Genomic DNA, 115343 nt, shown 5'->3' with positions numbered 1-115343 from the left:
GCTTCGATTATGGATACTACTCTTTCGACGCTAAACAAAGGGCCAAAGCGGGTGAGGAGTATCACGATGATCAAGTAGGTCTTGCAATTTGTGATGTTCTAAAAGCAAATGTTGCTCAATTTCGTCTAATACCACGTGATGAGATAGAACAACAATTCAATGACTCTTCTGTTAGCTTATCTCTAAACTAACAGATCTCAACCAGGAGGATGGTTTCAACACCATCCTCCTTTCTATTTAGTGCTAGACTATTTCTTATTGGCAAATGGATTTATCAAGGGTATGACGGACGAATTTAGAATGTGGAAGTAATTGTCCATTAAACAGTAGGCATGAACTTCTATTTTATAAATTTGTACTATTTCCGCCAATAAGTTAATAAACAATAGTCTCTGATGAACAGAGTTAAAAATCGGTTTTCTACAAGCGCCCCGATTCAACACGTGATACCACGCGCCTTCAAATTGAATTCTAAGAGGTCTAGTCATGAATGAACAATATCAAAGGCAAGAATTGAAATATATTTGTGTTTTGATTTCATTTCCTCGTATGCTCAATCAAATGGATAAATCTTAGATCTGACACCTTTCTTCTTTCTGTTTCTTTTTTTCACAACCCATTTGCATACTCGAGCCTTTACAAGGCACCTTTCTCAGGCGTTCCCGGTTAAATGGGAACCGCTGATCTTAGTTATACTTTTTTGACAAACTGAGATTTGAGCTTCATTGGACCAATCCCTTCAATTTTACAATCGATATCATGATCACCATCAACCAGCCGAATATTTTTAACTTTTGTTCCCACTTTCACGACAGATGATGAACCCTTCACCTTTAGATCTTTGATTACGGAAACGGTATCACCATCTTGCAGGATATTGCCATTCGCATCTTTAATAATGTGCGAATCATCCGCATGAATATTAGTTGACTCACTACTCCACTCATATGCGCATTCTGGACAGATCAATACCGCACCTTGCTGGTATGTATATTCGCAATGGCATGTTGGACAGGCTGGTAAATTGCTCATCACTTAATCCTTATCGTAAATAGGTTGATTATAACTCACAGACACGCATCTTTCTATTTTGTTTTATGCTAAACTATTCTTAGTAGTCTAATTATTCAAGCAAATGGATTTATCAAGAGTATGACGGACGAATTTCGAAAACAATTATTACCATGGCTGGTTGCAGTCGCCTTTTTCATGGAAACCCTTGATACCACGATTCTCAATACCGCTGTACCAACCATAGCAAATTCGCTCTCTGTTCCTCCATTGAGTATGAAAGCAGTTCTAACAAGCTACACCTTAAGTTTGGCTTTATTTATTCCCATTAGTGGCTGGGTTGCAGATCGCTTTGGAACACGACGAGTGTTTGCTTCTGCCATCGGACTCTTTATTCTTGGATCTTTTCTATGTGGCATATCCAATAACATCCATCTACTCGTTGCATGTCGGATTTTGCAAGGATGTGGAGGCGCCATGATGTTACCCGTTGGTCGCATCACCATTGCCAGAACTTTTGCACGATCTGAACTTGTCCGGGCGATGAGTTTTGTAGCCATTCCAGGTCTCATTGGCCCAATGATTGGCCCTCTGGCAGGAGGATTTATCGTCAATTATTTTCATTGGAGCATTATCTTTTTTATTAATATTCCTATTGGATTGCTGGGATTATATTTTGTGTATCGTTATCTACCTAACTATCGCACCAAAGATAATCCCCCCTTAGATCTCAGTGGATTATTACAATTTAGTTCAGGCATTGCGTTGCTCTCTTATATACTAGAAGTTTTTGGCGAAAACACATTAAATACTTCAGAAATAATCGGTTTGTTATTTATTACAATTATGTTGCTAATAGGCTATTTTTTACACGCAAATCGAATAAAATTTCCTCTACTGCGACTTAAATTATTTCGCATTCGCACATTTAGAATTGCTGTAGTAGGCAGTTATATTACTCGATTAGGAATTGGAGGAATTCCCTTTCTTTTTCCTCTCTTATATCAAGTTGGGCTAGGATTTTCACCGATCCAATCAGGGTTATTAATGATACCTCAAGCACTGGCAGCGATCAGTTTTAAATTTGTGATACCCTCAATGTTAGCTCGTTTCGGGTATCGAAATGTTTTAGTGATAAATACTGCCTTAATTGGTCTCATTACCCTGCTATTTACAACATTTGATTCCAGTACACCCGTGTGGGAAATAATATTGATTATGTTTTGTTTCGGTTTTTTAATTTCCACGCAATTCACCAGTATGAATACTCTCGTATTTGCAGATATCGTCAACACCGAAACCAGTAATGCAAGCACCATCGCTAGTACCATGCAACAAATGTCTATGAGCTTTGGTGTTGCACTCGCATCACTGCTAACAGCTTTATTTATTCCTGATCGCTTACACTCCTCAGCACCCCAAATGATTTATGGCATCCATGAAGCCTTTTTTATCGTTGGTCTCCTCACCATTATTTCAAGCTTAATTTTCTTACAATTGCGGGATAATGACGGAGAGTCTGTTAGCTTACATAAAACGATACTCCCTTAAGGCCAAAAAACAGGAAAACATACCGTGTGTATACTATAATCAATAGTATATCTTGGAAAAGGACCTAGACTTAAGGGATTGAGCTTATACATTATGAATCCGAACACTGACAAACCTACACTCACTATGGGTCATCGATTACAGAAAGATGTTGATAAAGACCAATTTTATCTTCTCTACCCAGAGGGCATGGTTGAACTAAATCAATCCGCTACACTTATTTTACAACTCTGTGATGGCCAGCACACAACAAATGATATTGTCAGTACTTTAGAAAAGAATTTTCCAAATGAGGAAATCAGGAATGATGTAATAGATTTTATAGGAGCTGCTTATGGAAACGGATGGATTGATTAAAAAAGATCTTAAACCGCATTGGTTATTAGCTGAACTAACGTATGCATGCCCCTTACAATGTCCTTATTGCTCAAATCCTGTCGATTACGCTCTGAAAAAAAATGAACTCACCACAGACGATTGGAAGCGCGTATTCACTGAAGCTCGAAAAATCGGTTCAGTGCAACTTGGTTTTTCTGGAGGGGAACCTTGCGTGAGACGAGATTTAGAAGAACTCATCTCTCACGCACATGAGCTGGGATATTATACTAATCTAATTACTTCTTCAGTCGGGATGGACGAAGAACGAATTAAAGCTTTTAAAAAAGCGGGTTTAGATACTATTCAAATCAGCATCCAAGCGCCATTTAAAGAATTAAGCGATGCTATTGCTGGAACCACTTCTTTCGATCATAAAATGGAAATGGCAAAAGCTACAAAACGAAATGGACTTCCACTCATTATGAATTTTGTGATAGACCGATTCAACATCGACTACATGAGGGAAATTTTAGAACTTTCAGTCGAGCTTGAAGCGAACTATGTGGAAATAGCAAACGCTCAATATTATGGTTTTGCATTACCTAATCGAAACCAATTACTTCCTACACAAGAACAAGTTAAAAATTCAGAACTCATTGCTCAAGAATATCAACGAAAATACTCTGATAAAATGAAAATTTATTACGTCATACCTGACTACTATGAAAACCGACCAAAGCCTTGCATGAATAGTTGGGGAAATATATTCCTTACCATTACACCCGATGGCATTGCACTACCCTGCCATGCTTCTCGTTCATTACCTAATGCTAATCCACCGAGTGTACAAGAACACTCTATAGAGTGGATTTGGAACGAATCGCCCTTATTTAATCGATATCGTGGCATGGATTGGATGAAAGAACCTTGCCGATCTTGTCCCGAGCGTTTCAAAGACTTTGGAGGATGCCGATGCCAATCCTTCTTATTAACAGGTGATGCGGAAATTGCCGATCCTGTCTGTGATTTATCGCCTTATCATCATATCGTCTTGGATGCAGTCAAAGATGCCAAAGCTCATGAAAAAGACGCTTCCGTAGACAAATTGATTTATCGGAATCCAAAAAATTCCAAAATATTTTGTGGAATTAAAATCGAACGTGAATAACTTATTTTAAAGTCGATAATTGGGATAAATATAGCTGATCAGACAATGACCAAAGAACCTGACATTTAAATAATACTATTTCTAAAGCCCTATCTTGCTGAGCACGTGTTATAAAATAGTCTAATGTATGATTTAAAGAAAATTCCACATCACGTGGAACTTCGGATAATCGATTACGAAAATATTTCAAACCCGCTTGATCTATCCAGGGATAATGTTCAGGCCAATTACTCAATCGTTCTTTGTGTATTTCAGGAGCAAATAATTCCGTTAATGAAGCACAAATAGCTTCTTGCCAAGGCGCGGACCTACAAAAACTAACATAAGCGTCAACAGCAAACTTTACACCTGGCAATACCCTATTTAATGAATTCATCATTTCACGAGTCAATCCGCACGCTAAGCCTAGTTGAAGCCATGCTTCAATTCCACCCTCATCTTGTTTTGTTCCATCATGATCGATAATTCGATGAATCCATTGTCGACGTACCTCACGATCAGGACAGTTAGACAGAATCGCAGCGTCTTTAATGGGAATCATTATTTGATAATAAAATCGATTGGCAACCCATTCTTGGATTTGTTCTTGATTAAGCTGACCTGAATTCAGCGCTTTATTATACGGATGATGAATATGATAATGTTTACCCAATGCTAATATTTTATTTTTGAACTCTTCTTTACCCCAAGGTAATGTTGGATCTTCAACACTCATAATTGAATTTCCATCCCATCAAAACCAATTTCTACACCGAGCTTCACAAGCTCAGCATGTTCCTGAGAATCTTCATCTAATATAGGATTTGTATTATTGATATGCACAAGAATTTTTCGAGGTTTACTCATTTGATTTAAATACGATAATAGCCCTTCATCTCCTGATAATGGCATGTGACCCATTTCTTTTGCTGTTTTTTTACCTACTCCTATTCGAATCAACTCGTTATTTTCCCAGACAGTCCCATCGACTAGAACACAATCTACGCTCTTCATCATTTCAATCAAATCATCTGTGATAACTTCTAATCCTGGCGCATAAAAAAGACTTTTCCCAGTCTTTAAATTTATAATTAGCAACCCTATATTATCTCCTGGCTCGGTCTTGTTGCGGCGCTTTGAATAAGGCGGAGCATTACTTTTTATTGAAAATGCTCTAAACTGAATTTCAGAATTATCGTTGATTTTGAATAATCCATCGTTTTCTAACGAAATAATATTTTGATCAAGATCACAGTAATGCGAAAGTACTTTTAAAATCGGAAAATCACTATTCAAATCATTAATTACATTTTCCGTTGCAAAAATATTCAAACTCTTATCTTCTCTCAACAACAAAAGTCCGGCTGTATGGTCTAATTGACTATCACATAAAATAATAGCTTCGAAGGGGTTTTCCCGAACTTTTCCAGAAAATGAATTTATTTTTCTTGCAATCATTTGATGATGGATATCGGGAGATGCGTTAATTAAAATCCACTTCTTATTCTCTAATTGTATCGCTAATGAAGATTGTGTCCTTGCTAATGCTTTTATTGTACCTAATCGAATACCTCTGCAATTATTACAATTGCAGTTCCACTGTGGAAAAGATCCACCCGCTGAAGATCCTAGTATGACAATTTTCATTTCAATCCATTGAATCGCATTTTTCACACTATATTATCGAATATAAATATACATCGTCACTTCAAAGCCAAAGCGTTTAACATTAAAGCTTGGTTTATTCCACGTCTTCATACCATACTCCTCTTTTAAATACATACACTGTAATTATAGCTTATAATACCAAGTAGCGTAACTTTATAATTAATTAAATATAATATATTTAATTCTATTTTTGATGTATTTTTTTATTTTATTAGCATTTCTTGACTTACGCAAATATCTCGTGCGACTATTTTGGTTCACGGTTGAATTCGGATTAATTAATACTGAACAAGGCGTGCGCTGTTATGGCAGTGGAATATTATCATCAAAGGATAAAACTATTTACGCTGTAGAAAGCAAAGTTCCGCTATGAAAGCCTTTCAATCTTCTTGAAGTGTTACGTACTCCCTATAGAGTAGACCAAATGCAGGGTGTATACTTTGTTTTAGATAGCTTTGATCAACTCTTTAATATTTTGAATCAAGACATTAATGGTGCCATAGATCAAGCAAAAACTTTAGGCGAATTAACTTTAATCGAGACTGACAAAGGAGCATCCAAAGATGAGTGGACTACTTGCTAAACGTTGCCTAGCTTGCGAAGGCGGCGTTAAACCATTAACACAGCCTGAAAAAAATGAGCTGTTAAAACAAATCGATCCGTCTTGGATTGTCAACGATGATTATACTGAAATTACAAAAGATTTTAAATTTAAAAACTACTATGAAACTATGGCATTCGTGAATGCTATCGCATGGATGGCACATCATGAAAATCACCATCCTGATTTAGTCGTAGGATATAATCATTGCCGTGTAAAATATTCTACGCATTCTATGAAAGATTTAACTGAAAATGATTTTATCTGTGCTGCAAAAGTTGATTCAATATTATTCATGGGCGCAGTGGTCTAAGTTAAGGAAGGGGTCAAATGTTAGCAGTAGGTATCACTTCGATTGCAATATTAGCAATTTTTTGAGCTGATTTTTCAGCCTCGATCCATTCGTACAATTCTGTGAGAAGAGGATCACATTGGGTGCAACGCACACCGCAAGCGGGTGTTTTCTGTAAGCATCGTACTTTGCCTTTCGCTATCCAGAGCTGAAGCATATCTCTTAATACATCAGAGTCAGATTTAAACTCTCGCTTCAAATCCATTAAACTAACGACGTGTCGTTGCATTAAATACTGTTTAACTTGCTGTAAAAGCATCATACTAATGCTCCTACCTTTACTTTATTGAGCTGTGTGCGATTTAAAGCTAATCGTTTCATTAGCAGCAGTACAAAAACAAAAATTAGAATTATGGAGCCTATCCATACTAATGATGAGGTAATATGTTGAGTGATGGTTGCAAATTGATAAAATATAACGGCTGCCCCATAGGCAACGCCGGTTGTCCAAAATGCTGAAAATATGGCCCAACGACGATTTAATTCACGTACCATCGCTGCGGTTGCAGAAATACACGGGACATAAAGTAAAACAAATAATAAATAACTAAATGCGGCTATTGGCCCACCAAAACGCGCATACATAACACCATATGCAGAGGACTGAGAATTTTCTATAGGAGCACTCGCAAGTATTGGGTTGGTAAAACTTTGTGTGATTTCACTAAGATTTTGGGGGACAGAAACTGCCGCAGCTCTCAACCCCTCAATAACCGATTTTTTTTCTGTAATGATTGATCCTTCTTGAGAATACAACGTGTTCAAAGTACCAACAACAACTTCTTTAGATAATACCCCAGTTAACAATCCGACAGTTGCTGGCCAGTTTTCATCGGTAATACCCATTGGGTGAAATATTGGCGTGATAGTTTGTCCAATTGAGGCTAGCACAGTTTGATGAGCTGCTGGTGTTTTTTGCGAACTTAGTGAATAGGAATTTAATGCACCTAAAATCATGCACACTGGTATGATGACCTTTCCTGCTCTAATTAAAAAATTCTTTAAATGATGCGTTGTTGGTCGCAGCAAAGATTTAAGAGAAGGCAAATGGTAAGAAGGCATTTCCATCACAAGCGTTTCAGACTGTCCTTTCAATAAAGTTTTACGTAATGCTAAGCCTGTTAATACTGCCATCAGAATGCCAATTAAATACAATGCAAATACAATATTTTGACCACCGACAGGAAAAAATGCCGCTGTAAATAACGCAAAAATGGCTAATCGTGCTCCACAGGACATAAATGGACTCATCATTATTGTGAGGATTCTATCTCTTTGATTATCGATTGTGCGTGATGCCATTATACCTGGCACATTACAACCAAATCCTACGATCATCGGGACAAAAGATTTTCCGGGAAGCCCCATAACCCGCATCAATCGGTCTACAACAAATGCAGCACGTGTCATATATCCAGTACCTTCTAACAATGCTAAGAAAAAAAACATAGCACCAATCACGGGAATAAATGTCAGGGTTGTATTAATACCTCGACCAGCACCGTTTGCAACGATTGCGATCACCCACTCCGGTGAATTAATTAGATTTAATAACTGCGTAACCCCTGTCACAAAAATGGCTTCTGATGATTTATCAAAAAAATCTTGGAAAGCACCACCCAAATTTATCGCAAATAAAAACATAAAATACATAGCAGCAAGAAATATGGGAATTCCGAGAAATCGATCTAAGACCCAACGGTCTAATCGACTATAAGGTGAAGTCTGTTCTTTATCCTTTTTGTTGATCACTTGCTTTTCAATATCAGCAGCCCAATTAAATCGTGTTGCCGCGATTAAAATATCGACCTCTTCTCCATTTTTTTGCTCTATTTTCTTTGCAATTTCAGCAATTTGTTCTTGATGATCTTTAAATATTAGTAACTCTTGAGCATCTCCGCTCAGGAGTTGTAATGCTTGCCATCGTTTTTCAAGTCCAGGTATTTTTTGGAGTGAAGCAACACCTTCTTCTATACCTTGAGGAAATGTGAAGTTCATTTGATTTTTTTCATTCAATGCTAAAACTTGAATAATCGCTTTCTTTAATTCAACAATCCCCTGTTCTTTTACAGCGCAAAGTGGAACTACAACACAACCTGTTAATTCAGCAAGTTTGAGAAAGTTGCAATGCTGCCGATTTTTTTTCAGAACATCAACTCTGTTCACAGCTAAGATAACAGGCACTTCCATCGCAATTAACTGTGATGTCAAATACAGATGTCGTTGTAAATTCATAATATCAATTACATTAATAACAACATCGACTCGTCCTCGTGCTATGACATCGCAAGCAATTTTTTCATCGATGGCACGCTCAGCAGAAACTGCGGTTAAATTATAGATTCCGGGTAAATCGAGAACTTCTACTGATGTTCCATTCTCACAAAATGCACCACTTTTTCGCTCTACTGTTACCCCTGGCCAATTGCCTACATGCGAACGGCCGCCAGTAAGGGCATTAAAAACAGTTGATTTTCCGCAATTAGGATTTCCGATTAAGGCGACTGTGATAGGCTTCATAATGCAATCTTCTCTAATTTCAGCACTGATGCCTCGGACTTACGTAAACTCAGAACAGAACCTCGTATGACTATCTGGACAGGATCCCCAAGAGGAGCGACGCAGGTGAGTTTGATGACAGAACCGGGCAGTAATCCCATGGCTAGCAATTTTTGACGATAATGAGGATCGCACTGACTAAAACCCTTAATTTTAGCCTCATCTCCAACATGTAAGTCTTTAATAGTTAGCATTGCGATTCCATATAACCCTAATACTTTAGATTATCACCTATTTGAGCGTATGCTGTCAATGTTGTTGAGAATGATTCCCAATAACGTCAAGGTCACATTCAGCGTGGCTTTGAGGCTAAAGATTGGCTCTAAAAGTCCACATGCTCTATACTTGCGGGTTGAACGTATATAAAGGATTATCAACCATGACTCACGTGAAGGACAACCCTATAGCCCGAGAAAAAGCTGCACTATCTCAAAAAATTGGATTTTGGTTTGATTCTCCATTTTCCGCTCTCACGATCAATGAAAATGATAAAAAAATATTGACGCAAGAATTATATAACGCGCTACGAGACCGTAGGCTCATCAATCAAAATAATTTATCTAATACGATTATTGCTGATACTTCCCCGAGAATACTTTTTATTTCACTATCTGACGGATTTACAATGGCTCAAGTTCAAATGGGGAACGGAGCAGGAATAGTACATGCACTCGAGCAAGCCATAAAAAAACTCATTAATCTCCCGGTAGAATATTACAAACCGATTTGGATCAAACTTGATATAGTCACTGAATCTAGCGTTCATCATCAATTAGATATCAAAAAACCCATTGATTTTGAACGTTCACTATGTGGGATCGCATTTACTCAAGATATCGACATGGCATTTTTACCTGAACAATTAACAACGTACACTTTGGTCACGAATAAGAGCCTTCTCCATAAACGCAATATTTTACGTTATATCTCTTCTAATTCTTATTTGACTGATCGTTTTGAAAAATTAAATGATCTTAATGACATCACGTTATATGAATTTAAATCTGAAAGTTTATTTTTTGATGGCAAGGCATTAACACCTTTGTATAGAGGACATCGTAAAACAAGCGTGCTATCCAAGGAAAATATTTTAAATTCCGTCTATCTAGCTGCCGATTATCTTATCCGATCTATTCATCTTAATGGACGATTTGTATACAGCTATCTCCCTAAAAAAGATAAGGAGGATAAAAAATATAATATTTTACGCCACGCGGGAACTCTTTATAGCATGCTTGAAGTGTACGAAATCAGGCGAGACGACGCACTATTGGCAGCCATTCAACGCGGACTGCGTTTTTTGATCAATCAAATGAAAGAAACCACTGTGAATGGTGAAAATACCTTAGTGGTTGTAGAAAATAATGATGTCAAATTAGGTGGAAATGGTCTAGCTGCTCTCGCATTAGCAAAATATATTCATATTACTCAAGAAAAACAATACTTACCGATTTTGCAGAAGCTTGGTGCATGGATTGTGAATACTCAAGATAATCATGGGAAGTTTACTATTCACAAACAAACCTATAATGGTGCCATTGACCCAGATTTTGCTTCAGACTATTATCCCGGTGAAGCTCTTTTTGGTTTATCACGCATATACCAGATCGATCCTAATCCACGTTGGCTGAAAGCTGCGGTTGATGGCGCATTATTTTTAATTAACGTCAGAGATAAAAATGTACCTGACGAACGATTAAATCATGATCATTGGTTACTTTATGCATTAAATGAAATTTACCGACTGGAAGCTCATCCTGAAATTCTTCATCACGCAAAAAAAATCACCACAATTATTATTAAACGTCAGTGCACCAAATCACCGTATCTTGACTGGATCGGTAGCTTTAATAATCCACCGCGATCAACACCTGGAGCCACGCGTATGGAAGGGCTCTGTGCAAGTTATCAACTGACTAAAGATTTTGGAATTGCAGAAGAAGCGCACACAATTTTCCAAGCCATTCAATCCGGCTTGCAATTCCAACTACAAACTCAGTTTTATCCTGAGTCTGTACTCTATTTACTCAACCCCCAAAGAGCCATGGGCGGATTTCATTGCAGCCTCACCGATTTTGAAATACGAATTGACTATGTACAGCACAATATTTCAGCCTTGCTTGGTTTTTACTCCATACTCTGCCTCGCGTCTTGAGCTCTAGTAAGGCACTCTACCTCTACTATAAATTAAATGTTTTTCCTGACCCTGTCGTCGGAGTGTCAACATCTTGTTTTGTAGCCCTTGTCTTTTGTAACACATTCTCAGGATAAATCTGATAAACTTGAATGCTATTACCATTACTTGCATACAAAACATTTCGTCTTTCATCAAAATGCAAATGTTTGATATTTCCTTGGAGAGGAATGTTATATTTAGTCTGACCTGTCGCCAACTCCCATATGATTAATCGAGATCCCTCGGAGTGAGTCTGCTCAGGATCATGATAAACAGCAATAAACAGTCCATCCGGTGTCAAGCAAGCATCACTAAATCCTTCGCTAACTGGCGTGTTAAATCCCTTCTGCTTAAAGGGAGGCGTATTATAGGTTTGGATATATTGTTTTTTTTCGATATCAAAGATTTTTATTGTTGGTGTATTTTGGCGACTATATTGTGATCGCGCAGAAACAACTATTAATTTAGGCGATATAAATTTAAAAATGACCTTCGAAGAAGAGCTTTGAAAAGTTTCAACTTCTTCATTGGTTAAGCATAAATTTGTATTACTAAGAGCATTATAGAGCCGAATTTCTTTAGGTGTGCCACCTCGATGATTTCGATCTTTTTCATAATGAACATACGCTAATTCAACACTAGATCTAAAGCAAGTTGGCCTAGGCATCTCACTATGCCATTCATTAAAATCGACCAACTCAAGATGCTTATGCTGTGTAATTTTTCCTGTTTTAATATCAAGCAAAGCACATTCATCTTTATACTCTCTTTTGCCTGAAATCAGTACCGAATTCGCGTTTATAACTTGTACAATATTCACATTCGTATAAGCCAAAGGATAATTCTTCTCTTCAGCTTTGTTTACAATATTCCACAACACTAATTTTACGGGTTCTTTATTGTTTCCTCGCTGCTCTGTCGATTCAAAACAGAAAATAAAGCGTTTTTCATCGACAGCGAGCATTGTAAACCTATTTGAATTGGTACGTTCGCTCAGTTTAATGGAAGATAGAATACTCTGATCACTCGATTTAGTTAAATCAATAACAAACAATCGTGAAACACTACCATGATCTTCTTCAGTTACACCACAAACAATAAAATCTGCTCCTACTGGCATCATCACTTTGATTTTCTTACCACAGGTTATTGATTTAATAACGCTGGGGACAAATGCCTTTAACTGTTTTTGTTGTTCTAATTGAAGCAACCCTTGTGAAATAGCTAGTTGCTCACTCTGCGTCCGCTGCGCTACAACAATAGCTTGTTCATGCTTTTGTAATGCAAGTAAAAGCTGAGCTTTGGCTAATTCTAGTTGTAAGCATTTTGATGTTAGATCCCTTATTTGATCTTGCAATGGCTCGATTAAAAAAGCGAATTTAACTCGTCTTCGTTCTTTTTCAATACGAGTTGATAATAAAGAATTGCATAATCTTTCTGCAAGCTTAGGAGGTGTCTCACCGTCATTACTTGGTATTTTACCATCAGCACCATTTTCAAATAGCGATATGATAATAGTTAATTCATCATCCGGTATCTTTTCGGCGGCTTTTCCCAATCTTTCAGCACACGCTTTTACTGCCGTATGCAGAAAGGTAAATCCCGTTTTTGTTTCTTGCAAATTAACTGTAATTCTCGGAAAGAGCGTATTTAATAATGTGGGAATATGTCTGACAATAGCTTGATGAGCAAGAGAATGATAGAAGAATTGAGCATCAAATTTTAAATACTGGCACCAAGCATCTAAACCCTCAACACCCATGGTTTGAGCTACTTTTTGTGTCAGTATTAAAGAACCTTCTTTTAATATTTCAGCCTTACGTTTTTCAGACTCGTCTGCAGGAAGTTTTCCTAACACAAGTCGAAACACTTCAACTGAAGCTTGTTCGCTAGCTGCGAGTAAAACCGTCAATCCTTCTTTATTTAAACTTGTGGTAGTTAATCGAGGATCTTTCTGTAGAGTATCTTTAATTTGCTGAGTATTTCCCTCTCTAATCGCTGTAGCCAACTCATTTTTAATAGCTTGAGGCAAGTAGACTTTATCTTCATCATAAACTTCTGGATGTTCTTCTACATAGGCTCGCGCCATACTTCTGACCAAGTCGTTAGAAATTAATTCATCCGAAATTTCTTCACTTGTGAGTGGGTCAGTTATAGGCAGATTTGATTCTTTTCTCCTGCGTATCCACTCCTCAATTTGTTCACGCTCGTACGTTTTACCTGTTTTGGTTTTTGTCCTAGTTGATACGGGATCATAAAAAATTAGACCTGAAATTGGATCTTTTAAATCCTGTAAAATCTTTTGCATGCTGTTCTCCTTAACATCAATTTTAGTTGACTTATGCTAACTCAAATTGGTTAACGAATCAAGATAAGTCTATAAGCCTAAACATCGCGCCCTTTGTTGTGATAGTTTTACAAAATCATTGTTAAATCAAGCCAAAAATATCTGCTTTATGGTGTTAAATTACACTTCACGCAATCTGCCATCTAACACTTGTAATCTGATTTTACTTGATTCATTTTTGCGCTTTAATAAATCAACTTTCCTTCAGAAGGTTCTTTAAAGGCATTGGATTTCTCGAGTTGAGCGAGAGCAAGATCATATTTCTGAAAATTAATATTTGAAGTAAATTCTTGAGCACGACAAAGCATTTTAATATAGGCTTCGGGGTCCTTACTTCGACTCAGTCTTCGTAGAGCTAAAAGATAGTCTTCGCGATAAACAGTAGGTATAATGATGCGGCATTCGTTGTTTTTAACAAGCTCTGAATTCATCATGATTCTAGAAATCCTGCCGTTACCATCGACAAAAGGGTGGATTTCGGAAACGACGAACATGATATAAATAGCTCTAGGTAAGCCTTTATCAAGTGAGTGATAAAATTCAAAAGCTTGTTCAAGAGTGCCTATTACCAACTCCGGATTCACGAACTGGGTACTTCCCGCCCTATTAGTTGTCTCTTTAAATTTTCCTGGCAATCGATCCTTACGCACTGACATGAGTGTATAGTGTCTAGACTGTAATAGCCTAATCAAGTCTTTAACTGTTTCTGGTGTTGTTTTCATTTCAGTAATGCTAGACACTAGTTGATATGTACCCAATATATCGTGCGAATCTTCTGGTCGTTCTTTGATAATTTTTTTTTCAAAAACTATTTCTTTAGCTTCATCTACTGGAAACTCCGTTCCCTCGATATAGTTTGAGAAATAAGCTTCAAAAAAAGCTAAGTTGTTATTCCATTGTTGCTCTTTATGATGAAAAATTTTTTTAGGCAAAATACTTCGAATCAATAATTCACAAAGAATCGAAAATAATTCAACTCTATCTGTATCATAGGCTTTACCAGCTGCTCGTGCTTTAGCATCAGGAGCACTAAGTTTTGCATTTTGAGTTCCCAATAAAGTGCCGATTATACTGTCAAGTAATGTAAACTCCTTAGTTAATCCTAGAGCGGGATAGAGTCGTCTTGCTTGATCACGTAACTGATTCAATTCATCATCACCGTGAATACGAGCTAACTTATCGAGATGAGATTCTATATATTTTTTACCTAATGACTTAGCCATTTTGCCACGACTAGGCTCTAAATTCTCGAGTAGCGCCCTTGGGCGAGAAGCCAAAAATAATCTTTCCATAAAAGGTGTATCTCCAGGTTGAGGCCCTGGACCTTCTATCAATCGAATGGTTAAGCCTGGTAAAGTTATTTTTTTCGTATATTTATAAGACAGTACGATAAAACCAGCAGGTGAAAGCCCCCCTTCCAACGCACTGCGATGACTGATCACTCCCTCAGGAAATAGATGACTTATAATGGGATAACGATTTCGTCTGATGATATCAACTGGCTCATCCTTCCAATTAGAGGTATAGACCCGGGGTGCAAGCTTTCGAAGCACTCCAGCTTTTATAGCCCTGTGTATTCTTGTCGCAGTCTTTGCGTCTGGGGAGCTAAAAACAACCTCAGGCCATCCACCACCGAATAAATCTTCCACTAACTCTCTCCAATCCTGGAATAATGTAATATATTTTCCACTAAAACTTGTTTTTTGTCAAATATTTTCCACTAAGCTCAGAACAAGTCAAATGGCTATTTTTTCTGAACAATAAGCTATAGGGGATAGTAAGAGGGGGGAAACGAATCTCTACCCCTAATGAATATATATCATCTTCAATAATAAGGGAGGACTTTCTCGTTTTAGCGTGAAATCCAGATCTCACTCACTAATTATTGTCCTAGATATTGATTATATAAATGAGCATATTATGAGTACTTTTTAAATGGTTTAACCTGCGAATTATAAAAATCCGGCTTGATTTTTATACTATAATTAAGTGGCTATATTCTTCAAATTACATGGAATAGTAAATGAATGTTATTGAAAAAGCTAATTATCTATTATTTGAACTGAATAGTATGTACCCTAAACTGGGTCAATCGTTTCGTTTGAGTGAGATTATTGACAAATTTAGTAGTAAAACTGATGAAGAAAAAAAAGAAGTAGTGTTTTTAATTAAAGATGTGTTAGCAAAAGAACTTAATTATCTCGTTGATGACAACCCTAAAAATAACAAAGAAAAATATAAAATCACGGCGAAGGGCCATGTATTTCTGAATGACGCTTTACATAAGCCCGTACCGACAAATACTGTTTTTTGTGCAATGTGGTTCGATAAAAGTACTGATACTCTATGGGAAAAAGCAATAAAACGATCAATAAAGAAGGCTAACTATGATCCTAGAAGAATTGATGAAGAACACTTTTCAGAAAATGTAATGGTTAAAATGTACCAACTAATAAATACTAGTCAGTTCGTAGTAGCTGACCTGACAGGTGAGAGACCTTGTGTATATTACGAAGCTGGATATGCTAAAGCTCAAGGGATAAAAGTAATATTTACAGCTAAGGACAAAGAAAAAATACATTTTGATGTAAGTCAATATCCAATTATTTTCTGGAAAGAAGAAGAAATGGATAAATTTTCTTCTAATCTATATGATAGGATCATTAATATAATGTCCTAATTATCGGAGCTTAATGAGGTCACATCTAATGTTGTCTCATGAATTCAAAATTAGTTCCATCAGATAAAAAAATAACCCCACTGATACTATGCATTTCAGCGATATCCTAAGTGGCACTTAGGACTTTATATGCAGCAGGGCTGCAGTGAAACAAACTTAATCCTAAGATCAATTTCAAGAGCTAATTAGCCTCTTCTATTCAATCCCGCGAAGTTCTTTAGGCAAAGCAAAGGTGATAGTTTCTTCACGCCCTGCTAGTTCATTCACTAAGTCAGCACCCCACTCTCTTAGTTTTGACACCACATCCTGTACTAGAACTTCTGGGGCCGAAGCTCCGGCGGTGATACCAATAATGTTTTTATCTTTGAACCATTCATCTTTCAAACAAGATGCATCGTCTATTAAGTAAGCAGGTGTTCCCAATCGTTCAGCGAGTTCACGTAAACGATTTGAATTCGAACTTGTCGCCGAACCTACTACTAAAACAATATCCACTTTTTCCGCGAGCTCTTTAACAGCATCTTGTCGATTTTGTGTCGCATAACAAATATCTTCGCGTTTTGGCGCTTGTAATTTTGGAAAACGTTTTTGCAACGCGGCAATTATTTTTTGAGTATCATCAACAGACAGTGTTGTTTGTGTGACGAAGGCTAAATTCTCTGGATCTTTTACTGTTAAATTTTCTACATCATGTTCGTTTTCTATAAGGTACATTCCACCTTCTGGATTATCATATTGCCCCATAGTGCCTTCGACTTCAGGATGTCCTGCATGTCCAATTAAAATACATTCTTGTCCTCGCTTACTAAAACGAGTAACTTCTATGTGAACTTTTGTTACCAGCGGACAAGTTGCATCAAAGACTTTAAATTGTCGAACTCTCGCTTCATCACGAACAGCTTGTGAAACTCCGTGCGCACTAAATATTACAGTTGAACCTTCCGGAATTTCTTTTAGATCATCAGTAAAAATAGCCCCACGAGATCGAAGATTTTCCACAACATGGAGATTGTGAACAACTTCATGACGAACATAAATAGGCGCACCTAATAAATCAAGAGCGCGCTCAACAATATCAATAGCTCTATCAACACCAGCACAAAATCCACGAGGGTTTGCTAAAATAATTTTTTTCATGATTATACTCTATTTCGACTTATCCATATAATATCAATAACAAGCATAACTGCTCCAACACAAACTGCACTATCAGCGATATTAAAAACTGGCCAATGCCATTGATTAACATACACATCAATAAAATCGATCACATACCCAAAGCGCACTCGATCGATTAAATTTCCGACAGCACCACCCAAAATAAGAGAGATACTGACCGCAACCCATCGACTGCTCGATTGTAAAGTAAATAACCAAAATAATAATCCCATTACGACTAACGCAGAAAAACTGCTAAATAAATACTTAGCCAATTCGGGATATTGCGCCAACATACTAAAAGCAGCCCCTGTATTATGATCTAAAAATAATCGTAAATAAGGCATCAAATCATAAGAAACATGTAGCTCATAATTATTACTGATCCAATATTTACTGTATTGGTCGAGAAAAATAACTAACAGGGAAATCCATATCCACACAAGTGCGGTTCTTGAAGAACTTTTACTACTTTTCATCAATCCAACTCCAATTTAATCCGTTCCAGACTTCGAAAATATTAATTCTAAACAAAACATCTAACAACTCAAGATACTACACCGTCGCTACTGTCGCTAGACGAACTCTCTAACTTCACCGTTACCGTCAACGTTCGTGACACAACGAGCACAAAGCTCAGGATGATCTTCGTGTGAGCCGACGTCAGATGTTCGGTGCCAACAACGATCACATTTTTTGGAAGAGGATGCTTGAACATCCAACCATAAATTCTCTACTTCGGTAGAAACAGCTTGGCCATCTTTATCTTTTAAATCTGCAACGCCAGCAGAAGATGTAATAGTCGCAAACCGTAATTCATTACCGAGGTGTTTTAATTTTTCGGCAAAATCACCTTCGCAATATAATGTGACTTCCGCTTCCAAACCAGAGCCAATTTTTCCTGCATTTCTGCAGTTTTCTAATTCTTTGTTAACGGCTTCACGCGCAATAACGATAGTTTCCCAAGCATTAAACTCTTCTTCGGGTATCCAAAATAATCCTTCATACCAAGTGGTTAAAAATATTGAATCACTTTGTTCGCGCGGGATATGTTGCCAAATTTCTTCTGCTGTGAAACTAGTAATTGGTGCTAACCAACACGCTAAAGCATGAACAATATGATACAGTGCTGTTTGAGCTGATCGTCTAGCAATACTATTTTCGCGCGAGGTATATAATCGATCTTTTAAAACATCAAGATAAAATCCACCCATTTCGATTGAACAAAAATGATGTATTTTCTTTACGACTGAATGAAATTGATATTCACGGTAATCATTAATAATTTCTACTTGAGTTCTTCTTGCACATTCAATCGCCCAACGATCTAATTTTAACATGGCTTCTGATGAAAGCATCATGTCAGGTTTAAAATCATACAAATTCGACAGTAAAAAACGGGCAGTATTTCGAATACGGCGATAGGCGTCACTTGTTCGGGTTAAAATTTCGTCAGAGACAGACATCTCTCCACGATAATCAGTTGTTGCAACCCAAAGACGTAAAACATCTGCGCCCAATTTTTTAATGACTTGTTCAGGCGCAATAACATTCCCGATCGATTTTGACATTTTTCGACCCTGAGCATCAACAGCGAATCCATGCGTTAATACTTCGCGATACGGTGCAATGCCATACATTGCAACAGAGGTCAGCAAGGATGTTTGAAACCAACCGCGATGCTGGTCAGATCCTTCAAGATAAATATTCGCGGGTCGCGCTAATTCAGGACGTGCTGCCAATACACTAGCATGCGTCACACCTGAATCGAACCATACATCAAGAGTGTCAGTCACTTTTTCATAATTCTCTGCATCCGCACCGAGTATTTCTTTAATATCTAAATCGGTCCACGCTCCAACGCCTATTTCTTCAACAGATTTTGCGATCTCTTCAATAAATAACAATGTATCAGGATGCAATTCATTGGTTGTTTTGTGCACAAAAAGCGGCATTGGTGTGCCCCATACTCGCTGTCGAGAAATACACCAATCAGGACGTTTCGCAATCATGTCGGTAATTCGTGCTTCACCCCAACCTGGAATCCAAGACACCTTCTTAATTTCTTCAAGAACCTGATCACGCAATCCTTTTTTATCCATACTCACAAACCATTGTGGCGTTGCACGATAAATCAACGGGGTTTTGTGACGCCAACAGTGCGGATAACTGTGTGTAATCGAAGCCTCATGAAAAAGCAAACCATTTCTACGCAATAAATCAATGATATGTTCATTCGCTTTAAAAACATGCATTCCAGCAAAATGCGGAATATTGTCGTGGAAACATCCACGATTATCGACAGGATTATGCATCGGTAAATGATAATGAGATCCTACGATATAATCTTCTTGACCATGTGCAGGTGCTGTATGCACTGCACCAGTTCCCGCATCTAAAGTAACATGATCACCTAAAATGATTGGCACTTCTCTAGGTAAGAATGGATGTTGCAATAATAAATGTTCAAATTTATCTCCGGATGCATTAGCCAACACTTGATAATGATCAGAACCATAACGTGACATAATAGACGATAATAATTCTTCAGCGACTACAAAATATTTTTTTGAATGATCTATCCTCGCTTCAACTAGCACATAAGAATGTTTTGGATTTAAAGCAACCGCTTCGTTTGCTGGTAACGTCCAAGGTGTTGTTGTCCAAATTGGAATAAAAATTTCGGATGCCGTATCAAGCGCAAGCCCTAGTCGAGATAAAAGTGAAGCGGTATCTAAAACAGAAAATCCTACATCGATCGCATGAGAAACTTTGTCTTGATATTCAACTTCGGCTTCTGCTAATGCAGATCCACAATCAACACACCAGTAGACCGGTTTACGACCATGCGTTAAATGTCCATTCTCAATAATTTTTCCCAACGCTCTAATCGTAGTCGCTTCCGCAGAATGATCCATTGTTGTATAAGGATGATCCCAATCCCCAAAAACACCTAATCGTTTAAATTCTTCACGCTGAATATCAATTTGAGAATTCGCATAGGCTCTACATTGCTCACGAAAATCATGAGGTTTGACATTAACCCCTACCTTCCCAATTTTTTTCTCAACATTCAATTCAATGGGTAAACCATGGCAATCCCATCCAGGTACATAAGGTGAGGCAAATCCGCTCAACAGTTTCGATTTCACCACGATATCTTTTAATGTCTTATTAACAGCATGACCAATATGAATATGCCCATTCGCATACGGCGGCCCATCATGCAAAATAAAGCGTTCACGCCCTTCCGTCTGTTTTTGAATTTGTTCATACAAATGCATCTCTTCCCAGCGTTGGAGCATAATAGGCTCACGCTCGGGCAAGCTTGCCTTCATCGGGAAATCAGTCGTGGGTAGATTCAGCGAATCTTTGTACTTACTCATAATGGGTCTCAAAATAGCCAAATATGCGAGTATACTCCAAGGGATAGGCCGAGGGTAGAGGGTTGGGGTCAAGTCAAGATTTGACCCCTTGACCTACCCCTTGGTATCATCAGCCACCAATATTGATCTCACTAGGATAAGGACTTGCCATGTTAAAAAAGCTTCTCTGTATTTTGACGATCTCATGCTGCTCACCATTGATGGCGTTGACATTATCCAGCGATTCTTGGCACGAATTTGGTTTTGTAGGATCAAATTATTTGTGCCCCAACCAAGGTGGTGACAATATTTCCCCAGAGTTAAGCTGGACAGATATTCCACCCAACACGAAATCATTTCTCCTATTTTTACACGATCCTGATGCACCCCACGCCGCAGGATTTGTGCACTGGGTTGTTTATATCAACGATCCCAAAATTAAATCCATCGAAACAGGATTTACACCCTCAACAAGTTCACAAGTAGTATTTGGTTTAAACGGTATGGAAAAAAATGCTTATTTTGGACCCTGCCCTCCTAGCGGAACAGGCACACACCGCTATATATTCACGTTGTACGCTTTAAATACTCAACTTAACATTAAAAAAATTGATCAGCTTCATCAATATGATTTAGTGAATTTGTTGTACGGAAAAGTCCTTTCTCAAGCATCGTTTACAGGACTATACAAAAATTCAAAATAAAAAACTTATCATACAATGAGTAACTAAATGACGACGGAAAAAAATACTATCCATTCACAATCACGCATCAAGGAATTACGTCCGCTCATTTCACCTATCATTTTATTAGAAGAATTGCCTTGCTCTTCATTGGCGGAAAATGCTGTTAAATCTGCTCGCCAAATCGCTCAAAAAATTATGCTCAATGAAGATCCCCGATTATTAGTTGTTGTCGGTCCTTGCTCCATTCATGATCCTGAAGCAGCGCTGGAATATGCACAAAAACTCGCGAAATTAGCGAAAGATCTCTCAAATGAATTATTCATTATTATGCGGGTTTATTTTGAAAAGCCTCGCACCTCCTTAGGCTGGAAGGGTTTAATCAATGATCCTAGATTAAACAATAGTTTTGATATTAACACTGGATTACGTCTAGCTAGAAAATTATTACTGGATATTAATTCGCTTGGATTACCAACCGCCACTGAATTTGTCGATACCATCACGCCGACTTACCTCATCGATCTCATTTCGTGGGGTGCGATCGGTGCTCGCACAACGGAAAGTCAAATGCATCGCGAACTTGCCTCAGGACTTCCTATGCCCATCGGATTTAAAAATGGCACTTCAGGTGATGTAAAAATTGCTATCGATGCCGTAATCGTTGCGCGACATCAACATCATTTTCTTGGTATCACACGTCACGGAAATCCTGCCATCATTGAAACCCAGGGCAACCCTTACGGTCATATTATTTTACGTGGCGGAAAAGACAAACCCAATTACGATGAAAAAAGTTTAAATGAAATTACTGCTGATCTTACACAGCACCAACTACCGCCGTATTTAATGGTGGATTGTAGTCACGACAACAGCCAAAAAAATCATCTCGCACAAGCCGATGTTTTAGAAAATCTTTGCGCGCAAATTAAACATGGAAATCAAAACATCAAAGGCATTATGTTGGAAAGCCATCTTCAAGCCGGTCGTCAATCACTATTTCCCGATCAACCATTAATCTACGGACAAAGCATCACCGATGCGTGCCTTTCATGGGATCAAACCGTGCCCTTACTCGAAAAATTAGCACAAATTAGAGTAAATGCTTAAGCCTGTTTTATAGCTATTTGATGCTGTAATTTAAACTGCAGCATTACTAGAAAGCATGCGTTAAGGATTTAGAAGACATCGGCTCAAGATCACATTGAATTAATAGATCATTCAATGCTTCCATTTTATCAATCATAGCCTGATCTTTTTTTACACCCCACTCATGATGTGGAGTCGTGCTATTGATTTGGCTAGCATCTACTCCAAAATAGGTATCCACACCCTTATCATCATACCAATAAGTAGCTGCGCAAACTTTTGTTTTAAATTCGTCGTAAAGCTTCGCCTCGATTGGCTTCAGATGCAGATTTTTGAATTGCTGAGTGAGCACATGAATTTCAGCAGGATCAACATGACCTACTTTATTATCAGCTTTTGGTCGTTCCTTCTGAACATAAAGAATGGTGATCTCGATGCCACGCTCGAGCATATTACGCACAGATAACACACGTCCTAAAACCGTTGATAATTGAGCCGGATCTTGCATTTTTGATTCAGGTATTAAGCCATCAGGAATTACTGACTTATCATTTGTATTCAGCTTATAGAGCGAATCTTTCTCATCATAAATAACATGCTTCGGACTTATAAACATAGGTGTTAACAAAGAAGGAACTGCAAAGATCGCTTTGCCCGCTGCTAATTTTTCTTCAAATTCTCGTTGTTCTGTAACAACTGACACTCTCGCCTCTTCAGATATTTTAGCTTTTTCAGGTAGTTTTTTCATTTTGACACCTCTTGTTTCAGTAAATTAGATGTATGCAATCATGACATTGTCTTGGAAATCTGTCAATTAATCTAAATAAGCGTTTTTATTTTATTAGCTTTATTCAGATCTCACATTTTTTGAAAGAGAATTGATTTAGCGCATAAGTGGTGTACAATAATTGTACTTTGTTTTCAAGGAGGAAGCTATGAACCTGCATCAAGAGTATAATCGATCAGTCAAATTTCTACTTGTCGGAGATGTATCTGCTAATAAATCAAGGATATTGTCATGTGTAGATGAGCAGAACCCTAATAGTAATCATGTTACGACAATTGGCGTAGATTCTAAAGACCATATAATCCAATTTAGACAAGATTGCAGAGTAAAACTGATATTGTGGGATACTGGCGGACGAGAACACCATCTTACTATTGATGATTATCTATGTCGCGGAGTTCATGTTTTCTGTTGCGTTTTTAGTTTTACGGATCAACAATCATTAGAACACTTAAAAGTATGGGTGAAAGACGCTAAAAAGAAAAAAGATGCCGGTTCTCAGGTAATTATACTTGGCAATCACTGTTTACAACCTAATTTAGAGGTAACAAACGAGGAAGCACAAGATTTTGCAATGCAAAACGATGTACTATTTGCAGCTGTAGATGATACTAACTATGATACAGTGCGTAATGCGTTAATTCTCGCCCTCAATCATTTACCTTATTTAGCGCCTGCAGTAGCGCCTCCAGCACCAGCAAATAATAGAGATCAGGGTGGTCTCTGTCGCATTATGTGATATGGATACAGATACAGACAAACTTTAGGTGATTTAAAATTTCACTAAGAGGTCAACTTTAGAAGCGTATTATTAACTATTGGTCCAGCTTATTTGGAAATACATCGGGGTTTCTAAATAAACTAGGATACTCACTTTGGGTGTCACTTCCAAAGTGTGATTTAAAAAAGGTATAAAAACCATAAGCTGCAAAACCGTAAGTAACAATTTTTGCTGTAACATTCACAGCATCTCTTACTGAAACATTTGACCAATAACTAGGTCTTGGGGCGCGGCGATTAAATTCTTGTTGTATCTCAATATATGCATGTGATTTATTATCCTCAATCTGCGACCGACGTTGAATAAAATCACGACAAGCGACTAACACTACATCCTGATAAAACACCAGCAATTCTGGCACTTGTTGTTGCAATAACTTCATCCCAGCATCTTGACCATCCCTTGCTAAAATATGAGGTACTCTAACAATTAACTCGGCTTTTTGATTCTCTTCATCATCATCCACTAAAAATACCCTCCTTATTACGATATCAAAATCTTCAGCATTATTGTAACGAGCTTTGATTTTTTCAAAAATACTATTATACGCTTTAGATTCAACAATTGATGTTTTCAGATAAGGTAAACAAACGTTACCCCAAATGATTTGGCACGCTAAGTGCGTAAACTCATGAATTGTTGTACCAAAAAACTCTCTTTGTTCTTTTTTGGCACCAACAATAATTCTAGAAACTTTAAAATCACAAGTTCCCATAGATGTATCACTCGATACTGGAGATAACAATTGTATGTTTTCAGATCCGAAATCTAAGTACACAAGTAGATTGGGAGTTGCATATTCTGCCACCTCTAAAATCGGTTTAATTAGTGGCTCCGAGATTAGCCTCCTATAAATCGCCTTGAGATCAACAGAATCACTTAGATTTCTAGGAATGGTTTTAGAACACAGATAAGAAACTAATACGTCATCTGAATTTAAGAACGTTTTCAATGCCGCTTCTTTAAAACTCTTCTGATCATCTCTACTACCATATGATATAGCCTCACTGGGGTCCGAGGAAAATCCATTAGAAAGCAAAAATCCATACATTTCAAATTGAAGCGAGGCACATGAAACATAGAGCGCTGAATGATTATCAAAGTCTCGCCAAAGAACTACACTTTTATTTTCCACAAGCAGTGCTCTTACGTAATCTAAATTACCAGACTGAACGGCATTAAAAAATTCCATTCTCGAATGTAAGACCCCTTTTAATGGATGATCAACCAGCAAAAGAATTTTTAAAAATTCACCCTTAATCCTCATTGGAATTTTAACGTTAAACTGCAAAAATAATTTAATAATATCGACCTGTTCACTTTTAAAAGCCAAGCTATAAAGATCGTCTTTCTTAAATATATTAGTATCTGCTCCGTGACATAGCAAAACTTCCACAGATTTTGGCTTTTTAACCAATATAGCAAGTTCTAAGGAAGTAATTCCTTCAGAATTTCTCTGATCAATTATTCTCCGGATGCTAGGGATCCTTAACAATAAATCAAGTATTTCTGCAGACGAATACTGGGCAGCAATGTGAAGAGTGGTATCTGATCCATCAATAATATTATAGGCCGCGTCTTTAAAAAGAAAATATGAAACACACCAATAGTTATTATATAAAAGCGCATAGTCAAGTGCATACCATGCATCGTAGATTTCATTAAGATGAAAAAAATCCCTATAGAGAAGTCTAGATGCACAAAGAAATACTGCCCCAAACTGGGTACCAATCCCTACCTCTGCTTGTGAATCAACCACATCAGATTGAGAAAGAATTGCATTTCCTGCCTCCTCACCATCAGAAGAAAATAGCAGGTCTGGATTTTCATCATCATATTGTTCTGTATCCTCTTTTTTTTGCTCCAGACTAAATTCGAACATGGGATTGAGCGCTTTAACTTCCGAATTCGATATTTTTTGACCAATTGACCGAATCGTATTATTATCAACATATGAACTAAAAATTTTACCTTCTTCTCTTAAGAATGCATAAAGACCGTCTTCCATATTAATCGATACGCAAAGTCTGTGTTTATTTTGAGAAGAGCAAAGAGGTAAACCGATTGATTCATATGCTATACCCCCAAGCAACAACACGTTATCGTCATTACCAAGCATCAAGTGCATTAAGCTTTCGCTCGTCATCGCAATACTAATAAAATTAGCGAAATATTGATCTGATAAATTCACCTTATTATTCTCTAAAATGACTTCAACGATCTGATCATTGTTTTCAATAAACTCACCCAAAACTAAATATTCAGCACTGTTCAAGTTTCCGTTGATTATTAGACTCGTTACATTATCACGACGACCTACTTTGATCAATTTCAACATCATTACTGTTAACTGACCTCGCATACTATTTAAAGCTCTTTCTATTTTGCGGCTCATAATGTCTGAATAATCCTGATAAATACCATCAGTACGCATCACACCAACATAACCATGCGGCCTATTAATATTTAAATCATGCGTAAAATCTTCAAGTATACTTTTAAAATTAATATTAAGCTTTTTTGTCTTTTCAGTGTCAGTTGAGATACTACGAAAAATTTGCACCAATTCAATTAATCGATCTGCAATTTGTTCTACGATAGACTCAACTAAATCTTTTGGAAGAGGTTCACGACTGTATTGACGACGATGACTCGAACATATTTCTTGATCATACTCTCGATAGAGACGACCCAATCGGCCCATAGTTTGATTGATAATTTTTTCAATCTCATCTACAACCTGTCTAACATGAGACTTATGTTCTACGATTTCTTCCATATGCCCTCCTTAAGAACAACAGACGAGTATTCTTCATTTACTGAAAGATACGAGTATCATAACAGTAAAAAATGGCCCTGAAATCTTATTCGCGTTTCTCATTCATTCCCTCAGGCACCACCTGAAGATAAGTATCCTCAAGCTTTGCTTCTCTACAACAGTTTGTTACAATGCCCCTACTGAGGTTCTCCTGTAATCAACAATGTGGGATCACTTATGAAAAGGAATTTACTGTCGACTGTCGCTCTTTCTGGAATTTGCATTTCTGCACAAGCTGCCATCCCAATTTCAAGCTACGAAACCTCTGTGGTTGAAATACCATCAGAATATGCCGTTCAAGGTGGGTATACCGGATTTTCTGTAGGCCTAAACTACATTGGCGACAACGATATGGGCGTCCAATACATTCCGGACACTACAACCCCAGAAAATGTTATTGATTTACCTGATATGACTATCACCTCCAAACAAGGTTATTTTTTGTCAGTTACTTCAGGTTATCGCATTTATAGATGGCGGTTTGAAGCAGAACTGGGTTATCGATTCAACAAGGCTGAAACCATCTCGAATTTTACATTTGGCCTTCCTTCTCCTCCAAATACTCTTGCTGATGACATCGCAGCAAGCGGAAACACTAAAGCACTCACTTTAATGGGCAATATTCTTTATGACCGCTACTACACCTCAGGATGGATGTGGACACTCGGGTTCGGAGTCGGTGGTGCTATGCTCGATTATGATCTTTCTATCGATGCCAACTCACTTCCACCACACGGCACTTCTACTTTACAATTTAACAAACGATCTTTCGTTCCCGCCGTCCAAGGTATTATCGGAATTGGCTATACCTGGTCGGATCATATTGAAACAGCGGTTACCTATCGATATTTATTCCCATTTACATCACGTTACTGGGTTGAAGATAAATTTATTGCGGGAAGGACTATACAATTTGATCCTCAATACCGCGTTAACATGCTCAACTTCGAAATTCGATTTACCTAATCTAGTCAAGGGGTCAGACCAAACATCTGATCCCTTATCTTCGATAGCATCATCCAAAAGAATCCATTGAAGATTTTGCCTAGGCAGAATCTGATCAATAAAGGTCTTCTAAAATTGCCTTAGCTTTCTCTACATCTTTTTCAATTTGCACTTGCATCGCTTCTATTGTTTCATACGTTTCTTCTTCTCGTATTTTTTGCACAAACTCAACTTCCACATGCCGCCCATAAATATCTTCATTAAAATCAAACAGATATACTTCCAATACAATCTTTTTTCCGCCTACAGTTGGTCGGCTCCCCACATTCGCGGCGCCTTTAATCGGGTGCGGTCCTAAACCAGTAACAAGCACAGCAAACACCCCTTCAACGGGAGTACATAATCGATGAAGATGAATATTCGCTGTAGGAAATCCAATAGTTCGACCAATCTTATCGCCATGCGCGACTCGACCCGAAAATGCATAACCGTGTCCTAACAATTTACGGGCTCGCCCCATATCACCCTCAATCAACGCCTGACGAATCAAGGTACTACTAGTGCGTTCATTCCCTATTTCAAACGTGGGCATCTTTTCAACGGTAAATCCGTATTGTTCACCCAAAGCAACCAATAAATTGAAATCACCTCGTCGTTCAAATCCAAAGCGTAAATCATCACCGACGATAATATGTTTAACGCCCAGTTTTCCTACTAAATACTCAGCAACAAAATTTTCTGCAGTGATATGGGCAAAGGCATTATTAAATTTTCCGACCAAAACCCGGTCTACACTAATTTCATGTAATGCTTTAACTTTTTCACGCAACCGCATTAATCTTCCTATTTTTTTATCGCGATAAAAAAATTCGTTGGGTTGGGGTTCAAAAATCATGACCAGTGAAGGAGAATTATTTTTTTGACTAACCTGTAATAGCCGTTGTAGCAAGGCTTGGTGACCTTTGTGCACCCCATCAAAATTTCCTAATGTGAGCACACAGCCTCGATGCTTCTCTCTGACATTGTGCCACCCACGAATCAATTCCATTATGTGCGCTCCACCGCAGGTGAAATGGAATCACTCACTCTAAAATTTCGCAGACGTAATCCCGACAAATATAAACACAGCAAATACACGACCACACTCAAACTTACCCAAGCCGTCAAATGAACAATTCGAACTAATTTATCCATCCGCAACCATTCAGAAATTTCTGGAACAAATATTAGTAACATAATGATTAATATCAAGTTTGCAAAAACCAATTGCAAGAGATACGATTTCCAGCCGGGTCTTAATGTGAAATGTCCCAACGTGCGCAATGCATAAAACAACATCCCCGCATTGAGCGTTGAGGATAAAGCTGTGGCTAAAGCAATCCCAGCATGTTTAAGTGGCCAAAACAGTAAGCAATTCAGAATAATGTTTGTTGTCAATGCAATCACACCAATACGCACTGGTGTTTTAATGTTTTGACGTGAATAAAACCCAGAAGCCAGTACTTTGACTAGCATAAAGCCCGGCACTCCAATAGAAAAAGCAATTAAGCTTAATCGTGCCATCATCACATCATGTGCTCCAAATACACCGCCTGAATCAAAGAGTGTCGCAATCAAAGGCCCAGATAATATAATCAAACCTACCGCAGACGGTAATGCAATCACTAATACACAACGTAAAGCCCAATCCAGTGCATTATCAAACTCTTCCTTTGATTTTTTTGCGTGCGATCGCGATAAATGAGGCAAAACGACCGTTGCCAGAGCCACCCCAAACACCCCTAGTGGAAAGAATGTCAGTTGCTGAGAGTAATATAACCAAGCGATGCTACCTTGAGGCAAAAAAGAGGCGAACAGCGTATCCATCAACAAACCAATTTGAGCCACAGAGACACCAAATAACGCGGGTACCATCTGCCTTAATACTCGTCGAACTCCATTATCTCGCCAGCCCCATCGAGGACGAGGTAGCAGCCCTTTTCGCCATAAAAATGGGATTAAAAATAGCAGCTGAATGACTCCGCCGAAAAATACGCCCCATGCCAAAGACTTGACGGGTACTTGGAACCACGCCGACGCTACCACCGCCGCTCCTATCAAAGCGACATTGAGCAACACAGGATTAAACGCGGGTGCTGCAAACCGACCCACACTGTTCAAAACTGAGCCACAAAAAGCCGTTAGGGATATCAAGAACAAATAAGGGAAAGTCACTCTCAACATATCACTGGCTAAAGCAAATCGTACGGGATCTTTCACAAACCCAGGAGCGAACAATGTCACCAAAACGGGTGTAGCCAGCTCTAATATAAGCGTCGTCACTAATAATAGAACTGCCAAGGTCCCAGCCATTCGATCAATAAATTCTTTGACCTCAGCCTCGCTACGCTGAGTATGGTATTCGGAAAGTATAGGCACAAAAGCCTGCGAAAAAGCCCCTTCAGCAAATAAACCCCGCATAAAATTAGGGATTTTAAAGGCCAAAACAAAGGCGTCAAAACCGCCCACAGCCCCAAAAAAATAGGCAAATACCATATCCCGCGCAAACCCCAAGACCCTTGAAATAAAGGTCATTGCAGAAAAAACGGTTGTGGATCTTAATAAACCTTTGGCCATGAGTGCTCTTTACCCGGAAAAGTGACGATTATAGGCAATCGTGAACTATTTTAATGAGTCGGTCAATGAGTATGCGAGCGGGTATTGACAAACACCGTCCAAACCGTCATATTTACGAGTCTTTTAACCAATTTGGAGATTGCAACTGTGGCTAATACAGCACAAGCAAAAAAACGAGCTATTCAGGGCGAATCACGACGTCAACGTAATGTTTCACATCGTTCACTCGTACGTACTGTCATCAAGAAAGTTATTCTTGCAATCAAATCTGGCAATCTTGAAAATGCTAAAACGGCCTTTAAAACCGCTGTTCCTGTCATTGACAAAATGGTTAACAAAAAACACTTTCACGAAAATAAAGCCGCCCGCCTGAAAAGCCGCTTAAATGCACGTATTAAGGCTTTAATAGCATAATATTATTATGCTCGTTAAAAGCCCTATTGCTCGCTAATTTAGACTGAAAGTTCATACCTTTTCTCTATCATAAAACCTCCTCGGGCATCTGTGTCCGGTAGGCAATTTATTCACACCCTCACAAATACCCTCCCATACCCAACCACTACCTTAGCTAGAATGGCTAAAGCGTGAGATTTGTAATCTTCAAAACCTCTTCTATACTGATATTGAGCTAAGTGAATTTTTCACGGATGAAAAGCGCCTAGCTGACTTTAAGAATGTTTCACAATGTGGACTAAGTAATTGATAGGGAGTCAATGCGATGTCAAGAACGGATTCGAGCACTCAGCATTCCAAAATTGGAATCGTCAAAGAAATTCATGGTGATAATTTATTTGCAACAGATCCTCACGGTGATGCCAGACAATTATCGGTAGGTTCACCCATCTACGCTGATGATCAAATTGAATCTCGCGAAGGTAGTTCCATGGTTGTATTAACAAACAATGGACAAGCCATCAACATTCCCGAAGACGTTTACGACCAAATGTTAACAAAAGCAATTGCCAAAGAATTATCTACTGCTCTTCATTCAGATACAGATTCCGCTGATCTTGGCAATGCCGAACCACACTCACACAACACACATACATCTGAAATATACGCTGAAAACACAATTAATGCCTCTACTACTGATGAACATATTAATGCTAATTCCAAGGTTATTATCGCAAAAGATCTTAAGGCAGAAAATAATGAAGAAAATAAAAAATCCTCAGAAGAAAATCCATGTAAAAATAATATGAAAAATGACAATGTAAATGAAAGTAACGAACAAATTAATTTAGAAAAATTTACTTCAAAGCATCATCATGACAATGAAAAAAATCATGACGAGTCATCTGAAAAAGAATTTCCATGGACCCACGAAGGCAACACTGCCATTGTTCTAAATCCTCATTACATTACAGCATCGAGTGATGTAAACGAAATTATTACACTGACCGATAAAAATTCCGATCATCATATGCGTGATGAAGAATCACATGCTGATAACAATCATGGTGATTTTAGAGATCCTTTACAAAATGGTGACCGAGACAGTGGTCACATCAGCTCTGCTGAAATTACTCAGCACATCGAAAACAATACAAATCAAACTCAGAACGAATATCACAACACTTCAGATGGAGTTGATCCCAATTATCTTGCAGCAACAATAACTCCCGGTTTTGATACCGCCAAAGAAGATGATGAATCTAATCAAGATGGCATCAATGAATTTGAAGATGATGAAAATCGAACTCGTCGTGGCGACGACGACGATGACGACGATGATGACGACGGCGACGACGATGATGACGATGGCGACGATGACGATGATGACGACGACGACGACGACGATGGCGACGACGACGACGATGGCGACGACGACGATGATGACGATAATTGCGGCTCTGCCAAGCCAACGAATCCATCAGAATCGACCGATCCACAGAAAACATCTGATAATGGATCGAATAAAGCCGATGATTCCTCTGGCGCAAGCAGCATAGCGAACAGCATGGCTGTTGTTTCAGCCCAAACTGCAACTGATCATGAGCAAACAATCGCAGATCCTGATCATTCTCATGAATCAGATGATCGTGATAATCACAGTATTACGAATGACAGTGAAACACTCTCGTTTAATTTGATCGAACACGACATAGTCGATTTGTCTAAAGCGGGTCACACTGATCACTTTGATCATTCAACATTCCGTGAAGACAATTCTCCTGAAAAAACTATTACGATTCGTGACACAAGTAATTCAGCGGAAATTAATGATCATCACAGCACACATTCTATAGAATCACATGGCAGTAGTACTTCTCATGCACACATGAGCGTCGCGCAACTTGAAAGTGAAAAGAAATCTGCTGTGAATTCCAATAATCAGGATGATAAATCGGGTGATTTGGTCGATAACACCGCTAATCAAAATCCTGATGATCAAAAAACTATCAATATTAGTGATGCATCAAAGGATGAAAATACTAGCCTTAATGCTAATGATGTTCTCGTATCGGATGATACTCAGTCGTTGAACAAATTACTCAACGAAAAATCAACTGACGAAAACAAAAATAGTGTTGGAAATTCAGTGAATACGCTCAGTAGTCATGATATAGCTGTGCTTTCTACACATATTGTAGATCATAGCGCCCATCATGCCGATGATCACAGTCATACTCAACATGGCGGCTAAAAGATCATTAATAGCTTAAAAGCTGTTCGATTTTCAATGGGGAGAAATAGGAGGAGAGATTTCAACATCTCTCCTCCCCGTTGGACGAGAAGGGACATGCTCCCTTCCCTACAATTCGACCTGATTCTCATCCAAAAAATGCTGCAATTCATAGCACATTTCACGCGTTCCCATTTTACTCAATGCGGATATTTGATAAACAGGTCCTTTCCATTTGAGGCGTTTTAAGATTGATTTACAATGCGACTCTCGTTCTTCTTGTGGGATTAAATCCACTTTATTTAACACCAACCATAGAGGTTTTTGCATTAATTGTTCGTCATAGTGTTTCAATTCATTCCAAATTATTTTCACAGCTTCTACAGGATCACTCCCATCCACTGGCATTACATCAACAATATGTAACAAGACTTTTGTACGCGCAAGATGACGCAAAAAAGTAATTCCTAATCCGACGCCCTCTGCAGCACCTTCGACTAAACCAGGAATATCAGCAATTACAAAACTTTTTCCAAGATCTACACTCACCACACCTAAATTTGGATGTAACGTTGTAAAAGGATAATCCGCTACTTTCGGTTTCGCAGCAGAAACTGCACGAATGAATGTCGATTTTCCTGCATTAGGTAATCCTAATAGACCAACATCAGCTAAAACGCGTAATTCTAAACGCAACATTCTCTTCTCACCCAAAGTTCCCTGAGAAGTTTGTCGCGGCGCCCGATTCACACTACTTTTATAGCGAGCATTTCCTAAACCATGAAATCCACCTTTTGCTACACATAATTGCGCATTCGGTTGATTTAAATCTCCAATTAATTCCAAGGTTTCTGCGTCATAAATTAATGTTCCCGGAGGCACATAAACTATTAAATCCTCACCACTTTTTCCTCGGCGTAATTCACCCGCGCCATCATCACCTCGTTGAGCTCGATAATGACGCTTATGACGAAAATCAACTAATGTATTTAAATTGGGATTAGCAACCAGAAAAATACTTCCACCATCTCCGCCGTCGCCTCCATCAGGCCCACCACGCGGAATAAATTTTTCACGCCTAAAACTACAGCAACCATTACCACCATTTCCGGCATCGACCCAAATTGTCACTTCATCTACGAATTTCATAATTACAAATCTACTTCAATCGACATAACATTAAAACATCAAAAAAAAAGCCCCGAACTTTGTCGAGGCTTTAAAAAATACTTAAGGCTTTTTAAGCGGCCGCCTCACCAACAACAACATCAACAAATTGACGCTGGCCTCTTTTACGAAATTTCACAACACCATCTTTCAAAGAAAATATTGTGTGATCTCGACCTAATCCAACATTCAATCCTGCATGAAACTGAGTCCCACGCTGACGAACAATAATATTACCAGCAATGACTTCTTCACCACCAAATTTCTTAACACCAAGGTACTTCGGTTTGGAATCGCGTCCGTTTTTGACACTACCACCCGCCTTCTTATGAGCCATTTACTTACTCCTCAGTTGATGCAGCGTCAGCCTTTTTCTTGGCCGTTGCTTTCTTAGCAGATCCACCGATCCCAATCTGGGTGATCTTCACTGCAGTATAATTCTGACGATGCCCCATCTTCTTCATATGGTGCTTTCGACGTCTAAACTTAATGATCCTGATCTTGTCACCACGGCCGTGCTCAACGACTTCAGCTGCCACCTTGGCACCAGCGATATAAGGAGCACCGACATTGATATCAGCCCCGTCAGCAATCAACATGACATGATCAAACTCTACCTTGCCCCCTACTTCACTGGGCAAAGTCTCCAGCTTGAGCACTTGGCCCTCACTGACTCTATACTGTTTTCCACCGCTAGCAATAACCGCGTACATTGTATTTCTCCGAGAAATTCGACAAAGCTGGAGAGCATAAGGGATTCCCACCCTCCCGTCAAGCCATTCTTCCCATAGAATGTAGTTATGCCCACTTCATACAGTAGGACAATTTCTGGCCGCAAAACTATTGCTATACCTTTGTGAATAGCTTGACATTTTCCTCACTTTCTGTACAATTTTATAGATTGATAACATTTTTAGCCCGATGATGACCGTATGAAAAAATTATCTATAGCCGACTCATCAATTGAAACAAAAATTGCGTTTATCGTTAGCAGTGTCGGTGACACCGACCTTGCCAAAGCAACCATCATGAGACTGCTCGAGCTTGGAATAAAAGACCCTATTTTTATGATTCCAGTCGCAACTGCAGCTGCAAATCGACTCGCAGATTTAAACTCTAACCCTCAGATTAAAATCACGTCACTCGATAAAATCATTCAGCAACCTGACGCATTAACGAAAAAGAAAATTTCCAGTGCTGAACTGCAATTGGTAAATAAATTTATTTTAGAGAAGAACATTCAAAGAGCATTTATTGGAGTCACTTCTGCTATAGACGAAGAAATTCCTTTTCAAATCGCAGGGTCGCTCGCTGTTCCATGTACAATCGCCTACGAATTTATGTTTAAACCTGCAAAACATTTTTTCTGGAATTATGTACCTGAGCTTGCATCAAAACAGAACGTGGTTTTTGCAGCTCCTTTAAAATCTTCCATACCTGATTTTCACGATATAGATTCCAATGCAATAGTCAAAACTATTGGCCATCTATGCATTGATCGAGCGCAAAATCCTGCTGTGTGCAACAAAGAGGCGATTAAAAAATCTCTACTCGTCGACGAAAAAGAAGATTTCACTTTTATATCGGGAACAACACAGGCAATTGAAGTGGATACTCTTTTTCTCGACGCATTACTTCAAGAATTATCGACAGGAAAATATCCCCAATTTCAAATTCGATTTGGATTACATCCTGGAATTAAAGATCCCGATCTTTATTTACAATCATTATTTTCCATTTATGAAAAATATTCAGAATCATCATCTCAACTTAAAATAGTATTAACAGAGACAATGCAAAAAAGATTGATAAACCCATCCCTCAAAGAGCATTGTTGCATTTTACTTGGAAATATTTCAGGTTCTGATATGGCCTTAGCTGCAGACAGAGTTGCTCAATCTGTACCGGGAGCCTTATTAAATGAATCGGCTTTAGTGGGTAAACCAAGCTATTTTCATGTTAAATCCAGCACGCCGTATCTACCTGAACGTTGGTTTTCCGGAACAATCTCAGATTTCTTTCAAGCTAAACCAGATGTGACTCATAACTTGGCAGAATTAGAACTCACCGAAACCGCTCCCACCGCAATCGCAAAATTACTCTTAGAGTAACTTTAAACCACTCATCTCGAACCAAACACTAGTATTCATTTACAATAGCAGTATGTATAGCTTCCATAGCTATGATATCATCTATATTCAGGATATGTTCACTTTCTTCAAATAAATTGGAAGCTTAGCAAAATGACCTTCGTTATTCTTGGCCTATTTCTTCTAACACTCAGTATGCTGTTAATCAGATATAAAACTTATAGACGTTATTTTGGCCCCAAGAGTAATCATTTTGATGGCAGACGATTTTATAATGAGACAAATGTGCGTTCACAAACTCCGTGGGCCGTACTTAAATGGTTGCTAACACGTAAGACTTCAGCTTGGCCAACTGAACTCATTCACTCTTCAAATCCTATCTTACCGAGTCCTGCTGAGGGTCAGTGCATAGTAACTTTTATCAATCACAGCAGCTGTCTTATCCAAACAGGTAAAATCAATATTCTCACGGACCCACACTACAGCGATCGCGCAAGTCCCTTCAATTGGATTGGTCCTTATCGCGTTCACGAACCTGGCATTGCGTATGATAAACTTCCACCAATAGACGTGGTAATCATCTCGCACGATCATTATGACCACATGGATCGGCGCACTCTAATAAAACTTTTTCATGACCACAGACCTCTTTTCTTAGTGGGCTTGGGTAATGACGTTCATTTAAAATCATTTGGCATCACTGAAAATATTAAATCGCTGGATTGGTGGCAACCCCTTCAAATCGGCAATGCCATTATCACTTTTGTTCCCGCACAACATACATCGAGAAGAGGACTGTTAGATCACGATACAACGCTGTGGGGAGGTTATGTTCTACAAATTGAAAATGCAAATCTTTTCTTCGCGGGTGACACTGGATATGCTCCACATTTTAAAACCATCCAGGAACGATTTGGCGCAATGAATTTGTCACTACTACCTATCGGTGCCTATTGTCCACGATGGTTTATGAACGCCATGCACATCAACCCAGAAGAAGCTGTGTTAGCCCATCTGGATCTCAAATCAATCAAAAGTATTGGCATACATTTTAAAACATTCGACTTGAGTGATGAATCCTATGAGCAACCTGTCATTGATTTAGAAGCGGCAAAGAAGAAATATAACATCCCCGCCGACGCATTTATCGCTCCAGAATTTGGAGAGAGCTTCACAATTTCACTGAAGCAACGCTAGAAACAACCCAATCTAGCCCCTGCATTTCCATCAAACGCGACATTGTACGCATAAAAGGAAATACGAGTCGCCCATGGGGATAAAGTTGATCGATACCAACTTGAGCACTAATAATAACTCGAACTTTGTGGTCATATAAAACATCAATTAAACTGATAAAATCTTGAACTATGGTTGTTTCATGAGGTTTTAAAGCAACAACATCGCTGATCATCACCGTTTTAAAATCTTTGGCAATGGCTAAATAATCTTTTTGTGAACGCGGAACCGTGCAAATCTTACTAAAATTAAACCAAATAACATCGTGAGCACGCCCTATAAATTTAATATGACGATCATGAATTTCAATTTCACCGGCGCTAATATCTTCACCATTGCTGTACTGTAAAAAATACTCTCGCATTTTAGCATCTGTGTTTTCATTTAGAGGTTGTAAATAATGCTGGGCGTGACCACTGTTTCGTTCACGATAATCAAATCCACTATCTAATTTAATGATATGAGAATGTTCCTCTATCAGTTTGATAGCAGGCAGAAACCGCTGACGCTGTAAACCTTTTTCATATAAACGCGAAGGTTCAATATTGCTGGTGAAAACCAAACATACTTCGTGAGCGATGAGTTTTTTAAATAATTCTCCAAGAATCATCGCGTCGGCTATATCATTAACCATTAATTCATCAAGACATAAAATTCGAGTACGTTTTGCAAAATCTTTAGCGACTTGCGTTAAAGGGTCTGCAGTACCCTGATATTCTGTGAGTTCAAAATGCACACTATCCATGAAATTGTGAAAATGCATACGCAACTTATCGGTAAACGGTAAACAATTAAAAAAATTATCGATTAAAAAACTTTTTCCGGTTCCTACCCCACCCCAAACATACAACCCTTTAGGTGGACGTCCACAGCCGAAAAATTGACGAATTTTACGAGGTACTTTCACACCAAGCTGGTTTTGAGAACATAGTTCCGTATAAAGTTCATCGAGCAACGGCAGCAATTTCATTTGCTGCTCATCACGCTCAATAAGGCGCGTCTCAATCAATTGTTGATAGTGTACTGAAGGCTTCATAAGTCCATTCTAGCAGAAATCTTTCCTAGCGATAGACCTCGATACGATCCTAATAAAATTATCGGGGTTAATAAGGGCAAGCAAAAACGAAGTGGCTAAACCACCCACTCAGGCCTCGCGTTAACCTCTGGAGCGAATAGGTAACAGGATGATAGCGGGATGGGCCATGGATGGCCCATTGAGCGGAAGAGGTTCACGCGAGGCCTGAGTGGGTGGAGCATCCATTCTGTTTTCTAGCCTTGACAGGCACAGATTCACTCCATAACCTTGTCCTACCTATTATCGAGTGACACACAATGACAGTGAAAACACCCTCTAATCAGCTCATCGACATTAAGTCGATTAAAGCACTCGTGGCTCACAACTTTAATTCCGTCGATCAACTGATACACGACCAGCTGGCTTCCAACGTTCCGCTCATAGGTCAAGTGTGTAAACACATCATCAATAGTGGCGGCAAACGATTACGACCACTGCTCGTGCTCTTGGTTGCAAACGCGTTGAATTACCAAGGTAACGATCATATTAAAATTGCCGCAATTATGGAATTTATTCACACAGCGACTCTACTACATGATGATGTTATTGATAATTCTAATTTGCGACGCGGCGATCGAACGGCAAATGATATTTGGGGCAATTCAGCGAGCATTTTAGTCGGAGATTTTTTAACCACTCGAACATTTCAACTCATCTCACAATTAAGAAATTTTGAAGCCATCGATATATTGGCTAATACAACCAACAACCTCACTGAAGGTGAAGTTAAGCAACTCGTCAATCGAAATAATGCCGACATCACCGAAGCTCAATATTTCGATGTCATCATGGATAAAACGGCACGATTATTTCAAGCGGCCGCAGAAATGACAGCAACGATTTGTCATGCTCCTGAATCATTGAGACGCTCTTTGGGACGTTATGCCCTCGATTTGGGAATAGCTTTTCAATTGATTGACGATGCATTAGATTATGTCGGGGACAGTTCTGAGCTCGGTAAAAATACAGGGGATGATCTCGCAGAAGGCAAAACAACGCTGCCACTTATCTATGCCCTGAAACACGCGGATGCTACAGACGCTTCCTGTATACGCCATGCCATCGAAAATAGTAGTCGTGATAATTTGCCTGCCATTCTGACCACCATTAAACGAACACAGGCCGTAGAATATACTTTGGATAGGGCCAAACAACTTGCCGAGCAAGCAATTCAAAACCTTGATGATTTACCCGTGTCTTCATATCGTGAAGGACTGGAAAATCTTGCACAATTTGCGATACAAAGGCAATTTTAGAAAAGAATTACTATAATGTAATTTTTACTTGTCGGGGTGTAGCTCAGCCTGGTAGAGCACTGCGTTCGGGACGCAGGGGTCGCACGTTCAATTCGTGTCACCCCGACCAATGTTTAAATTGATTGATTTAGTGCTATATTTTTGGTTGTGGATTCATCACTGGAGGCGAAATAGTTACGGCTCTATTTCTTGTAGCATTTTCAAAAACACTTTTTTGCTCCGTGACCATTTTTTTCATCTGTTTTAACACCCTATTCTGAGCTACCTTTTTAAATAGAGGTATCGCTTTTTCGGCTTTTTCAAGACGATTCTCTAATTCCTTCAATGCAACAAGAGCTGTTTTAAAATCACCCGTAGGTTCTTTTTTTCCAGTTGCATCCCTTTTTGATTCATATAATATATTCATTTCGATTCCTTTCCTAATATCATTAACTTTTTCTCGAATAAATTGTGAATCTTTATCTACTACTAAATGTTTTTTTGTCGCAAAAGTAGTTAAAGCACCTAATGCTTCAGGGGCCTTTACTTGATAAGATTGGATTTTCTCATCAAGAATTTTAACTGCTTCTAGAAGCTTCTTCTGAATCGATTCAAATGAATTTTTCGACAGATTCTTATTAGTACTTTCCCACTCTTGCAAGCCTTTTAATTGACTATTTACCCGTTCTCTAAGCTCTCCTAATTTTTCAGGTGAGTCTTCATTAATAATTGACTTTAATAAAGTTTGAGCTGCTTTTACTCTTCCTGCTATTTGCGTGCTTAGGGGTACTTCTGAATCACTTCGCACTGGAGGGCGAGGCGGAGGTACCACTGGCGCTTTTGGAGATACTCCAGGCATTGGATTCTGAGCACGTAGTGCAGCCTCTGCTTTTTGTGCCTTCGATTCTTGTATCAGCTCTTTTTGCTTAGCAGAAGTTTCACTAACGATATTGCCGAATCTTTTTCTCATCGCGTCATTTTTTTTTCCTTTACTAAAATTATTTTGAAAATAAACATACAACCGACTTAATTCACTTCTATAATTTTCCAATCTAGATAAAGATTCTGCTGAGGTATCCTTCAATAACATAACCTTTTTATGCACTTCCTCTAAATTAAGAATAGCCTTTTCTGGGTTTTCTCGGTAATCAACACCAAAGTCTTCCTTTTTTGGTAGATCTAGTGTTACAGATGATGTAGATTGTTTTTCATTTTTAACCACCTCTTTTACCAATTTTTCACTAGCTTCTATTTTTTTTATCTCTATTTGTGCTTCTACTGCTTGGGCGTATAGTTCATTACGAGGCTCTTCTTCTAACTTGCTCAAATGTTCGCTACTCCCTTTAAGATCATCGCGGATACTTTCAAGCGACCTGGATTTTCCTTCTGTTGCCGGAGTAACTATATCGTCGACTTTTTTTGTAGCAGCTTTTAATTCTTCTTCACCCGCTAGTTGTGTAATTGCCTTAGTTCGAACTCCATCGATTAAATTCGCCACTTCCAATAAAATCTTCATCCTCTCTTTTTTTTCAAAAACATCTGCAATAGACTGAATTTGTAGAAAATTTCTATTTAAAAATTGACGATCTAGTTTCGTAAGATCATTCACCATTTTGAAAAGCTCATATTCTCTTTGCAATTTTTTGAGTTCTTTTTCATCCTGCAACTTAGTTGCATCTGATCTTTGTTCGCTCTCTCTACCAGCGTTACTCATTGCGTCACCTCTTTAATTAAACTTCCCTACAACAATTATAGTCTATTTTCAATGACTTGCTGGCCAGAATGAGAATATCTTGAAAACATTATTGTGGGAGAGATGAGACAGAATTAGCGCCGTTCTCGGAAGAAAGCCCGGAGAAGCTTAGCGCTCTCCCCATCATAGGGGCCTTGTGACCATTGGATCTTATGGTTGAATATGGGCGAATCCAGAAGATTCATTACTGAACAGACAGCCCCTGTTTTGGGATCGGAGGCCGCAAAAACCAATCGTTGAATACGCGCATGAATCATAGCCCCTACGCACATGGCGCAAGGTTCTAACGTAACATATAAAGTCGTATCGACTAATCGATAATTACCGATAGAGTTGGCTGCGGAACGAAGAGCGATAATTTCTGCATGGGCGGTTGGATCAGAAAGAGAAATTGGTTGATTATATCCCTCACCGATAATTTGATTATTTTTCACTAAGACAGCGCCAACAGGAACTTCATTGTTTGTACTCGCTTGATGCGCTAATTCCAGTGCACATGCCATAAATTTTTCATCGAATGATTGAATATTTTGTAAATCTGCATCATTAGAATTTTCTTGTGAATGAGAATAATTTTTTTCAAGATCAAGCATTTCTTCTCCAGAAGTATCTACAAAAAATATCTTTTTATCTCATCACCACTTATTCCCACTCTATAGTGGCCGGTGGCTTTCCTGAAATATCGTAGACGACTCGCGAAATACCTTTGGTTTCATTGATAATTCGTTGAGCTACTTTATCTAATAATTCATGGGGCAATTGCGCCCAATGGGCCGTCATAAAATCTACCGTTTCTACTGCGCGCAGTGCAATCACATAATCATAACGTCGCGCATCACCCATTACACCCACAGAACGCACGGGTAAAAAAACTGCAAATGCCTGACTGACTTTATGATAATAATCGGCTCGGTGAAGCTCTTCGATAAAAATGGCATCGGCTTGGCGCAGTAAATCAGCGTATTCTTTTTTTACTTCGCCTAAAATACGCACACCTAATCCCGGACCAGGGAACGGATGTCTATAAACCATATCATAAGGTAATCCTAGCTCTAAACCTAATTTTCGCACTTCGTCTTTAAATAATTCACGCAAAGGCTCAATAAGACTTAAGGACATATTATCAGGCAACCCACCCACATTGTGATGTGATTTAATAACGTGTGACTTACCTGTTTTGCTACCAGCAGACTCAATCACATCAGGATAAATAGTCCCTTGCGCCAGCCATTTCGCATCGGCAATTTTTGAGGCCTCTATCTCAAATATCTTAATAAATTCTTTTCCAATAATTTTCCGTTTAATTTCAGGGTCATCCTGCCCTATTAATTCAGATAAAAATTGTTTTTCAGCATTTACTCGAATCACTTTGATACCAAAATGATTTTGCATAACGGACATTACCTGATCACCTTCGTGCAATCGAAGTAATCCAGTATCAACAAAAACGCAGGTTAGCTGCTTACCAATCGCACGATGCAATAATGCAGCAACGACTGAAGAATCTACGCCACCGGATAATCCTAAAATAACTTGATCAGAACCCACTTGTTTTTGGATGCGTTCAATACTATTAGCAATAATGTGCGAGGCCGTCCACAGTGCTTCACAACCACAAATTTCTCGCACAAAACGCGTTAATATTCGTTGGCCTTGTCGAGTATGAGTGACTTCTGGATGAAATTGTAACCCATAAAAATGTCGCCCTGAATCTTCCATCGCTGTAATTGGGCAGGAAGATGTTTCTGCAATGGTAATGAATCCTCGCGGTGTTACATTCACGCGATCGCCGTGACTCATCCACACATCTAATAATGCATCATTTTCCTGGATTTGATCTTCAATTCCAGAAAGCAAAACAGACTGTTTACGAGTTCGAACTTGTGCGTAACCAAATTCTCGATGCGCAGGCGATTCAACTTCGCCGCCCAATTGTGCTGCCATCGTCTGCATGCCATAACAAATTCCCAAAACAGGAACACCTAATTCAAAAACACATTGTGGCGCACGCGGTGTGGATTCTTCGAGAACCGTTTCTGGACCACCCGATAAAATAATTCCTTTGGGTTGAAATTTTTCTATTATTTGAGGATCAACATCAAACGGCATAATTTCACAATACACGCCAATTTCCCGAACTCGTCGAGCAATTAATTGTGTATATTGTGATCCAAAATCAAGAATTAAAAGTCTTTCACTATGAATATCAAATTCCACGAATCTTTTTCCTATTTATTTTGGATAGAATAATTGGGAGGCTCTTTAGTGATAACGACATCATGCACGTGACTTTCTCGCATACCTGCTGTTGTAATTCGAACAAATTGAGATTTAGTGCGCATCTCTTCAACATTATGACAACCCGTGTAACCCATGCTAGCACGAAGTCCGCCGACTAATTGATGCGTGACTGCAACGAGGGTTCCTTTATATGCAACGCGCCCTTCAATTCCTTCAGGCACTAATTTTTCCATTTCAATTTCACTGTCTTGAAAATATCGATCGCTAGAACCAAATCCACCCGTCATCGCACCGACTGAACCCATTCCACGATAGGATTTATACGATCGACCTTGGAACAATACCACTTCACCGGGCGCTTCTTCAGTCCCGGCAAACATGCTTCCAATCATTACGCTGTGGGCGCCGGCTGCAATCGCTTTACTTAAATCACCGGAATAACGAATCCCACCATCAGCGATAACAGGTAAACCCGAACGTTTTAATGCCTCAGCAACATTGGCGATAGCAGAAATTTGTGGCACACCAACACCCGCGATAATTCGTGTTGTGCAAATTGATCCTGGTCCAATTCCTACTTTTACTGCATCGGCCCCGGCTTTTTTCATTGCTATAGCCGCATCCGCGGTTGCAATATTTCCACCAATGACTTGAATATCAGGGTAATGTTTTTTAATCCAACTCACACGATCTAAAACACCTTGTGAATGTCCGTGCGCAGTATCAACAACAATAACATCAACACCAACTTCCACTAGTGCAGCGACTCGTTCGTCAGTCTCTTTTCGAGTTCCAACAGCAGCGCCCACTCGTAAACGTCCCGCTTCATCCTTACAGGCCAGCGGTTTTTCTTTTGCTTTCATAATATCTTTAACGGTTACCATTCCGCCTAATTGAAAATCACCTTTTACAATCAGAATTTTTTCGATGCGATGTTTGTGTAATAGATGAATAATTTCTTCGCGACTTGCACCTTCTTGCACAGTGACGAGTTTTGATTTATGAGTCATTAATGATGAAACAGGTTGCGATAAATCGGTTGCAAAACGCACATCTCGATTGGTAATAATTCCGACTAATTTGTCGCCATCAACAACCGGCATTCCTGAAATATTATACGCACGCGTTAATTCTAATAATTCTTGGACTGTGGTATTCGGTGATACGGTGATAGGGTCTTTGACAATACCGCTTTCAAACTTTTTCACTCGACGGACTTCTTGAGCTTGCTGTTCGATGGACATGCTCTTATGGAGAATACCGATGCCCCCTTCTTGAGCGATGGCAATGGCCAGCTTCGCCTCGGTCACCGTGTCCATGGCCGCTGAAACGATAGGGATATTGAGAGTAATACCTGTGGTCAATCGGGTGCTCAGATCTACATCTTTAGGCAGTACCGTCGAATGACCAGGCACCAGCAACACATCGTCAAATGTTAAGGCCTGTTCTAAAATTCGCATCGCTACCCCCACAAATTCAATTGATTTGGAAAGGGGTCAGATCTTTGCTTGAACCATACTTAGGCTAAGTACGCATCAAGCAAAGGTCTGACCCCTTCCTATAACTTAATAGTATCGCATAAATCAGGTTAAAATGCCACTAAATATAACCCATTTAGAGTATAGAGTTCATGACCAAAGTTCGTTGTCAATTTTTTCGAAAAACACAGTGTTTTTCTTGAATTCAGTGGCGTCTTTCTTTGACCATGTTCCCACTAAGCTGTCTAGATCATGATAGGTTGGCCGCTTATTTTCGTAATTATATCCTAATGATTGCTCAATCATCCTTGTAATTAAGTATTGATACTAATTTTTTGCTTAGCCGATACTCTTTTTAACAATGCAAATACAGGATCTGTTATTCCACGCAACTTGAAATCATGTGCCATCATAGGTAGCTCCCCGTAATATCACTTTGGTCAGATGCTATAGTATTATTTGATGTGTATTGCAATGGAAGTTATTGGCTGATCCACTAGTGTTATTGGTTGTTTGAAAAAGCCACTTCTTCAAGACTTAGTACTTTGCCACTAAATAACATCACAATTTTTTAATCCATAGGGTAAAATGGAACGAAATGTTTCCTTTGAATCAAATAGGTGAGGATTCCAAAATATTTTCAACTCTTTAAGAAATTCTTGCTCATTATACACTTTTTCTGCAATGAATCCTACTGCATGGATACGTTCACGAATAAATTTACATTTTTCTTCAGGGTGATTTTTTTCAAAAACCCCCTTAACCCACTCGCGCCTATTATTTTCCAACCACGCCCTACAAAGAAATCCTTGATCAACATCAAGTAAACATTTACTCCCATAAGCAATATTTACAAAATCCCACACATCTGGATCTCCCCAGCTAAAAGAGCGCATGTCAATGATTATCATGTGATATTGATTTGACATACATTCTGGAAATTTAATAGGGTTTCCATTTTTATCAGAAACCTTCGAACAGAGTGCTCTTTGCGCTCTGATAATATCTACAACTTCAGGTGAATTCTTATCTGGTTCAGACATTGACAAAAATGAATATGTATCGCCCTGTTTATGAGTTGCTTTTTTTACTTCTTCACCCTCCCGAAGACTAGTGAGCTCAATTAACCATTTGTTAGTATTACTGAGCATGAAGTCAACTTTAGTGTTGCCCATATTCGTTGAATACTCATATTGGATAGGTAAATTAAGTTGTGACAGTGCATAGGCAATCCTAACTTCAAACAAAGCAGCTTTAATAAGCTTAGTTTCAGAAGATGGTCTATTAATATCTTTCTCAATCGAAATCGCTTTTTTTATTTTTGAATCATTTAGAAAAGAATCCCATCTCCCACTATCCTTTTCCCGCAACATTTTTGATGCCGATATGCTAAATTCCACCTCATTACCCAAGCTATCCGTGAACCCTAATTCATCATCTTTTGAAGCCATGATGCTTACTCCAATAAATCTATTATATAAAATACAAAACGACATAACTAATTTTTTTTAATTTCAATCGGGCATCGACTTATTAAAGACATGATTTATCATCTGTCATTTTAAAAAGCCTCATTATGATATCACTGCATATTAGAAGTTGATATCAATTGCCTTGCCTTCATGATTCCCCGGTTGCCCAAAATCTACAAGCATATATTGCCCCATCGTATGAGTATTAGTATTTTTCATGTAATTCATTGCACTTAATTCGTCATCGAACTCTGTTGGAACACCGTTATAATAAGGATTGATTCGAGTCCATTTAACTTGAAATACAACATACCGCTTATTCACCATGATATTTTCTCCTATGCATAGGAACAGTCTTGTTCGAAGATTTCAACTCCTCAGATAACATTATAGTAGAGATTCCTACTCTATCTCGTACTGGCAAAATACATCAATCTTAGACTCGCCACTCACTTAATCTTGATCACTCCTCTAATTATTTTCTTGAGCTTCTGCTCAACAACGCTGAGTTAGAAATAAACACGAGTATTTTCTCTTTTACTCAGCCAGTAAAATAACGATCTCAACTGCTAGTATTGACAACACACCACTAAGTGGTACAATTAAGAGTTAAGCATTTCATGAGGATTTTTAAACATAAACGTTTTAGCCAATGGGCCAAACACGAGGATATTTCGGATGGAACGTTGAAAAAGGCCGCTCAAGAAATAGCAAACGGCCTATTCGACGCTTATTTAGGTGGTGGTTTATACAAAAAGCGTGTTGCACGTGCTGGGCAAGGTAAGCGGGGCGCTTATCGTACCTTAGTGGCTTTTAATGGAGGTGATCGTTCTATTTTTGTTTTTGGATTTGCGAAAAATGAGTGATCCAACATCGGGATTGTAGAAAAACAGATCTTTAAACGTTTAGCCAAAGATTATTTAAATGCTACGGACGAAGGAATAAATCGATTGATTCAGATCGAGGAATTATTAGAGGTGAGATGATGGCCAAAAAGAAGGCAATGAATAAAAGAATGTTAGAAACTGCGCATGAAATGGCGACAGGGCTGTATGATGCCGGAGTTATTGATGCTACTACAATGCGAGAATACGATGCGTTATGCTTGCCGCAGATCAGGGAATTAACTGCAAGAGAAATTAAGCGTATCCGACTTCGCGAAAAAGTCAGCCAAGCAATTTTCGCTAAATTTTTAAATACCTCACTATCGACAGTTCGACAGTGGGAACAAGGCGATAAGCACCCAAGAGGCACTTCATTGAAGTTGCTTAATTTGGTAGCTACTAAAGGTTTGGGCATACTGGCTTAATCAGCACCAATTCTCGAGCTATTTTGGGCCACAGTAGGACGTTCTTCAACACTCAAGCTTGAGTTTGTTGACTTTGGAAGCTTAACCACCGTAGGATTGCTCGATAAATCTTTATGCAGGAATGTTGGTTTTATGAGTTTTTCTGAATCCCTAGAGTCCGAATCTGATGTCGAAATTTACAGCGTTTCTGGGCTTAATCGTTTAGCGAAGGTTGTTTTAGAAGAAACCTTTTCCCTGATTTGGGTCGAAGGAGAGATTTCTAATTTGGCCTGTCCTAGTTCTGGACATATGTATTTCTCGCTCAAAGATGAAACAGCACAAGTTCGATGTGCATTATTTAAACAGCGAAGTCGTGGTCTCAGCTTTACACCTGAAAATGGACTGCTTGTTCGCGTTCAAGCGCGAGTAAGTTTGTATGAAGGTCGCGGTGAATTTCAGTTGATCGTTGAGAAAATTGAAGAAGCAGGAAATGGAGCACTACAACGCGCATTTGAAGCACTCAAGAAAAAACTGCTCGCTGAAGGATTATTTGATAGCGCTCATAAAAAATCCTTGCCCAAATTACCGACGTGTATTGGTGTTGTTACTTCCCCGACAGGCGCAGCAATCCGTGATATTATCAGTGTATTAAAAAGACGTTTTCCCTCGATTCCGATTATTATTTATCCTACCGCTGTGCAAGGAAACGAAGCACCCGCTCAAATCGTTCAAGCGATCAGAAAAGCGAATAAACGTGCTGATTGTGATGTGCTGATTGTTGGACGCGGAGGTGGTTCACTCGAAGATCTGTGGTCTTTTAACGAAGAAATTGTCGCGCGTGCAATTTTTGATAGCACAATACCCATTGTGAGCGCCGTGGGTCACGAAATTGATACCACCATAGCAGATTATGTGGCAGATCAACGTGCAGCCACACCCACTGCTGCTGCTGAATTAGTGTCACCCGATCGACAAGAATGGCAGCATAAAGTAGATCAATATGCATCTAGGCTTCAACAAAATTGGCGGACATTTTTAAATCATGCCAATTTAAATGTTATGCATTTACGCAAACGACTTAAACACCCTGGACAAATTATTCGTGAACGAACACAACATTGTGATCATTTAGAGCAACGCTTACTCTCATCATGGCAAACTATTATTCACCGATCGATTCAATCACTGAATCACATCAAGGCTCGTTTGCAACAACAAAATCCCTCATACACACTGAAATCTCAGCAAATTTTGTGTCAAACACTTTCTGATCGCTTTCATACTTCAATTCAACATTTAATCTGCAATAAACAACTTCAGTTAGAAAATTCGAGCCGCGCACTCAATGCGGTGAGTCCGTTGAATACCTTAGGTCGCGGCTATGCGATTGCGACCCAACAAAATAAAATCGTCAAATCAACTCAGAGTCTAAAAGCCGGCGATCAAATACGCATTCGGTTATCGGATGGACAGTTGGATTGCTCCGTAAATACGATACTGACTTCAGATAGCGCTGGAAATTAATATGCACCGCCAAATTGTTAACAGCACATTGATTTATTTCAGCATGATTGTATTGCAAGCCTTAATTCAAATTGTTCTACTTCCGTTTCAAACGCATTATTTAACACCTAACCAATTCGGAGTACTCGCAACTGTGATCGCTGTCGCAACTCTGTGCGCTCCCATTTTTAATCTAGGTCTTCTTGGCGCAGCTCAGCGATTCAGCAGCGATGCTAAAAATAACCCAGAAAAAATAGCTATTTTATGGACGACCTTATTGTGGCTAAGCTTAATTTCAGGTGTGCTCACTGGAATCGTTTTACTTCTAGCGACCTCTTTTTTACCGATTCCTTGGCATTCTACCGACGTTAATTTAACGACAATAATGACGGTTATTACTCATGCCATCGGGATGGGAATCGTTTTAATGTGCTGTGAATTTTTAAGAATGATTCACCAACCCTACCGTTATGCTATTGCAATCACTTTCATGTCTGTCAGTTATTGTGTCATGAATCTACTCTTTATAGGTTTATTTGGATGGGCACTAAACGGCGCACTACTTGCTTTCGCTATTATGCCCATTATTGGCTTTATCGCATTTTTTATAACAAATCTCCAAAAGCTTAAGTGGTCAATGAATTCAACACTTATAAAAGAGGTATTAGCTTATTCGATCAAAGTACTTCCACATTTTAGTTTTACAACGCTCAACACATTAGCTGATCGACTTTTGATCGTGATACTTCTAGGTAAATTTTTTGCTGGAATTTATACCGTTGGATCCACCATGGCTTCGGCGATGCTAATGTTCGTGAATGCACTCAGTTTTTCTATTCGTCCTCATATCTTCGCTAAATTTAATGAGCAGTCTACAAGAGCGTTCTATGCGGTACGTCAATTATCATTAACATCCATAATAGTGATTGCACTGGCTGGTGCAAATATGATTGTGTGGGCGCCTGAAATTATCACGTTACTGACAAGCAATGCTTATCATGATGCATGGAAAATCACACTATTGCTCACAATAAAATTTATGGTACAAGGCATTAGCCTTTTTGTAGTGTGTAGTATTTTATTTAACAAAAATAAAGTACACCAACTCATATGGATTTCAGTTTGCAGTTTAATTTTACTCGTTGTTTTATCGGTTCAATTAGCTCCGCATTTTGGAATTTTTGGAGTTGCGATTGCAGGTCTTGTCGCTTCGCTTATAGAACTTTTGATGAATTACGCAGTATCGAAAAAAACACTGGCGATGAAATGGCCTTTGATTCAAATGATTTCTCTAATGATGCTCTTTATTATCCCGGCCTGCGCATTAGTTGCCTTCACTCACTCAAGCCAATGGTCACTTTGGGAGATACTATCGGTTAAAGGTAGCTTTTCAGCTCTCACAATGCTTAGCTTTGTTTTTATTATATCCAAGCAAACAAAATCAAAAATTTCATCGATTTTTTTCAGGGGTTATTCCGGGAATTGAAGTGACACCTCTCTTGAACTGCATTCCCTCCCCCATCTACAAGCGCCGCAATCGCTAGAAGAAAGTCCTCTATCAGGTCGTACGAAACTCTTTTTTAGAGTGTTTGAAAATTATTCTTTAAGGCAGCATGAGGTGCAGTATTTAATTATATTAAAATAAAAAAAATAGGGTCAGAAGTTCCGGTTTTGTGTGGATTCAGCGGTAAGGTATTTAGGTCGCTGAAGGTAATGGAAGAAAAAGTCTCTGATATTGAAAAAAATTGCGTTTGAAATCCCTCTATATTCTAGAACCTATAGTTTTAATGACTGATTTAGATTTATTGCTAATATTTCTAATATATCACTATTATTTTCAGCGAGAGTAATCGCTGACTGTCCTTTGTGATCTTCTTGACGAGGATCTGCACCAGCCTCTATTAACATCTTTACGAATTTTTTATTTCCCTGAATAACGGCTATATGTAATGCTGATTGTCCGGTTTTTGCATCCACTCCATCGATTGGCCAGTGTAAAAAAATTAATAACTTTAGCGCAGACTCATTATTATGTTTTACACAGACTGGGGCTAGCATACTAGACTCACCGCCCGTTTCTTTTGCATAATGAGTCAGTAAGAAAAATAAAAAACATTGTAATATTTGTATGTTTTTACCCTCGATAGCATAATCTAACGCTGTGAATCCTCTTGCATCTTTTACAGAAGTAAACCCTATGTTTTCTAGCAACACTTCTACATTATCCGGGCGACCACGTTTTACAGCCCAATGTAGTGCAGTTAGTCCCTTCCCAGGGACGCCATCAGGGATATTAGTGTACTTTTTATTAATAGTGAGTAATTTTTTTAATTCATCAGAACTTCCATTTGCCGCTGCTACACGTATTTCTTTACCTGGATTATGCCCATTATCATTCAACAAACTACATGTCATGGTTGCTTCAGATAAGAACTGTGAACAGTTTCGTACATGTTGATGAGTATCTGGAAACGATTGTTTAAAAATTGTTAACGCTCTTGTTAAGTATTTTTTTGATTGTTCTGGATCATTACACATTAACAAAGCCTTACCTAATCCCATTAGGCATCCTGCGATAGAAGGATTATATGGATCTAATTTATCTTCAAAGATAAGTAAAGCCCCTTTAAAAACCACTACTGCAGCATCATAATTATTCAGGTAGATATTAACCCATCCCAAATTTTGGAGACACATAGCCACATCACTATGTCTATCACCAAAGGTAATCTTGAGAAGAGACAATGCTTCTTCGAATAATATCTTCGCCTTTTTTAAGTCCTTACTCATCATAATAGAACCTAGATTAAGCAAACAATTCCCACATTGAGAGTGTTTTTCTTTCCTAAGAATAGGCAAAGCTTCATTAAATCTAGCCTCTGCCTTATCTGTGTGATCTGAGCGGAGTAATACAAAACCCAGACTCCTCAAACAAAGTCCTACCTCAATATGGTCTTCACCTAGTGATGATTTAAGAATAGGCAAGGCTTTTTCGAGTGGAACTCCAGCCATACGAGGATCGGTGTCCAACAAAGAAAATCCTATATCGCTCATACAAATTGCTGCCTCTGTAAGGAGCTTATATTTTTCAAGTATTGGTAATGCTTTTTCAAGCACATCCTTAGCTTCTGATAGATTAATATTTAGCATTGCTCGCCCCATATATCTTAAGCAGATGCCGATTTCTGATGGCTCTGCATTAGGTGAAGACTGGAGCATATCTAATAATTCTTTATAGCAATTCACAGCATCGAGAGCATGTCCGGAATCTAACATTTGTTTCGCAACATCATATATGAATTTATGAGTCATGGTGCTATTTTTGTCGAAGAGATCAATCTTATAGATTGAGTAGCTTTCTTTAAATAACACTAATGCCTTCTTCAAATCACCACAGCGAAGAGTGGCTAATCCTAAATAACGTAGACATTCTGAAAGTTCATATTTTGAAATCGCTGTATAAGATCGAAATAGTAATAGGGCGTCTTGAAGCAATTCTCTTGCTTTGAGAGGTTCACCCTCATTCTCTGAAGTTGCCTTACCTAAGAAAAATAAGCATCGACCAATATATTCATGGTTATTTGGAGTAGTTGAGCGGAAAATATCTAACGCTTCATTCAGTTGGGTTATTGCTGCTTGTGGATCATGGCAAGCTAACATAGTTTGACCTAATGACATTAAGCCATAAGCGATTTGATTAGCGCGTGGCCCTAATATAGATTTAAGCGCTGATAAGGCACTTTCAATAATCGACTTAGCTTCCTCTAGTTGTTCATTTCCTAACATTGCTAAACCTAGCGTTATTCTTGCTTTTTCAATCTCGATGTTACCTTCAACCAGTCTGATCTTAAAAATAGATATAGCTTCCTTCAAGGTCTTAATGGCATCTTGGTAATCTCCACGCTCAATCATTATTTTACCTAAGCCGTCTAAGCATTGAGCCACATTATAATGGTTCATACCAAAATTGGTTTTGAAGATCAAAATTGCCTCTTCATAGAGTAATTTAGCTTCTTTTTTATTGCCGGAAATAAATGTAGTTGTCGCAAGATTCATTAAACATTTTGCGACATCAGGATGATTATTACCAAAATGTCTTCTGAGGATTGGTAATGCTTCTTCAAGTCTTAATATCGCATTTCTCCAATCACCGCACTGACTTAGGGCTATACCTAAGTTCATGTTCGTTCCTGCTACAATATAATGATCATCACCATAGGCTTCTTTGAAAATCGGTATCGCTTTTTCAATCAACTCAGCACCGCCTTGCGGGTTACCACATGAGACTTTCAACCAGCCTAGGTTTGAATATTCACCCGCTAGGATAAAATTTGATTCCCCGTAAGTAAGTGTAAGATAGGGCAATAAACGCTCAACTATCAATAAAGCTGTATTCTTATCGCCACATTGAGCTAATGCATTTGCTAATGCGAGCCAACTGCTATAGGTCTTATCAATGTTATTTCCATATTGATGTGTAAGAACTACCAGTGTTTCCTGAAGCATTTTTACCGCAGCTTCTGCATCACCACAACATCTTAATTGATTAGCTAGATTCACTCTGCAATTACAGTACGCCAGGGTAGGAAATCCAGTCATCTTTTCATAACAATCAAGTTGCGCTGCAAAACATTGTTTAGATAGAGTGTATTCGCCTAATATCTTTAAAGATATTCCAGCAACTTCATGAATCATTGCTTCACTTTCAAGAAAGGTATCGATTCTTGGTTGCAAAGATAAACTCTTGCTCAGAGCGACAGCATGAGGTCTAATTACTAATAATTTACGTTCATCTGAGGGCGTTATTACTGCTGCTTCGAATCTTACATCTAAATGACCTAAATAGTCTTTAATATAATTAGCCGATAATAGTAATAATTTGCCCGAATCTTCGCGAGAGTCTCCTAACTTCAATACATCTTGTATTACCTTATGAATAATATATGTCTCTCTCTCACCTCCTTCTTGGAGTAAGCTAAATCGACGCAATAATTCCAGTGCTTTATTAATTTTTAAATCGCCTTCATCATCAGGCAGCCATTTTCCTAGTAATACTTTTGGGATATCATCTTCATGTGAAAGGTATGAAGAACTTTTCAATATCGTTTCTACGAGTTCAAAACTGATCGTTTCAGTACACATAACTTTTATTTGATCGAGAGCAAGGCGAACAACCGCTGAAATCGATGCCTCATACTTCCTTTTACGTTTGATATGTTCTAATAGATAAGGATCATCTTCAGAAACAGGAGTTTCTAAGTATTCTTTTTGTGCTAGTTTAATAGCAGAATAACGATAGCAATACTCCGGAATAGTACATTCACTGCTAGTTATGTAGCAAATCGCCGACGTTATGGCCAGAGGATAACGATCTAGGGTATTTGCTAATAGTTCTGCATCATCGATAGAAACACCCTCTATCATCTTGCCTATATAAACTTTTGCATCTTCAAGTGTAAAGACATCTAAAATTATTTTTTTTAACTGGGGACCAAAACTAAGACTATTTCTTGTTGTTAGTATAACAGCAATTTCAGTATGCTCAAATTGCTCCGGTAAAAATTGTTTGATTATTGCGTATCTCGGTGTATTGTCAACTACCACTATTCCACGACCTTTTTCGGAGAGTCGATCGTAAATTAACTGGCAGAGAACATCTAAACTCAATTCAACATCTAATCCTAAAGATTGGCCTAATGATGTCAACTGAGACCTCAGATTACTTTCTGCTGTAGCATCATCTTCTCCGCCATTCAACCATATCACCCAATCATATACTTTATCCTTAAACTGCTTCCTAACAAAATAATTGACTAATTGAGTTTTGCCTATTCCTCCCGTCCCAGATATTTGTGCATTAAGATATTCTCTCGGAGGACTATTAAGTTTAGCAGTTTCATTTGTTGAAATAACCTGTACTTTGTCTGCGTTCTTTTCCAATTCCTTCAATTCACTTTCTCTGCCGGTAAAATAACTAAATGGAGCTGGTAATCCATATAATGGCTTGAATGTTTGTTTAGGAATATTAACGACTATCCTTATACCTGAACGTTGATACTTGAATTTATCAAATAAGTGATTTTTCTCCAGAAAATTCTCAAGAAAACATGATGCTTCAACAGACATAGATGTGGGTGAATATTCACCTACTAAGCGCATTAAGCTTTGGAGAGTTTTTTCATCCGGTACTGTTTTGAGAACTATCTCGAGAGGATGTTCCTTCACTGAATAAGTGCGGGCGGATGTTTTTTCTGTAGTACTAGATTGATGAATACTAACAACGGCAGAGATTTCTTTCATCTCTGATACTCTTCCTATCCCAGCACTAGCAAGAGTATTCGGGGGCGCGTGCAATTCAGCTGTTGTGAGTAGCTCTTCAATATGCGGCAAAAGAGTCATTATCATACTATCAGAATAGTTCTTGATGCTCACAAAACTCAGCTCTGATAAGAAGCTTGTCTCAGTTTGCACTTCCATCGCTCATCCCTCTATAATTAGATACTTTTGACTATCGCCCATAATTGTAATAATTTTCGAGAGCCATCTTCAACGTTTTTTTCTGTTAAGCGATATATTATATACCGCTATATTATTATTTTTTATGTTTTTATGTACAGGCTCTAGTGATCCAAGTAACTCTCTTAATCATGAATTTTCAATACAAACACCCAGACCTGAGATCATCTCTCAGGATAAAAAATGCTAAAAATTCACTCTCCATGCAACTCGAGTCTAACATGTGCTGGCACAACACAATCTTAAAATCGAAGCAGCCGCCAGCAAGCTGATATTGAAGCCGCAACTCAAAGCAGGGTCGAAAACCTGGGCACGTTTAGTAGCGAAGGTGTATGAAGTTGATCCCCCATGGCTTCAGCAGTTGCCTTCACTCACTCAAGCCAATGGTCACTTTGGGATAGATCATCGGTTAAAGGTAGCTTTTCAGCTCTCACAATGCTCTGCTCTATTTTTATTATATCCAAGCAAACTAAATCGAGAATTTCATCGATTTTGTCAGAAATTATTCCGGGAATTGAACTGAGACCATCAGAATAGACTAGCCTCAATATCGTATATGCTATAATTAGCACAAGTATAGCAATACAGGATTTTGGCTATGTTTAAAGACCGCATGCAAAATAATCATTTGGATATACACTCAAGTTCTGATCCACTAAAACCTCATTTTGAGTTACTAGCATCAGTCATTAAAAAAGCAGTCTCACCCAATATACCCATTCCATTGAATTTTACTCCAGCGGATATTGTCAATTTTTCAACGCTCCATCAAGATCTTTACAAACTTGCTTTGGAAGGCCCTTATAGTTTAGTAATACGTCAAATTTTTGATCAAATATTTCAGCTTGTTGCAATGCATCAAATGCTCTTATTAGTAATTCAACGAATAGAACAAATCGAAAAGAAACGCTTTGAAGACGAACTCTCAGCAACTTTTTCAGATGATGATACTGATATTCCACTTACTGCCGAAAGAATTTCACCCGAAACAGAATTACATCAATTACGCGAGGAAAAAGTCACACTATCTGCTGCTCTTCAACAATATCAAAATAGATCTCTTATTGTTAATAGAGTTTATTTCGTTTCTATCACTAAATTTCTACAAGTAGTTGCTTCTACAAGCGTAATCAACAGAGCAAAACAATTAAATTACAATTTCAATCCAGCTGAAATCCAAACACTACTTACCCCTGTTCCACGCGCTCATATTCAATCGATACTTGAAAATTCATATGCACAACAAACCCATACAGAGACAGAGAAAAAAACGATGCCTGAGCCCGATTATCTCGCGACTCGAAGTCTACATGATTTAGAACTTAAAACATTAATGGTCATTAATACGTATCGAAATCGAGTATTGGCTGAAATGGAAACTGATTTAACGACTTCAAAACCAAACCTTAGTGATCAAGAAAAGTTGAATCATATGGCTGACTTGAGAGCAGAATTTGATAGAAAACATTCCGACCCAAAAATCCCCCATCAAGAGTCGACTAAAGATCCCAGTGATCCAAGATCTCGCTTTAAAAGAGAACAAGTTCAAGAAACTATACCCGTAAATTCGGTCCTTGCTGCTACTAAATTACTCAAATCATTCAGATCAACATTTGAGTCACTTGAACAACAAGCACAAGGGCTTCATGAACTCCATAAAAAAGATCTTGCCCCGGAGGCTATGATTAAAGAAATGGAAAAGCATATCGAAACTGCAAAACAAAAAATTACTGTATCTACTCCACAATCCGGACCACGTTAAATCAGGAGATGAGGGGTGGTGCAATCTCGGAATCACGAATAGCATTTTTTGGAATTGACTCCTCGTCAAGCTTTAACCACATTTCTGTTGCAAGATGACTGAGTTCATTCATTCCTGGATGTGATGATAAATAATGACTGTCTTCGATGGCAGTTGCTAGAATTCCCAGTTCTTGAGTGGGAAGGTGTTTGTCTTTCATTAAAATAAGTAGTGCTGCATTGGATAATTCATCGAGTAGAAACAGTTTTCAGATGTTTATAATTTAAGCAAAGAAGATTCAGATCAAGTTGAGGCTCGAGTACGCAAACGATGATTCAAAAAAGCGATTTGCAATGAGGAAAATTGCGTTTGAAATTCCTATATATCGGGTATAATTTTCTCATTAAACTTGATAGAGTAGCATAATGACTAAAACACAACTTCCTAAAATTCATTTATTTGCGCTCGTAATGTTAATCACGGGCTCTATTGACAGCATCCGCAATTTGCCTGTCTCGGCTTTATTCGGCAGTGAATTAATCTTTTATTTTTTGCTTGGAGCTTTGATTTTCCTGATTCCGGTTGCTCTCGTGTCTGCAGAGCTTTCATCCAGTTTTGCTGGTGAAGGTGGCATTTATGGCTGGGTTAGACTTGCATTTGGCGATAACGCCGCTTTTTTTGCCATTTGGTTGCAATGGATCAATACGATGGTTTGGTACCCCACCATTTTATCTTTTATTGCAGCAACAGCTGCTTTTCTGGTGAACCCAGCCTTAGCCAGTAATAAATGGTATTTGCTTAGTGTCATTCTATCCACATTTTGGATAATGACATTCATCAATTTACGTGGGTTAAAAACCTCTGCGAGTTTTGCCAGTTTTTGCGCCATTGCCGGCATGATAGTTCCCATGGCGTTCATCATTGCTCTCGCAACGACTTGGTGGATAAGTGGGCATCCACTGCAAATAAAATTGGATTGGCACTCATTGTTGCCACAGCTGCACGAATCAAAAAGCTGGTCTTCACTAACCGCAATCATGACATCCTATCTCGGAATGGAATTAGCAGCAGTTCATGTCAATGACGTGAAGCATCCGCGTCGTACCTTTCCACTGGCCTTACTGATTTCAGTGGTGCTCATCATGGCAACTATGATCATGGGCTCTCTCGCCATTGCCTTTGTTTTGCCACACGATAAAATCAATTTAGTCGAAGGTGTGATGCAAACTTTTCAACATTTTCTAGCGAGCTATCATTTATCGGCATGCTTACCTGTGGTTGCGATTATGATATTACTTGGCAGCCTTGGTGGCATGATCAACTGGATAATTTCACCTGCAAAAGGATTGCTGCTCGCTGCAAAAAATCAATTTTTACCTACCTCCCTCGCAAAAGAAAATAAACAGGGCGTTCCAAGCCGAATTCTTATTTTACAAGCAATCCTTGTAAGCTTGTTCACATCTTCTTATTTCTTAGTCCCCAGTGTTAATACGGCCTATTGGCTATTAACTGATTTAAGCACTGAACTCTACATGTTGATGTATGTTCTAATGTTTTTTGCGGCTCTGTGCCTACGTTATAAATTCGCAAACGTCGAGCGCCCTTTTGAAATTCCAGGAAAAAAAATAGGTATGTGGTTAACGTGCGGCTTTGGGCTACTCGGTTGCACCCTTACCATCATAGTTGGATTTGTAGCCCCTGATAATCTACCAGTCAATGCGGGCTGGAGTTACAGTACCCTCTTTGCCCTCGGTATAAGCGCCCTATTACTACCGGCAATCGCCTTTATCTTATACCGCAACCGGCAACTTCGGCTTACCCAAATGGAAGCGGCCACCAGCAATTGATGCTAATAATTGTTGAATTGTTATGGGAAAGATTCAGCAAAGTTTCGTGCCAAAAAGTGGTATTGAAATTCCTATCCATTTAGTGTGTTTGAAATCCTTATCTATCAACTATTTTACTCGCTTCATCAGGCGTTGTCTTCTTCGTATTTGTCGATCAGTGAGTTGATTTGGTTTACCTTCAAATGGATTTTCGCCGGATTTTAGAGACAGCCGAATTGGAGTGCCCTTAATACCCAAAGCTTTTCTATAAGCACTGATTAAATAGCGTTGATAAGATTCCGGTAGATCGGTCGTTTGATTTCCGTGAATCACAATGATTGGAGGACAAACTCCACCCATGTGAGCATATCGCAATTTAATTCGCCGCCCTCGCACCATCGGTGGCGCATGCTGACGCACGATGTCCTCTAAAATGCGACTTAATTTTGGCGTTGATATTCGAGTTATTGCATGTTTAAAAGCAGTGTTGATACCACGAAATAATTCTCGAATTCCAGTTCCGTGAAGTGCAGAAATATTCAGAATATCAGCAAAACGAACAAATTCTAATTTTCTGTCAATATCTTTTGTCATTACTTTTCGCTGCTCTGTCGATAATCCATCTGATTTATTGATCGCGATGACTAAAGACCGCCCCGCTTCTAAAATAAAATCGATTAATCGCAAATCTTGGTCAATAACACCTTCGCGAGCATCGATAACCATCACGACAACATGTGCTGATTCGATGGCTTGCAGACTTTTAATCACTGAAAATTTTTCTACTACTTCTGTCACTTTTGCGCGACGTCGCACTCCAGCTGTATCTATAAGCACATAATTTTTTTTATCTCGCTCCATAGGAATAAAAATACTATCACGTGTCGTTCCGGCTTCGTCAAAAACCACGACTCGTTCTTCACCTAATATGCAATTGACTAATGTAGATTTTCCAACATTAGGACGACCTACTATCGCAATATGAATCCCTTTCTCTTCATCAAGCTCTAGGCTATCTTCAGGAAAAGATAATTCTGATATAACCTGGGCGAGCATCGATTGAATGCCACGATTTTGACTCGCAGCTATAGCAATAACATCAGCAAAACCCAATTCGTAAAAATCCGATTTAGCGACATCAGGATCACGACCATCTGTTTTATTCACTATCAAGATGGTTTTTTTATTTAATGAACGAAGACGTTTCGCTATTTTATTATCATCAGGAGAAATTCCATCTTTTCCATCTACCATGAATAGTATCATTTCTGCTTCATTCACAGCTTGCCAAGATTGTTCCATCATTTTACTAACAATACCTTCGTCTTCCCCTTCAATTCCGCCTGTATCGATCACAATAAATTTTTTATCTTCGTAGGTTGCTTCAGCGTATTGCCGATCGCGAGTCACACCCGGTAGATCAACAACCAACGCATTGCGTCGTTTGGTGAGACGATTGAATAAGGTCGATTTGCCGACATTGGGACGCCCTACGATGGCAATTACGGGAATCATAATGGTTTTCTCTTAAAATAAGGCGTTATTATAACCTAAAATCAGGGATAAATGAAGGGCAGAGGGGAAGGGGTCAAGTCTCTAATTGCCCACTTCTCCTTCTAACGCCCCCTAAGTCTACTTGATCGAGACTAATTTTCCACTGCTAGACAGTACAATAAGGTGGTTACCGTAGATTTGTGGTGTCGCTAATAATCGTTTTGAATCGACTGAATGACGCGCTAAAAACTGACCATTCTGAACTGATAGCCAATGAACATAGCCTTCATTATCGCCAACAGCGAGCCCACCCGAATGCAGCACAGGTTGAGTTAAGCCTCGACCTTCCAGCTGATCTTGATGCCAACGAACACGACCGCTTTGTCGATCCAAGGCCCAGACATGACTATTTTCATCAACGGCGTACACAGATAACGCATCGACTGCCAATCCAACCTGGGAAGACATTTCATGTTCCCAGATCAAACTTCCATCATGCAATTGCAACGCGGCTAATTTACCTTGATAGGTTACAACATAAATAATGCCATCTCGCACTATCGGTTCGCTGCCAATATCGACTAAACGTTCAACAGCACTCGCACCATGTGGTAAAGCAATAGCACGACTCCACAAGAGTCGACCGTTTTCTAAATTTAACGAAGCGAGTTGGCCATCTGAAAATCCTGCTAAAACACGATTGCCTACAACAGTTGGCGCACTACTTCCACGAAGCATTAATTCAGGAGGATTTTGGTGAAAAGACCATCGATGATGTCCTGTTGCACTATCTAGCGCTAGAAGATCACCACTTTCAGTTTTAATTAATACTCTATCACCTGCGATTCGAGGTGTGGCTGTTACTTCGCTAGGAGCTTGAGCTCGCCAAACTTCATTCCCATTATGTGCATTTAATCCAATAACGGAACCGTTTGTTGTTCCCACAACCACTAAATTATTTTGAACAGCAACACCGCTACTAATATTTTGTTTTAATTCTTTTTTCCACAAAATATTTCCGGTATTGGCATTCGATGCAGTCACTACACCTTGATAACTCGCCGTATATACTTTTTCATGCGCAATATCATGCTGCATTCGTAAATAATGCCCGCTGGTTCCACGTCCACCACCTGATGAGGAGCTCCAAGCAACTCCGACATTCATCGAAGAATTAAATTTTGCAAGTGGTGCTACACGTTCAACTTCACGATCATCCATTGCACACCCTGAAATTAGGGTTATTAATGACAACGCTACTAATCGACTTTTAATTCGCATATTTTTCTCCTAAGCTAATGCATTCGAGTGAGCAGATAATTGCTCAAACTTCATCTCGAGCAGTGAACGGTTAAATTCGCCTTTTTCTGTTGCATTCAATGCTGCTTTATACGAATCACGTGCTTTAGTCGTATCACCCATTGCAACAAAAATATCACCTTTCACCTCGTTGATTTGCGGCAGGAAAATAGAATCATCCACTTTATCTAAAAGAGCCAACGCTTCTTTCAACTCATGTTTCGCGAGTAAAATTCGAGCTGCACGAACACGTGCAATTTGGCGAATTTTTGAATCTTTGCTATTGTCCATGATGACTTTTAATTCTTTGTACGCTTTATCAAAATCGCCTTTTTCTACAGCAAGATGAGCCAACATAAAATCAGCCATACTTGCATAAGGTGTTTTTTTGTAATCAGTTGCTAACGAATTCGCTTGAGCAATCAACGCATCTTGATTATGTTGATTGAAACTCGATAACATTTGATCATAAATCAGCGACGCCTGCTCATTAAAAGCAGATTGAGATCGCTGCCACATTCTCCATCCGTACGAAGCACTAATTCCGATCAAGAAAACTAATAAAGAAATTTTTCCGTAATTTTTCCACCAATTTTTGATAGCCTCTATCTGTTCCTGTTCATTCGCTAACACTGACATAAAATATCCTCCTCTTTATTTGACCTGAATTAATTTTTGCAGTATCCAGGTCTGACCTTACTCAAAACATGATTGCTTAATTAAAGCAGCTAATTTATCTTGCGTATGTGTTTCTTGCTCACGTTCTTCACGTAAATATTTCACCGAAACCACACCACGCGCTAATTCATCTTCAGCAATAATGAACGCTATTTTTGCTCCGCTTTTATCTGCCCTTTTAAATTGGGCTTTAAAATTTCCACCGCCACAATTCATTACTAAACGTAAATTAGGCATTTGGTCACGCAATTTTTCACTTAACAATAATCCTGCTTGAATTGCATTATCTCCCATAACAATCATATAAACATGAGGTTTATCATCAGGAGTATAAATGGATTCTAATAGCAATATCACCCTTTCCAAACCCATGGCGAAACCTACAGCCGGAGTCGCTTTCCCGCCTAAAGTTTCGACTAAAGAATCATAACGACCACCTGCACATAATGTACCTTGAGCACCTAATTGTTCTGTTGTCCATTCGTAAACTGTTCTTCCGTAATAATCGAGCCCACGAACTAAGTACGGATTTAAAACATATTTTATTCCAGCTGCATCCAACAAATCGCGCAGTCCTGAAAAATGCGCCTTTGATTCATCATCTAAATAATCGGGTAGAATAGGTGCATTCGTGATGAGTGATTTCATAGCAGGATTTTTACTATCAAGAATTCTTAGGGGATTCGACGTTAAACGTCGTTGAGAATCTTCATCCAATAATTCAATATTTTCACTAAAATAACGAACAAGATCTTCACGATAACGTTGACGGGTTTCTAATGTCCCTAGCGAGTTTAATTCCAGACGAACGTGTTCTTCAATTCCTAATTCTTTCCAAAATCGAGCCATCATAAAAAGTTGTTCAGCATCAATATCAGGACCAGAAATTCCAAATGATTCGACACCGAATTGAAAAAACTGACGATAGCGGCCTTTTTGTGGTCGTTCTCGTCTAAACATCGGGCCTAAGTACCAAAATCGTTGCTGCGAATTTAATAAACCGTGCTCTATGCAAGCACGTACAGTTCCTGCAGTTCCTTCAGGACGCAAACTGAGTTGATCTTCATTTCGATCAGTAAAAGTGTACATTTCTTTTTCAACAATATCTGTCACTTCACCGATCGTGCGTTTAAATAAAATTGTTTGTTCTAAAACGGGTAATCGAATTTCTTGATAGGTGTATCGCGCCATCAAATCAGCTAATAATTTTTCAATATACTGCCAATAGGGGGATTGTGAGGGCAGAATATCATTCATTCCTCGAATTGCTTGGATGATAGCTACCACGTTTTTTATCCTCTACCAAATACTTTTTCGAGTTCTTGAAGTAGTGCCCGCTCTTCTCGATCTCGCTGTCCAACTAACACTTTAGGTTTAAACGGTTTGATTTGATACCAACTGTGTTTTTTCGTGATCGTGGAGCTATCGGCATTTGTATCAGTGTCTTCATCACTCTCTTCGGAATCGTCGCTTTCTTCATCTGCAGCTGCAGGAGTAACAGCCGTTGGTTTTGTAGTATTTTGATTCGACGATAATTTTGGATCTGCAGTCGTAGACGATGTAACAGTATTTGCTTCTTTCTGAGTTGCTGCTGGATCTGGAGTTTGAGTGGTCGTCTTTTTACTATCAGAATCTTTTGTTTGAGTTCCTGGTTGCGATAAAGAAGACTCAAGACTATTGGGTTGAGCTTCAGATTTAGGCAAAAGACTAGTGCTTTCACTTTGCGCTTCAGTAGATTGATTATTCGTCGCTTCTGTTTTTTGTGTCGCTTGAGCAGTAATATCTGTGCTTGTTTGATCAGTGGAATCAGTCGCAACAGTAGGTGCAATAGAGTGATTAGGTTGCCCACGCCACCAAATCGCCACTAAAAAAATCAAAATCATTCCGATGCTATAAGTTACCCAGCGTATCCATCGATCGCCTGAAGAAAATTGACGTCTCACAAGTAGTTTCGTTTCGTGGCGCTCAATTGTGTCAGTATATTTTAATCGGTCAAATTCGCGTACGAGCAAATCAGGATCAAGCCCTAATAATTTCGCGTAAGAACGTAAATAACCTTTTGCATAGGTCTCAGCACCAGCAAAACGATAATCATCATTTTCCATATCATAAATGCGTTGTGTACTTAAATTTAATCGATGAGCAACATCTTCAGTTCTCAGGCCTTTAAACTCTCGAGCACGTTGAAGAGTGACTCCCAGCTTTTCTCTGGGCACTTCATCAGTGCTTGCTTCGTCGTTTGACTCATTATCAATCATTTCCACTCTCCAAGTTATCTATTGGCTAGAAGTTCACTCTTATGGAGGAAACTACTATGTATTCCATCAAATATTAATTCGCAGATTGAGCTTCCTCTACTACGATAGGAATCATAGTTTTCTGAGCCCATTTAGCACTTCGCTGTGTTCGGTCGGTCACTTTTCCTACAAGTTGTCCACAAGCAGCATCTACATCTGCGCCTCGAGTCCTTCGAACGATGGTATTTAATCCCGCGTTCATTAAAATCCTCTGAAACTCATCAATCACTTTTGTACTTGAACAAACATACGTTGTTTTTGGAAATGGATTGAAAGGAATCAAATTAATTTTACAAGGCACTCCTTTCACCAATTCAATGAGCTGTTGAGCATGCTCTCGCTGATCATTAACGCCAGCCAGCATAACATACTCAAAGGTAACATAACGCTTATTTTGCCCAATAAAATAATCTTTGCAAGCCTGCATTAAATCAGCAAGATGATATTTTTTGTTAACCGGAACTAAGATATTGCGAAGCTCATCATTGGCTGCGTGTAAAGAAACGGCTAAAGACACAGGGCTATCTTCTTTTAGTTTTCGCATGGCAGGAATCAGTCCGGAGGTACTCAAGGTCACGCGATATTTCGACAAACCGTAAGCTAAATCATCCATCATAATGTCCATCGCAGCTACAACGTTATCATAGTTGAGTAAGGGCTCTCCCATTCCCATCATCACTACATTGGTGACAGCATGCTCATTCGCTGAACCTGATTTTGCCAACGATCGAGTCGCGAACCACACCTGAGCAATGATTTCACCCACAGTAAGATTTCGGCTAAAGCCTTGCTTACCTGTAGAACAAAAACTGCAATCTAAAGCACATCCTACTTGAGAAGACACACAAAGAGTGCCTCGTGACAACACGAGATCGGGAGGTTCATCATTAACCTCAGATTCTGACTGAGAATTTCGATGACTAGGGATATAAACCGTTTCAATACAATTGCCATCAGCGAGACGCAGCAGCCATTTGCATGTCCCATCGCTGGACTTTTGTTCAGTGACCAGCTCAGGAACTCTAATTTCTGCTGTTTCAGCCAATCGTTCTCGTAAGGCTAGACTGAGATTTGACATCGCGGCGAAATCCGTTTCGCCCACTTGGTGCATCCATTTGAAGACTTGTTGAGCTCGAAAAGGCTTTTCGCCAATTTGAGCAAAATACTCACCTAACGCTTGACGATTGAAGTCTAACAGATTGATTTTACTGTTATTTTCAATTTTCAGCATTTCTCGGCAACAGGTCGTTGTTAAAGAAAAATTTGATTTCAACAGTCGCATTCTCAAGACTATCAGAGCCATGAACAGCATTAGCGTCTATAGAATCAGCAAAGTCTGCACGGATCGTTCCTGGAGCAGCGTCTTTAGGGTTTGTAGCACCCATTAACTCGCGATTACGTAATACCGCGTCTTCACCTTCAAGCGCAAGGACCATCACAGGACCTGAGATCATGAAATCGACCAGATCATTAAAAAACGGGCGTTCATTGTGTATAGCATAAAATTGTTGGGCCTGATCTTTAGATAACCGTAGCATTTTTGCCCCAATAATCTGTAACCCATTCGCCTCAAATCGGCTCAAAATCTCACCAATAACGTTCTTACCGACCGCATCAGGTTTGATAATCGATAATGTTCGCTCAATAGCCATAATAACTCCTATGTGACAAATAAACAGATGATTATACTGTATTTTCAGGGTATTCGGAAGGGGAAATAGCTAACTGAATTGACTAATAAAAATTGTCAACTAAGAGAGGTTTTTAACGCAATTGCTGCCGGATGAAGGTAAATATCAGGTAGGCTCAATAGAATCTAAGGCGATAGTGGACTGGGCAAGATCTACGCGGTTATTTATACAGCCCCCACTAAAGATTGATGCCTTATATTTGCAAAGGTCAAGATTTAACAACGCGACGCCTTTTGAAGAGCATCAAGAACTATCAATACGGAGTGTTTCTTTACTGGTTGTATTTGGAGTTCGGTTAGAATGACTTCCGGGGTCAGTTTTTGTATTTCAGCTACAGTTTGATGATGAACTTTTTCAGTGACCCACGAAGCTACTGCGATGGTTGCACAAGATCCTTGAGCCTTGAAACAAATATCTTCAATTATTCCATCACGAATTCTGAGTTGAATTCGAACACAATCCCCACTCTCAATACATCCTGCACGCCCTGTGTGCACATCAGGATCGTGTTCATCAAAATGCCCAACATTTTGTGGATGATTAAAATGTTCAACCAGTTGCGGGCTGTAAGATTTTAAGCTAATCATGTTTTCTTTCCTCCCAAAGTGGAGATAAATTTCGTAATCGAGCGACGCCTTTCTGTATCACATCAATGGCAAACTCAATTTCCTGAGCTGTGGTAAAGCGTCCTAAACTCAATCGCATCGAAGCATGGGCCAGAAGTGAAGGAACTCCCATCGCTAATAGTACATGAGAAGGCTCCAGTGATGCTGATGTACAGGCTGAACCTGTAGAAACAGCAATATCTTGCAAGGCCATTAACAATGCTTCACCATCAACGTAATCAAATCCTATATTAAGATTATTCGCAACGCGATTTGATTGATCACCATGAAGGTGAATGTTTTCAATCTGAGAAATCTTATCCCATAGTTGATCGCGTAATAATTTAATTCTTAGTGTTTCATCAACGAATTCTGCTTGCGCAATCATAAAAGCTTCTGCCATCCCTACAATTAAATGCGTCGGTAAAGTGCCAGAACGCAATCCTTTTTCATGCCCTCCTCCATATATTAAAGGCTCAACATGGACACGCGGTTCTCGACGTATGTAAAGAGCACCAATTCCTTTAGGACCATAGACTTTATGCGCAGATAATGAGAGAAAATCAACGTCCATTTCTTTGACATCCACTTTCACTTTACCGCAACTTTGTGCTGCATCGGTGTGTAGCAAAATTCCATGAGGTCGAGTAATCTCAGCATAACTCGCAATATCTTGCACCAATCCAATTTCATTGTTGACATGCATTAACGAAACTAGAATAGTGTCTTTTCTAATAGCCTTTTCCAGTTTTTCAGGATGAATGATACCCTGCGCATCAGGTTCCAAATACGTTATTTCAAATCCTTCTTTTGTAAGTGCTCTACACGGATCTAAGACCGCTTTATGCTCGGTTTTAGCAGTGATAATATGTTTTCCTTTGCGGGAATAAAAACGAGCTGCGCCGATAATTGCCAAATTATTCGCTTCTGTTGCACCAGAGGTCCATATAATTTCTTCGGTATTTGCACCGATACAAGATGCAACTTGTGCACGAGCCATTTCAACGGATTCACTGGCCTGCCAACCATAGCTGTGAGTGGTCGATGCAGGATTTCCAAAATGTCCGCTCACCTCTAGAAATCCTAACATTTTTTTTGTGACACGTGGGTCCACTGGCGTAGTCGCCATATTGTCGAGATACACGGGAAGGCGCACTATTGTTTCTCCACAGTGTGATCTACAATTGAATTTAAGACGCCTCTTAAAATATTCATTTCATTCTCTTCTATGATCGCACGATTAAATAATCTTCGAAGTCGCAACATTAACTTTTTCGGATGACTAGGGTTTAGATACCCCAAATGAATCAAACAGCCCTGTAAACTAACAAAGAATTTTTCCATTTCATCCGCAGTCACTGGACGACTTTCTATTTCATAGTCTAGCTCAATATCATGTTTTTGTTGAAGAGCCATTCGCAATTCATAGGTAACTATTTGCACTGCAGCTGCAACATTTAAGGAACTAAAGTCTTCGTCGCAGGGAATGTGCAAATGAGCATGGCATAGAGCGAGCTCATCATTTGATAGTCCCGATTGCTCATTACCAAAAACAAAGGCAATTTTTTGTTGGTCCCGCAGCCGAGGAATTATTTTCTCAATGCATCGCCGTGGATCACTTAAGGGCCATGCAACTGAACGCAATCGTGCACTTGTGCCAACAACAAAATGACTATCACTAATCGCATCAGTCAAATTTTCAACGACAACTGCATGCTCCAATAAATCATCAGCTCCAGCAGCACGAGCAGTCGCTTCTGCATGAGGAAATTCTTTGGGCTGAACCAGCACTAAATTTTTTAGCCCCATATTTTTCATCGCACGTGCTGCTGCCCCAATATTTCCTGGATGAGAGGTGTTTACTAAAATTATTTTAATTTGATCAAACAATTTTCATTCTCCAACTACGGTAATGGACCAGACATAAAAAAGTGCTAGCATACCAGAAATTATGCTACGAAGGAGGATTTCCTGTGGAAAAACGCAATTTGGGATTCACGTTAATGGAGCTGATGATTACGGTGGCGATAATTGGAATTATTGCCGCGATCGGTATTCCATCCTATCTCGATTACACACGTAAAGCTTATTTCAGCGAACTTGTTCATGCGACTGGACCTTATACCATCGGTGTTGCAGATTGTTTTCATCGACTCGGAACATTAGAAGGCTGTGATGCCGGAAGCGCAGGTATCCCTGAAGGCATCATTACCGCGCGGGGTAGAATCTCCTCTTTGTCTGTAACCAAGGGTCAAATCACTGTCACTCCTATCACCGCCAATGGTTTTGTCTCAACAGATACGTACATACTCACCCCCAACATTAATGACGGTGCAATAACATGGAATACATCTGGCGGAGGTGTCACAAAAGGTTATGCCAATTGAATTTAAATCAAAAAACTCTAGATGTCCCTATAGTGAGCTTTATCAATCAGCTATTAAATGAAGCGGTTATTAAAAATGCATCTGATATTCATTTAGAACCATTCGAAAAAGAGTACAGAATTCGATTTCGTTGTGATGGAATACTTACAACGTTTTCGCATTCGCCCATTCATTTAGCCCCAATGATTACCTCTCGAATTAAAATATTATCCAGTCTGGATATTTCAGAACGTCGAGTGCCACAAGATGGTCGATTTAGCTATCATTTATCACCTATCCGGTCTGTGGATTTTCGAGTCAGTACCTGCCCAACTCTGCATGGTGAAAAAATAGTATTACGTCTTCTCGAATCTAATAAACAGCTTCTTGCAATTGATGCACTGGGCATGTCGTCCAAACAAATACATCTCTATCGAAAAGCACTAAATCGTCCTCAAGGTCTTATATTAGTAACAGGTCCTACAGGCAGCGGAAAAACAATGACCCTATATTCAGGATTAAGTTATTTAAATACCAAAGAAAAAAATATTTGCTCAGTAGAAGATCCGATAGAAATTCAACTTTCTGGTATTAATCAAGTGCCCGTCAATATAAAAACCGGATTAACATTTTCAACAGCACTCAAAGCTTTTTTACGTCAAGATCCTGATGTGATTATGGTCGGCGAAATACGAGATAGAGAAACTGCTGAAATTGCTATCAATGCTTCATTAACGGGACATCTAGTTTTATCGACATTACACACAAACAGTGCGTCCGAATCTCTTGTTCGATTATCCAATATGGGCGTGCCTTCATACAATATTGCAAGTTCACTGTCTCTGATCATCGGACAAAGACTTATTCGCTGTTTATGCCCTTACTGCAAAAATCCCATTAAAAATCTCAAAATTCATGAACCAGGTGAAAGCACATGCCTACACTGTACTAATGGGTATAAAGGGCGCATGGGCATTTTTGAAGTCTTGCCCCCATCGGCTGACATGAAAGAAATGATTTCTAAAAAAGAAACTGCTTTAAAAATTAATCAACAAGCACATTGCGAAAAAATCCAAAATTTACGTCAATCTGGCTTGGAATGTGTCCGATCTGGCCTCACAAGCCTATCTGAATTAAACCGAATTATTCCCGACCAATTCCATGAAAAATAAAAAACCTTTAATTCGCATCGAAACAAAAATCAACTCCATGGATATCGCTCAATTTTCTCGTCAGTTAGCCACAATGATAGCAGCCGGAATACCTTTAATCACAGCAATCGAGTCAATCCAAAAAGAACACGAAAATATCTCATTTATAAAAACACTCTCTAACATAATAAAAAATCTCAAAGAGGGGCGTTCATTTTCAGAGTGTCTACTACTGCATAACAAAATATTCGATCATTTTTTCTGTAATTTAATAAGGGCTGGTGAACAATCAGGCACTTTGGGCATCATGCTAAATAAAGTATCAACTCATCTAAATAAATCAAATAATATTAAAAATAAAATGAAAAAGGCATTTGCTTATCCCGTAACGATATTAGCAATTACTTTTTTAATATCCACTCTATCACTATTTTTTATAGTTCCTGAATTCAAGACGTTATTCACATCATTCAATGCTCAATTACCCACCCTTACACGCTTCATAATAAAAACTTCAAGCTTTATTCAGAATTTTTGGTGGATTATTATCATGCTGACAATATTAATTATGACTATTCTTAAAAATAAAAAAAATCACAATCCTTCTGTTAAACTATTCCTTGATCAAAGTGTGTTAAAGATCCCCTTTTTCGGAGCTTTTGTTCAAAAAGCAATAATCGTAACTCTCTTAAGTACTCTTGCAACACTTTTAGAGGCAGGTATTCCGATGATCAAGGCATTAGATTTAACTTCTTCTATCACTAATAATTCAGTTTTCCAAAATGCTCTGCAGAAAATTCAAGAAGAAATAAAAATGGGTCAATCACTACATATTGCCTTTAAAAATACGTTTACCTTTCCCAACAAGCTATTACAAATGATCGACGTAGGAGAAAAATCAGGAGCACTCGAATCGATGCTTAATAATATAGCCAACTTGTATGAAAATGACCTAGATTACTTTATCGCCAATCTCAGTCAATTAATGGAACCAATTATTATGCTAATTATAGGCAGTATTGTCGGTGTTTTTGTATTAGCACTATATCTACCCATTTTCAAATTGGGTTCCGTTTTTTAATACAATAATTATTTATTTAATAATAAGAGAATCCGATTCGGGACCCTGTTGACTCATTTCATCTGCTAATTCCTTAGCTCCCCTGCTCTTTCTATCTAATAACTTTGTACGCATCGATCCTTTTACCCTAACTTGAGGTTCTTTTGAGGAAGATAATTTCGAGTTTGTATCTTCTGCTGTTGCAGGAGGTACTACATCAGTCTCTCGATGATTGCTATCAGACTGATTCGACTTTTCGGCTCTTGGACTTCCAAGGACAGCTCGTGGGCTTCCAGTGAGGGGTGTCCGCGGACTTCCACCCAAAGGGGATTGGCGAGGATTTGGAGCCGTCGCTCCTCTTGGACTTGGCAGCTGACTATTTCTACTACTTTTCCCATCACTACTATTAAAAAAATGACTATTTCTGCGCCCTGGTACTGGGCTGGTAGAAGTAGGGATCGGGCCAATTTCGCGTGACCCGCGCTCTAAACTCACTTGAGCACCCGGATCAACGCTTGATCCGCCGGCATCACTCTTTTTGTGAGCGTGCTCATTTAATCCATTGCTTGCTTGTGATAATTTCACCGCAAATTTTGTCTGATATTCCATTCGGAGATCTTGATACAATTTTGAATAAGTTATTGTGCGGGTCATCAATGTAGCTATTTTCCCCTCTAGCCTAGCGATACATTGAGAAAATTTATAAGAAAAAGCAACTATGGGATTTAATGAAGTCGAATGATCTACAGGATACATCGAGTTAATTACCAATGTCGCCCTTGAGATTACAAAAATTGAATCAAAAAGCTGTCTCACATAAGCAACTAGATCTTCTCCACTCAGAGTAAGTTTCACGCGATCGGTTTGTACTACATCAGGATTATAAATATGATCTATTATTGGTTTATAAATTGACTTTTGAAACCCGTTTTCAAGTTGGTCTAAAAATCTTGTTACATCCACGGATTTTGATACAGTAGTATCATTCTGCTGATAGGTATTAACTAGCTGCGGGAAAAGATCACGAGATACGGCTCCAATAACATCACAAAGATATTGCCTCGCTGTAGTAGTATTTTTCTGTATGGTCGTTAAATTTTTCATATGCTCCTGAATAGCGAGCACGGTATATGTAGGAACATCTTTACACTGATAATGCCACTGTAAATCATCCTTCTTATGAGCAGTAATTTCAGGAAGATCATTTTCCACGGAAAGCAACTGAGTTGTTTTTCTAACAACATCATCAATTTCTTTTTTAAATCTTGCAGGATCTTCTCTATAAAGATAAGTTGCTTGTATAAGTTCATTAATCTCATCTTGATAAGGTTGCCGAGCAACATCATGAATATCTTGAAATTCAGGCAATTGTTCACGAGCACAAAGATAACTACTATTGGTTTGCAAAAACCACCCTTGAACCTGACGATACTTAAGCAGTTTTTTTACTGGAAGACCACTCTTATCTCCATGGACCTTCGCATTAGTACTACATGCTATCTTACTGTTGTAAGTAGCATTTTTGTCTCGTAATTGCGCAGCATCAGTATCAGAACTTCCAATACTTTCTGTGCTATCTGGGGAAATTAATTTTATTATTTTAGCATTCTGACATATAGCTTGGAGTCTAGATAGCCCCGGTAATCGTTCATTGGGGAAATCTGATCCTCCTAACATATCCGAAAAGAAAGTACAGGGTACTTGTAACAACTCTGTGCCGAGGTCTGCAAAATCAATTACTCTACTTATTTGCGAATCGCCATTTGCAGAGTCTTTGAGAAGATCTAATTGAATATCTTGCAAGGTTACTAACAGTTCTAGAGTAGCGGTTAGATAGGCATCAAATAATTTCTGTTTTTTGACCGCAACAGAGTCATCGACTACCAAATCGGTAGCTGAATGACGCAGTGGATCAGATTCTATATCATTTGATCTTTCATCAACATACTCATCGCCTAGTTCCATAATCCCTCTTTTGGTTTCAGCCAATAAATCTAGAATTCGTTTTTAACACCAATCAATGGTTGATTGCTTTCATCATGAATTTGGGTGTCGGCTTTAATAGAAGTAACAGCACGATTCACTGCCCATAATCCTCGCTGCCATTTGAATGAATCACTTACTTTTACGCAACTTACACCACCAACACATGCACCAATCACGGATCCAACGATCGCTCCAAGCTCACTACCATATTGAGCAGATGGCAAAGCTAACCAAATACCTCCCGGGCCTCCCCCGGTCAGAAGAGTACCTACCACCAAGCCAATAAGTGCACCCGCCGCAAACCCGACAAATGCCCACAGAACCGCATTAAACCAAGCGGTTTGAGCCTCCGAAGATATTTTCGTAGAACAACTAAGCTCAAAATTTTCCTTTGCTTTTTTCAATTGCTCCGGACTAGGGTTTTTCATTTTTGCTACGGAAGCTAATACACCCAACTCATTCAGGAGATAGAAAATTTTATTGATCATTAGAATATTTTCATCCCTGTATTCCTTATTTTTATTAGTGTGAACATCTGTAATTACGTGCTGATAATCAGATTGTAACTGATCCGTCATGTGCGACAATGATTTTCGTAAATTGCTATCTAAAACTTGCTTAATTTCCGTGCGAATTACACTAAATAATCCGCTAACAAAACTCTTTCTTGTGTTTTCTTTCCCATTATCGGAGTCAGAACGATGGATAAATCGAATAATATTATCTTGAACCAAACCCCATTGCATTCTAGCATTATTATATTTTTTATCTTCTGCAAGTGAGCCAAGCAAAGCTGAACGCTCTAGATTGAGTGCAATTAGATAGGGATTTCCTTGTTTAGATGTTAATAATCTGCATGATTCCTCAGGCCACAATTCTAGCAGCAAAGCTACAACATCTTCATTTCCAAGATTCGCCGCATCTTCCAAAGGAGAAGTATAAATTTTATTACGCTCTAATTTCTGACCAACGGGGAATCGGTGTCCATTAAGTTGCAATCGAATTTTATATTCCTGTCCTTTTTCCTCTTGAGTCACAGATTGTACTTTATCACCACTAGTCTTTTGCAACATTCCAGCTAATACTTTAGCTGCTTCTCCTTCTAAGAGTTGTCCAGCAAGAAATGTCTGTGTGACTTTCATGTCTATTTTTTGTTCGGCCAACAATCGAATCAGTGGCTCATTTCTTTCAAGGCAAGCAATTGATAAAGGCGATCGATCCTCATTATTCACTTTATTCCATAATTCGTAATACCCTTTCCAAATAAACCTTATGAAGTCTTCTTCAGTTGCTATTGCTAAATTAACCCCCTTTACAGCCAAATGTAATAGACTATTTCCATCCTTATCAGTTTTTTCCGTTTCTGGCAGGTCTAGTGGGGCTTTCTTGGGTAAACAATTTAAAACTTTGGCAAAATACTCTTTGTCCCGAAAAGATGCACACATTTGTAATGGTGATAAACTGAATGGCCAACCTGATCCCAGCATACTCTGAGATTTAGCTAAGTTTTCTAAAAGCCAATTGAGGATATTTTTGCGGTCTTTGAAAATTTCAGACTCAAGTTCTCTTCCGCCCTCTGATAATGCCGTATCTAATGACTTAGCAAATGCTGTAGGAAGAATACTAAATAATGCATTATATTGACTTGCCTCAGAATAAATTTTACACACGTCTTGAGTATTTAATCCATGTGCCTGACAAAAATCCTCGAGTTGAGACAAATCCTCATTTTCTTCAGAGCCCTCATTTTTAAGTTCTTCTTTAAAGTAATTTCCTAACAGACGTTGTAATACTGATTGATCCTCACCTAACCCATCTAACAATGAACGATATTCAATATCACTTCCACACCACAGAGATAATTGGTCTCGAGATGGTAGTTCATGATAGCCAAGCTGCTTACACCCTTCTTGGAATTCAGTGCTTCGTATAAGACGATCAACTTTTTCAATTTTTTTGCGACTCACTTCATAGAAATAAATCGCCGCACACAATAGATGATTATGGTGATCGATTTTATTTTTAGACTTGCCATTAACAACTTCAGCACTTAGTTTAAAAAAATATTGGATAAGATTGCTATCCATGTTTCCCACTGCATAGGAAAGTGGAGTTTGACCCGCTTCATCATGTTCTGAATTAAGATATTGAGCAAAACCATTAGCAATTAACAATTCTATGATGTCTAACGCACCACATTGCGCAGCCCGATGCAGTAAAGTTTCAACACCCTCTGATGATTGCGTGCCGCATATCCGTTGTAATTTATCGCTAACAAAAGAATTGCCGGGTAAGTTTAGGGCTTTATACACAGGAAGAATATAAACTCGCTCATAATCCTCAGCACCTACATTTTCACAGGCGGCGTATATTATATCCTCTACCTTTTTATATGTTGTTTCACTATCAGCAACATCCTTTTCATCCGAAGACTTTCTGGCTGAAACCCCTTTAGGCATCTCTTGCGGTTCGGGAGAACTACCGGATGAACTTGAACCCGATTTTGAAGCTGGCACTTGCGCCTCAGACTGCTCATGTTTAGAGGTTGGCAAATTGAGTTTAAATCCAGTCTTACTATCAGATTCGGAACTTCGTAGGAAACGTCCACCCCTTTGATTGGATGCGCCATCCCGCGCGGATTCTGCTCCTTCCGTTTGAGCCCTATGCATCATAACCTCCTGTTTGACGGCAGCAGATTGGTAATCTGCCATCTTTAATTACATATTACTGTGAGAGTAACAAATATTTTTTTTGTTGGCTAGCCTAATCGCTACATTACCATTGATTCACAGCCCATTACCTGTGAGAATAATGTCTACATATAGATTAGGCAGATGAAATCTAGGTTAAAGGAACAAATAGCCAGGAGGTATTCTATGGAAGAAGGCAATGAAGAGAGCAAACAAGCTGGAGTCGAGGATAACGGTAAGCCAATAAGTAAAAGGTTATCTCGTGCTTCTGGACGCAGAACACTAGGACGTTCCACATTTAAAAACTCTGACCCTTATTTTCTCGCCGTCGAAGCAGGTGACTTAGAAAAGGTGAAGCAGTATGTGCCCTCTAAAGATTCTCCCAATAAACAAAACCAATTAGGAAAAACGGGATTACATATTGCCGCTGGATTAGGGCACGTCAACATAATGGAATATTTGATTGAGCATGGGGCAGATGTCAATTTTGACGGCAAATCTCAAGAAATGGATAAACAAGGCTTTGATGATCGTGGGAGTTTCCGTAGACTCCCCATTCACGATGCTGCTGAGAATGGTCAAAAAGCAGCAATTGAGTGCCTAGTTAGATCTGACGCAAAAGTCGATGAGAAAGATGCTACGGGTGTAACTCCTTTACATCTTGCTACGAAAGAAGGGCATTTTGAAGTGGTGAAAATTCTCTGTGATAATGGAGCTAATCTAGATACAACGAATGTTAGAGATGACAGTGAAGAAATAGGAGACACAGCAGTACTGATAGCCCTCATGTATGATCATCGTGAAATCGCGATCGAGTTTGTTCGCCGAGGCGCAAATTTTGGATGTAGAAATAAAGAGGGAAAATCTGCTTACCTAATGGCATTCCAGAAAGACCTTCAAGAAGTCTTGCAAGCGATGGATGAAAAATTAGCACAAGAAGAAAGTGATGAATCTAAGAAATGCACTTCAACTCGATTTCAACGTGCTGGCCTAGATTATATTGATGAAGATGAAAACACCTTATTTCATCACGCCGCAATCTCTGGTGATGTTAAAGCAATCACTATGCTTCATGGTATGGGTGGCGACCCTAAAAAAACCAACAAAAAAGGCCGTAATCCTCTCTTTCTTGCAGCAAAACACGGGCAGAAAGAGGCGATGATTAAACTACACCTGCTAGGGGTTAACCACACAGAAACTGATAGGTTTGAAATTTCTCCTTTAGAAATTGCCGAGAAATATGAGCACGCAGAATGTGTTCAGCTGCTTCAAGAATGGCCTGAGCCCCAAGTAACTGTGGAGAAACCAGAGGAAGACTCTAATTCAGCATCCGAAGACGAAGATGTTCAATCAGGCAGAACAGCAGAAACCCACTCTGGAGATGAAGAGAAGAAACAAGAAAACGTAACTGCAGAGGAAGAAGATGTATTTTTGCGGATGATGAGCGCAATCAACAAAGGACAGCCAAAAGACGATACTACTGCGAATAAGCTATCAATTACTTCTGATGAACAGCCTCATCAATCTTCTCCTGTTACTGCAAATTCTGAAGAACATGCTCAAGTCCTTAAAGAATGTCATTCAATTTTTGATCTTTTGGATAAGCACGAAGATCCTGAACTAACAGAGTTTTTACAACTTCTTTCCCACACAACCACAATAGATGAAATATCTGACGTCAAAACAAAATCTGGGAAAAATTTTCTTTGCATGATTGCAAAACATGACCCCACTGGAAAATTGATCAGTCTTCTAAAACTATTTTCAGTCGCTCAAATTGAAAAGCTCACTCAGCTCAAAACCACGAATGGAGAAAATTGCCTTCATATTGCTTGTCAATTTCTGCATCTTGTTTTATTTGAGTTTTGTATAGCAAAAATACCACTGAATAAACTTGTTGAAATGGCTAGAGCCAAAACAGTTGACAGCAAGTCTACTCCTTATCATTACCTCTGCGCTTCAACTTCTAACGATACAATAAGAAAACGAAAGTCAGATGCTGAATCTAAAAATTTTTTATCCCCAATGGTATCACGAGAAGTCATTGCGAATTCAAAACTGCCTGAAAACCTCTGTTTAATGCTGCGTCGAATGGGCACAGTTTTTGGAGAATACCCTGACATTTTTACGAGTGCAGATCTTTTTGGCAACACAGGTTTGATGCTGTGCGCTTACACGCTTCATACAACTCTAATCACTACCTGTCTTGAATCAATAATAGATCAAGAAACCAAGCTCTTTTGTATCCTACAATCAAATCAATCAAAGATCATTAATCCGCTGCGCTATACCACCTCTATGGGTGACGCAGTAGTTTTAGAAAAAATGATGAAACCTTTCGGAAATCGCTCTCAAACTGTTTGTTCAGAACAACAACTTCTGCAATGGAGTCATGTGACTACAGTGCCCTATCAACTCGACTCTCCACTACGTCCACAACTTGTCGCTATGTTAGAATTCTTAATCACACATTATTATTGGGATCATGAGAAAGCAGGATTTACAGAAGAATTTAAAGATCTTCTTATCAATGAATTTCATGGAAAAACTCTATTGCTCAGATCATTAGATGATTGTGGTGGTGTCTTAATAAATCGACTACTCAAAGTCAAACATCTCTCTCGAAAACCGGAGGTTTTATTTTTGCTGATGGGACATATGACTCCCATGCCAGCTCCACATTCTCCTCGAGGTTTTGTAGCGCAATCGGCAGGATTAGATTCGCACAAAAGTGGTTCAAGCATCGCTAATGCGTCATCACCCGCATTTGATTTACGAAGAGAACTACTTCATCGTGTATTTAGAGTTGACTGGTCAGATAAACTGCTTCACGAGTTATCACTACATATTGTCAGCACACTTGGCACACCTCGTTATACCTCTTTAAATAGATCTAGTGATGAAAAAATACTTCGGATTATCAATAGTAATTTGTGTGATTCACGCCACCAAAATTTAAGCGTCGATTACTCAGTGTTAATATTAGCATTGTTTTATCAAGTCACTCAGGTTTCAGAACAAAAGCAAGCAATAGAAGCTCAATATGTTAACAAATTTAAAGAACACACCAAGATCATGTTAGATAAAATGTCCGGTTTTTATGATTTTCTCGCAGAAAAAAATCAAGCTCTTGCAGACCAGTTTCTAGGAGAGCTTTTCGAAGGCAATTCTCTACTTAAAGCCGCCCTTACCGAATTGTTTCCCGACCAAGCTGAATGTTTAAAATTGGAAAAAACTAATTTTGTAGCCTACACAAAGAAGCTATGGTTTGACAATAAAGCTTGTTCCGATGACTCTCTTTGTGTTCTTCAATAAAATAGTTGACTTTACAACACTAGTTTGTACTATACCCATTCTAGTAGTATGAATCGATAGAAAACAAGGAGTGTGAAATGAAAGATAAACTGAAAAATAGTCTTAACTATGCGCCCAAAGAAGCGTTAACAATAATTAATCGATACCTCCCACACCCTTATAGCTGCTTTAGTTGCTGCAACTGTCAAGACCAAGAAATAGAAGAAGTGTCACAAAATGGCATTGAGTCATTAAAAATATTGCGCAAAGAATTTAATAAACTGATAGTGCCAATACATTTAAAAAAGAACTTTTTCAGCCAAAATGGCGATAAAAATAAAGCCACTAGTTTTAATGTCTCTAGGACCATAGAAATTCTCAATACTGTCACTGATGAGAGTCAATATCCCGAACTGCCTGAAAATTGTAAAATTGCATTAACTCAATTAAAAAATGATTTTGAGAATAATGCAATTACGGTAACTTCACCCTTACTGGCTGACGGTGGGCGTGATCAAGAGTCATACCAGAATAATTAATATTTAAGCAAAACTTACATATGCTGAAAAGAGACCTATTATTTACTTTTTTCTGCTGAGTGTTGAGACGAATGCTCTTCTTCTATCGAATCCTGATTTCGTTCAGCCTTTTTCAAATGCAAACCATCTTGTTCACGAGCATGGACCAATGCAGATGCATGTGAGCTTACACTTGCGAATGAATCTGATCGTGCTTGCTCAGGGACTCGCTCCTCCAAAGGTGAAGGTGAATTTTCAGAACCGTGTTTCATCGATCTCTTCTGAGGGTTACTGATCAAGTCTTGTAATTCCAAGCTCTGTCTATACAGAGGTGAGCTGACGAGTAAACACATGGCCGTCGGTGAAGACACTACCAGATCAAGAAGAAATCGATTACGGAATAACTCTCTCAATACATCGTTACAATGACGTTTAGAAAGAAAAATAAGAGCAGCGGTTAGTCTTGGAACGACCACACAATGTCTAGCTTTATAATCCAAGATATATTTATCTATATTATCTATGAAAATGTTCACGTAGCATTGGATAGATAGTCTTTCAAGTTGCATTTCAGTGCACTCTAAAAATAATCGAAAGATGATTCTTGAATACTTCTTTTTATTAGAAACTATCACTCTCATTTCATTTTCTAATTTTTCCTTCTTTAGCCTGAAATCACTGATAATTTTATTAACAGCACGATGTGATCCTTTATTAGCAACATTAACTAGTTCGCACTGAGTAAGATAGTTGGCATTTACAGCCTTGTACTCTAGTTTCTTTTCTGTATATTGTTCATTCATCCTTTCGAATAAATCTACAACACAATAATCCGTCAACAGAAAATCAACTGCTATATCTACATTAGATATTACTAAAGCCTCATATGAAATTGCATATTGATCTAAACAACGTTTAATCAATGCACTAGAACTAGGGAAATAACGGAACAACAGTGTTGAAGAATTAATTACAACTGTTTGAGCATTATTTCTATTCAGAAGATGCTCACACACTAATTGCTCTTTTGAAAGGAGTCTACCCCACTCAGAGCCTAGTTTTTTATTGGGGTCCACTTTTTCAGATACCAATAGTAAACCCAGTAAAACAACCGGCTTTAGCCTTATCGTTTCCTGCTCTTCATTCACATGCAGGATTCCACGTAAAGCCAGCATACAGGAGCGAACAGCTTCAGGATGATCAGCTCCATTTCCAATGAGATAAATCAACTGCTCCACGGTTGCCACTGTAATCAGTTGCTCTCTCAAATCCGATTCTACACTTCGCATGATTGTAGATCTGCATGTTTCAATTATAGCTGTAGCAAGTGTCGAATCATTTTGCAGAAGTTGTAATAAACAGTGTCTACCAGTGTGTTGTAATATAGATTTGAAAACGGGCTCTTTTCTTAAACATTTTTCAATTTCAGAAAAAGAGTTTGAAGCTGAGCTATTACGGATTTTTATTTCCTCAAGAAGGGTTAAAGCTAAGTCCTCAGGAATTACATCTGCCACCATTTTATCCAACCAATTAGACCGCAAAAGCCATTCACGGCACCACCTCGTTCCTCCTTGTTGATATTCTGCCAAGAGTAACTTCATATAATCTTGCGCTTTAAAATAACCAAGTTCCGAAGAAACTTGAACCAAATGATTTATATCTTTTCCAGCACCTTGAAAATGAAACTGAAGAAGTGAACTAAAGATTTTGTATATATCAGGTCGACTAGCTAAACGGCAAAAGAATGGTAGCCATGGAGCAGAATAATCATTTAGTCTTCCAAATAAACATACAAATTTTGCCAATAAAAATAATTCGGCCCCCTCCATTAGCAGCATCATTAATGATGGTGAACTGATTATCATAGAAGCAAAATCATTATTTTTAAAGGCATTCAGCAATAAGTAGCTAAGGAGACATCGCACTTTTTCATTTTCTTTCTGTGATTTTAGTGCGCTGACAAATTTATTCACCTCATCATCATGAGTAAAACCATGCTTGACGAACTCTTGGACAGCAGCTACATTATCATTGATAGCCTTTATTTTTTCTTGATACTTATGCCTCGAATCAAATCCAGCCATGGCAGGAGACATAGCAGTCTCTAAAAATAATAAACAAGCCAAATCGATTTCGGGACAATCATCTGCTTTTAAAAGCCCCTCTAATAATTCATGACTTTGAAGCAATTTAGCTCTAAGATTTCTAACATACTCGAATTTTTTCTTTATTTTTTGTTTTTGTCTAAAGGTCTCCTGAAAAGATTCAGCTAGGTGTTTTACATACTCTTCTTGATTGACATTTCTTTGCTGGAAGAATTCAGAGTATTTTTGATCTTTAGAAAGCTTAAGAACTTTTTTAATATTCAGGAATTGTTCTTGAAGTAGCGTTTCTTTTGAATAAACTGTTATTATTAACAATAAAAGCATCTGAGGATAAGCATGCCTTAATATACTAGATATAACTTCACTACCAACATCAATATTAGCATCAATTAAAACATTGATGGCATCGAAATTTTTGATTAGCAGGTTAATGAAAAATTGACAATTCAGTGTATCACGAAAAAAAACTGCTAACTCTTCTGCAGAAAGCATTCCTAAAGCTAAAATCACCCACTGCACATCATTAAATTCGATTTTATAATAACTTTCCGCACATAATCTGATGAATGCTAGAATATTTTTCTTATCTTCATTATTGAGATACTCTGCAATCATAGAATTCAGTTTAAATAGACAGATTAATCGCGGTTCCTCAGACATACATTCGATAATGGCATGCATTTTTTCTTGTGTATCATATAAAAAAGCCGGAACCCAACCTTTTTTACATCTGACCTCAAGCACTTTTACCCAAGCTTTTTTGGCGTAATTTATAGTCAGCTCGGACCCATTTTGAAAATCTTTTTTTACAAAAACAGAATGGAACACATTATAAAATCCCAAAAGATCTAATTTCCTAAAAACATGCCGATAGTAACCCTCAATTACCAAGGCATCACAATGCCTTAATAAATAGGGCTCACAGACATTAAATTGATTTCCCCAGGTAATTCGGTATTCTGAATGTGTTACGTAAAAATACCTAAGTAATTCATTAGGATATGAGCTCTTCAAAGAACACAATTTTTCAAATAATTCAGGATCATTACATAACGCTTTTTTAGCGCATTCCAAGGAATTGAGATCTGAATTTTCAAATAGAAGATATCTAAAATTCTCAGCAGTTATTCGCTTTCTTAGTAAGGAATAAATTTTTTGATCTGGATTATATTGAATCGCATCCCAAAGCTGAGGTTGACATTTCAATAGTTTGCATAATTCCAGAGAAGTCACCTCAGGATTTAATATAGCCTCACTTTTTATTAACCAACTTGCGATTTCCGATGATTCAAAAGCAAGGTCTATTATCCACCGAGTTGGAATTTGCGCACGAATACTGTCATCTTGTAACAGACGTACTAACCCCGGTATTTCGGAAACTGTTAGTGTATATAAAGCGGCGATGATATACAGTGGATTCTCTTGGCGAATATGACCTTGTTGAGCCACAAGTTTCAATACAATCGGTAAAAGTGGCTTTATTTTTTCATCATTTAGAGTATCTTCAATACCAAAAATACCCCGGGTAGACTCAAGAGGTATGGTACCCGAAATACGTTCTCCTGAGTACTCTCCACTAGTCGCAGTAAGAGAATACTCTAAAGTGTATCTATTTTTTTTAATAATAATGACTTTTTTATCTGTGACTCTTTTCGGCGCATCCTTATCTATATACTGGAGTTCATATCGATATTCGCTGCAAAAAAAGTCTTTTATCATGTCAATATCTTTGAGTAGATCAAGTCCTTTTTCATTGACTAATTCAATTAGATTAATCAGCAAGGAAACTTCTTTCGTAATCAGAGAATTTCGACTGTGCGAAAATTTAAGCAACTCAAGATATTGTTTATGTTTTTGGTCGGAACAAATGCACTTTAATAACGTATAATTTCGAAGAACATCTTTTAATACGTTTTCGTTGTTTCTCGCCACAAGAAAAACTCTAAGAGCGGAATTTGATTCAACAAGTCCTTTAATGATATCATCAAAATTTGAATCCACCAAACAATCGCTAACAAAATCATCGATAATGAATGCGTCATTTTGATCAGGAATCTTTGATAAAAGAGGTTTTTTTGATTCATCAAGAAGAAGATTTGCCGAACAACGTTGCGTAAGACGGTCAAGAAGCACTGCTTCCTTTTTTGGATCATCAAATTCAAGAAAACCCTCAATAAGCTCAATTTGACATTGTCGACCTTGGTTTTGTGTTATACGAAATGTAACTGTAGATTGAGCAATGACAGGTGAATTATTATCTTGCGTATGATCTCCGCAGTAATCTGCTGGTCTTCTTTCTCTATCTAATTTGTATAAATCTCTATAAGATTGAACAAAATACAGCATTATAATGCCAGTTATTCGATCATATTCCAAGTAAGTAGACACACATTTATCGACGTCATGACCTAGGAGTAATTTTAAATCATAGATCATATCCGAAAAATATTTGCTCGCTTTCTCACAACAACGACTAAGGTGAATATTAAGAAATGAAATTGCACTATGACTTTTCAAACCCACATCACCTAGTGCTTTTGCGAGTATATCATGTACAACAAACCCTCCGCATTGTGAATGAAAATGAATTTTCGTGCCATTAATCCAAAGCCCTCTGCGAACAACATTCTCTATTGCATCCTGGCATGATTCAGATTCCTCTCTTTCAAAATCCGTATAGTACATTGCTTCAATAAGGTGTTTATATTGCTCGACCAACTCAACTCTGTAGCGATTACCAATTATTCTTCTACATCTCAAAAGCGTGTTAGAAACTTCGGGGCTAGATACAGACTTAATTTCTTGCAGAAGCAGTGTTTTCAGCCCATGATCACTTACTTCATTCTCTATTAGCCAACTGTTTATAGCTTTTTCAGTGATATTGCCTGAACCAAGACTGGTAAGAAACTTTCTTAACTCACCAATCTTATGTGCGAAATAATCCTCATAATGTTGACGCGCAATTTCTAGCTCTCTGGGGTCTGCAACAAGTACTCGTCTACTCTCCTTTCTCATAAGAACTTCCGGTATTTTTTGATTTCAGCAGTATTAAGGCTACCGTCTTTTTCTACTGCTTTTCTAAAATAATTTTCTGCGAGATGTTTATTTGGAACTTTCGAAGCGCAAATGCTTGCGTTAACAAAAGCCTGCGCACTCTGTAAATAACTGGCATCACTTACAGCCTTATTAAATTCATTAAAAGCTTCTTGATATCTTCCTTGCCTACAGAGAAAGATAGCGTAATTATTTCGCGAAGCTCCTTCAGTGGAATGTAAATCAATCGCTATTCGGTAATGCTGCTCTGCGGCTTTGACATCACCAGTCCTTTCAAGAAAATACCCCATACCATACCAAACGCAGGGCTCTCTTGGTGCCTCGTTCTTTGCTTGAAGGAATTTTTGTTTAGCCTGACTCACATTATTGCTTTCGAGCAAGGCGAGACCTAGTTGAACGTGGAGTTTTGCCACTTTGATGTTATTTTTGGCTACTTTGTTACCAGTCCTTGGTGAATACGCGCAGCCCATTAACAGTGTAATCGAAACTACGCTGATGATACTTATAGTCAATAAGAATGAGCGTGGACTATGGCATGATTGGCGTTGCAAAGATCCCTGCACTCAGAAACTCCTTTCTAGTAAGTCTATGTAATCTTATACAGGTGAGAAGTACTAAGCCCAACTATATAGGCTGTTTCACTGGATTGCAATGCAGTAGTAGGTCGGTGAACTTGCCCTCAGATGCCGTCATTGATAGAGGTTGAGAAATATGTTAAGTTAACAAAATAGCGTCCAGGTATCGGACTGTATAAAGCAAAGAGGGATAACCGTGAACATCGAACAGTTACTTGACCAATTGTCCAAAATTTTCCCCATTGATAATCAAGACTTCGAAATATTGAATATCTTAAAAAAAATCAAATCTATTTTATTTGATCCATCGCTTGAAAAATCTGACAAACTCGCTGAAATCAAAGAACGCTTAGCTGAAATTCAAAAATTTTACAACTCAATAAAATATAAAGAACACTTTCTACACACAACACTATTATGGAAAATGATTAATACACTCTTATCAAACGAAGAGTTAGACCTTGAAGAAAAAATAAAACTCATCAAAAAAATTGTTGAAGAAAAAAATAGGGACATGTCAAATGACAGCAAGACCTCGTTTAAAATACGGGAGATTTTGACTGATCATTCTTTGAATTTAGAACAGAAAAGAAATACCCTCGAAGCTTTTTTGATCACCAATATACAACAGCAGACTGCATTATCAAAAAAAAATACCTATAAAGTTGCTCTTAAAATTGCATTATACGATCGGCTCTATTATGTAGACGAGCTAGGTCAATTGGAAATTAGGCTGCTCATGCTTCCCTCTTTGAAAACATCGAATCCTGATTTTGCTTTCGCTAATTATCCATCTGAGATTCCGTATATCTGGTCTCATACTAATGATGTTAGAACTCAAATCTCAGCTTGTTTCGATGAACCCAAGCCCTACTGCTCGAAACTTGAAGAATTAGCAAAATTAATTAATATACTAATTAATAAATATAGCCAAATAGAAACCGATCCCGACGCGACCCAAGAAAAGCAGGCATTTCATACTCAAACTAAAGATTATATGTTGAGATATCTTAATATCTGTGCGAACGCCACTAAAGTTACATTGGTACAAAAAAGCGAACAGAGCTGGTCATTATGGGCTTCAGCTGCTTTAGAAGCTCTAACATACTTAGAGCACATAAAATCTGATAGTTATTTGCAATATGTGGTAAGCAATCCAGATAAACGAAAAGAATTAATAGCGAATGAACTTCAAATCCACACTATAAGAGCAAAATATATTATATCACAATCATTGTCCTTTGAAGAAAGAATCGGGTATTATGCTGAATACAAACTTAGCTCGTCTACTCAAGATATAAACAAGGCCTTAACTGAAGAACCTTCTCAAGACTTAAAACTGGATGAGTTTTTCATAGCGCACGAGATTTTAGTAAATCACAAAACAAAAAATGAACTCCAGAAATCCTTGGATATTGCATGTATTCTTGAAAGCCGTGGACACTCTCTTGGAACATTTATTCGATATGTTACTTATATATTAAAACATCCACTATCGGAGAAAATTTTACACGAATATTTAAACAATTTACAATCGATAGGGATACCTGTGCATTTGCGAAATCATGTTGCAGATCTATGGCTATGTCTTGCAGAATTCTTAAATGATCAATTCAAAGAAGCCACCTTATTGTGTTTAGATCAGATTAGCGATAGATACCCTTTACAATCAGTACTCAATGCAAAATTAAAACGTGCTCAGTTTTCAAAAAACACTCAACAAATTATTTCCTATGAAAAAGAAATTACTCAACTAAAAGAAAAAGCGCGTGCCTCAGTTCTGCAGCATTCGAATAGTACACCACTTATGGTCAGACAAGATCAATTGTTACTTTGCAAGCTCTATACCAAAACATATGCATTCACTACTGATTTTTTCACTGAAGTATTACAAAATAAAAATCCCTATTGTCTAACAGAGGTTATCTCCCTCCTAGAATTAGAACTTACAGAGTTTAGCTGCGTTAAGGAAGCCGTAACACTGAAATATGGTGAATCCCATACAAACCCATTGATACTGTGCGAAAGTGTTCTGAATACAATAGACTACAACGCGTACTTAATCACTTGGAAAAGATTATTGCTAAATACCCAAGAAAATGGTTATTCACCCTCTGTTAAGCAATGGCTTGACAATGGTTTTAGTCGTGACAATATTCGCTTTAAACTTTTAAATGATGTTCGTAGTAGTCTGCAACGTTATATGTTTAAACATGACGTTGTCTGCGTAATACCCGGTGGTTGCAATATTTTTACAGATTTAAACATAGAACTTCAGCAAGTTACTCATAGAATAATATTAGCTCACCATGAAGACATTAGATCCAATACGTTTGCATTTACTCGAAATCGAGAGGGATTACTTGAAGCAATCTATGCATTAATATTATTAGAAGACGGAAATTACGATGGCGCGGCACAGATGGCAAAACTTTCTATTATGAAAGCGCCCTCAATTAATGAAACAGCAAGTTCACCCAGAAAATCTCCACAGGAATCAGGCACATCTCCACGATCTGTTCATGCCGCATCTGGAAACCCCCAGGTAAAGAGAAACCTTTTTAGTAAACAAAAAAAACAAGTCGAACTAAGTCCACCATCGCGTGAAGTTGAGAATACAGGTCGTAGACGTACGCCTTTCACTCTATCTTCTGAGAAACTCTCTTCCTCATCACCAAATCTTTCAACTCCTCTAAAAAAATCACCCAGATCGAAAGATAAAAGCATTAAACATCAATCCTCGGGCAATCTTGCAGTAAGCTCTCTCTCTCTATCTCCACGTTCAGAATCTTCAGCTATCCAATCTCAATCCTATTCTACTCAGCCAACATGTTTAGGACATCTTGTAGAAGCATTAGTGATATGGGACACGCGTTTAAAAAACAATACAGATCGTCAAGAATCTGACATTGATTCATTCAAACGATCCCTTAAAGAGGCAAGACTGGCTACTGATCCACAAGAACTTAGTTTTATATTAGGGATGATTTGGTTAACTTATTACGACTGCATGCTTAATAACAAAGAAAAAGATATGTTTATGCTGACCTCAGATGAACAATCATTACTCAAAAATCCGCATAAAGTCCTAAGCAGTGCAAGAATACAATATCTTGAACAAAACGCTAAAATATTAGATCTAAATATTACAGACCAATGTATACTTGAAATTGCCAAACAACACTTCGAAAATGCCTGCCTTACGAAAAGCGGGCAATCCAGAATGTTTCCTCCTGCAATCATAGCAATTTATAAAAGTCTTATGTATTTCAGAGAAAACTTCGCTTGTGGTAACGCAGAAGAAGTTGAAAAGTTAAAACGTTTTTGGGCTAAATTGCTGAAAGAAGCCGTACTCACCCATGGTTATCTACCTGGGTTAGCCTATTATGCACAAGTATACGCCTACGCTGAAGACCCAAAACCTCAAAAAGGCGATGAGATACTGAAAACAATAGAAACAACAAGTGACACCCTCAGGCTTTTACATGATGCATTTTCAATAGCCGAAAAATATATTCACATCGAACCAGATCAAAAGAAAGATATGGAACAACAAATCAAATCTCATAAAGAAAAAGAAAATGAAATTGCGCTACGTATACCAAGCTATGCTATTGAGACGCCTAAACCATTTGATCATCTTTTTCTAAAATTACAGTTTGAAATGGAATATCATAACACATTACTATCATGCAGCTACTCAATGAGCAACGAAGAATCTGCAAAACAGTGTTTTGTTATCACATGTACTAGTAATAAGTTAAAACATACTCAGTTAGATTGCGAGTCATTAAAAGAAAAATTTGAACGTGCTGCTTTTATATATAGCTGTTGTAGAAAAATTTCTTTCAAAAAAGGTGAGCCAGTAGTCTTGCTAGAAAAAAATAAAATCATTCTAAAGAACGCTGATATTGCTATAATAGGCTTAATCAGAATAGCTGAAGCAAAAGACACGATTTTGAAGTGGAATAGTAATCAAATTGAACCACTTATACTTTTTTTAAAAGAAGCAAGTACATTCCCTTCTACAGTTTGGCAATGGGACGAAACATTCACGCGTTTACAAGAATTTATCGCAACTCACACAACACAAAATAAGTTGTTGATGTGAATAATCGATCATGATATTTTACTATTTAGTGGAAGATTACAAAGAACCACCAAGAGGGAAGCGCATTGAACATTAAACAACTCTACGATCAACTTACCAAAATCTTTCCTATGCAAGATGAGGAAATGATTTTCATTGAATCACTTGATGAGGCAAGTAGAGCAAAATTGGGCCCTTCTACATTAACCTCTTTTCAAATTAGAGAAATCATAACTGACGCAACACTAAACAATGAGCAGAAAAGAAATCATCTTGAAGCTTTCTTAATTAATAAAATCAAAACGGAAGGCCATACAGAACAAAAGAACATTTTCAAGTTCGCATTAAAATTGTCATTACTGAGTAGAGGTTATTTTACAGATGACCTTGGCCAATTAGAAAAGCAATTGTTACTCTTGCCATGTCATGATTTTCTTAATCCAGACATACAATTTTTGAATGACCCCGGGAATATTCATTCACTATGGCAAAATATTAATGTTATCAGGTTAGAACTTTCTAACTGTTTTTCCAAAACAGAATCGTATTGTTCCAAACTAGAGAAATTAGCAAAACTCATTCGTGATATACTTTACAAATATCAACATCTTAATCCAGAGCCTAACACAGAACAGGAAAAACTCACTTCACAAGAAAAAAACAAAACATTTCTTCTAAATCTCATAAAGACTGCATTAAATCTTATTAACGATGCAATGCTTCAAACGAATGACAATGAATGGTCTTTATGGACCTCTGCTGCTCTAGAATCTCTCGATTATCACAAAGATTTAAAATCGCAATCGGATGATAATGAATTAGAACAATATGTTCACAGAGATCGATCAAACTATTTTTTAACATTTTTAAAAGCATCTAATGATCCAATCTACGTCTATGTAGAAAATCAACTTTTAAAATATCATTATATGAATCTCTCAGAAACTTCAGAGAGCTCTCTCGATACACTTCCCACGATTGAAGCAATTAAAAATACTGAAACACCTGTCGAAACATTGCAAAAAATGAAGGTAATTGAAGATGCTTTTTCAGAAGCTTATCAATTGCTACTTGCCGCTAACAAAGACGCTGATTTTATCAAAAAAGCTATTCAATGCGCTATTATTCTCGAGAATAACGGCTCTTCTATAGGCACCTTTATCAGAACTGCAGCTTACGTATTAGCAGAACCATTATCGTTAAATCAATGGCTCCGTCATTTCGAAACATTACAGTGTATTGCAATACCTTATCGTTGGCGAACAAAAATTTTCGATATCTGGTTTGTGTTAGCGGAATTTTTCTCCAAGAATTATTCTGAAGCTTGCGTATTTTATAAAGAGGCTGAAATTACTTGCAAGAAACAAATTAACAATACCAACACAAACGTAAATATCGTCACCAGCGTCCCTCGATATTCAAAACAAGTTCAATATCAACTTTCTAAATACCTTTTACAGATTGCTACTGATGACTTTGACAAAATAGAGCAGTCTGACCTCAAGATAATTATCGACGATCTACTTAACAGTGAAAATCCGTATTGCTTCGCTGAAATTATCAGAATATTATGTTCTAATTCTGATCTTCGAGAGATTCTCACGAGTGCCATTGAAAAAAAATATTGTCGCGAATTCTCAGATCCCCGTATTTTTTGTGAACAAGTACTTCAAAAAACAGAGTTCAATAAATATTTAATAATTTGGGGTCCTTTAACATGCTCTACAGGGCTCAATAACCGTTACATTCCTGTAGACGTTTTGTCAGCAGAGACAAAAATTAGTGATACTATTCAGTTCAAGCACTGTACTCAAGTACGTCAACAACTTCGTCATGTATTAAATGATAAAAAAGAAACAACTATGGTTGTTCCATGTGGTTTTAGTTATTTAAAAGTATTGGAAAAGAAACTGTATCATTTCAGTTCACGACTAATGCCTGACCTTACCGATAATACACTATATGATGCATTCAATTTTACTCATAATAGAAAGGGTCTTCGAGATGCCGTAGTCGCATTACTATTCTTTTATGATGGTAATTATTATGCTGCAGAAAAAATGGCGAGGCTATCCTTAAAATGTCATTCATCTACTAACATTGAATTGAAACCTCAACATGAATCCAACCCATCCACACTCCCATCTGTAATCGGTACACCTACGCATGGCTCGCCAGAAAGACCCAGAAAGTTATCACTACGTTTAAATGTAATTGCAGTGAAAAAAAACAATTCTGATTCACCCGAAATCTCTCCTAGACCCTATGAACAACATCCTCATTTAAGTAATTCTCGCTCTATTAACATACCTACTCTAAAAGCACTTCGAGATTCTGATCACAGTTTCCCCTCATCTAGCGGAAGAACCGCTTCCCCCCAATTTCCTCTATCCCCAGGTCGATCACCTAGCGGCTCTATAGACATACCACTTCCAATAACAAAAAGTCCTCGTGCTCCTTCATTTATTGCTTCTAAAACAGGTGGCGCCTCTCCTCTCCCTATCAATCTTGAACAAAATAATGCCTCTCCTTTGGGGCATCTCATCAAGGCTATGATTCTCTGGGAAACTCGTTTAAAAAATAATAATAAGAGATCACGATCTGATGTTTTATCCTTTCAACATGAATTATCTGAAACCCAAGGTTGTTCAATTCCTGACGAAGAAAGAAATTTTATTACTGGATTGAGATGGCTATATTATCTATTGAGTAAAAATCCTTCCACTCAAAAAAGGGATGAAATCTGGCTAACAGATCGCGATAAAGCTCAATATATAACAGTAAAAAAAGAAGTCGAAGCAGATGATAAAAGGATGATCCAAATCAACGAAGGCCAAGAAAGAGATCTTGATGAATATACACTGTTTAAAATTGCAAGATATTATCTGTATAATAAACCTACCAGTGAGAATCCTAATACTAAAAAATTCGCTCCTGCTGTGTTAATTATTTTTCAGTTTTTAAAGTCCTACATAGACAAATATCCTAACACAAAACCACATTTAATAGAAAAAGACCTTGAAGACCTTGCACGATCATTAAAAAATGCTGTATTCATTGACGGATATTTTCCAGCAATACCCGCATATTTGGCCTGTTATTCCCTTGCTCACCCACCAGTACTTGAAGCATCTGAAATAATGACCAGCGGTTTAACACCAGCCGATAGAGTAGAATTGATAAAAAATGCACTGACATATTCTGAACACTATACTCCATTTCCTATTAACTCAACACAAGTCATGACAGAACAATTGAAAATTATCGACATGAATGAAGAGCAACAATTAGTGCTTACAAGGTCGTATTCCGTCGAAAACATAATCGCATTTAATCATCGATTCGATTGTTTACCAATTAAGATAAGCTTCGGCGATTCAATTATATCTATCGACTTAATAAAACAAAATGAGAACTGTGTTTGGCAATGTAAACTTATCCCTGATGGAGAGGATGAAAGTTCTTTTATCAATGATCTTGAATCCCTACAAAAATTATTTCTGCGTGCTGCCCGCGTTTATTCTTATTGCAATAAAGTGAACATATCTTATGATCAGATTATTTTACGTCAAGATAACTGTCTAATAATCACTCACGCCGATATTGCGATTATTGGACTCATTTTCTTAGTAGAAGGTAAACTATCGATTAAGTTAACTCGGTCTGATGCAGCTTCATTAATTGCGTTGTTGAATGCGGCTAAATCTCTACCAATAACAAGTTGGCGATGGAAAGAAACCCATGCCCGTCTACAAAATTTCGCACCACGAATTCAAAATTCTAAAACTGATGGTCCAGCTAAAGATCTTGATCCAGATGAATTAAGAAGTAAACTCATACCGCTGTCTCCACCACAGGAGCATGGTGTTTCTCCTAGAGGTCATTTTAGTCCACCACCATCAAAACAAAGGTCTTCTTTGATACTGGCCAATCCACGTAGAGCCTCTAATGCGGATCTTCTAGCTCATAGCGGTCCGACCTCTCCTCGTGGGCTGCAAAGCAGTCTCTCTAAAAGGGACAGTGGTAAGGTTACCATTCCTGATGGATCTTCTGGTTCTATTTCTGGCAATAGAAGTAGGTCAGTCACAGAGTCATCTTTATCAAAGAAAAAATAAACCACCAAGAATATGAGGCATTGAGCGGCCAAAACTCCCAACATTCTTAACCGGGAGATGCTGAGAGATGCTAGCCATTTGACCCCAACCCATTTAAAATGTATTCTAGATTGTTATTTCCACGAAGAGACGTTCATCAATGCATCCAATTATCAATATCGCAGAAAATGCAGCTCGTAGTGCAGGCAGTATTATTCTTAAAGCATCCGAGCGAATGGATAAAGTAAAAGTCATTGAAAAAGGTGTTCAGGATTTTACGACGGACATTGATCAGCTAGTCGAACAAACCATCATACAAATTATCCACACAGCTTATCCAAATCACAAAATATTAGCCGAGGAAAGCGGTGAATCATCTCAAACTAATGATGAATCAGTGTGGATTATAGATCCAATCGATGGAACGACCAATTTTATTCACGGCGTCCCCCATTATGCTGTTTCCATCGCTTATCAATACCGTGGAAAAATAGAGCATGGCGTTATTTATGACCCGATAAGAGGCGAACTTTTTTCTGCAAGCCGTGGACGCGGTGCAAAACTAAATAATACACGTCTACGAGTGAGCAAATGCGAACGTTTAGAGAATGCTCTTATTGGCACTGGATTTCCTGTCAAATTTGCCGATCTACAAGCACCCTACTTAAATCTCTTTGATAAAATATTTCTCAAAACAGCTACTATTCGTCGCGCAGGTTCCGCTGCACTTGATCTCGCATACGTTGCTGCAGGAAGATTCGATGGCTTTTTTGAAATGAAATTGAGCCCATGGGATTTTGCTGCAGGAATTTTATTGATCAAAGAATCGGGTGGATTAGTAGGTGATTTTGAAGGCTCAGAAAATTATTTCTCTTCGGGAAATATTATCGCTGGAAATCCCAAAATGTTTAAAGCTTTGCTTCAGCAAATTAATAGCTAACTAATGGTTTCCAGCTGAGACAAATCATTTGCACAAGGTGTTTGAAGATTTTCCAAAATCACTAACCGGGAGATGCTGTCAAGGACGGTCGCCTAATTCATCCGTTCTTTCGGGTGGCATTAAATGTTTGCGCTCAAGACCCAAAGCGACAGCCAAAGATCCGGCAACATAAATAGATGAATAGGTACCGATAATAACCCCGACAATCAAAGCAGCTGAAAAACCACGCAGTACTTCTCCTCCGAAAAAGAATAGCACTGTAACAACCATTAATGTGAGCCCGGAGGTCATGATCGTTCTCGACAAAGTTTGATTGATTGATCGATTAATAATTTCTAACACCGTTCCCTTTCGCATCAATCGAAAATTTTCTCGCACTCGATCGTACACGACGATGGTATCGTTGATAGAGTACCCAATAATAGTCAATACTGCGGCAAGTGTGATCAGATTAAATTCAAGACCTGTTAATGCAAACACGCCTAACGTAACTATAGGATCGTGAATAAGTGCGACAATCGCACTAAAACCGAAACGTAACTCAAATCGTAGTGCTACATATACCAAGGTTCCTAACAATGACACGATAATGGCTAAAATTCCGTTCGTTACCAAAGTTTTTCCCACTTGCGGTCCGATGTATTCCACTTGAGCTACATTACCTCCTACAAGTGCTGTTTGTATTTTAGATTGCAATTGTTTTTGATCTAGGTTTTTTTGTTCACCCAATCGAATTAAAAGTTCATGAGAAGAACCATAAGGTTGTACTGTTGCTTCGGGAAATCCTGCGTTTGTTAACTCCTCACGAATTTTACCAATGTCAACTGCTTGAGGATATGATACTTCGATTTGAGTACCCCCAGTAAAATCTAATCCTAAGTTTAGCCCTTTTACTCCAAGTATCAGGAAGGATAGTACACAGATTACAACCGAAAAAATGGCCGCTTTCCTTCGCTGCCCCATAAAATCGATTTTAGTATTGGTTTTAAAAAATTCCATGTCTCTATCCTTTTGCAACAATAACACGACCAATGGACAAGTTTTTCACTTGTCGACGACCGTAAATTACATTAACGAGAGAACGTGTATACATCACTGCAGTAAGCATTGAGGTGAATAAACCAATCGTGACAGTAACAGCAAATCCCTTCACCATACCACTACCTAAGGCAAAGAGTACTATCATCACAATTAATGTTGTTACATTTGAATCTATAATAGTCGCTAACGCTCTTTCATAACCCGCTTTAATACTGGCTTGAGGACTCATTCCATTGCGTAAGTCTTCTCGAATACGTTCGTTAATCAATACATTGGCATCAACTGCCATAGCGATAGTAAGAACGATACCCGCAATACCAGGTAACGTCAGAGTGGCCCCTAACAATGATAAAATGGCTAATATGAAAATCACGTTGAGCAATAGCGCAATATCAGCAAATACACCAAATAAACGGTAGTACATCATCATAAAGAAAAATACAACAATGATACCTATTAATATTGATCTCACACCTTTTTCAATATTCGCTTTACCTAAACTAGGACCTACAATTCGCTCTTGTATAAATTCTATTGGGGCTGTAAATGCGCCTGACCGTAGAAGTAATGCTAAATTCTGTGCGTATTGAGCGCTGGATAAATTAGTGATTTCAAAATTATTACCTAATGCCGATTGAATTGTTGCAACACTAATCACTTTTTCAATAGGTTTTCTTACTGTTACTAATTTACCATCAACTAATTTTTTTTCTGTTTTCGTTTCTACGTAAATCACAGCCATTGCCTTACCAATACTTTCCGCTGTTGTTCTGTGAAAAATACTTTCACCGCCACCGCCTAAACGTACATTGACAGTAGGATGTCCATTTTCACCTAAAGCAGATGTTGCATACGTAATTGAACTACCTTGCAAAATTACTTCGTTTTTCAGTAAAACAGGTCGTCCATCATAATCATATAATCGTGTTCCTAGTGGCACTACACCTGCTTGAGCACTCGCAATATCATGCTCATCATCAACCATCTGAAATCGCAAACTAGCCGTTTTTCCGATAATTTCTTTTGCTCGTGTGGTATCTTGTACACCGGGCAAATCAACAGAGACTTTATTTAATCCTTGTTGTTGAACGACGGCTTCACTGACACCCAACTCATTAATTCGATTTAATAGAATTGTCATCGTTTGTTCAACAGCATAATCACGTAATTTATTTTGAGCCACTTCATTCATTTTGGCATTTATTTTAAACACGCCATTATTGTCATCCATGGTAACAACATAATCTTGCAGGTGTGTGGGTAAATACGAGTAGGCTTTTTTTAAGGTGTCTTGATCACGAAATTCAATTTGAATGCCATTTTGCGCATCTCGTTTGATCGCGCTATACCGAATATTCTCACGTCGTAAATCATTACTAATTGTATGAATTTCTCCATTCTCTCGTGCTTTAGTACTTTCATCAACATCAACTGCCAGTAAGAAATGCACACCACCTCTTAAATCTAGTCCCAGTTTTAAAGGGCTAGCTCCAATAGCTTGCAGCCATTTAGGCGTTCGTGGTGCTAAATTAGGTGCAACAATATAATCTTCGCCCAAATCTGCTTTAATAAAATCACTGGCTTTCAACTGAGAATCCGTGTCAGGAAATCGTGCCAATATTTGTCCATCGACATCTTGAACTGATAAATAACGGATATTTTGTTGAGCAATTACATTACGAACTTTTTCTACAATTTCTTTTCCAATGGGTTTACTTTCGCCCAATGAAACTTGAACTGCATAATCTTCACCGTATAAATTGGGAAGTGAGTAAATTGCGCCAATAACGAGGCCAACCACTAACAATAAATTTTTCCACCATGGATAGTGATTCATAATTTCCTTACCTAAATTAAATGAGTGATTTCATTGTGCCTTTGGGAAGCACTTTTGCAATAGCACCTCTTTGCAGAGTGATTTCAACATCGTCGTCCAATGCAATGCGAATAAAATCATCTGACATTTTGACGATTCGACCCACCATACCACCTACAGAGATAATTTCATCACCAGGACTGAGTGATTCCATTAATTTACGATGATCTGATTGCTTTTTTTGTTGTGGTCTAAAAATCATAAAATAGAAGAGTAACAAAATACCAATCAGCATAGGAGCCATGCTCATAATGCTCTCTTGAGCAGAAGGGGCTGCAGAAGATCCAGCAGCCGCTGCTGCTAATACATCTGATGCACCTACTAAACCCACAAAACCCAAAATAACTTTAGTGATTAATTTCATGCTAACTCCTCGTCAAACGGTTCAGATCCCGCAAGGGAAAACTCGGATAATGTACCTTGTTCTATGGCGAGACGCAAATCTGCCATTAATCGCTGGTAATAGCGTAAATTATGGATGGTATTTAACATTGAACTTAAAATTTCCTTGCAACGATCTAAATGATGCAAATAGGACCGTGTGAAATTCTGGCACGTGTAACAATCACATTGATCATCAAGCGGTCGCATATCGGTTCGATATTGGCTATTACGAATTCGTACTATTCCTCCTGAAACAAATAAATGCCCATTGCGCGCATTTCGAGTGGGCATTACACAATCAAACATATCAACGCCACGTTTCACGCCTTCTACTAAATCAGAAGGAGTTCCTACTCCCATCAGGTATCGCGGATGCGTCTCAGGCATTTCAGGAACAATATGTTCTAAAACAGACATCATTTCATGCTTAGGCTCACCGACAGAAAGACCGCCGATAGCATACCCATCAAAGCCAATCTTGAGTAATTCTTGTACTGATTGACTTCGCAAATCGTTGAATACCCCGCCCTGAACTATACCGAATAATGCTGATGGATTATCAGCGTGCGCCTCTTTGCTGCGTTTTGCCCAACGCATGGACAATGCCATAGACTCTTCTGCTTGCTGCCTAGTCGCTGGATAAGGGGTGCATTCATCAAAGGCCATCACGATGTCGGACCCCAAAGCTCGCTGCATCTGCATTGAAATTTCGGGTGTTAAATAAACAGGCGAGCCATCGATAGGTGATTGAAATTTTACCCCGTCTTCGGTGAGTTTTCGCATCTTACCTAAACTGAAAACTTGAAAACCACCAGAATCTGTCAGGATAGGTCCAGACCATTGCATAAAGCCGTGAAGCCCTCCATGCTCTCTAAGAATATCGGGGCCTGGTCTTAGCATTAAGTGGAAAGTATTCCCCAAAAGAATTTGCGCGCCAGTCTCTTTGACATCCACTGGAGTCATGGCTTTCACAGAGCCATACGTTCCAACAGGCATAAAAGCCGGGGTCTCAACAACGCCGCGATCAAATTCCAATCGACCTCGACGGGCCTTACCTTCTGTCGTCTGCACAGTAAATTTCATTCAAATATTCTCCTATAATGGGTTCATGCCATTTCAAATTGGTAATATAAATATCAATATAAACAGATAATTACAATCGATCATTGAAGCAAAATGAGATCTTTGTGACCTGAATACTATAGATCACAATTCCCAATCAACATGGCATCCCCGTAACTAAAAAATCGATATTGATGTTGAACAGCGTATCTGTAAGCGTTCATCACATTCTCAAAACCCGCGAAAGCGCTTACTAGCATTAATAAGGAAGATTGCGGAAGGTGAAAATTCGTAATCATCGCATCCACAACGCGAAAGTTAAATCCTGGCGTGATAAAAATATCAGTTTCTCCATGATAAGGCTGAATATCTGATCGCTGCGCTGCTGCCGATTCCAAGGCACGCACAGTAGTCGTTCCAACCGCAATCACTTTATTGCCTCGACTCTTAGTCTCTCGAATCTGCTGACATAACGCAGCACTGACTTCAATTCTCTCAGCATGAAGTTTACCATCGGCAATTTGCTCTGCACGCAACGGGGCAAAGGTCCCCGCCCCAACATGTAAAGTCAAATAGCCTGAATGAATACCTTTTTCTGCTATTGCAGCCAATAACTCCTCATCAAAATGCAAACCCGCCGTTGGAGCTGCCACTGCACCTGGATATTCAGCAAATACCGTTTGATAACGTTCTTTATCACTCGCTTCGGCTTCTCGATCTAAATAGGGCGGCAGTGGAATTTCCCCCACTTCCTCAAGCCACTGAAAAATGTCTAGCGCCGAATCCATTTGCAACTCAAACAAGGCTTCATGGCGAGATAAAACTTTTGCACGTTGATCACCACTCAACAGTAATTCCGAACCCACCTGCGGAGATTTACTGGCTCTTAGATGAGTTAGCAATCGATTGTCGGGTAAAATTCGCTCGATCAGCAACTCAATTTTACCGCCCGTGCATTTTTGCCCATAAACTCGCGCTGGAATCACTTTGGTGTTATTGAACACCAATAAATCTCCAGGCGCAAAGAAGCCGATAATATCTTTAAAATGATAATCACTGAGCGATCCATTGACTGGATTCAAATGTAATAAACGACTCGCGCTGCGTTTGTCTAAAGGATAACGAGCAATTAATTCACGAGGAAGTTCATAATCAAAATCAGAAACGCGCATAAAATACCCAATTCTTAAATGGTGCATGGTTACAAAAGAATGGTAAGGGGTCAAGGGGAAATCGGAAGGGGTCAAGTCTTGAATTATGAATTTAGGCAGGATAGGACTTGCCTATCCTGCCTAAATTCATAATTCAAGACTTGACCCCTTCCCAAGCTAGACTATAAAGCCATTAACTTGTTATACTCGTCTTGAGTGCCGAGATGGCGGAATTGGTAGACGCGCCAGACTCAAAATTTGGTGGGGTAACCCCCCGTGTGGGTTCGAGTCCCACCCTCGGCACCAAAAACCATGATCAATTTATTGTTATTTTATTATAATTTCCTTGCGATAGTTATCTAATACGCCCCAATATCAATTGACTTCCGCCGTAAAATATGTTATCAAGCTACATCATCCATACAATTTAGGGGCTTATCATGGCACAATTGAAAGTGATTCATAATTCTGGTGAGCAAACTCTTGATAAACTCAAAAAAGCACCATCATTGCCCGCAGCGGTTCAAGCAAATCACTCTCCCATCAAATTGAAGTATGCCATTGCCCCTTGCAATTTCTTTTCAGACCCCACCTCTGTCAGGCAAGTAGTTGTTCCTCAAAAACCTGATTTTGATCTCTTGCAGTTTGATAACGTTTTTTTTAATCAGCTTCGTGATGGCAATTTGATCTGCAGTTACCCCGACGGAACAATTGCATTACTTAACAACAATCTTCCAGCAAAACCAGTTAAATACCTTCCCCTATTACCCCAGAATAAAACTCGTTCAATTTATGAATTAACAGACGGTCTTGTTCTAATTTGTTTAGAAAATGACGGTGATGAAAGTTATCTCGTTAATTTAACTGATGGAATCGCAACTAAACTGGATTTACCTCCAGTCAGAGTTTGCTCCGTCCTTGCCAACAATACTCGCACTGTATTTTTAGGCTTAAAAGATGGGCGCTTAATCGCTTGGAATTTACAAGAAAATAAATCTACAAATGCTTGGCAATTTACTGCATCAGAAAATTTTGACTTTCAACAACCCCATTCAATTCCAGAGATAACGCCTTTATCGACTCTCAATAAAGTTTATGACAATGGGTTACGAATACTGGGTATTGCAGAAAATGAAGATAGTAAATTATTAATCGTGTTTAATGTTAATAATGGTTATCTTACTTGCTTATTTGATCAGACCACTTCGACTCTTGAACATGTCCAATTTACTCATTACTTTAATTACGATAAAATTGGCGAAAAAGTTTCACGGGCTTCATTTTCTCAAGCTGGAAATTTCAGCTTGGTCTTCAGTAATGGCACTTCTTTACGTATACTCAAAGATGAGCAAAAAACAAGGCATGTTGAAAAAAATAAAGATCTGAACACTTTTTCAACTTTTGCTTTCACCAATGGTAGCTTAGCATTTGCAGGGTTTAAAGAAAAAGAAGAACCTCAACATCTTGAAGACGACAATAGTGATGAAGCTCCTCAAGTTGATTGCATTCTTGAGATTCAATCTTTTGGAATTTAATCACAACTTATTATTTCAATCACATTAAATCCTAATTATTTTCTTCCCATCGTAACGACAGATTCATGGTGTGTTGACTTCGAACCTTGTTCTTGTGTTTTAACTTGATCTTTTTCTTTCATTCTAGCTTGAACCCACCCAACATTAGGGCCTTTTGGAGAACCTTGTTCTGGTTGTTGAGGTTGTGCTTCCACATTTGTTTTCTGTTGACCTCTAGGACTACTTTTTTCCGGACTTTTTTCCGCAACAGCAGACTGTATTACTTCAGAACCTTGCTGTGCTTGTTTGTAATCTAAGACAGCGCTTCTGAGTTCTTTCTCAAGACCTTTATAGCCATCAATGACTTTCTCGAGCTTTCTCTTAAAAATTTCCGGCATTTCTTCAAATGCAGCAAGCTGTTGGTTCATATGTTCCAATACCGCTTCAGTTTTTACGATATTAATCTTATCTTCACCAGCCAATGCAAATTTATAAAACTGATCAACATATTGCCTAAGTTCGATTACCATTTTACTTAGATGACCAACTGAATCTTCTCTTCGTCTGACAGCATCTTTATCCATAGCAGGCGTTTGGGAGTATTTAAATTCAGTATCTGAATAAGCTTGTACATCTGGTTTTTTTGCTGCTAACAGCGCTGAATCACGAGATTCTTTGATGCTTGCTCGTACCGTATTCCAACTTTGTGCACGCTTCTTTTCGGGAGTAAGTAATAAGTTTTTAGATAGGCCTTGCACTATATCACGAGCAGCAACATATTTTGATGCTCGTAAACTGTTAATGATATCATTATCATCATCATGTTGATTTTTGTCTGCTTTACTTTGCAAATTACCTTTTACAGCTTTGATCAGCGCATTAGATTGTTTTGTGTCCTCTGGAGCCAATTTAAGCGGAGTATTAGTTTCTTTGGATGCCTGTACAGCTTCGCCACATTCTAGAATTATCAATGCCAAAATACCCTCCATGCTCTCTGGTAAAAACTTTTCATTATTCATTCTAGCACGAGTAAAGTCTCCATCAGCTTGTGCATATTTTCTATCAAAATTGGCACGCTGATCATTCTCCGCTTGTGTAAACTCAGGTACTATTTCGCCTTTTTCCTTCTTTTCTTTTCTACTATTATCTTCTTGATCGCGCTTAATTTTATCTGGTGTTAATAGTTGAAGTTCACTTTTGGCTCGTAAATGTTCTTCAGCAGAGATTTTGAGTGCTGCTTTAGGTTCTTCTTCATTCATAAATTTATTATAGCGTGTAATATATTTTTCAAATGCGTTTTTAGCTAAAGACGAAATTAATTCCGGCGTAGCGCCTGTCGCCGATTGAATAGCCAATATTTCTCGTTGTTGTTGTATTTCATTACTACCTGATTTCTCTTTAACTTTCATACACCCCTCTTCATAATCTACTCATCTATAATTATAGCTTACTACCCCGCTTTTTGCCGGGCTCCACCATGCCGTAAAGTGGGGTTATGGGGTCACTTTATTAGAAGCATAATAGTCTTTAGATTTAGGGCGCAGGAGGCTTAGTAAGGCATTTCAACTGTAGAACTTGGCATGAAAATTCTTGCTGTTTTAAACTAGAAAACACCAGCCCAGAGTACTCTGGGCTGAGTGTATACTGAGAACTTATAGACTAGCTGTGTTCAGACGCTTGCTCAGAAGAGGCAGTCGCAGTCTTGATACTCGCTTTCACGCTGACATAAGGCTTAACCCATGGTTTAAGCTGTTGAAGCTTGGCTGGAAGGTGCGCAATCGCTGCATTTGCCGCTGCTTGAGAAGGATAAGAACCGTAGATTAACACGTAGTAGTCCTTGCCTTTCAGCGTCGTATGATACACCTTCGCCTTTTGCTGAATCTGGCTGTTCGCAACCACCTTCTGAATTGCGGCTTTAGAACCAGAGCCCATCAACTGTACGGTATAGTGGTCCGCTGGTGCAGAAAGGATGCTTCGTTCATCGCTAGAGAGCTTAGCATTGCCTTTCGCACTCGCAATTCCCTGCTTACCATTGACACGCCCAACCTGTCCCTTGGCTTGTTTATTGCCTTTCAACACTGCATTTTGGCCAGGGTGAACGATAGCATCATCATCTGAATCAGCCGTAGCTTCATCGGCATCATCTGAAGCACTAGCTACCTGACCTTTAGAGGCTTGCTTAGACTGGGCACCAGCTTGAGCCGCTTGTTTGCCTTTTAATGCCTGGCCTTGGCCTTGGTCATTGGCTTCATCCGCTTGGCCTAGCTCATCCGTAGCCTCGGTGCTTTCAAGCTCAGTACGAGCAGCTGTTTTAGCACCAGCATGCTTTTTACTGGTGAGCTGCTTGTTGCGGTCTTTTTTGTGCAATGCTGCTTGTGTGTGTTTCTTACGCAATTCGGCCACTTTGTGAGCTTTTTGGTGCTTTTCCGAGGCCGCAGTTTGCTGCCCTGCCCCTTTGCCCTTTTTCAATTGAGCTGGAGCATTGTTAACTTGCTGAGATGGTTTTGCGTTAGCATTAACAGACTCAGATTGGGCTTGAACAGCCTGGTTCTCATTATTAAGCACACGTGGACGGAACTGCTCAGGCTCTGCAGATGCCTGAGGACGTCTGACCTCCTGCCATCGATTTTGGTCAGCACCATTACGCAGGGGGACGGTACGAGCTGAATCACTCAGAGAATTATCTGTACTCGCATATTGAGATTGAGTACCCATAGCCTTCAAGGCTCGGATTGCCTGCTGATGGTTCTGAGCCGCTGCTTTGGCAATCCAAAAGCGAGCTTGTTTACCATTACGGGTCACATTTTGACCATAATAATACATATACCCTAGGGCATATTGCGCATCAGCATCCCCATCCTGAGCTGCCTCACGCACCTGTTCGTACGTTAAGCCATAGTTTTTAGCGGCAAAATCGTGTCCGCCATGATGTGAGCCATCACGATGAGCACACCCTGAAATCATTAATACGCCCACCAGGGCAACAACTGGATATATCAAACGCATGGTTAGATCCTTTTTGATTGAACTAGAAATTTCCTTGCAGATTCAGATAATACAAAATTTTAAGCCAAGAGCATAGGGGTTTAATCTTAAATTCTGTAATTTAGATTTTGATATCGCCACTCCATTAGCCTGGACATCATGCCCATGCTATTAACAGATACTACCTTTGACCCTCATTGCTTTTATCGATAACATGTAGAAATATAGCTTTGGTTAATATTTTCTTAATAAACTATTGTTGGATCAATTTTTCTTATCAAAACACTTCTGATTCCAGCAATTAAATTAGCAACTTGGCCAATTAAATTCGCGATTAATATTTTAAAATTCGGCACCGAAGATCTTCCTCTTACGCTGGAAGGTGTATTTGAAGATTTAACGAAATATATGTATGAATCATTTTCTTCCATATGGAACGCAAAACAATGGCCCTTTGACTCACGACATCCAGCAGTTTTCGGTACCCTAAAATTGATTAAGCTTGCATTTTTTGGAAGCTTATTCATCGCCTCCTATTTATCAAGTTGGGCATTTAGTATCGTGCATAAATTTGGTATGGCGCTGACTTCTCCCGATAAATCTCGCCGTTATTGGTTTAGAGAAGGTTTAATTCTTTCACAAACTACATTTCTTGGGTACACACCAGGTTCAAGCTACATCCTTCCTTATCTATTCTCACTTTTCAGTATAGCATTCAGCACATTAGCCTGGGCAGTGACTTTTCCTCTGGCAGTCAGTGCTGTCACAACTTTCTTCCCCGCTGTAATTCCTTTCGTGAATTCATTAGCGAATTTACCCTTTATTGCTTCAACAGTAACCATGATCAGCACAAAACTCATAACACTCAGCTCAACAGTTACCAGTATTTTTTCACCGGCTATTGCTGTAATAAGCGCTATCGCAGCCACTGTTGGCGTTCATATAACAGCAACTTCATTCGCAGTAGGATCTATTCTAGGTGCAATTGCTGCATTTTCATCAATCGTACTCACCTATATTGCCGACAAAACTTCTAACAGGTGGGCAACATTTAAAGGTGCTGATACCTATGAGCTTCTGAAAGAAGATATAGAACTAGCACGTGTGAAAGCAAGAGACATAGAAGAGACTCTTGAAGAAGTAAAACAGGGTATTAATACTTTTGATAATGATTTTATTGACGTAGTTGTTAAAACAATTTTTGATCCACAGTATTCGGCGAAATTAGAAGAATGCTGCAGTCTTGCGGCAGAAGCAATTAAAACGTTTATAAAATCTAAATCAGAAGATGATGGTAATAGGTTCGCTGCTGCTATCGAACAAAAAATTTATAGCCATCGAGACAAACCTGAATTTAAAAAGAATCTCAAAATCTTTGAAATACAATTAAAAAATGTATTTAATACATATCTAGAAAAAGAAAACGCTAATTCAAATTGGAAAGATATTATATATGGTGGATCAACCTCAAAGGCGTTAAGTGCTCACGCAACAGAATTACAAGTGAATTTTAATAGTGAAACCCCAATCGACAAGAGCAGTAGACAGAAAGAGTCTAGTATTAATGGCGGTGACTTTACTGATCCAGACTCTAATATTGTAGCAGCAACCACGGGCACAACTTTTTTCACAAACTCACTACAAGTATTGGCTCGCAGTGAAAAATCTGCATTAGATTCAAACCTAAGCGTGACACATGTCATGGACTCTTGCTTAGTTGCTCACAGATCTTATCAGTATAATGCAACTCGTAAAATTAATTTGGCAATGGCCGATGGTTTAGGTGGTCATACTGGAGATAAAGCTAAAGATACTAGAGTTTCTCGAGCTTCGTATTTCGGATGTAAACATGCCATTCGATTGTGCTCAACGTATTATGATCCCGATGCACTCAAGGCTAATTTGAAAACAATCATTCAAAATGTTGGTGCTGAGATATTGATCAAAAACAATGGTTCGCGTGAATCAACCTCATTAACTTGTGCTAATGTTTTCCCCATATCTGGTGGGTGGAGTCAACCACTGAAACAACGCGTCATTGGTGCGAATATAGGTGGTAGCATGCTCGTGGCATGGAACCCTAAAACTCAAACTATCACTACATTATTGCCTGGTCGTCAATTAGTTCAAAATGCTGCACAAGGTCCTGTATTACCTAGTAATTACACTGTCGAAACTGATCTTGATATCGTTGATGTCACACTAGACCAGGGCACTGTATTAATTCCATTTACTAAAGGAATGCTTGGATCTTTTAATACAATTACAAAGCAAGAAACAAAAAATGATAAAAATTATAATATGGTCGAGATAAATCCTGAATGGATCGTACCTATATTACGGACACTAAATCCTAATGCTTCAGCTAAAACTATTGTGAATACATTAATGCAACATGTCATGGATCAGGCTGAAAAAGATCGTAGTGCTCTCGTCCAGCAATCAGAAACTGCAAAAGCTGTACTCGCTGAATTAATGGAAACACAAAAAACCGATCGTGATGATTTAAATGTAAAAATATCAGAGCTTGAAGCGAAAACTCAAATTAATTATGGTGATGATATTACTGTAATGGCTGTTCGGCTTCAGTAATTGAACTATCAGATAAACTGAGAATTTGATGCATTCTACAATTGAATGCATCAAATCTAAATCACATCACTAGGAATTCGTTTGATAAGTATACTGAGGTTTGCAGTACGTTTCGCGAATTAAAAATTGGCCTGAAATATAACTCAAGAAAAAACACACCGGTACAACCAGAAGTGCAATAGTGTAATTCTCTACAGAATAAACCGGTACATTATTGACTATTTCTCCAGTCCAATTTAAACGTAAAAGATATCCGACCAAGGGTTGAAATAACGCCCCCCCAGCAACAACCGCCATATTATTAACACCAATTGCAGTTGCAGTCACTTCAGGTCTATTGATATCACGTACCACTGCGAAACTTAAAATCTGGCCTGCCGTTGCAACGCCAAATGCAAACAGTAATACAAACGTTAAAGCAAAAGGAATTGTAGGAACGTACAGTAATATCACCGATGCGATCACACCAACGAGCGCACAAAAATTCAATAAACTTCGACGACGCCCTAATTGATCGGAATACCAACCGATGATCGGACTGGCAATACCAAGCCCAATCCAGACCATTGCCATGGCTTCACTCGCCAACGTGTTGCTCACATTATAACGAGCCATTAAATACGGGACTCCCCACAATGACGCAAAGGCTGTGATCGGTGCCCAGCACGCGAAGGCGTAAAGGGCTAGCCACCACGTTTGAAGATTGCCTAAGACAGACTGAATACTTCGCATAATTCCATAGTCTTTTGATTTCTGACTAGAATGTTGAGTACCTTCAGGTTTGTGATGGACTATAAATAAAATGCACAGTGCCAATAATCCACCAGCAAATGCAAGCCACGTAATGGTAGGTCTCCAACCGAACTTGTTCACCGCAGACGCTAACGGCGCTTCACCACCCATGGCACCCATAGCCGCTAAAAATTGAGCGATGCCGACGAGAAAAGCGAAATATTTGAGGGGAAACCAGCGCGTAGCAACAACTAATACACCGATAAATGCAAAAGCCGACCCAAGCCCCATAAAGAAACGACCCAGGCTTGCGTACATGACGGAATCTGCCATCCCAAAAAAGGTTGCACCCGCCGCACAGACCAGTAATGAGATTGTAGTGAGCCATCGGGTACTAAAACGGTCAAACAGCAAACCAGCGGGGATTTGCATTAAGGTATAGGAGTAAAAATAAAAGCCAGAAATGATTCCCAATCCCGCTGCATCTACAGAAAGATCACGCATCAACTGAGTAGTCATTACACTAGGGGATACTTGCAGAGCCATTTCATAACATAGAAAAGCCGCTGCCAATGAATAAACGATAATTGCCCGCCATGATAATGGCACTGATTGCATCTGTTTGGGTTCAGCAGTCATCAATAATCCCCATTGGTTTATAGGGGATCGATGATCGCATAATTTCTCACCTCTCACAACTCAAGACGGGACGCCGCAGCATCTCCATCAATTAGATTTTGCGTTCGTATGAAAGAAGTGTGTGATGAGAATGGGTGTCTGGGCTAAAAGCTACTTGAAGATTATGAACAGCAGTTGTTACAGCAGAAACGCCTGAACTTAAAACAAAACCGAAAAATGCGAAAACGATTAAACTAGTAAATACTCTGCTCATAACATGATCCTCCTTGATTCGTTGAGCAAACAACATGCTTTTCACTCTGACGAGACTCCCTGTCCCTAACTAAAAGTGAACATCCGAATTTAAACTGTAGTAGAGATCTGGAAAAAAGCAAATTGCTGAGGGGGTCAGCGATGGGGCAGGTCTAAAGGGAAGGGGTCAAATTGAGGCCTGACCCCTTCCACTCCACTTCCAGTCAATTAATCAAGCGCAAAATGTCGTTATAAACTGCAGCCAACGTCAAGAGGATAAGAAGGACAAATCCTATACGCGTAGCGACAATTTCTACAGCCATCGACAAAGGTCTTCGAATGATAAATTCAATTAAGAAATATAAAAGATGCCCACCATCCAGGCCTGGTATCGGGAGCACATTGACGAACGCTAACATGACACTCATCAATGCAAGAAAATTCACAAACGCAATAAGTCCTGCTTTAAAAGCGCGATCAGCAGTACCAAAAATTGTGATAGGCCCTCCCAACGTTTTCAAAGAGAGCTCACCCATCACTAATTTTTTCATTACAACAAAATTGAAATCAAAAAAACGAACCGTTTCTTTTATCGCAGGAAATACAGCGTAAATAGGATTATATTGTTTTACAAATTTCATCGTCTCAGGATATGACGTCGGCTTCACAGTCACTCCAATTACACCGACATTTTTAAAACCACGAATCATAAATTTTTTATCGGAAGCAAATGTTAAAGCGATTGGAATACCATCACGAATTAAAATAAATTTAAATGTTTCACCGGGATGTGGTTGAATTGTCGTAACTAAATCAGCCCAGTCTTTAACGGGGCTTCCATTAATAGAAAAAAATCGATCGCCGGGTTTTACACCTGCTTTATCTGCGACACTTCCCTCTTTTACATTTTCAACCACAGCAGGTAAAGCTGGCCGATATGGTTCAAAACCTAAACTTTGTAAAGGATCTGGCGTGAGCGGATCTGTCTTCCAACGAGATACATCAATTTTATGTTCACTGACACGCCCCGTTGATGATCGAGTTTCAATCGTTAGCTCACCTTGACCCCCAATTCGACTTACGGCCGTTAGCATAATATCTGACCAATCGGTAACCGGTTTTCCATCAATTTGACTGATGATATCCCCTGACTGCATGTCTGCGTTTGCGGCGAGTGATTGCGGAGTTATCTTTCCAATGATCGGTTGCACGGTCTCCACACCGACACTAAACATTATCCAATAAATCAATACTGCAAGAATAAGATTAGTCACAGGCCCGGCTGCTACAACAGCACTTCGTACCCACAAGGGTTTTCGATTGAATGCATACGGTTTATCGTCTTCCGAAACTGGTGCATTACGCTCATCGACTAAATTGACATACCCACCGAGCGGAATCATCGCAATGACATATTCTACACCGCTTTTTTTAGAGGTACGTTTCCACAAAGCTTTACCAAAACCGATGGAATAACGCAGTACTTTAATCCCCAAGACTCTGGCAACCACCATATGCCCTGCCTCATGAATAGAAACGAGCACCAGAACCGTCACCAGAAAAGCAAAAATTTGTGTTAGTGTATCCATTATTTTTGACCCCTACAAAGAAAGAAAAGAGTTTACCACAATGATTGGCATTCAATCTATTGGTCGTCGACGATCATTTCCATAAGTGAAAACATCGTATATTCGTGCTATCGAGGAAAATCTTATATTAGTTGAATGTAATTGATTTTCCTTAGCCGGTGAATACTGCTATCCTAATACAATATCCGACATTCAAAAACACTGGAGTATATGATGACCGTTAGAACGAGATTTGCACCAAGTCCAACCGGATTTTTACACATCGGTGGGGCGCGAACTGCATTGTATTCTTGGCTCTATGCCAGACGCTACCATGGTAGCTTTATCTTACGTATTGAAGATACAGATCTAGAACGTTCTACACCAGAAGCCGTGGAAGCTATTTTAGAAGGAATGTCTTGGCTAGGAATAGACTATGACGAAGGTCCATTCTATCAAACGAAGCGTTTAGATCGATATCGAGAGATCATTGATCAATTACTTCAACAAGGCGATGCCTACCGTTGTTACTGCGCAAAAGATCGCTTAGAAAAATTACGCACTGAACAAACAGAGAAAAATATCAAACCTCGCTATGATGGACGGTGTCGCGAAGGCGGCCACCAAAAAGATGCGCAAGCACCTTTTGTAATTCGTTTTAGAAATCCACATGAAGGATTAGTTGAGTTTGATGATTTAGTTCGTGGAAAAATCAGCACTCAAAATTCTGAGCTTGATGATCTTGTCATCATGCGAAGTGATGGAATGCCAACGTATAATCTATCTGTGGTTGTTGATGATTGGGATATGCAAATTACTCACGTAATTCGCGGTGATGATCATATCAACAATACCCCACGACAAATTAATATTCTGAATGCACTGGATGCACCCATTCCTAAATATGCACACATCCCTATGATTTTAGGCGAAGATGGAAAACGGTTATCGAAACGATTAGGCGCTGCAAGCGTTTTAAATTACCGTGAAGAAGGTTACTTACCTGAAGCGCTGTTAAATTATTTTGTACGTCTTGGCTGGTCAAACGGTGATCAAGAAATCTTTTCAAATAAAGAAATGACCGATAGTTTCGACATGGCTCATGTCAGCAAATCACCTGCAGCAATTAATCCACAAAAATTGCAATGGTTAAATCAACATTATTTAAAAACTCTGAATCCTGAAAAAATTGTTGATTCACTCGCTCATCAATTTGAGCTGATTGGAATAAAAAATATTGATAAATCATTACTGGCTGAATTAATTACTGCTCAATCAGAACGCTGCAAAACATTGAAAGAAATGGCTGAAAAAAGTCGTTTTATTTTTCAAGATTTTGAAGAATACGATGCAGATGCCGCAGCAAAAAATTTCACTCCTGAATCAAAACCAATTTTAGCAGCTCTATACAACAGCTTTAGTAATTTACAAGATTGGGCTAAAGAACCACTACATCAAATTGTTCTTGACTGCGCTGAGCAGCATGATGCGAAGCTAGGAAAAGTTGCTCAACCATTGCGCGTTGCTATTAGTGGGGGAAGTATATCTCCACCCATTGATTTGACACTGCATATGTTGGGTAAAGAAAAAGTGTTGGATAGAATTCAACGCGCTATAACTTGGCTATCGCTACAATAGATTGGGTCAGATAGCCATTCAAATTTAGTCACTTCCGCTACTAAATACCCCTCCCCTTGTCTGGATAGCTATCTGACAATAATAAATATTACCTTGTTTTCCTAAAATTCCACTCCGTCATTTACGATCGCAAACGAGCATGGATATTTATGATGAAAATTCTAAGATTGCTAAACGAATATTTATATGATATTAGTTACGATTCTCTAGTTTATAGTCTGCAATAATAAGGATTGCGATGAGCGTAGAGTTGTCTGATTATTTAAAAATTGTAAACTGGTCGGATGTTAATACTGAAATTAAGCATGCGCTGCCTCATCTTCATGAGATTATCACCAAACTATCCCCCGAAAAAGAACTTAGGTTAGTACGAGCCAGATATCCGTTCGGCACCAAAATATTTCACAAAGGGACTTTATACTTACCTAACGGTTCTAATTCGAGCGTACCCTTCGAGCACCGCACTCTACCTACTGAAATTACAGAGTTACTGAATTATTCTTGCCTCCCACTTGGGATAAATATTGATAAATGTATTGAAGGATATAAAGATCTTGGCACCGCCATTCATCCCTTCGTCGTTCTTGAACCTGAATTAAGCATTGGAACGTGGGAATACCTAGCAGGACAACATATCGCTAACAAATCAGATGCCACCACCTCCAACATTTCATTGTCTGCTGGGGCAAGATCTATTTTCATGCTACCTAAGATTACTGACACCACATCTCATAAAAGATTGAAAAAATCCTTTGCCATCAAATCATACACTCCAAAATCTTACATGGACCACTCTGAAATATTCAGTGAACTTATTAATGGAACCCATTCAAAAAATAAATGGTTTTGTGATGTTATTTATTTTACACAAGATTGGTACAATCATCTTTTTAGTGATACTCGATGGTCAACATTTAATTCATATATTATTCAACGCAGTTGGATTCAATCAAAAGCGGGTCGGATCACGCCATTAATGGATAGTATTTGGTTTGAATTTTTTCAAAGCGTTATCAATTCTGGTAAAAAAATTAATATTTATCTACTTGATACTGTGCAACAAATTTTTTATATTGCCATCGGTGTACTTCCTGCAATGAAACCTAATTCTTCTGACGATCGTTTTGCACCTGTAGAAAATATTCAAAAAATTTATATCGAAGATTATAAATTAAAAAAATATTATCCTACAGTAATGACGCCAACTATATTCGACATCAAATCACAAAACCCATCTCCCGTTTATTATTCATTACAATGCCCTACCGTCATAAGTGGAGCCTTCTATAATCCATACAGTGTTATGGACGATTTGGTGGAACTGAAAGAATTAATTCGAATTTTTTGTAAAGTGTTAGAAAAAGTTGATCTCGTTATTGACGGCATTCCTGTCTCTGAGCTGTCCAAATTAATCAAAGCCGAATTTTTCCATACGGAAACCTATAGTGCACAGGGAATTCTGCCCAGCACTGCGATGGCAGAAGGTGATCCTGCGCTCATTCAATTTAATGGACAGACAATTCCTGACAGACAATTTTCAGATAAAAATCATTTTGTGAAAGGCTGCGTGAGAATCAGCTTAAACAAGTAGGCAAATAGCTACCCTTTTTCTTAACCATTCTGAAATGGCTAAAACGTTCAGATTTTGTCCAGGTTGGGTGGAAAAATTGATTTTAAAACCGGAGTTTACTCTTGATAAATGAGGATTTTAAAATCAATTTTTCCACCCAAGATGGGCTAAATATGGACGTTTACATCCTCTGGCGAATAACTACCCTTTTTCTTCATCCTGAACAAACCTATGCAGCATGCGAGGATGATAATCATAACGTCTTAAATGGTCCGGATGTAATTCATGGCTACGATAATTATAATAATTTCTTCCCCAAGCGTCTCCTCGCTCAGAATTGACGTCCACCAATCTTGCAGTCGGAGGACCGCATGGAGTCACTTCATAACTCTCACAGCAACCCACTATACTGCCCAACAGCATAAGAATTGGTAACCATCTGAATTGATACATAATACACTCCTTGTTTAATGC

91 protein-coding genes and 2 tRNA genes (1 of these 93 only partly in view) are annotated in these 115343 nt (G+C 38.6%); 39 read left to right on the top strand and 54 right to left on the bottom strand.

Annotated elements, in window-relative coordinates:
* Positions 1-191, top strand: partial view of a hypothetical protein gene (locus K2X50_05025; protein ID MBX9586602.1) — the 3' end only. 751 nt of this gene lie to the left of the window's left edge; 191 of the gene's 942 nt are visible here — the last part of the coding sequence; the start codon falls outside the window, past its left edge; its stop codon occupies positions 189-191.
* Between the two features lie 57 nt (positions 192-248).
* Here the strand turns inward: K2X50_05025 and K2X50_05020 are convergent, their stop codons facing one another.
* Both K2X50_05020 and K2X50_05015 read right to left on the bottom strand, forming a co-directional pair.
* Entirely contained in the window at positions 249-488 is a 240-nt protein-coding gene (locus K2X50_05020) for a transposase (GenBank protein ID MBX9586601.1), read from the bottom strand.
* 202 nt (positions 489-690) lie between these two features.
* Positions 691-1032: an alkylphosphonate utilization protein gene (locus K2X50_05015; protein MBX9586600.1), complete on the bottom strand. Its 342-nt coding sequence runs from the start codon at positions 1030-1032 to the stop codon at positions 691-693.
* 120 nt (positions 1033-1152) lie between these two features.
* Here K2X50_05015 and K2X50_05010 point away from each other — a divergent pair, with 120 nt between their 5' ends.
* From K2X50_05010 to pqqE, 3 genes are all read left to right on the top strand, one after another.
* Entirely contained in the window at positions 1153-2562 is a 1410-nt protein-coding gene (locus K2X50_05010; GenBank protein MBX9586599.1) for a DHA2 family efflux MFS transporter permease subunit, read from the top strand.
* A gap of 93 nt (positions 2563-2655) precedes the next feature.
* Positions 2656-2919, top strand: coding sequence for a pyrroloquinoline quinone biosynthesis peptide chaperone PqqD (gene pqqD / locus K2X50_05005; protein ID MBX9586598.1), 264 nt, complete (start codon positions 2656-2658; stop codon positions 2917-2919).
* Positions 2897-4048: a pyrroloquinoline quinone biosynthesis protein PqqE gene (pqqE, locus tag K2X50_05000; GenBank protein ID MBX9586597.1), complete on the top strand. Its 1152-nt coding sequence runs from the start codon at positions 2897-2899 to the stop codon at positions 4046-4048. Before pqqD ends, pqqE begins: the two co-directional genes overlap by 23 nt.
* 1 nt (position 4049) lies before the next feature.
* Here pqqE and pqqC read toward each other — a convergent pair whose 3' ends face one another.
* From pqqC to pqqA, 3 genes are read right to left on the bottom strand one after another with little or no spacing between them, the layout of a single operon-like run.
* The gene (gene pqqC / locus K2X50_04995) at positions 4050-4763 is read right to left on the bottom strand and encodes a pyrroloquinoline-quinone synthase PqqC (GenBank protein ID MBX9586596.1); all 714 of its coding nucleotides are present in this window, start codon (positions 4761-4763) and stop codon (positions 4050-4052) included.
* Positions 4760-5674 carry a pyrroloquinoline quinone biosynthesis protein PqqB gene (gene pqqB, locus K2X50_04990; GenBank protein MBX9586595.1) on the bottom strand — a complete coding sequence of 305 codons (915 nt, stop codon included), beginning with the start codon at positions 5672-5674 and terminating at the stop codon, positions 4760-4762. Before pqqB ends, pqqC begins: the two co-directional genes overlap by 4 nt.
* Before the next feature lie 33 nt (positions 5675-5707).
* Positions 5708-5809, bottom strand: coding sequence for a pyrroloquinoline quinone precursor peptide PqqA (gene pqqA, locus K2X50_04985; protein ID MBX9586594.1), 102 nt, complete (start codon positions 5807-5809; stop codon positions 5708-5710).
* Positions 5810-5936: 127 nt separating this feature from the next.
* Between pqqA and K2X50_04980 the strand changes: the two genes are divergently transcribed.
* Genes K2X50_04980 through K2X50_04970 form a run of 3 tightly spaced genes read left to right on the top strand, consistent with a single transcriptional unit; the run spans position 5937 to position 6609 of the window.
* Positions 5937-6068, top strand: coding sequence for a hypothetical protein (locus K2X50_04980; protein ID MBX9586593.1), 132 nt, complete (start codon positions 5937-5939; stop codon positions 6066-6068).
* A 51-nt stretch (positions 6069-6119) separates the two neighbouring features.
* Complete coding sequence (locus K2X50_04975; protein MBX9586592.1) at positions 6120-6278, top strand: hypothetical protein; 159 nt, start codon at positions 6120-6122, stop codon at positions 6276-6278.
* Entirely contained in the window at positions 6259-6609 is a 351-nt protein-coding gene (locus K2X50_04970; protein ID MBX9586591.1) for a 4a-hydroxytetrahydrobiopterin dehydratase, read from the top strand. Before K2X50_04975 ends, K2X50_04970 begins: the two co-directional genes overlap by 20 nt.
* A gap of 13 nt (positions 6610-6622) precedes the next feature.
* On the opposite strand, the gene K2X50_04965 is transcribed toward K2X50_04970, so the two are convergent.
* The 3 genes from K2X50_04965 to K2X50_04955 are packed head-to-tail and all read right to left on the bottom strand — an operon-like array spanning position 6623 to position 9401.
* Positions 6623-6907: a FeoC-like transcriptional regulator gene (locus K2X50_04965; GenBank protein ID MBX9586590.1), complete on the bottom strand. Its 285-nt coding sequence runs from the start codon at positions 6905-6907 to the stop codon at positions 6623-6625.
* Positions 6907-9168, bottom strand: coding sequence for a Fe(2+) transporter permease subunit FeoB (feoB, locus tag K2X50_04960; GenBank protein MBX9586589.1), 2262 nt, complete (start codon positions 9166-9168; stop codon positions 6907-6909). Before feoB ends, K2X50_04965 begins: the two co-directional genes overlap by 1 nt.
* The gene (locus K2X50_04955) at positions 9165-9401 is read right to left on the bottom strand and encodes a ferrous iron transport protein A (protein ID MBX9586588.1); all 237 of its coding nucleotides are present in this window, start codon (positions 9399-9401) and stop codon (positions 9165-9167) included. The genes feoB and K2X50_04955 overlap by 4 nt, the downstream gene beginning before the upstream one ends.
* 185 nt (positions 9402-9586) lie before the next feature.
* Between K2X50_04955 and K2X50_04950 the strand changes: the two genes are divergently transcribed.
* Positions 9587-11362 carry a hypothetical protein gene (locus K2X50_04950; GenBank protein MBX9586587.1) on the top strand — a complete coding sequence of 592 codons (1776 nt, stop codon included), beginning with the start codon at positions 9587-9589 and terminating at the stop codon, positions 11360-11362.
* Between the two features lie 25 nt (positions 11363-11387).
* Here K2X50_04950 and K2X50_04945 read toward each other — a convergent pair whose 3' ends face one another.
* Together K2X50_04945 and K2X50_04940 are read right to left on the bottom strand one after the other, a co-directional pair.
* Entirely contained in the window at positions 11388-13691 is a 2304-nt protein-coding gene (locus K2X50_04945; protein ID MBX9586586.1) for a hypothetical protein, read from the bottom strand.
* 224 nt (positions 13692-13915) lie between these two features.
* The gene (locus K2X50_04940) at positions 13916-15379 is read right to left on the bottom strand and encodes a Fic family protein (protein MBX9586585.1); all 1464 of its coding nucleotides are present in this window, start codon (positions 15377-15379) and stop codon (positions 13916-13918) included.
* 374 nt (positions 15380-15753) lie between these two features.
* On the opposite strand from K2X50_04940, the gene K2X50_04935 reads away from it, so the two are divergent.
* On the top strand, positions 15754-16410 hold the full coding sequence (locus K2X50_04935) for a nucleoside 2-deoxyribosyltransferase (protein MBX9586584.1): 657 nt from the start codon (positions 15754-15756) through the stop codon (positions 16408-16410).
* Positions 16411-16605: 195 nt separating this feature from the next.
* On the opposite strand, the gene ispH is transcribed toward K2X50_04935, so the two are convergent.
* The 3 genes from ispH to ileS form a co-directional block, all read right to left on the bottom strand.
* A complete protein-coding gene (gene ispH / locus K2X50_04930; GenBank protein MBX9586583.1) occupies positions 16606-17547 on the bottom strand; it encodes a 4-hydroxy-3-methylbut-2-enyl diphosphate reductase in 942 nt (313 codons plus the stop codon).
* A gap of 2 nt (positions 17548-17549) precedes the next feature.
* On the bottom strand, positions 17550-18047 hold the full coding sequence (gene lspA, locus K2X50_04925; GenBank protein ID MBX9586582.1) for a signal peptidase II: 498 nt from the start codon (positions 18045-18047) through the stop codon (positions 17550-17552).
* 96 nt (positions 18048-18143) lie between these two features.
* Entirely contained in the window at positions 18144-20954 is a 2811-nt protein-coding gene (gene ileS / locus K2X50_04920) for an isoleucine--tRNA ligase (GenBank protein MBX9586581.1), read from the bottom strand.
* 149 nt (positions 20955-21103) lie between these two features.
* Here ileS and K2X50_04915 point away from each other — a divergent pair, with 149 nt between their 5' ends.
* Both K2X50_04915 and K2X50_04910 read left to right on the top strand, forming a co-directional pair.
* Positions 21104-21637 carry a YbhB/YbcL family Raf kinase inhibitor-like protein gene (locus K2X50_04915; GenBank protein MBX9586580.1) on the top strand — a complete coding sequence of 178 codons (534 nt, stop codon included), beginning with the start codon at positions 21104-21106 and terminating at the stop codon, positions 21635-21637.
* 27 nt (positions 21638-21664) lie between these two features.
* A complete protein-coding gene (locus tag K2X50_04910) occupies positions 21665-22726 on the top strand; it encodes a 3-deoxy-7-phosphoheptulonate synthase (protein ID MBX9586579.1) in 1062 nt (353 codons plus the stop codon).
* 46 nt (positions 22727-22772) lie between these two features.
* Here the strand turns inward: K2X50_04910 and K2X50_04905 are convergent, their stop codons facing one another.
* Complete coding sequence (locus K2X50_04905; protein MBX9586578.1) at positions 22773-23453, bottom strand: hypothetical protein; 681 nt, start codon at positions 23451-23453, stop codon at positions 22773-22775.
* Between the two features lie 187 nt (positions 23454-23640).
* Between K2X50_04905 and K2X50_04900 the strand changes: the two genes are divergently transcribed.
* A complete protein-coding gene (locus K2X50_04900; GenBank protein MBX9586577.1) occupies positions 23641-24231 on the top strand; it encodes a hypothetical protein in 591 nt (196 codons plus the stop codon).
* A 76-nt stretch (positions 24232-24307) separates the two neighbouring features.
* On the opposite strand, the gene K2X50_04895 is transcribed toward K2X50_04900, so the two are convergent.
* A complete protein-coding gene (locus tag K2X50_04895; protein MBX9586576.1) occupies positions 24308-27052 on the bottom strand; it encodes an ankyrin repeat domain-containing protein in 2745 nt (914 codons plus the stop codon).
* Between the two features lie 216 nt (positions 27053-27268).
* Here K2X50_04895 and K2X50_04890 point away from each other — a divergent pair, with 216 nt between their 5' ends.
* On the top strand, positions 27269-28057 hold the full coding sequence (locus tag K2X50_04890; GenBank protein ID MBX9586575.1) for an outer membrane beta-barrel protein: 789 nt from the start codon (positions 27269-27271) through the stop codon (positions 28055-28057).
* 94 nt (positions 28058-28151) lie between these two features.
* On the opposite strand, the gene ribF is transcribed toward K2X50_04890, so the two are convergent.
* Positions 28152-29084 (bottom strand): bifunctional riboflavin kinase/FAD synthetase, encoded by a 933-nt coding sequence (gene ribF / locus K2X50_04885; protein MBX9586574.1) that lies wholly within the window; start codon positions 29082-29084, stop codon positions 28152-28154.
* Positions 29084-30652, bottom strand: coding sequence for a murein biosynthesis integral membrane protein MurJ (murJ, locus tag K2X50_04880; protein ID MBX9586573.1), 1569 nt, complete (start codon positions 30650-30652; stop codon positions 29084-29086). The genes ribF and murJ overlap by 1 nt, the downstream gene beginning before the upstream one ends.
* 147 nt (positions 30653-30799) lie before the next feature.
* Between murJ and rpsT the strand changes: the two genes are divergently transcribed.
* Both rpsT and K2X50_04870 read left to right on the top strand, forming a co-directional pair.
* On the top strand, positions 30800-31066 hold the full coding sequence (rpsT, locus tag K2X50_04875; protein ID MBX9586572.1) for a 30S ribosomal protein S20: 267 nt from the start codon (positions 30800-30802) through the stop codon (positions 31064-31066).
* Between the two features lie 304 nt (positions 31067-31370).
* The gene (locus tag K2X50_04870; protein MBX9586571.1) at positions 31371-33299 is read left to right on the top strand and encodes a hypothetical protein; all 1929 of its coding nucleotides are present in this window, start codon (positions 31371-31373) and stop codon (positions 33297-33299) included.
* 108 nt (positions 33300-33407) lie between these two features.
* Here the strand turns inward: K2X50_04870 and cgtA are convergent, their stop codons facing one another.
* From cgtA to rplU, 3 genes are all read right to left on the bottom strand, one after another.
* On the bottom strand, positions 33408-34427 hold the full coding sequence (cgtA, locus tag K2X50_04865) for an Obg family GTPase CgtA (GenBank protein MBX9586570.1): 1020 nt from the start codon (positions 34425-34427) through the stop codon (positions 33408-33410).
* 91 nt (positions 34428-34518) lie between these two features.
* The gene (gene rpmA, locus K2X50_04860; GenBank protein MBX9586569.1) at positions 34519-34782 is read right to left on the bottom strand and encodes a 50S ribosomal protein L27; all 264 of its coding nucleotides are present in this window, start codon (positions 34780-34782) and stop codon (positions 34519-34521) included.
* Between the two features lie 4 nt (positions 34783-34786).
* The gene (rplU, locus tag K2X50_04855; protein MBX9586568.1) at positions 34787-35158 is read right to left on the bottom strand and encodes a 50S ribosomal protein L21; all 372 of its coding nucleotides are present in this window, start codon (positions 35156-35158) and stop codon (positions 34787-34789) included.
* A gap of 219 nt (positions 35159-35377) precedes the next feature.
* On the opposite strand from rplU, the gene K2X50_04850 reads away from it, so the two are divergent.
* On the top strand, positions 35378-36556 hold the full coding sequence (locus K2X50_04850) for a hypothetical protein (GenBank protein ID MBX9586567.1): 1179 nt from the start codon (positions 35378-35380) through the stop codon (positions 36554-36556).
* Positions 36557-36688: 132 nt separating this feature from the next.
* Entirely contained in the window at positions 36689-37732 is a 1044-nt protein-coding gene (locus K2X50_04845; protein ID MBX9586566.1) for an MBL fold metallo-hydrolase, read from the top strand.
* Here the strand turns inward: K2X50_04845 and K2X50_04840 are convergent.
* Positions 37707-38807, bottom strand: a complete 1101-nt coding sequence (locus tag K2X50_04840; protein MBX9586565.1) for an AFG1 family ATPase — start codon at positions 38805-38807, stop codon at positions 37707-37709. The genes K2X50_04845 and K2X50_04840 overlap by 26 nt on opposite strands.
* A gap of 326 nt (positions 38808-39133) precedes the next feature.
* Here K2X50_04840 and K2X50_04835 point away from each other — a divergent pair, with 326 nt between their 5' ends.
* Together K2X50_04835 and K2X50_04830 are read left to right on the top strand one after the other, a co-directional pair.
* A complete protein-coding gene (locus K2X50_04835) occupies positions 39134-40102 on the top strand; it encodes a polyprenyl synthetase family protein (GenBank protein MBX9586564.1) in 969 nt (322 codons plus the stop codon).
* 32 nt (positions 40103-40134) lie between these two features.
* Positions 40135-40211, top strand: a tRNA-Pro gene (locus K2X50_04830).
* Positions 40212-40235: 24 nt separating this feature from the next.
* Here K2X50_04830 and K2X50_04825 read toward each other — a convergent pair.
* The 6 genes from K2X50_04825 to K2X50_04800 form a co-directional block, all read right to left on the bottom strand.
* The gene (locus K2X50_04825; protein ID MBX9586563.1) at positions 40236-41795 is read right to left on the bottom strand and encodes a hypothetical protein; all 1560 of its coding nucleotides are present in this window, start codon (positions 41793-41795) and stop codon (positions 40236-40238) included.
* A gap of 113 nt (positions 41796-41908) precedes the next feature.
* Positions 41909-42337: a tRNA adenosine(34) deaminase TadA gene (gene tadA / locus K2X50_04820; protein MBX9586562.1), complete on the bottom strand. Its 429-nt coding sequence runs from the start codon at positions 42335-42337 to the stop codon at positions 41909-41911.
* A gap of 139 nt (positions 42338-42476) precedes the next feature.
* Positions 42477-44051 (bottom strand): glutamine-hydrolyzing GMP synthase, encoded by a 1575-nt coding sequence (gene guaA / locus K2X50_04815; protein MBX9586561.1) that lies wholly within the window; start codon positions 44049-44051, stop codon positions 42477-42479.
* A gap of 11 nt (positions 44052-44062) precedes the next feature.
* Positions 44063-45535 carry an IMP dehydrogenase gene (gene guaB / locus K2X50_04810; GenBank protein ID MBX9586560.1) on the bottom strand — a complete coding sequence of 491 codons (1473 nt, stop codon included), beginning with the start codon at positions 45533-45535 and terminating at the stop codon, positions 44063-44065.
* A 569-nt stretch (positions 45536-46104) separates the two neighbouring features.
* Complete coding sequence (locus K2X50_04805) at positions 46105-47004, bottom strand: hypothetical protein (protein ID MBX9586559.1); 900 nt, start codon at positions 47002-47004, stop codon at positions 46105-46107.
* 141 nt (positions 47005-47145) lie between these two features.
* Positions 47146-47352, bottom strand: coding sequence for a hypothetical protein (locus K2X50_04800; GenBank protein ID MBX9586558.1), 207 nt, complete (start codon positions 47350-47352; stop codon positions 47146-47148).
* A gap of 293 nt (positions 47353-47645) precedes the next feature.
* Here K2X50_04800 and K2X50_04795 point away from each other — a divergent pair, with 293 nt between their 5' ends.
* The 4 genes from K2X50_04795 (at position 47646) to K2X50_04780 (ending at position 51302) form a co-directional block, all read left to right on the top strand.
* Positions 47646-47891 carry a type II toxin-antitoxin system RelE/ParE family toxin gene (locus K2X50_04795; GenBank protein MBX9586557.1) on the top strand — a complete coding sequence of 82 codons (246 nt, stop codon included), beginning with the start codon at positions 47646-47648 and terminating at the stop codon, positions 47889-47891.
* A 137-nt stretch (positions 47892-48028) separates the two neighbouring features.
* Positions 48029-48334, top strand: a complete 306-nt coding sequence (locus K2X50_04790; GenBank protein MBX9586556.1) for a DNA-binding transcriptional regulator — start codon at positions 48029-48031, stop codon at positions 48332-48334.
* 132 nt (positions 48335-48466) lie between these two features.
* Entirely contained in the window at positions 48467-49837 is a 1371-nt protein-coding gene (gene xseA / locus K2X50_04785; protein ID MBX9586555.1) for an exodeoxyribonuclease VII large subunit, read from the top strand.
* Between the two features lies 1 nt (position 49838).
* Entirely contained in the window at positions 49839-51302 is a 1464-nt protein-coding gene (locus K2X50_04780; protein MBX9586554.1) for an oligosaccharide flippase family protein, read from the top strand.
* A 290-nt stretch (positions 51303-51592) separates the two neighbouring features.
* On the opposite strand, the gene K2X50_04775 is transcribed toward K2X50_04780, so the two are convergent.
* Positions 51593-56293: a tetratricopeptide repeat protein gene (locus K2X50_04775; GenBank protein ID MBX9586553.1), complete on the bottom strand. Its 4701-nt coding sequence runs from the start codon at positions 56291-56293 to the stop codon at positions 51593-51595.
* 262 nt (positions 56294-56555) lie between these two features.
* On the opposite strand from K2X50_04775, the gene K2X50_04770 reads away from it, so the two are divergent.
* The gene (locus K2X50_04770) at positions 56556-56855 is read left to right on the top strand and encodes a hypothetical protein (protein ID MBX9586552.1); all 300 of its coding nucleotides are present in this window, start codon (positions 56556-56558) and stop codon (positions 56853-56855) included.
* A 75-nt stretch (positions 56856-56930) separates the two neighbouring features.
* Positions 56931-58094, top strand: coding sequence for a hypothetical protein (locus K2X50_04765; GenBank protein MBX9586551.1), 1164 nt, complete (start codon positions 56931-56933; stop codon positions 58092-58094).
* A gap of 1 nt (position 58095) precedes the next feature.
* Here the strand turns inward: K2X50_04765 and K2X50_04760 are convergent, their stop codons facing one another.
* On the bottom strand, positions 58096-58293 hold the full coding sequence (locus tag K2X50_04760; GenBank protein ID MBX9586550.1) for a hypothetical protein: 198 nt from the start codon (positions 58291-58293) through the stop codon (positions 58096-58098).
* Positions 58294-58498: 205 nt separating this feature from the next.
* Between K2X50_04760 and K2X50_04755 the strand changes: the two genes are divergently transcribed.
* The gene (locus tag K2X50_04755) at positions 58499-59920 is read left to right on the top strand and encodes an APC family permease (protein MBX9586549.1); all 1422 of its coding nucleotides are present in this window, start codon (positions 58499-58501) and stop codon (positions 59918-59920) included.
* Positions 59921-60028: 108 nt separating this feature from the next.
* Here the strand turns inward: K2X50_04755 and der are convergent, their stop codons facing one another.
* From der to K2X50_04705, 10 genes are all read right to left on the bottom strand, one after another.
* Positions 60029-61414, bottom strand: coding sequence for a ribosome biogenesis GTPase Der (gene der / locus K2X50_04750; protein ID MBX9586548.1), 1386 nt, complete (start codon positions 61412-61414; stop codon positions 60029-60031).
* Positions 61415-61531: 117 nt separating this feature from the next.
* Positions 61532-62674, bottom strand: coding sequence for an outer membrane protein assembly factor BamB (bamB, locus tag K2X50_04745; GenBank protein ID MBX9586547.1), 1143 nt, complete (start codon positions 62672-62674; stop codon positions 61532-61534).
* A 9-nt stretch (positions 62675-62683) separates the two neighbouring features.
* Complete coding sequence (locus tag K2X50_04740) at positions 62684-63331, bottom strand: tetratricopeptide repeat protein (GenBank protein ID MBX9586546.1); 648 nt, start codon at positions 63329-63331, stop codon at positions 62684-62686.
* Positions 63332-63388: 57 nt separating this feature from the next.
* On the bottom strand, positions 63389-64627 hold the full coding sequence (gene hisS / locus K2X50_04735; protein ID MBX9586545.1) for a histidine--tRNA ligase: 1239 nt from the start codon (positions 64625-64627) through the stop codon (positions 63389-63391).
* A gap of 35 nt (positions 64628-64662) precedes the next feature.
* Complete coding sequence (locus K2X50_04730) at positions 64663-65628, bottom strand: helix-turn-helix domain-containing protein (protein ID MBX9586544.1); 966 nt, start codon at positions 65626-65628, stop codon at positions 64663-64665.
* 73 nt (positions 65629-65701) lie between these two features.
* Positions 65702-66898, bottom strand: coding sequence for a 23S rRNA (adenine(2503)-C(2))-methyltransferase RlmN (gene rlmN, locus K2X50_04725; protein MBX9586543.1), 1197 nt, complete (start codon positions 66896-66898; stop codon positions 65702-65704).
* Positions 66885-67319 (bottom strand): nucleoside-diphosphate kinase, encoded by a 435-nt coding sequence (ndk, locus tag K2X50_04720; GenBank protein ID MBX9586542.1) that lies wholly within the window; start codon positions 67317-67319, stop codon positions 66885-66887. The genes rlmN and ndk overlap by 14 nt, the downstream gene beginning before the upstream one ends.
* A gap of 254 nt (positions 67320-67573) precedes the next feature.
* Entirely contained in the window at positions 67574-67945 is a 372-nt protein-coding gene (locus K2X50_04715) for an iron-sulfur cluster assembly scaffold protein (protein ID MBX9586541.1), read from the bottom strand.
* Positions 67938-69119 (bottom strand): IscS subfamily cysteine desulfurase, encoded by a 1182-nt coding sequence (locus K2X50_04710; protein MBX9586540.1) that lies wholly within the window; start codon positions 69117-69119, stop codon positions 67938-67940. The genes K2X50_04715 and K2X50_04710 overlap by 8 nt, the downstream gene beginning before the upstream one ends.
* Positions 69119-69853 (bottom strand): RNA methyltransferase, encoded by a 735-nt coding sequence (locus K2X50_04705; protein ID MBX9586539.1) that lies wholly within the window; start codon positions 69851-69853, stop codon positions 69119-69121. Before K2X50_04705 ends, K2X50_04710 begins: the two co-directional genes overlap by 1 nt.
* 113 nt (positions 69854-69966) lie before the next feature.
* Here K2X50_04705 and K2X50_04700 point away from each other — a divergent pair, with 113 nt between their 5' ends.
* Genes K2X50_04700 through K2X50_04690 form a run of 3 tightly spaced genes read left to right on the top strand, consistent with a single transcriptional unit; the run spans position 69967 to position 72561 of the window.
* The gene (locus K2X50_04700; protein ID MBX9586538.1) at positions 69967-70350 is read left to right on the top strand and encodes a pilus assembly protein PilA; all 384 of its coding nucleotides are present in this window, start codon (positions 69967-69969) and stop codon (positions 70348-70350) included.
* Positions 70305-71501, top strand: coding sequence for a Flp pilus assembly complex ATPase component TadA (gene tadA / locus K2X50_04695; GenBank protein MBX9586537.1), 1197 nt, complete (start codon positions 70305-70307; stop codon positions 71499-71501). The genes K2X50_04700 and tadA (K2X50_04695) overlap by 46 nt, the downstream gene beginning before the upstream one ends.
* Positions 71491-72561 (top strand): type II secretion system F family protein, encoded by a 1071-nt coding sequence (locus tag K2X50_04690; GenBank protein ID MBX9586536.1) that lies wholly within the window; start codon positions 71491-71493, stop codon positions 72559-72561. Before tadA (K2X50_04695) ends, K2X50_04690 begins: the two co-directional genes overlap by 11 nt.
* Positions 72562-72573: 12 nt before the next feature.
* Here the strand turns inward: K2X50_04690 and K2X50_04685 are convergent, their stop codons facing one another.
* Both K2X50_04685 and K2X50_04680 read right to left on the bottom strand, forming a co-directional pair.
* On the bottom strand, positions 72574-74505 hold the full coding sequence (locus tag K2X50_04685) for a hypothetical protein (protein ID MBX9586535.1): 1932 nt from the start codon (positions 74503-74505) through the stop codon (positions 72574-72576).
* Positions 74506-74534: 29 nt separating this feature from the next.
* On the bottom strand, positions 74535-77195 hold the full coding sequence (locus tag K2X50_04680; protein MBX9586534.1) for an ankyrin repeat domain-containing protein: 2661 nt from the start codon (positions 77193-77195) through the stop codon (positions 74535-74537).
* Positions 77196-77402: 207 nt separating this feature from the next.
* Here K2X50_04680 and K2X50_04675 point away from each other — a divergent pair, with 207 nt between their 5' ends.
* Both K2X50_04675 and K2X50_04670 read left to right on the top strand, forming a co-directional pair.
* Complete coding sequence (locus K2X50_04675; protein ID MBX9586533.1) at positions 77403-80531, top strand: ankyrin repeat domain-containing protein; 3129 nt, start codon at positions 77403-77405, stop codon at positions 80529-80531.
* Positions 80532-80608: 77 nt separating this feature from the next.
* Positions 80609-81049 carry a hypothetical protein gene (locus K2X50_04670; GenBank protein MBX9586532.1) on the top strand — a complete coding sequence of 147 codons (441 nt, stop codon included), beginning with the start codon at positions 80609-80611 and terminating at the stop codon, positions 81047-81049.
* Between the two features lie 38 nt (positions 81050-81087).
* On the opposite strand, the gene K2X50_04665 is transcribed toward K2X50_04670, so the two are convergent.
* Positions 81088-86148 carry a hypothetical protein gene (locus K2X50_04665; GenBank protein ID MBX9586531.1) on the bottom strand — a complete coding sequence of 1687 codons (5061 nt, stop codon included), beginning with the start codon at positions 86146-86148 and terminating at the stop codon, positions 81088-81090.
* Entirely contained in the window at positions 86145-86750 is a 606-nt protein-coding gene (locus tag K2X50_04660; protein MBX9586530.1) for a hypothetical protein, read from the bottom strand. The genes K2X50_04665 and K2X50_04660 overlap by 4 nt, the downstream gene beginning before the upstream one ends.
* A 208-nt stretch (positions 86751-86958) precedes the next feature.
* On the opposite strand from K2X50_04660, the gene K2X50_04655 reads away from it, so the two are divergent.
* The 3 genes from K2X50_04655 to K2X50_04645 all read left to right on the top strand — a co-directional run bounded on the left by K2X50_04655 (position 86959) and on the right by K2X50_04645 (position 95886).
* Positions 86959-90873, top strand: coding sequence for a hypothetical protein (locus K2X50_04655; GenBank protein MBX9586529.1), 3915 nt, complete (start codon positions 86959-86961; stop codon positions 90871-90873).
* Positions 90874-90938: 65 nt separating this feature from the next.
* Positions 90939-94967 carry a hypothetical protein gene (locus tag K2X50_04650; GenBank protein MBX9586528.1) on the top strand — a complete coding sequence of 1343 codons (4029 nt, stop codon included), beginning with the start codon at positions 90939-90941 and terminating at the stop codon, positions 94965-94967.
* Between the two features lie 139 nt (positions 94968-95106).
* Entirely contained in the window at positions 95107-95886 is a 780-nt protein-coding gene (locus K2X50_04645) for an inositol monophosphatase (GenBank protein ID MBX9586527.1), read from the top strand.
* Positions 95887-95964: 78 nt separating this feature from the next.
* On the opposite strand, the gene secF is transcribed toward K2X50_04645, so the two are convergent.
* The 5 genes from secF to queA all read right to left on the bottom strand — a co-directional run bounded on the left by secF (position 95965) and on the right by queA (position 101421).
* Positions 95965-96885, bottom strand: coding sequence for a protein translocase subunit SecF (secF, locus tag K2X50_04640; protein MBX9586526.1), 921 nt, complete (start codon positions 96883-96885; stop codon positions 95965-95967).
* Positions 96886-96889: 4 nt separating this feature from the next.
* Complete coding sequence (gene secD / locus K2X50_04635; GenBank protein MBX9586525.1) at positions 96890-98764, bottom strand: protein translocase subunit SecD; 1875 nt, start codon at positions 98762-98764, stop codon at positions 96890-96892.
* 16 nt (positions 98765-98780) lie between these two features.
* A complete protein-coding gene (yajC, locus tag K2X50_04630; protein ID MBX9586524.1) occupies positions 98781-99167 on the bottom strand; it encodes a preprotein translocase subunit YajC in 387 nt (128 codons plus the stop codon).
* Positions 99164-100270 (bottom strand): tRNA guanosine(34) transglycosylase Tgt, encoded by a 1107-nt coding sequence (gene tgt / locus K2X50_04625; GenBank protein MBX9586523.1) that lies wholly within the window; start codon positions 100268-100270, stop codon positions 99164-99166. Before tgt ends, yajC begins: the two co-directional genes overlap by 4 nt.
* 116 nt (positions 100271-100386) lie before the next feature.
* Positions 100387-101421 carry a tRNA preQ1(34) S-adenosylmethionine ribosyltransferase-isomerase QueA gene (gene queA / locus K2X50_04620; GenBank protein ID MBX9586522.1) on the bottom strand — a complete coding sequence of 345 codons (1035 nt, stop codon included), beginning with the start codon at positions 101419-101421 and terminating at the stop codon, positions 100387-100389.
* Between the two features lie 197 nt (positions 101422-101618).
* Here queA and K2X50_04615 point away from each other — a divergent pair.
* Together K2X50_04615 and K2X50_04610 are read left to right on the top strand one after the other, a co-directional pair.
* Positions 101619-101706, top strand: a tRNA-Leu gene (locus tag K2X50_04615).
* Between the two features lie 134 nt (positions 101707-101840).
* Positions 101841-102935 (top strand): hypothetical protein, encoded by a 1095-nt coding sequence (locus K2X50_04610; protein MBX9586521.1) that lies wholly within the window; start codon positions 101841-101843, stop codon positions 102933-102935.
* A gap of 35 nt (positions 102936-102970) precedes the next feature.
* Here the strand turns inward: K2X50_04610 and K2X50_04605 are convergent, their stop codons facing one another.
* Both K2X50_04605 and K2X50_04600 read right to left on the bottom strand, forming a co-directional pair.
* On the bottom strand, positions 102971-104323 hold the full coding sequence (locus K2X50_04605) for a hypothetical protein (GenBank protein MBX9586520.1): 1353 nt from the start codon (positions 104321-104323) through the stop codon (positions 102971-102973).
* Between the two features lie 250 nt (positions 104324-104573).
* Positions 104574-105920, bottom strand: a complete 1347-nt coding sequence (locus K2X50_04600) for an SPOR domain-containing protein (protein ID MBX9586519.1) — start codon at positions 105918-105920, stop codon at positions 104574-104576.
* Positions 105921-106307: 387 nt separating this feature from the next.
* On the opposite strand from K2X50_04600, the gene K2X50_04595 reads away from it, so the two are divergent.
* Positions 106308-108491: a hypothetical protein gene (locus tag K2X50_04595; GenBank protein MBX9586518.1), complete on the top strand. Its 2184-nt coding sequence runs from the start codon at positions 106308-106310 to the stop codon at positions 108489-108491.
* A 69-nt stretch (positions 108492-108560) separates the two neighbouring features.
* Here the strand turns inward: K2X50_04595 and K2X50_04590 are convergent, their stop codons facing one another.
* The 3 genes from K2X50_04590 to rseP form a co-directional block, all read right to left on the bottom strand.
* Entirely contained in the window at positions 108561-109862 is a 1302-nt protein-coding gene (locus tag K2X50_04590; protein MBX9586517.1) for an MFS transporter, read from the bottom strand.
* A 91-nt stretch (positions 109863-109953) separates the two neighbouring features.
* Complete coding sequence (locus K2X50_04585) at positions 109954-110115, bottom strand: hypothetical protein (protein ID MBX9586516.1); 162 nt, start codon at positions 110113-110115, stop codon at positions 109954-109956.
* 202 nt (positions 110116-110317) lie between these two features.
* Complete coding sequence (gene rseP / locus K2X50_04580; GenBank protein MBX9586515.1) at positions 110318-111682, bottom strand: RIP metalloprotease RseP; 1365 nt, start codon at positions 111680-111682, stop codon at positions 110318-110320.
* A gap of 213 nt (positions 111683-111895) precedes the next feature.
* Here rseP and gltX point away from each other — a divergent pair, with 213 nt between their 5' ends.
* Positions 111896-113299, top strand: a complete 1404-nt coding sequence (gene gltX / locus K2X50_04575; GenBank protein MBX9586514.1) for a glutamate--tRNA ligase — start codon at positions 111896-111898, stop codon at positions 113297-113299.
* A gap of 238 nt (positions 113300-113537) precedes the next feature.
* Positions 113538-114890: a hypothetical protein gene (locus tag K2X50_04570; protein ID MBX9586513.1), complete on the top strand. Its 1353-nt coding sequence runs from the start codon at positions 113538-113540 to the stop codon at positions 114888-114890.
* A gap of 180 nt (positions 114891-115070) precedes the next feature.
* On the opposite strand, the gene K2X50_04565 is transcribed toward K2X50_04570, so the two are convergent.
* Complete coding sequence (locus tag K2X50_04565; protein ID MBX9586512.1) at positions 115071-115322, bottom strand: hypothetical protein; 252 nt, start codon at positions 115320-115322, stop codon at positions 115071-115073.
* Positions 115323-115343: the final 21 nt, after the last annotated feature.

The organism is Gammaproteobacteria bacterium (assembly GCA_019748175.1).
Classification (GTDB): domain Bacteria; phylum Pseudomonadota; class Gammaproteobacteria; order JAIEPX01; family JAIEPX01; genus JAIEPX01.
The sequence above is the reverse complement of the archived record's forward strand: the minus strand, read 5'-3'. Positions and strand labels throughout refer to the sequence as shown.

Excerpts from the sequence above, each read along its gene's own strand:
- K2X50_04595 (MBX9586518.1), top strand. The coding sequence starts at position 106,308 with ATGTATGAATCATTTTCTTCCATATGGAACGCAAAACAATGGCCCTTT.
- K2X50_04765 (MBX9586551.1), top strand. The coding sequence starts at position 56,931 with ATGTTTAAAGACCGCATGCAAAATAATCATTTGGATATACACTCAAGT.
- rseP (MBX9586515.1), bottom strand. The coding sequence starts at position 111,682 with ATGGATACACTAACACAAATTTTTGCTTTTCTGGTGACGGTTCTGGTG.
- gltX (MBX9586514.1), top strand. The coding sequence starts at position 111,896 with ATGACCGTTAGAACGAGATTTGCACCAAGTCCAACCGGATTTTTACAC.
- ndk (MBX9586542.1), bottom strand. The coding sequence starts at position 67,319 with ATGGCTATTGAGCGAACATTATCGATTATCAAACCTGATGCGGTCGGT.
- K2X50_04935 (MBX9586584.1), top strand. The coding sequence starts at position 15,754 with ATGAATGTTATTGAAAAAGCTAATTATCTATTATTTGAACTGAATAGT.
- K2X50_04570 (MBX9586513.1), top strand. The coding sequence starts at position 113,538 with ATGAGCGTAGAGTTGTCTGATTATTTAAAAATTGTAAACTGGTCGGAT.
- K2X50_04780 (MBX9586554.1), top strand. The coding sequence starts at position 49,839 with ATGCACCGCCAAATTGTTAACAGCACATTGATTTATTTCAGCATGATT.
- K2X50_04790 (MBX9586556.1), top strand. The coding sequence starts at position 48,029 with ATGAATAAAAGAATGTTAGAAACTGCGCATGAAATGGCGACAGGGCTG.
- K2X50_04700 (MBX9586538.1), top strand. The coding sequence starts at position 69,967 with ATGGAGCTGATGATTACGGTGGCGATAATTGGAATTATTGCCGCGATC.
- rplU (MBX9586568.1), bottom strand. The coding sequence starts at position 35,158 with ATGTACGCGGTTATTGCTAGCGGTGGAAAACAGTATAGAGTCAGTGAG.
- K2X50_04950 (MBX9586587.1), top strand. The coding sequence starts at position 9,587 with ATGACTCACGTGAAGGACAACCCTATAGCCCGAGAAAAAGCTGCACTA.
- K2X50_04840 (MBX9586565.1), bottom strand. The coding sequence starts at position 38,807 with ATGAAGCCTTCAGTACACTATCAACAATTGATTGAGACGCGCCTTATT.
- ribF (MBX9586574.1), bottom strand. The coding sequence starts at position 29,084 with ATGGAATTGATTCGTGGGTGGCACAATGTCAGAGAGAAGCATCGAGGC.
- K2X50_04665 (MBX9586531.1), bottom strand. The coding sequence starts at position 86,148 with ATGAGAAAGGAGAGTAGACGAGTACTTGTTGCAGACCCCAGAGAGCTA.
- K2X50_05015 (MBX9586600.1), bottom strand. The coding sequence starts at position 1,032 with ATGAGCAATTTACCAGCCTGTCCAACATGCCATTGCGAATATACATAC.
- K2X50_04685 (MBX9586535.1), bottom strand. The coding sequence starts at position 74,505 with ATGGAACTAGGCGATGAGTATGTTGATGAAAGATCAAATGATATAGAA.
- tadA (MBX9586562.1), bottom strand. The coding sequence starts at position 42,337 with ATGGCATGTGCACTGGAATTAGCGCATCAAGCGAGTACAAACAATGAA.
- K2X50_04775 (MBX9586553.1), bottom strand. The coding sequence starts at position 56,293 with ATGGAAGTGCAAACTGAGACAAGCTTCTTATCAGAGCTGAGTTTTGTG.
- tgt (MBX9586523.1), bottom strand. The coding sequence starts at position 100,270 with ATGAAATTTACTGTGCAGACGACAGAAGGTAAGGCCCGTCGAGGTCGA.
- hisS (MBX9586545.1), bottom strand. The coding sequence starts at position 64,627 with ATGAATGATATTCTGCCCTCACAATCCCCCTATTGGCAGTATATTGAA.
- yajC (MBX9586524.1), bottom strand. The coding sequence starts at position 99,167 with ATGAAATTAATCACTAAAGTTATTTTGGGTTTTGTGGGTTTAGTAGGT.
- secF (MBX9586526.1), bottom strand. The coding sequence starts at position 96,885 with ATGGAATTTTTTAAAACCAATACTAAAATCGATTTTATGGGGCAGCGA.
- K2X50_04680 (MBX9586534.1), bottom strand. The coding sequence starts at position 77,195 with ATGCATAGGGCTCAAACGGAAGGAGCAGAATCCGCGCGGGATGGCGCA.
- K2X50_04825 (MBX9586563.1), bottom strand. The coding sequence starts at position 41,795 with ATGAGTAACGCTGGTAGAGAGAGCGAACAAAGATCAGATGCAACTAAG.
- pqqA (MBX9586594.1), bottom strand. The coding sequence starts at position 5,809 with ATGTATTTAAAAGAGGAGTATGGTATGAAGACGTGGAATAAACCAAGC.
- K2X50_04975 (MBX9586592.1), top strand. The coding sequence starts at position 6,120 with ATGCAGGGTGTATACTTTGTTTTAGATAGCTTTGATCAACTCTTTAAT.
- pqqD (MBX9586598.1), top strand. The coding sequence starts at position 2,656 with ATGAATCCGAACACTGACAAACCTACACTCACTATGGGTCATCGATTA.
- xseA (MBX9586555.1), top strand. The coding sequence starts at position 48,467 with ATGAGTTTTTCTGAATCCCTAGAGTCCGAATCTGATGTCGAAATTTAC.
- tadA (MBX9586537.1), top strand. The coding sequence starts at position 70,305 with ATGGAATACATCTGGCGGAGGTGTCACAAAAGGTTATGCCAATTGAAT.
- K2X50_04890 (MBX9586575.1), top strand. The coding sequence starts at position 27,269 with ATGAAAAGGAATTTACTGTCGACTGTCGCTCTTTCTGGAATTTGCATT.
- pqqB (MBX9586595.1), bottom strand. The coding sequence starts at position 5,674 with ATGAAAATTGTCATACTAGGATCTTCAGCGGGTGGATCTTTTCCACAG.
- K2X50_04805 (MBX9586559.1), bottom strand. The coding sequence starts at position 47,004 with ATGGCTTCAAAAGATGATGAATTAGGGTTCACGGATAGCTTGGGTAAT.
- K2X50_04945 (MBX9586586.1), bottom strand. The coding sequence starts at position 13,691 with ATGCAAAAGATTTTACAGGATTTAAAAGATCCAATTTCAGGTCTAATT.
- K2X50_04675 (MBX9586533.1), top strand. The coding sequence starts at position 77,403 with ATGGAAGAAGGCAATGAAGAGAGCAAACAAGCTGGAGTCGAGGATAAC.
- K2X50_04605 (MBX9586520.1), bottom strand. The coding sequence starts at position 104,323 with ATGAAAGTTAAAGAGAAATCAGGTAGTAATGAAATACAACAACAACGA.
- K2X50_04585 (MBX9586516.1), bottom strand. The coding sequence starts at position 110,115 with ATGAGCAGAGTATTTACTAGTTTAATCGTTTTCGCATTTTTCGGTTTT.
- K2X50_04740 (MBX9586546.1), bottom strand. The coding sequence starts at position 63,331 with ATGTCAGTGTTAGCGAATGAACAGGAACAGATAGAGGCTATCAAAAAT.
- ispH (MBX9586583.1), bottom strand. The coding sequence starts at position 17,547 with ATGAAAAAAATTATTTTAGCAAACCCTCGTGGATTTTGTGCTGGTGTT.
- ileS (MBX9586581.1), bottom strand. The coding sequence starts at position 20,954 with ATGAGTAAGTACAAAGATTCGCTGAATCTACCCACGACTGATTTCCCG.
- K2X50_04670 (MBX9586532.1), top strand. The coding sequence starts at position 80,609 with ATGAAAGATAAACTGAAAAATAGTCTTAACTATGCGCCCAAAGAAGCG.
- K2X50_04910 (MBX9586579.1), top strand. The coding sequence starts at position 21,665 with ATGACGACGGAAAAAAATACTATCCATTCACAATCACGCATCAAGGAA.
- cgtA (MBX9586570.1), bottom strand. The coding sequence starts at position 34,427 with ATGAAATTCGTAGATGAAGTGACAATTTGGGTCGATGCCGGAAATGGT.
- K2X50_04600 (MBX9586519.1), bottom strand. The coding sequence starts at position 105,920 with ATGCGTTTGATATATCCAGTTGTTGCCCTGGTGGGCGTATTAATGATT.
- K2X50_04800 (MBX9586558.1), bottom strand. The coding sequence starts at position 47,352 with ATGGTGAATAAGCGGTATGTTGTATTTCAAGTTAAATGGACTCGAATC.
- bamB (MBX9586547.1), bottom strand. The coding sequence starts at position 62,674 with ATGCGAATTAAAAGTCGATTAGTAGCGTTGTCATTAATAACCCTAATT.
- pqqE (MBX9586597.1), top strand. The coding sequence starts at position 2,897 with ATGGAAACGGATGGATTGATTAAAAAAGATCTTAAACCGCATTGGTTA.
- K2X50_04900 (MBX9586577.1), top strand. The coding sequence starts at position 23,641 with ATGAACCTGCATCAAGAGTATAATCGATCAGTCAAATTTCTACTTGTC.
- K2X50_04730 (MBX9586544.1), bottom strand. The coding sequence starts at position 65,628 with ATGATTGATAATGAGTCAAACGACGAAGCAAGCACTGATGAAGTGCCC.
- rlmN (MBX9586543.1), bottom strand. The coding sequence starts at position 66,898 with ATGCTGAAAATTGAAAATAACAGTAAAATCAATCTGTTAGACTTCAAT.
- K2X50_04845 (MBX9586566.1), top strand. The coding sequence starts at position 36,689 with ATGACCTTCGTTATTCTTGGCCTATTTCTTCTAACACTCAGTATGCTG.
- K2X50_04915 (MBX9586580.1), top strand. The coding sequence starts at position 21,104 with ATGTTAAAAAAGCTTCTCTGTATTTTGACGATCTCATGCTGCTCACCA.
- K2X50_04850 (MBX9586567.1), top strand. The coding sequence starts at position 35,378 with ATGAAAAAATTATCTATAGCCGACTCATCAATTGAAACAAAAATTGCG.
- K2X50_04760 (MBX9586550.1), bottom strand. The coding sequence starts at position 58,293 with ATGAAAGACAAACACCTTCCCACTCAAGAACTGGGAATTCTAGCAACT.
- secD (MBX9586525.1), bottom strand. The coding sequence starts at position 98,764 with ATGAATCACTATCCATGGTGGAAAAATTTATTGTTAGTGGTTGGCCTC.
- K2X50_04645 (MBX9586527.1), top strand. The coding sequence starts at position 95,107 with ATGCATCCAATTATCAATATCGCAGAAAATGCAGCTCGTAGTGCAGGC.
- feoB (MBX9586589.1), bottom strand. The coding sequence starts at position 9,168 with ATGAAGCCTATCACAGTCGCCTTAATCGGAAATCCTAATTGCGGAAAA.
- K2X50_04755 (MBX9586549.1), top strand. The coding sequence starts at position 58,499 with ATGACTAAAACACAACTTCCTAAAATTCATTTATTTGCGCTCGTAATG.
- der (MBX9586548.1), bottom strand. The coding sequence starts at position 61,414 with ATGATTCCCGTAATTGCCATCGTAGGGCGTCCCAATGTCGGCAAATCG.
- K2X50_04795 (MBX9586557.1), top strand. The coding sequence starts at position 47,646 with ATGAGGATTTTTAAACATAAACGTTTTAGCCAATGGGCCAAACACGAG.
- K2X50_04590 (MBX9586517.1), bottom strand. The coding sequence starts at position 109,862 with ATGACTGCTGAACCCAAACAGATGCAATCAGTGCCATTATCATGGCGG.
- K2X50_04715 (MBX9586541.1), bottom strand. The coding sequence starts at position 67,945 with ATGATTAGCTTAAAATCTTACAGCCCGCAACTGGTTGAACATTTTAAT.
- K2X50_05020 (MBX9586601.1), bottom strand. The coding sequence starts at position 488 with ATGACTAGACCTCTTAGAATTCAATTTGAAGGCGCGTGGTATCACGTG.
- K2X50_04565 (MBX9586512.1), bottom strand. The coding sequence starts at position 115,322 with ATGTATCAATTCAGATGGTTACCAATTCTTATGCTGTTGGGCAGTATA.
- murJ (MBX9586573.1), bottom strand. The coding sequence starts at position 30,652 with ATGGCCAAAGGTTTATTAAGATCCACAACCGTTTTTTCTGCAATGACC.
- K2X50_04905 (MBX9586578.1), bottom strand. The coding sequence starts at position 23,453 with ATGAAAAAACTACCTGAAAAAGCTAAAATATCTGAAGAGGCGAGAGTG.
- queA (MBX9586522.1), bottom strand. The coding sequence starts at position 101,421 with ATGCGCGTTTCTGATTTTGATTATGAACTTCCTCGTGAATTAATTGCT.
- K2X50_04870 (MBX9586571.1), top strand. The coding sequence starts at position 31,371 with ATGTCAAGAACGGATTCGAGCACTCAGCATTCCAAAATTGGAATCGTC.
- K2X50_04965 (MBX9586590.1), bottom strand. The coding sequence starts at position 6,907 with ATGCTTTTACAGCAAGTTAAACAGTATTTAATGCAACGACACGTCGTT.
- K2X50_04955 (MBX9586588.1), bottom strand. The coding sequence starts at position 9,401 with ATGCTAACTATTAAAGACTTACATGTTGGAGATGAGGCTAAAATTAAG.
- K2X50_04895 (MBX9586576.1), bottom strand. The coding sequence starts at position 27,052 with ATGGAAGAAATCGTAGAACATAAGTCTCATGTTAGACAGGTTGTAGAT.
- K2X50_05010 (MBX9586599.1), top strand. The coding sequence starts at position 1,153 with ATGACGGACGAATTTCGAAAACAATTATTACCATGGCTGGTTGCAGTC.
- lspA (MBX9586582.1), bottom strand. The coding sequence starts at position 18,047 with ATGAAAAGTAGTAAAAGTTCTTCAAGAACCGCACTTGTGTGGATATGG.
- K2X50_04610 (MBX9586521.1), top strand. The coding sequence starts at position 101,841 with ATGGCACAATTGAAAGTGATTCATAATTCTGGTGAGCAAACTCTTGAT.
- K2X50_04970 (MBX9586591.1), top strand. The coding sequence starts at position 6,259 with ATGAGTGGACTACTTGCTAAACGTTGCCTAGCTTGCGAAGGCGGCGTT.
- K2X50_04690 (MBX9586536.1), top strand. The coding sequence starts at position 71,491 with ATGAAAAATAAAAAACCTTTAATTCGCATCGAAACAAAAATCAACTCC.
- rpmA (MBX9586569.1), bottom strand. The coding sequence starts at position 34,782 with ATGGCTCATAAGAAGGCGGGTGGTAGTGTCAAAAACGGACGCGATTCC.
- guaB (MBX9586560.1), bottom strand. The coding sequence starts at position 45,535 with ATGCGAATTTTAGAACAGGCCTTAACATTTGACGATGTGTTGCTGGTG.
- pqqC (MBX9586596.1), bottom strand. The coding sequence starts at position 4,763 with ATGAGTGTTGAAGATCCAACATTACCTTGGGGTAAAGAAGAGTTCAAA.